The organism is Pseudomonas sp. KK18, from assembly GCF_037094675.1.
Taxonomy (GTDB): Bacteria; Pseudomonadota; Gammaproteobacteria; order Pseudomonadales; family Pseudomonadaceae; genus Aquipseudomonas.
On the sequence record NZ_CP146605.1, the window covers coordinates 6,790,814 to 6,903,027 of the forward strand.

Annotated in this window: 110 protein-coding genes (2 of these 110 running past the window's edge); 44 read left to right on the plus strand and 66 right to left on the minus strand. The window is 61.4% G+C overall.

Features of this window, described 5'->3' with window-relative positions; all coding sequences use genetic code 11:
• The 3 genes in view from rdgB to V6607_RS30950 are tightly spaced (at most 19 nt apart) and all read left to right on the plus strand, a layout consistent with a single transcriptional unit that may run on beyond the window.
• A protein-coding gene (gene rdgB / locus V6607_RS30940) for an RdgB/HAM1 family non-canonical purine NTP pyrophosphatase (RefSeq protein ID WP_008434161.1) crosses the window boundary here: on the plus strand, positions 1-253 show its 3' portion. 344 nt of this gene lie to the left of the window's left edge; only the last 253 of its 597 coding nucleotides appear in the window; its start codon lies beyond the left edge, outside the window; its stop codon occupies positions 251-253.
• Positions 250-1,452, plus strand: coding sequence for a radical SAM family heme chaperone HemW (hemW, locus tag V6607_RS30945; protein ID WP_134327468.1), 1,203 nt, complete (start codon positions 250-252; stop codon positions 1,450-1,452). Before rdgB ends, hemW begins: the two co-directional genes overlap by 4 nt.
• Before the next feature lie 19 nt (positions 1,453-1,471).
• The gene (locus V6607_RS30950; protein WP_003213776.1) at positions 1,472-1,795 is read left to right on the plus strand and encodes a DUF3392 domain-containing protein; all 324 of its coding nucleotides are present in this window, start codon (positions 1,472-1,474) and stop codon (positions 1,793-1,795) included.
• Between the two features lie 143 nt (positions 1,796-1,938).
• Here V6607_RS30950 and trmB read toward each other — a convergent pair whose 3' ends face one another.
• The 4 genes from trmB to V6607_RS30970 all read right to left on the minus strand — a co-directional run bounded on the left by trmB (position 1,939) and on the right by V6607_RS30970 (position 4,183).
• Positions 1,939-2,664, minus strand: coding sequence for a tRNA (guanosine(46)-N7)-methyltransferase TrmB (trmB, locus tag V6607_RS30955; RefSeq protein ID WP_003213778.1), 726 nt, complete (start codon positions 2,662-2,664; stop codon positions 1,939-1,941).
• A 9-nt stretch (positions 2,665-2,673) separates the two neighbouring features.
• Positions 2,674-3,468 carry a thiazole synthase gene (locus tag V6607_RS30960; RefSeq protein WP_093204048.1) on the minus strand — a complete coding sequence of 265 codons (795 nt, stop codon included), beginning with the start codon at positions 3,466-3,468 and terminating at the stop codon, positions 2,674-2,676.
• A gap of 65 nt (positions 3,469-3,533) precedes the next feature.
• Entirely contained in the window at positions 3,534-3,734 is a 201-nt protein-coding gene (thiS, locus tag V6607_RS30965) for a sulfur carrier protein ThiS (RefSeq protein WP_008434168.1), read from the minus strand.
• Positions 3,735-3,805: 71 nt separating this feature from the next.
• Complete coding sequence (locus tag V6607_RS30970; protein WP_003213781.1) at positions 3,806-4,183, minus strand: DUF423 domain-containing protein; 378 nt, start codon at positions 4,181-4,183, stop codon at positions 3,806-3,808.
• A gap of 74 nt (positions 4,184-4,257) precedes the next feature.
• Between V6607_RS30970 and mtgA the strand changes: the two genes are divergently transcribed.
• Positions 4,258-4,980: a monofunctional biosynthetic peptidoglycan transglycosylase gene (gene mtgA, locus V6607_RS30975; RefSeq protein WP_134327470.1), complete on the plus strand. Its 723-nt coding sequence runs from the start codon at positions 4,258-4,260 to the stop codon at positions 4,978-4,980.
• A 135-nt stretch (positions 4,981-5,115) separates the two neighbouring features.
• On the opposite strand, the gene rpoH is transcribed toward mtgA, so the two are convergent.
• The 4 genes from rpoH to ftsY all read right to left on the minus strand — a co-directional run bounded on the left by rpoH (position 5,116) and on the right by ftsY (position 9,196).
• On the minus strand, positions 5,116-5,970 hold the full coding sequence (gene rpoH / locus V6607_RS30980; RefSeq protein ID WP_003176698.1) for an RNA polymerase sigma factor RpoH: 855 nt from the start codon (positions 5,968-5,970) through the stop codon (positions 5,116-5,118).
• A gap of 129 nt (positions 5,971-6,099) precedes the next feature.
• Positions 6,100-7,122, minus strand: a complete 1,023-nt coding sequence (gene ftsX / locus V6607_RS30985) for a permease-like cell division protein FtsX (RefSeq protein ID WP_003213783.1) — start codon at positions 7,120-7,122, stop codon at positions 6,100-6,102.
• Complete coding sequence (gene ftsE, locus V6607_RS30990; RefSeq protein WP_003213784.1) at positions 7,119-7,790, minus strand: cell division ATP-binding protein FtsE; 672 nt, start codon at positions 7,788-7,790, stop codon at positions 7,119-7,121. The genes ftsX and ftsE overlap by 4 nt, the downstream gene beginning before the upstream one ends.
• Positions 7,787-9,196, minus strand: coding sequence for a signal recognition particle-docking protein FtsY (gene ftsY, locus V6607_RS30995; RefSeq protein WP_134327471.1), 1,410 nt, complete (start codon positions 9,194-9,196; stop codon positions 7,787-7,789). The genes ftsE and ftsY overlap by 4 nt, the downstream gene beginning before the upstream one ends.
• 232 nt (positions 9,197-9,428) lie before the next feature.
• Here ftsY and V6607_RS31000 point away from each other — a divergent pair, with 232 nt between their 5' ends.
• From V6607_RS31000 to V6607_RS31015, 4 genes are all read left to right on the plus strand, one after another.
• Positions 9,429-10,784: a pitrilysin family protein gene (locus tag V6607_RS31000; RefSeq protein WP_003213786.1), complete on the plus strand. Its 1,356-nt coding sequence runs from the start codon at positions 9,429-9,431 to the stop codon at positions 10,782-10,784.
• Positions 10,777-12,267, plus strand: a complete 1,491-nt coding sequence (locus V6607_RS31005) for a pitrilysin family protein (RefSeq protein WP_003213787.1) — start codon at positions 10,777-10,779, stop codon at positions 12,265-12,267. Before V6607_RS31000 ends, V6607_RS31005 begins: the two co-directional genes overlap by 8 nt.
• Positions 12,267-12,872, plus strand: coding sequence for a 16S rRNA (guanine(966)-N(2))-methyltransferase RsmD (gene rsmD / locus V6607_RS31010; protein WP_003213788.1), 606 nt, complete (start codon positions 12,267-12,269; stop codon positions 12,870-12,872). The genes V6607_RS31005 and rsmD overlap by 1 nt, the downstream gene beginning before the upstream one ends.
• A gap of 130 nt (positions 12,873-13,002) precedes the next feature.
• On the plus strand, positions 13,003-13,998 hold the full coding sequence (locus V6607_RS31015) for a hydrolase (protein ID WP_134327472.1): 996 nt from the start codon (positions 13,003-13,005) through the stop codon (positions 13,996-13,998).
• Positions 13,999-14,045: 47 nt separating this feature from the next.
• Here V6607_RS31015 and V6607_RS31020 read toward each other — a convergent pair whose 3' ends face one another.
• Both V6607_RS31020 and V6607_RS31025 read right to left on the minus strand, forming a co-directional pair.
• The gene (locus V6607_RS31020) at positions 14,046-14,900 is read right to left on the minus strand and encodes a sulfurtransferase (RefSeq protein ID WP_087693253.1); all 855 of its coding nucleotides are present in this window, start codon (positions 14,898-14,900) and stop codon (positions 14,046-14,048) included.
• A gap of 39 nt (positions 14,901-14,939) precedes the next feature.
• A complete protein-coding gene (locus V6607_RS31025) occupies positions 14,940-15,611 on the minus strand; it encodes a TetR/AcrR family transcriptional regulator (protein ID WP_003213791.1) in 672 nt (223 codons plus the stop codon).
• A 146-nt stretch (positions 15,612-15,757) separates the two neighbouring features.
• Here V6607_RS31025 and V6607_RS31030 point away from each other — a divergent pair, with 146 nt between their 5' ends.
• The 5 genes from V6607_RS31030 (at position 15,758) to V6607_RS31050 (ending at position 20,417) form a co-directional block, all read left to right on the plus strand.
• A complete protein-coding gene (locus V6607_RS31030) occupies positions 15,758-17,185 on the plus strand; it encodes a coniferyl aldehyde dehydrogenase (protein ID WP_134327473.1) in 1,428 nt (475 codons plus the stop codon).
• A 28-nt stretch (positions 17,186-17,213) separates the two neighbouring features.
• On the plus strand, positions 17,214-17,759 hold the full coding sequence (locus tag V6607_RS31035; RefSeq protein ID WP_087693254.1) for a twin-arginine translocation pathway signal protein: 546 nt from the start codon (positions 17,214-17,216) through the stop codon (positions 17,757-17,759).
• Positions 17,760-17,792: 33 nt separating this feature from the next.
• Positions 17,793-19,388 carry a GMC family oxidoreductase gene (locus tag V6607_RS31040; protein WP_134327474.1) on the plus strand — a complete coding sequence of 532 codons (1,596 nt, stop codon included), beginning with the start codon at positions 17,793-17,795 and terminating at the stop codon, positions 19,386-19,388.
• A gap of 114 nt (positions 19,389-19,502) precedes the next feature.
• Positions 19,503-19,982 (plus strand): pantetheine-phosphate adenylyltransferase, encoded by a 480-nt coding sequence (coaD, locus tag V6607_RS31045; protein WP_003176711.1) that lies wholly within the window; start codon positions 19,503-19,505, stop codon positions 19,980-19,982.
• Positions 19,983-20,165: 183 nt separating this feature from the next.
• Positions 20,166-20,417: a YfhL family 4Fe-4S dicluster ferredoxin gene (locus tag V6607_RS31050; protein WP_003213796.1), complete on the plus strand. Its 252-nt coding sequence runs from the start codon at positions 20,166-20,168 to the stop codon at positions 20,415-20,417.
• 133 nt (positions 20,418-20,550) lie between these two features.
• Here the strand turns inward: V6607_RS31050 and mutM are convergent, their stop codons facing one another.
• On the minus strand, positions 20,551-21,363 hold the full coding sequence (gene mutM / locus V6607_RS31055) for a bifunctional DNA-formamidopyrimidine glycosylase/DNA-(apurinic or apyrimidinic site) lyase (RefSeq protein WP_008438968.1): 813 nt from the start codon (positions 21,361-21,363) through the stop codon (positions 20,551-20,553).
• 21 nt (positions 21,364-21,384) lie between these two features.
• Positions 21,385-22,197 (minus strand): HDOD domain-containing protein, encoded by an 813-nt coding sequence (locus V6607_RS31060; protein WP_173882995.1) that lies wholly within the window; start codon positions 22,195-22,197, stop codon positions 21,385-21,387.
• 209 nt (positions 22,198-22,406) lie between these two features.
• Here V6607_RS31060 and V6607_RS31065 point away from each other — a divergent pair, with 209 nt between their 5' ends.
• The 4 genes from V6607_RS31065 to ilvD all read left to right on the plus strand — a co-directional run bounded on the left by V6607_RS31065 (position 22,407) and on the right by ilvD (position 27,875).
• Complete coding sequence (locus tag V6607_RS31065; protein ID WP_003213799.1) at positions 22,407-23,603, plus strand: class I SAM-dependent rRNA methyltransferase; 1,197 nt, start codon at positions 22,407-22,409, stop codon at positions 23,601-23,603.
• A 232-nt stretch (positions 23,604-23,835) separates the two neighbouring features.
• Positions 23,836-25,032, plus strand: coding sequence for an MFS transporter (locus V6607_RS31070; RefSeq protein ID WP_134327475.1), 1,197 nt, complete (start codon positions 23,836-23,838; stop codon positions 25,030-25,032).
• A gap of 212 nt (positions 25,033-25,244) precedes the next feature.
• Positions 25,245-25,703 carry a transposase gene (locus tag V6607_RS31075; RefSeq protein WP_134327476.1) on the plus strand — a complete coding sequence of 153 codons (459 nt, stop codon included), beginning with the start codon at positions 25,245-25,247 and terminating at the stop codon, positions 25,701-25,703.
• Between the two features lie 330 nt (positions 25,704-26,033).
• On the plus strand, positions 26,034-27,875 hold the full coding sequence (ilvD, locus tag V6607_RS31080; protein WP_134327477.1) for a dihydroxy-acid dehydratase: 1,842 nt from the start codon (positions 26,034-26,036) through the stop codon (positions 27,873-27,875).
• 193 nt (positions 27,876-28,068) lie between these two features.
• On the opposite strand, the gene V6607_RS31085 is transcribed toward ilvD, so the two are convergent.
• On the minus strand, positions 28,069-29,127 hold the full coding sequence (locus V6607_RS31085; RefSeq protein WP_134327478.1) for a haloacid dehalogenase-like hydrolase: 1,059 nt from the start codon (positions 29,125-29,127) through the stop codon (positions 28,069-28,071).
• Positions 29,128-29,368: 241 nt separating this feature from the next.
• On the opposite strand from V6607_RS31085, the gene V6607_RS31090 reads away from it, so the two are divergent.
• On the plus strand, positions 29,369-30,760 hold the full coding sequence (locus tag V6607_RS31090; protein WP_003213804.1) for an L-cystine transporter: 1,392 nt from the start codon (positions 29,369-29,371) through the stop codon (positions 30,758-30,760).
• A gap of 94 nt (positions 30,761-30,854) precedes the next feature.
• On the opposite strand, the gene V6607_RS31095 is transcribed toward V6607_RS31090, so the two are convergent.
• Complete coding sequence (locus tag V6607_RS31095) at positions 30,855-31,367, minus strand: dihydrofolate reductase (RefSeq protein WP_134327479.1); 513 nt, start codon at positions 31,365-31,367, stop codon at positions 30,855-30,857.
• A 90-nt stretch (positions 31,368-31,457) separates the two neighbouring features.
• On the opposite strand from V6607_RS31095, the gene V6607_RS31100 reads away from it, so the two are divergent.
• Positions 31,458-32,837: a DUF2868 domain-containing protein gene (locus V6607_RS31100; protein ID WP_134327480.1), complete on the plus strand. Its 1,380-nt coding sequence runs from the start codon at positions 31,458-31,460 to the stop codon at positions 32,835-32,837.
• Complete coding sequence (locus V6607_RS31105; RefSeq protein WP_134327481.1) at positions 32,830-34,203, plus strand: DUF3482 domain-containing protein; 1,374 nt, start codon at positions 32,830-32,832, stop codon at positions 34,201-34,203. The genes V6607_RS31100 and V6607_RS31105 overlap by 8 nt, the downstream gene beginning before the upstream one ends.
• Here V6607_RS31105 and V6607_RS31110 read toward each other — a convergent pair.
• From V6607_RS31110 to V6607_RS31140, 7 genes are all read right to left on the minus strand, one after another.
• A complete protein-coding gene (locus V6607_RS31110) occupies positions 34,200-34,754 on the minus strand; it encodes a phosphonate degradation HD-domain oxygenase (RefSeq protein WP_102370110.1) in 555 nt (184 codons plus the stop codon). The genes V6607_RS31105 and V6607_RS31110 overlap by 4 nt on opposite strands.
• Positions 34,754-35,878: a TIGR03364 family FAD-dependent oxidoreductase gene (locus V6607_RS31115; protein ID WP_134327482.1), complete on the minus strand. Its 1,125-nt coding sequence runs from the start codon at positions 35,876-35,878 to the stop codon at positions 34,754-34,756. Before V6607_RS31115 ends, V6607_RS31110 begins: the two co-directional genes overlap by 1 nt.
• A gap of 125 nt (positions 35,879-36,003) precedes the next feature.
• Positions 36,004-37,020 carry a putative 2-aminoethylphosphonate ABC transporter substrate-binding protein gene (locus V6607_RS31120; protein ID WP_134327484.1) on the minus strand — a complete coding sequence of 339 codons (1,017 nt, stop codon included), beginning with the start codon at positions 37,018-37,020 and terminating at the stop codon, positions 36,004-36,006.
• Positions 37,021-37,043: 23 nt separating this feature from the next.
• Positions 37,044-38,768, minus strand: coding sequence for a putative 2-aminoethylphosphonate ABC transporter permease subunit (locus V6607_RS31125; RefSeq protein WP_003213812.1), 1,725 nt, complete (start codon positions 38,766-38,768; stop codon positions 37,044-37,046).
• Between the two features lies 1 nt (position 38,769).
• The gene (locus tag V6607_RS31130; protein WP_134327485.1) at positions 38,770-39,834 is read right to left on the minus strand and encodes a putative 2-aminoethylphosphonate ABC transporter ATP-binding protein; all 1,065 of its coding nucleotides are present in this window, start codon (positions 39,832-39,834) and stop codon (positions 38,770-38,772) included.
• A gap of 231 nt (positions 39,835-40,065) precedes the next feature.
• Positions 40,066-40,929: a LysR family transcriptional regulator gene (locus tag V6607_RS31135; protein WP_102604108.1), complete on the minus strand. Its 864-nt coding sequence runs from the start codon at positions 40,927-40,929 to the stop codon at positions 40,066-40,068.
• Positions 40,930-40,945: 16 nt separating this feature from the next.
• Positions 40,946-43,216, minus strand: coding sequence for a heavy metal translocating P-type ATPase (locus tag V6607_RS31140; RefSeq protein ID WP_134327486.1), 2,271 nt, complete (start codon positions 43,214-43,216; stop codon positions 40,946-40,948).
• An 85-nt stretch (positions 43,217-43,301) separates the two neighbouring features.
• Here V6607_RS31140 and cadR point away from each other — a divergent pair, with 85 nt between their 5' ends.
• Entirely contained in the window at positions 43,302-43,751 is a 450-nt protein-coding gene (cadR, locus tag V6607_RS31145) for a Cd(II)/Pb(II)-responsive transcriptional regulator (protein WP_003213819.1), read from the plus strand.
• Positions 43,752-43,875: 124 nt separating this feature from the next.
• Here the strand turns inward: cadR and V6607_RS31150 are convergent, their stop codons facing one another.
• From V6607_RS31150 to V6607_RS31160, 3 genes are all read right to left on the minus strand, one after another.
• Positions 43,876-44,709 carry a thymidylate synthase gene (locus tag V6607_RS31150; RefSeq protein WP_003213821.1) on the minus strand — a complete coding sequence of 278 codons (834 nt, stop codon included), beginning with the start codon at positions 44,707-44,709 and terminating at the stop codon, positions 43,876-43,878.
• Between the two features lie 51 nt (positions 44,710-44,760).
• Complete coding sequence (gene lgt / locus V6607_RS31155; RefSeq protein WP_003213823.1) at positions 44,761-45,573, minus strand: prolipoprotein diacylglyceryl transferase; 813 nt, start codon at positions 45,571-45,573, stop codon at positions 44,761-44,763.
• A 66-nt stretch (positions 45,574-45,639) separates the two neighbouring features.
• Positions 45,640-46,422: a sulfite exporter TauE/SafE family protein gene (locus V6607_RS31160; protein WP_134327487.1), complete on the minus strand. Its 783-nt coding sequence runs from the start codon at positions 46,420-46,422 to the stop codon at positions 45,640-45,642.
• 89 nt (positions 46,423-46,511) lie between these two features.
• On the opposite strand from V6607_RS31160, the gene V6607_RS31165 reads away from it, so the two are divergent.
• A complete protein-coding gene (locus V6607_RS31165; RefSeq protein WP_134327488.1) occupies positions 46,512-47,258 on the plus strand; it encodes an NRDE family protein in 747 nt (248 codons plus the stop codon).
• A 137-nt stretch (positions 47,259-47,395) separates the two neighbouring features.
• On the opposite strand, the gene ptsP is transcribed toward V6607_RS31165, so the two are convergent.
• Positions 47,396-49,675, minus strand: a complete 2,280-nt coding sequence (gene ptsP / locus V6607_RS31170) for a phosphoenolpyruvate--protein phosphotransferase (protein WP_003213828.1) — start codon at positions 49,673-49,675, stop codon at positions 47,396-47,398.
• Positions 49,676-49,697: 22 nt separating this feature from the next.
• On the minus strand, positions 49,698-50,177 hold the full coding sequence (locus tag V6607_RS31175) for an RNA pyrophosphohydrolase (RefSeq protein ID WP_003176750.1): 480 nt from the start codon (positions 50,175-50,177) through the stop codon (positions 49,698-49,700).
• Positions 50,178-50,320: 143 nt separating this feature from the next.
• Between V6607_RS31175 and V6607_RS31180 the strand changes: the two genes are divergently transcribed.
• Complete coding sequence (locus V6607_RS31180) at positions 50,321-50,977, plus strand: HAD family hydrolase (RefSeq protein WP_134327489.1); 657 nt, start codon at positions 50,321-50,323, stop codon at positions 50,975-50,977.
• A 112-nt stretch (positions 50,978-51,089) separates the two neighbouring features.
• Here the strand turns inward: V6607_RS31180 and V6607_RS31185 are convergent, their stop codons facing one another.
• Positions 51,090-51,503, minus strand: coding sequence for a DUF2269 family protein (locus tag V6607_RS31185; protein ID WP_008438937.1), 414 nt, complete (start codon positions 51,501-51,503; stop codon positions 51,090-51,092).
• A gap of 40 nt (positions 51,504-51,543) precedes the next feature.
• A complete protein-coding gene (gene ilvA, locus V6607_RS31190) occupies positions 51,544-53,058 on the minus strand; it encodes a threonine ammonia-lyase, biosynthetic (RefSeq protein ID WP_003213834.1) in 1,515 nt (504 codons plus the stop codon).
• A 136-nt stretch (positions 53,059-53,194) separates the two neighbouring features.
• Here ilvA and rpiA point away from each other — a divergent pair, with 136 nt between their 5' ends.
• Entirely contained in the window at positions 53,195-53,866 is a 672-nt protein-coding gene (gene rpiA, locus V6607_RS31195; protein WP_008438935.1) for a ribose-5-phosphate isomerase RpiA, read from the plus strand.
• Between the two features lie 118 nt (positions 53,867-53,984).
• Here rpiA and V6607_RS31200 read toward each other — a convergent pair whose 3' ends face one another.
• The 4 genes from V6607_RS31200 to V6607_RS31215 form a co-directional block, all read right to left on the minus strand.
• Positions 53,985-54,899, minus strand: a complete 915-nt coding sequence (locus V6607_RS31200) for an SdiA-regulated domain-containing protein (RefSeq protein WP_003213837.1) — start codon at positions 54,897-54,899, stop codon at positions 53,985-53,987.
• 117 nt (positions 54,900-55,016) lie between these two features.
• A complete protein-coding gene (locus V6607_RS31205) occupies positions 55,017-55,946 on the minus strand; it encodes an SdiA-regulated domain-containing protein (RefSeq protein WP_134327490.1) in 930 nt (309 codons plus the stop codon).
• 246 nt (positions 55,947-56,192) lie between these two features.
• Positions 56,193-56,858, minus strand: a complete 666-nt coding sequence (locus tag V6607_RS31210; protein WP_003213842.1) for a fumarylacetoacetate hydrolase family protein — start codon at positions 56,856-56,858, stop codon at positions 56,193-56,195.
• A gap of 22 nt (positions 56,859-56,880) precedes the next feature.
• The gene (locus V6607_RS31215; protein WP_003213844.1) at positions 56,881-58,275 is read right to left on the minus strand and encodes an FAD-binding oxidoreductase; all 1,395 of its coding nucleotides are present in this window, start codon (positions 58,273-58,275) and stop codon (positions 56,881-56,883) included.
• 204 nt (positions 58,276-58,479) lie between these two features.
• Here V6607_RS31215 and serA point away from each other — a divergent pair, with 204 nt between their 5' ends.
• On the plus strand, positions 58,480-59,709 hold the full coding sequence (serA, locus tag V6607_RS31220) for a phosphoglycerate dehydrogenase (RefSeq protein WP_003213846.1): 1,230 nt from the start codon (positions 58,480-58,482) through the stop codon (positions 59,707-59,709).
• Positions 59,710-59,770: 61 nt separating this feature from the next.
• Here the strand turns inward: serA and V6607_RS31225 are convergent, their stop codons facing one another.
• Complete coding sequence (locus V6607_RS31225) at positions 59,771-60,211, minus strand: DUF4399 domain-containing protein (protein ID WP_003213848.1); 441 nt, start codon at positions 60,209-60,211, stop codon at positions 59,771-59,773.
• A 134-nt stretch (positions 60,212-60,345) separates the two neighbouring features.
• Between V6607_RS31225 and V6607_RS31230 the strand changes: the two genes are divergently transcribed.
• Positions 60,346-61,125, plus strand: coding sequence for a transporter substrate-binding domain-containing protein (locus V6607_RS31230; RefSeq protein ID WP_087693266.1), 780 nt, complete (start codon positions 60,346-60,348; stop codon positions 61,123-61,125).
• A gap of 110 nt (positions 61,126-61,235) precedes the next feature.
• Here the strand turns inward: V6607_RS31230 and V6607_RS31235 are convergent, their stop codons facing one another.
• A complete protein-coding gene (locus V6607_RS31235; RefSeq protein WP_063033885.1) occupies positions 61,236-61,730 on the minus strand; it encodes a DUF523 domain-containing protein in 495 nt (164 codons plus the stop codon).
• Positions 61,731-61,732: 2 nt separating this feature from the next.
• The gene (locus V6607_RS31240) at positions 61,733-62,365 is read right to left on the minus strand and encodes a 2OG-Fe(II) oxygenase (RefSeq protein ID WP_003213854.1); all 633 of its coding nucleotides are present in this window, start codon (positions 62,363-62,365) and stop codon (positions 61,733-61,735) included.
• 131 nt (positions 62,366-62,496) lie between these two features.
• Here V6607_RS31240 and V6607_RS31245 point away from each other — a divergent pair, with 131 nt between their 5' ends.
• A complete protein-coding gene (locus tag V6607_RS31245) occupies positions 62,497-63,249 on the plus strand; it encodes a DUF2059 domain-containing protein (RefSeq protein WP_008438922.1) in 753 nt (250 codons plus the stop codon).
• A gap of 104 nt (positions 63,250-63,353) precedes the next feature.
• Here the strand turns inward: V6607_RS31245 and V6607_RS31250 are convergent, their stop codons facing one another.
• Positions 63,354-64,295: an alpha/beta hydrolase gene (locus V6607_RS31250; RefSeq protein ID WP_134327491.1), complete on the minus strand. Its 942-nt coding sequence runs from the start codon at positions 64,293-64,295 to the stop codon at positions 63,354-63,356.
• Positions 64,296-64,406: 111 nt separating this feature from the next.
• On the opposite strand from V6607_RS31250, the gene V6607_RS31255 reads away from it, so the two are divergent.
• The 4 genes from V6607_RS31255 to V6607_RS31270 all read left to right on the plus strand — a co-directional run bounded on the left by V6607_RS31255 (position 64,407) and on the right by V6607_RS31270 (position 67,091).
• Positions 64,407-64,991, plus strand: coding sequence for a DUF6436 domain-containing protein (locus tag V6607_RS31255; RefSeq protein ID WP_003213861.1), 585 nt, complete (start codon positions 64,407-64,409; stop codon positions 64,989-64,991).
• Between the two features lie 107 nt (positions 64,992-65,098).
• Positions 65,099-65,455: an EamA family transporter gene (locus V6607_RS31260; protein ID WP_003213864.1), complete on the plus strand. Its 357-nt coding sequence runs from the start codon at positions 65,099-65,101 to the stop codon at positions 65,453-65,455.
• Entirely contained in the window at positions 65,455-65,868 is a 414-nt protein-coding gene (locus V6607_RS31265) for an EamA family transporter (RefSeq protein WP_003213866.1), read from the plus strand. Before V6607_RS31260 ends, V6607_RS31265 begins: the two co-directional genes overlap by 1 nt.
• Entirely contained in the window at positions 65,865-67,091 is a 1,227-nt protein-coding gene (locus tag V6607_RS31270; protein WP_134327492.1) for a DegT/DnrJ/EryC1/StrS family aminotransferase, read from the plus strand. Before V6607_RS31265 ends, V6607_RS31270 begins: the two co-directional genes overlap by 4 nt.
• Here the strand turns inward: V6607_RS31270 and V6607_RS31275 are convergent.
• Together V6607_RS31275 and V6607_RS31280 are read right to left on the minus strand one after the other, a co-directional pair.
• Entirely contained in the window at positions 67,088-67,963 is an 876-nt protein-coding gene (locus V6607_RS31275) for a hypothetical protein (protein ID WP_134327493.1), read from the minus strand. The two genes, V6607_RS31270 and V6607_RS31275, sit on opposite strands and share 4 nt — an antisense overlap.
• Entirely contained in the window at positions 67,960-69,045 is a 1,086-nt protein-coding gene (locus V6607_RS31280) for a GNAT family N-acetyltransferase (RefSeq protein WP_134327494.1), read from the minus strand. Before V6607_RS31280 ends, V6607_RS31275 begins: the two co-directional genes overlap by 4 nt.
• Positions 69,046-69,284: 239 nt before the next feature.
• Here V6607_RS31280 and V6607_RS31285 point away from each other — a divergent pair, with 239 nt between their 5' ends.
• On the plus strand, positions 69,285-71,648 hold the full coding sequence (locus tag V6607_RS31285) for a penicillin acylase family protein (protein ID WP_134327495.1): 2,364 nt from the start codon (positions 69,285-69,287) through the stop codon (positions 71,646-71,648).
• Positions 71,649-71,779: 131 nt separating this feature from the next.
• On the opposite strand, the gene V6607_RS31290 is transcribed toward V6607_RS31285, so the two are convergent.
• Complete coding sequence (locus tag V6607_RS31290; protein ID WP_134327496.1) at positions 71,780-72,682, minus strand: AraC family transcriptional regulator; 903 nt, start codon at positions 72,680-72,682, stop codon at positions 71,780-71,782.
• A gap of 99 nt (positions 72,683-72,781) precedes the next feature.
• Here V6607_RS31290 and V6607_RS31295 point away from each other — a divergent pair, with 99 nt between their 5' ends.
• The gene (locus tag V6607_RS31295) at positions 72,782-73,135 is read left to right on the plus strand and encodes a carboxymuconolactone decarboxylase family protein (RefSeq protein WP_134327497.1); all 354 of its coding nucleotides are present in this window, start codon (positions 72,782-72,784) and stop codon (positions 73,133-73,135) included.
• On the opposite strand, the gene V6607_RS31300 is transcribed toward V6607_RS31295, so the two are convergent.
• On the minus strand, positions 73,113-74,078 hold the full coding sequence (locus V6607_RS31300) for a GlxA family transcriptional regulator (protein ID WP_134327498.1): 966 nt from the start codon (positions 74,076-74,078) through the stop codon (positions 73,113-73,115). The genes V6607_RS31295 and V6607_RS31300 overlap by 23 nt on opposite strands.
• Before the next feature lie 266 nt (positions 74,079-74,344).
• Here V6607_RS31300 and V6607_RS31305 point away from each other — a divergent pair, with 266 nt between their 5' ends.
• On the plus strand, positions 74,345-74,986 hold the full coding sequence (locus V6607_RS31305) for an HD domain-containing protein (protein ID WP_003213877.1): 642 nt from the start codon (positions 74,345-74,347) through the stop codon (positions 74,984-74,986).
• A 144-nt stretch (positions 74,987-75,130) separates the two neighbouring features.
• Here V6607_RS31305 and V6607_RS31310 read toward each other — a convergent pair whose 3' ends face one another.
• The 8 genes from V6607_RS31310 to V6607_RS31345 form a co-directional block, all read right to left on the minus strand.
• On the minus strand, positions 75,131-76,018 hold the full coding sequence (locus V6607_RS31310; RefSeq protein ID WP_008438909.1) for an ABC transporter permease subunit: 888 nt from the start codon (positions 76,016-76,018) through the stop codon (positions 75,131-75,133).
• Complete coding sequence (locus V6607_RS31315; protein WP_003213882.1) at positions 76,015-76,935, minus strand: ABC transporter permease subunit; 921 nt, start codon at positions 76,933-76,935, stop codon at positions 76,015-76,017. Before V6607_RS31315 ends, V6607_RS31310 begins: the two co-directional genes overlap by 4 nt.
• Positions 76,932-78,074 carry a polyamine ABC transporter ATP-binding protein gene (gene potA, locus V6607_RS31320; protein ID WP_003195240.1) on the minus strand — a complete coding sequence of 381 codons (1,143 nt, stop codon included), beginning with the start codon at positions 78,072-78,074 and terminating at the stop codon, positions 76,932-76,934. The genes V6607_RS31315 and potA overlap by 4 nt, the downstream gene beginning before the upstream one ends.
• Positions 78,075-78,149: 75 nt before the next feature.
• Positions 78,150-79,244 (minus strand): polyamine ABC transporter substrate-binding protein, encoded by a 1,095-nt coding sequence (locus V6607_RS31325; protein ID WP_102370128.1) that lies wholly within the window; start codon positions 79,242-79,244, stop codon positions 78,150-78,152.
• 165 nt (positions 79,245-79,409) lie between these two features.
• Positions 79,410-80,504: a polyamine ABC transporter substrate-binding protein gene (locus V6607_RS31330; protein WP_003213887.1), complete on the minus strand. Its 1,095-nt coding sequence runs from the start codon at positions 80,502-80,504 to the stop codon at positions 79,410-79,412.
• A gap of 207 nt (positions 80,505-80,711) precedes the next feature.
• The gene (locus V6607_RS31335) at positions 80,712-82,076 is read right to left on the minus strand and encodes an aspartate aminotransferase family protein (protein ID WP_003213889.1); all 1,365 of its coding nucleotides are present in this window, start codon (positions 82,074-82,076) and stop codon (positions 80,712-80,714) included.
• Between the two features lie 58 nt (positions 82,077-82,134).
• Positions 82,135-83,493, minus strand: coding sequence for a glutamine synthetase family protein (locus tag V6607_RS31340; RefSeq protein ID WP_003213891.1), 1,359 nt, complete (start codon positions 83,491-83,493; stop codon positions 82,135-82,137).
• Positions 83,494-83,532: 39 nt separating this feature from the next.
• Positions 83,533-84,312 (minus strand): gamma-glutamyl-gamma-aminobutyrate hydrolase family protein, encoded by a 780-nt coding sequence (locus V6607_RS31345; RefSeq protein ID WP_003213893.1) that lies wholly within the window; start codon positions 84,310-84,312, stop codon positions 83,533-83,535.
• A 278-nt stretch (positions 84,313-84,590) separates the two neighbouring features.
• On the opposite strand from V6607_RS31345, the gene V6607_RS31350 reads away from it, so the two are divergent.
• Positions 84,591-85,967, plus strand: coding sequence for a glutamine synthetase family protein (locus V6607_RS31350; RefSeq protein ID WP_003213894.1), 1,377 nt, complete (start codon positions 84,591-84,593; stop codon positions 85,965-85,967).
• Between the two features lie 252 nt (positions 85,968-86,219).
• Positions 86,220-86,858 (plus strand): TetR/AcrR family transcriptional regulator, encoded by a 639-nt coding sequence (locus V6607_RS31355; protein WP_003213896.1) that lies wholly within the window; start codon positions 86,220-86,222, stop codon positions 86,856-86,858.
• A gap of 171 nt (positions 86,859-87,029) precedes the next feature.
• Here V6607_RS31355 and V6607_RS31360 read toward each other — a convergent pair whose 3' ends face one another.
• The 10 genes from V6607_RS31360 to argE form a co-directional block, all read right to left on the minus strand.
• Entirely contained in the window at positions 87,030-87,245 is a 216-nt protein-coding gene (locus tag V6607_RS31360) for a TOBE domain-containing protein (protein ID WP_003213899.1), read from the minus strand.
• A 29-nt stretch (positions 87,246-87,274) separates the two neighbouring features.
• The gene (ssuB, locus tag V6607_RS31365) at positions 87,275-88,081 is read right to left on the minus strand and encodes an aliphatic sulfonates ABC transporter ATP-binding protein (protein ID WP_008438906.1); all 807 of its coding nucleotides are present in this window, start codon (positions 88,079-88,081) and stop codon (positions 87,275-87,277) included.
• Positions 88,078-88,866, minus strand: coding sequence for an aliphatic sulfonate ABC transporter permease SsuC (gene ssuC / locus V6607_RS31370; RefSeq protein ID WP_008438905.1), 789 nt, complete (start codon positions 88,864-88,866; stop codon positions 88,078-88,080). The genes ssuB and ssuC overlap by 4 nt, the downstream gene beginning before the upstream one ends.
• Positions 88,867-88,875: 9 nt before the next feature.
• Complete coding sequence (gene ssuD, locus V6607_RS31375) at positions 88,876-90,024, minus strand: FMNH2-dependent alkanesulfonate monooxygenase (protein ID WP_003213905.1); 1,149 nt, start codon at positions 90,022-90,024, stop codon at positions 88,876-88,878.
• Positions 90,025-90,049: 25 nt separating this feature from the next.
• A complete protein-coding gene (locus tag V6607_RS31380; protein ID WP_003213907.1) occupies positions 90,050-91,018 on the minus strand; it encodes a sulfonate ABC transporter substrate-binding protein in 969 nt (322 codons plus the stop codon).
• A 108-nt stretch (positions 91,019-91,126) separates the two neighbouring features.
• The gene (gene ssuE / locus V6607_RS31385; RefSeq protein ID WP_003213909.1) at positions 91,127-91,720 is read right to left on the minus strand and encodes an NADPH-dependent FMN reductase; all 594 of its coding nucleotides are present in this window, start codon (positions 91,718-91,720) and stop codon (positions 91,127-91,129) included.
• Positions 91,721-92,037: 317 nt separating this feature from the next.
• A complete protein-coding gene (locus V6607_RS31390; RefSeq protein ID WP_003195267.1) occupies positions 92,038-92,676 on the minus strand; it encodes a peroxiredoxin in 639 nt (212 codons plus the stop codon).
• 273 nt (positions 92,677-92,949) lie between these two features.
• On the minus strand, positions 92,950-94,293 hold the full coding sequence (locus V6607_RS31395) for an OprD family porin (protein WP_134327499.1): 1,344 nt from the start codon (positions 94,291-94,293) through the stop codon (positions 92,950-92,952).
• A 593-nt stretch (positions 94,294-94,886) separates the two neighbouring features.
• Entirely contained in the window at positions 94,887-96,185 is a 1,299-nt protein-coding gene (gene argA, locus V6607_RS31400) for an amino-acid N-acetyltransferase (protein ID WP_003213914.1), read from the minus strand.
• Between the two features lie 135 nt (positions 96,186-96,320).
• Complete coding sequence (argE, locus tag V6607_RS31405) at positions 96,321-97,469, minus strand: acetylornithine deacetylase (protein ID WP_003213916.1); 1,149 nt, start codon at positions 97,467-97,469, stop codon at positions 96,321-96,323.
• 158 nt (positions 97,470-97,627) lie between these two features.
• Between argE and V6607_RS31410 the strand changes: the two genes are divergently transcribed.
• The gene (locus tag V6607_RS31410; RefSeq protein WP_003213918.1) at positions 97,628-98,995 is read left to right on the plus strand and encodes a CYTH domain-containing protein; all 1,368 of its coding nucleotides are present in this window, start codon (positions 97,628-97,630) and stop codon (positions 98,993-98,995) included.
• 57 nt (positions 98,996-99,052) lie between these two features.
• On the opposite strand, the gene V6607_RS31415 is transcribed toward V6607_RS31410, so the two are convergent.
• A complete protein-coding gene (locus V6607_RS31415; RefSeq protein WP_087693276.1) occupies positions 99,053-99,523 on the minus strand; it encodes an Lrp/AsnC family transcriptional regulator in 471 nt (156 codons plus the stop codon).
• 127 nt (positions 99,524-99,650) lie between these two features.
• Here V6607_RS31415 and V6607_RS31420 point away from each other — a divergent pair, with 127 nt between their 5' ends.
• From V6607_RS31420 to V6607_RS31450, 7 genes are all read left to right on the plus strand, one after another.
• On the plus strand, positions 99,651-99,989 hold the full coding sequence (locus V6607_RS31420) for a hypothetical protein (RefSeq protein ID WP_102604088.1): 339 nt from the start codon (positions 99,651-99,653) through the stop codon (positions 99,987-99,989).
• Between the two features lie 84 nt (positions 99,990-100,073).
• On the plus strand, positions 100,074-101,777 hold the full coding sequence (locus V6607_RS31425; protein ID WP_134327500.1) for a GspE/PulE family protein: 1,704 nt from the start codon (positions 100,074-100,076) through the stop codon (positions 101,775-101,777).
• Between the two features lie 56 nt (positions 101,778-101,833).
• Positions 101,834-102,754 carry an SPFH domain-containing protein gene (locus V6607_RS31430; protein WP_003213925.1) on the plus strand — a complete coding sequence of 307 codons (921 nt, stop codon included), beginning with the start codon at positions 101,834-101,836 and terminating at the stop codon, positions 102,752-102,754.
• Between the two features lie 10 nt (positions 102,755-102,764).
• Positions 102,765-103,211 carry an NfeD family protein gene (locus V6607_RS31435; protein WP_008438897.1) on the plus strand — a complete coding sequence of 149 codons (447 nt, stop codon included), beginning with the start codon at positions 102,765-102,767 and terminating at the stop codon, positions 103,209-103,211.
• Between the two features lie 69 nt (positions 103,212-103,280).
• Positions 103,281-103,598: a DUF2388 domain-containing protein gene (locus tag V6607_RS31440; RefSeq protein WP_008438896.1), complete on the plus strand. Its 318-nt coding sequence runs from the start codon at positions 103,281-103,283 to the stop codon at positions 103,596-103,598.
• 160 nt (positions 103,599-103,758) lie between these two features.
• A complete protein-coding gene (locus V6607_RS31445; protein WP_008438895.1) occupies positions 103,759-104,430 on the plus strand; it encodes an outer membrane beta-barrel protein in 672 nt (223 codons plus the stop codon).
• Positions 104,431-104,588: 158 nt separating this feature from the next.
• On the plus strand, positions 104,589-105,731 hold the full coding sequence (locus V6607_RS31450; RefSeq protein ID WP_134327501.1) for a DegT/DnrJ/EryC1/StrS aminotransferase family protein: 1,143 nt from the start codon (positions 104,589-104,591) through the stop codon (positions 105,729-105,731).
• A gap of 39 nt (positions 105,732-105,770) precedes the next feature.
• Here V6607_RS31450 and gcvH read toward each other — a convergent pair whose 3' ends face one another.
• The 7 genes from gcvH to ubiH all read right to left on the minus strand — a co-directional run.
• Positions 105,771-106,154, minus strand: a complete 384-nt coding sequence (gcvH, locus tag V6607_RS31455) for a glycine cleavage system protein GcvH (protein ID WP_008438893.1) — start codon at positions 106,152-106,154, stop codon at positions 105,771-105,773.
• A 51-nt stretch (positions 106,155-106,205) separates the two neighbouring features.
• On the minus strand, positions 106,206-107,288 hold the full coding sequence (gene gcvT / locus V6607_RS31460) for a glycine cleavage system aminomethyltransferase GcvT (RefSeq protein WP_003213938.1): 1,083 nt from the start codon (positions 107,286-107,288) through the stop codon (positions 106,206-106,208).
• Positions 107,289-107,444: 156 nt separating this feature from the next.
• Positions 107,445-109,061 carry an iron ABC transporter permease gene (locus V6607_RS31465; RefSeq protein ID WP_134327502.1) on the minus strand — a complete coding sequence of 539 codons (1,617 nt, stop codon included), beginning with the start codon at positions 109,059-109,061 and terminating at the stop codon, positions 107,445-107,447.
• A 197-nt stretch (positions 109,062-109,258) separates the two neighbouring features.
• The gene (locus V6607_RS31470) at positions 109,259-110,263 is read right to left on the minus strand and encodes an extracellular solute-binding protein (protein ID WP_008438892.1); all 1,005 of its coding nucleotides are present in this window, start codon (positions 110,261-110,263) and stop codon (positions 109,259-109,261) included.
• Positions 110,264-110,358: 95 nt separating this feature from the next.
• Entirely contained in the window at positions 110,359-111,576 is a 1,218-nt protein-coding gene (locus V6607_RS31475; RefSeq protein ID WP_162835188.1) for a 2-octaprenyl-3-methyl-6-methoxy-1,4-benzoquinol hydroxylase, read from the minus strand.
• A 9-nt stretch (positions 111,577-111,585) separates the two neighbouring features.
• Positions 111,586-112,071 (minus strand): DUF4442 domain-containing protein, encoded by a 486-nt coding sequence (locus tag V6607_RS31480; RefSeq protein ID WP_003213946.1) that lies wholly within the window; start codon positions 112,069-112,071, stop codon positions 111,586-111,588.
• Positions 112,064-112,214, minus strand: partial view of a 2-octaprenyl-6-methoxyphenyl hydroxylase gene (ubiH, locus tag V6607_RS31485; RefSeq protein ID WP_134327503.1) — the end only. Its footprint extends 1,037 nt past the window's final position; 151 of the gene's 1,188 nt are visible here — the last part of the coding sequence; its start codon lies beyond the right edge, outside the window; it ends in the stop codon at positions 112,064-112,066. Before ubiH ends, V6607_RS31480 begins: the two co-directional genes overlap by 8 nt.

The following is a 112,214-nucleotide window of genomic DNA, read 5'->3' on the forward strand; positions in this document are numbered from 1 at the left end:
CGGCGCGCAGTTCGTCTGCGTGCTGGCCCTGGTGCGTCACGCCGATGATCCATTGCCGATCCTCTGCGAAGGCTTGTGGCACGGTCGCATCCTGCATGCGGCCAGCGGCGAGCACGGTTTCGGTTATGACCCGTTGTTCTGGGTGCCGGAGCGCAATGTCTCCAGCGCCGAATTGAGCCCGGCCGACAAGAACCAGATCAGCCACCGCGCCCGCGCAATGGATTTGCTGCGCCAGCGTCTGGGCCTGAAATGACTCAGAACACCTCCGCGCAGCCACTGATTCTCGGTGGCGCGCAAACACCTCGGGCGGCCCTGCCTCACCTGCCGCCCCTGGCGCTGTATATCCACATCCCGTGGTGCGTGCGCAAATGCCCCTATTGCGACTTCAACTCCCACACCGCCAGCAAGGTGCTGCCGGAGGAAGAGTACGTCGACGCGTTGCTGGCCGACCTCGATCAGGACCTGCATGCAGTGTACGGCCGTGAGCTGAGTTCGATCTTTTTCGGCGGCGGCACCCCAAGCCTGTTCAGCGCCGCTGCCCTGGGCCGGTTGCTCAAGGGCGTGGAAGCGCGCATCCCGTTTGCCGGCGATATCGAGATCACCCTGGAAGCCAACCCCGGTACCTTCGAGCAAGAGAAGTTCGTGGCGTACCGCAAGCTGGGGATCAATCGGCTGTCGATTGGCATCCAGAGTTTCCAGCAGGAAAAACTCGAAGCCCTGGGCCGCATCCACAACGGTGACGAAGCCGTGCGTGCCGCCGGCATGGCGCGCCAGGCCGGGTTCGACAACTTCAACCTGGACTTGATGCACGGTTTGCCCGATCAGTCCCTGGAGGACGCCCTGGGCGACCTGCGCCAGGCCATTGCCCTCAAGCCCACGCATCTGTCCTGGTATCAACTGACCCTGGAACCCAACACCGTGTTCTGGAACCAGCCGCCCGTGCTGCCGGAAGACGACACCCTGTGGGACATTCAGGAAGCCGGCCAGGCGTTGCTCGCCGAACACGGTTACGCCCAGTACGAAGTCTCGGCCTACGCCCAACCGGGCCGGCCGGCGCGGCATAACCTGAATTACTGGAGCTTTGGCGACTTTATCGGCATCGGTGCCGGCGCCCACGGCAAGCTCAGCCATCCGGACGGGCGCATCGTGCGCACCTGGAAAACCCGGGCGCCGAAGGACTACCTCAACCCGGCGAAAAACTACCAGGCCGGCGCGAAAGAACTGACCAACGAAGAGTTACCGTTCGAGTTCCTGATGAACGCCCTGCGCCTCACCGACGGCGTCGAAGCCAGGCTTTACGCCGAGCGTACCGGCCTCGACCTAGCCAGCCTCGATGAAGCTCGCCGCGAGGCAGAACAAAGTGGCCTGATGCAGGTCGAACCGTCACGCCTGGCGGCCACCGACCGCGGGCAACTCTTTCTCAATGACCTGCTGCAGAAGTTTTTGAGCTGATTGCTCTTAAGGAAATCGAATGGATCTGGTACTCGACCTGCTCGCCACCGTATCCCGCTGGAGCCGTAGCAACCTGTCGGAAATCTCCCTGGCGTTGGTAGGCTGCCTGTTGGTGCTGTTTGGCGCCGACATCAAGGGCTGGGTCGAAGCACGGCTGGGCAGCATCGCGGGTGCGCTGCGCGTGCCGCTGATGGCGCTGGTGTGCATGATCGGCAGCGGTGCTGCGCTGATCTATGCCACGCCGTGGATTGTTCGCGGGCTGAGCCAGTTCAACAACTACAGCCTGGCGCCGGTGTTGTTGGTGGTGCTGGTGTTGATTGGGGTGGTGGCGGATCGCCGCTGACCTTAAGCGCGGCACAAAACAAATGTGGGAGCGGGCTTGCTCGCGAATGCGGTGTGTCAGTCAGCGTAAATGTCGACTGATCTACCGCATTCGCGAGCAAGCCCGCTCCCACATTTTTTACTGCATTTCAAGCCTGGGACTTATCAGTCCACTTTCTCGAACTTCAAATCCCAAACCCCATGCCCGAGTCGCTCGCCGCGACGTTCGAACTTGGTGATCGGCCGCTCGGCCGGGCGCGGGACGCATTTGCCGTCTTCCGCCAGGTTGCGGTAGCCAGGGGCGACGTTCATCACTTCCAGCATGTACTCGGCATACGGTTCCCAGTCGGTGGCCATGTGCAGGATGCCGCCCACTTTCAGCTTGCTGCGCACCAGTTCCGCGAAGGAAGCCTGGACGATGCGGCGCTTGTGGTGGCGGCTCTTGTGCCAGGGGTCCGGGAAGAACAGCATCAGCCGGTCGAGGCTGTTGTCGGCGATGCAGCGGTTGAGCACTTCGATCGCGTCGCAGTCGTAGACCCGCAGGTTGGTCAGGCCCTGAGTCAGCACGCCGTTCAGCAGCGCGCCAACACCCGGACGGTGTACTTCAACCCCGATAAAATCCTGCTCCGGCGAAGCCGCGGCCATTTCCAGCAGGGAATGGCCCATGCCGAAGCCAATCTCCAGGGAGCGTGGTGCCGAGCGGCCAAACACCTGGTCGTAATCCACCGGCGCGTCTGCCAGCGGCAGGACGAACAGCGGCGTGCCCTGCTCCAGGCCCTTTTGCTGGCCCTCGGTCATGCGACCGGCGCGCATCACAAAACTCTTGATGCGGCGGTGCTTGGACTCGTCGCCTTCTTCCAGGGTGTTCGGCGTTTCGTTTGATTCAGTCATCAATGGCTCTTACTTGATCAGACCATCCAGCGGCGAGGAGGCGCTGGCGTAAAGTTTTTTCGGCATGCGCCCGGCGAGGTACGCCAGGCGGCCGGCGACGATTGCGTGTTGCATGGCTTCGGCCATCATGATCGGCTGCTGGGCATGGGCGATGGCCGAGTTCATCAGCACCGCATCGCAACCCAGTTCCATGGCGATGGTGGCGTCGGAGGCAGTGCCCACGCCCGCATCCACCAGCACCGGGATCTTGGCTTCTTCAAGGATGATCTGCAGGTTGTACGGATTGCAGATACCCAGGCCGGAACCGATCAGACCGGCCAGCGGCATCACCGCGATGCAGCCGATTTCGGCCAGTTGGCGGGCGATGATCGGGTCGTCGCTGGTGTAGACCATCACGTCGAAGCCTTCCTTGACCAGGGTCTCGGCGGCCTTGAGGGTTTCGATCACGTTGGGGAACAGGGTTTTCTGGTCGGCCAGCACTTCCAGCTTCACCAGGTTGTGGCCGTCGAGCAGCTCACGGGCCAGGCGGCAGGTGCGCACGGCTTCGATGGCGTCGTAGCAACCGGCGGTGTTCGGCAGGAAGGTGTAGCGATCCGGCGACAGCACTTCGAGCAGGTTCGGCTCGCCCTCGATCTGGCCGAGGTTGGTGCGGCGCACGGCGAAAGTAACGATCTCGGCGCCCGAGGCTTCGATGGCCAGGCGGGTTTCTTCCATGTCGCGGTACTTGCCGGTGCCGACCAGCAGACGCGACTGGAAGGTACGACCGGCCAGGACGAAAGGCTTGTCGCTACGAACGATGCTCATGGGAAATCCTCGAGTTGGGGTGAGGTTCTGCAGAATGCGGGTTGGCGCCCTGGAGCGCCGGACGGCTAGCCGCCGCCGATGGCGTGGACCACTTCGACCTGGTCACCCTCGGTGAGCGCGGTCTCGACGTGCTGGCTACGCGGGACGATATCCTGGTTGAGCTCCACTGCGACGCGGCGTCCGGTCAAGTCCAGACGGGTCAGCAGGGCCGCAACGGTTTCACCGTCGGGCAGTTCAAAGGGTTCGCCGTTCAACTGAATGCGCATGCCACGGGCCGCCATCGTTTTTAGGGGCCAGCATTCTAGCGTGATTGGCGTTGCTGGCCCAAGCCCCTTGGTCAGGCAGCCTGTAGACGCCACGCCGCCAAACCGAGGAAGAACCAGCCCAGCAGGAACGCCAGGCCACCAAACGGGGTGATGATGCCGAGCTTGCTGATGCCGGTCATGGTCAGCACATACAGGCTGCCGGAGAACAGCAGGATGCCCACGGCAAAAGACACACCCGCCCACGTCACCAGCCTGCCCGGGATGTGCGCCGCCAACAGTGCCACGCCGAACAGCGCCAGGGTGTGCACCAACTGGTAGGTCACGCCGGTGTGGAAAATCGCCAGGTACTCGGCGCTCAGGCGGTTTTTCAGGCCGTGGGCGGCAAACGCACCCAGGGCGACGCCGGTGAAACCGAAAAAGGCAGCCAGCATCAGAAAGCCACGCAACATGAGGAACTCCAGTCAGACTCAGGGGGCAGGGTCTGTATAATGGCCCGCTCAACGGGTTCGGCCAAGCCATCTCTATGCTGCGTCTCCTCTTCAAGCGTTTTCTCAAAGCCCTCAAGTGGTTTGCCATCGGCAGCGTGCTGCTGGTGCTGCTGTTCCGTTTCGTGCCGCCACCGGGCACTGCGCTGATGGTTGAGCGCAAGGTCGAGTCCTGGGTCGACGGCGAGCCGATTGACGTACAGCGCACGTGGGTGCCGTGGGATCAGATCTCCGACGAACTGAAAGTGGCGGTGATGGCGGGCGAAGACCAGCGCTTCCCGCAACATTGGGGTTTTGATTTCGACGCGATCCAGGCGGCATTGCAGCATAACGAGCGTGGCGGTTCGATTCGTGGCGCCAGCACCTTGAGCCAGCAGGTATCGAAGAACCTGTTTTTATGGACCGGCCGCAGCTATTTCCGCAAGGGCCTGGAAGCCTGGTTTACCGGGCTGATCGAGATTCTCTGGCCCAAGCAGCGAATTCTTGAGGTGTACCTCAACAGCGTGGAGTGGGATGAAGGCGTGTTCGGCGCCGAAGCGGCGGCGCGGCATCACTTTGGGGTGAGCGCCAAGGCGCTGACCCGCCAGCAGGCCAGCTACCTGGCGGCGGTGTTGCCTAACCCGCGGGTGTGGAGTGCCAGCCATCCAACGTCGTATGTCGCGCGACGGGCGGCGTGGATTCGGCAGCAGATGAGTCAGTTGGGTGGCGACAGCTATTTGAATGAGCTGAACAACTCGCGCAAGGCGCTCTGGGCTGACTGACACCCCACAAAACAAAAGTGGGAGCGGGCTTGCTCGCGAAAGCGGTGTGCCAGTCAATACCTTAGGTGACTGATCCACCGCTTTCGCGAGCAAGCCCGCTCCCACATTTCGATCGCGTTGTCCTAGCTACCTGTGTCAGGCGGCGATCGACAGTTTCAGCTTGTTCATCGCACTCTTCTCGAGCTGACGAATCCGCTCGGCCGACACGTTGTACTTCTGCGCCAGGTCGTGCAGCGTGGCTTTTTCTTCTGCCAACCAGCGCTGGTAGAGAATGTCACGGCTGCGGTCGTCCAGCACTTCCAGCGCTTCGTGCAGGTTGTGATTGGAGTTGTCGCTCCAGTCGGCATCTTCCAGCTGACGCGCCGGGTCGTACCGGTGGTCTTCCAGGTAGTTGGCCGGCGATTGGAAGGCGCTGTCGTCGTCCGCTTCGGCGGCCGGGTCGAAGGCCATGTCATGGCCGGTCAGGCGACTTTCCATCTCGCGCACTTCACGTGGCTCTACGCCGAGGCTTTCGGCCACGCGATGCACTTCTTCGTTGTTCAGCCACGCCAGGCGTTTCTTCTGGCTGCGCAGGTTGAAGAACAGTTTGCGCTGGGCCTTGGTGGTCGCGACTTTCACGATGCGCCAGTTGCGCAGGATGAATTCGTGAATTTCCGCCTTGATCCAGTGCACAGCAAACGACACCAGGCGCACACCCATTTCCGGGTTGAAGCGCTTCACGGCTTTCATCAGGCCAACGTTGCCTTCCTGAATCAGGTCAGCCTGGGCCAGGCCGTAGCCGCTATAGCTACGGGCGATATGTACGACAAAACGCAGGTGGGCGAGCACCATCTGCCGAGCCGCCCCCAAATCCTGCTCATAGTAGAGACTCTCGGCCAGTTCACGCTCCTGCTCGGGCGTCAGCAATGGAATGCTGTTGACCGTGTGCACATAGGCCTCCAGGTTCGCACCCGGGACCAGAGCATAAGCAGGTTGCAAAGAAGTGGTCATACGAAAAAACCTCCGACTCACATAACTCGTGCAGTTCAGCACTGCGAAAATTGACCGGGAACCGTAGGACAAGTTCCCTAAACCACTGATACGGTCAATACAAACGAAACCACATTACCCTGACATTAACTACTTCGGTGCCAGCTCACGTAAATGCCGTGCGACCGCAATCCAAGCACCGATATACCCCAAGAGCACTGCCCCAAGCAACAATGACAGACCATCGGCTGCCGGCACGCCGGCCAGGGCAAAATCGCTGCCGTACAAACCGGCAAGCCCCACCACCGCGTCGTTCAGCCAGTTCAGGCCAAAAGCCAGTACGCCCCAGGACAAAATTCCCGCACCGAAGCCATACAGCGCGCCCATGTACAGAAAAGGCCGACGCACATAGCTGTCCGTGCCGCCGACGAGTTTAATCACTTCTATCTCGGTGCGGCGGTTTTCAATATGAAGACGAATGGTATTGCCTATCACCAAAAGTAATGCAGACACCAGCAACACCGTCAGGCCGAACACAAACCGGTCGCCCAGCTTGAGAATCGCGGCCAACCGCTCTACCCAGACTAGATCAAGTTGTGCCTGTTGGACCTTCGGCAGCTCTGCGAGTTTTTGTCGCAGGGCTTCCAGGGTGGTCTTGTCGACCTCGTTCGGGGTGACCAGCACCACGCCCGGCAGCGGGTTTTGCGGCAACTCCTTGAGCGCCTCGCCCAGGCCGGACTGTTGCTGGAACTCTTCCAGGGCTTGATCGCGGCTGATGTACTCAGCCTCGGCCACACCCGGAATGCCCTTGATCTGGTCGCGCAGGGACTCACCGTCCTGGGCGCTGGCATCCAGGTTCAGGTACAGGGAAATCTGCGCCGCCCGCTGCCACGAACCGCCAAGGCGCTCGACATTGTTCAGCAGCAATGACAAGCCCATGGGCAGGCTCAAGGCCACGGCCATGACCAGGCAGGTAAAAAAGCTGCCGATCGGCTGCTTGCCAAGGCGGCGCAGGCTGTCTACCAGGCTGGCACGGTGGCTTTCGATCCAGGCATGCACCAGGGTGCCGAAATCCGGGCCATCGTCTTCGTCGCGTTTTTTCTTCTGTGGCTGCGGGTCGGCCGCCTTTGGCGCGACGCGCTCGGAAACCTTCGGGCTGCGTGTTGCACTCATACCCCAGCCTCCCCGTCACCGATCAGGCGGCCGCGTTGCAGGGTCAGCATGCGGTGGCGCATGCGGGCGATCAGCGCCAGGTCGTGACTGGCGATCAGCACGCTGGTGCCCAGGCGGTTGATGTCTTCGAACACGCCCATGATTTCTGCGGCCAGGCGCGGGTCGAGGTTACCGGTGGGTTCGTCCGCCAGCAGCAAGGCCGGGCGATGGACGATGGCGCGGGCGATGCCGACGCGCTGTTGCTGGCCGGTGGACAGGTCGCCTGGGTACAGGTCGGTCTTGTCCGACAGCGCCACGCGCTCCAGGGCCGAATCCACGCGCTTGACGATTTCGGCCTTGGACAGACCGAGAATCTGCAACGGCAAGGCGATGTTGTTGAACACCGTGCGATCGAACAGCAACTGGTGGTTCTGGAACACCACGCCGATCTGGCGGCGCAGGAATGGAATCTGTGCGTTGCTGATGGTTGCCAGGTCCTGGCCCGCCAGCAGCAGTTTGCCGGTGGTTGGGCGTTCCATGGCCAGCAGCAGGCGCAACAAGGTACTTTTACCGGCACCCGAATGGCCGGTCACAAACAAGAATTCGCCGCGACGCACCCGGAAACTCAGCTCATGCAAGCCGACATGCCCGTTGGCGTAGCGTTTACCGACCTGTTCGAAACGAATCATGAACGCTCCCGCTCGGCAAACAGTGCCTGTACAAAGGGTTCGGCTTCAAAAGTGCGCAGGTCGTCGATGCCTTCACCGACGCCGATGTAACGAATCGGCAACCCGAACTGCTTCGCCAGGGCGAAGATCACACCGCCCTTGGCCGTGCCGTCGAGCTTAGTCAATGCCAGGCCGGTCAGCTGGACCGTCTGGTGGAATTGTTTGGCCTGGCTGATGGCGTTCTGGCCGGTACCGGCGTCCAGCACCAGCAACACCTCGTGGGGCGCGTCGGCGTCGAGCTTGCCGATCACGCGGCGAACTTTCTTCAGCTCTTCCATCAGGTTGTCTTTGGTGTGCAAGCGACCGGCGGTATCGGCGATCAGCACATCGATGTTGCGCGCCTTGGCGGCCTGCACCGCATCGAAGATCACCGAGGCCGAATCGGCGCCGGTGTGCTGGGCGATGACCGGGATCTTGTTGCGCTCGCCCCAGACCTGCAATTGCTCCACGGCGGCGGCACGGAAGGTGTCACCGGCGGCGAGCATGACTTTCTTGCCTTCCAGTTGCAGCTTCTTCGCCAACTTGCCGATGGTGGTGGTCTTGCCGGCGCCGTTGACGCCAACCACCAGGATCACAAACGGCTTTTTCTGCGTATCGATGATCAGCGGCGCTTCCACCGGCTTGAGCATGTTGGCCAGCTCGGCCTGCAGCGACTTGTAGAGCGCATCGGCGTCGGTCAGCTGCTTGCGCGCGACCTTCTGGGTCAGGCTCTGGATGATCACGGCGGTGGCTTCGACGCCCACGTCGGCGGTCAGCAGGCGGGTTTCGATGTCCTCCAGCAGCTCGTCATCGATGGTCTTTTTGCCGAGGAACAGGCTGGCCATGCCTTCGCCGATGCTGGCGCTGGTCTTGCTCAGGCCTTGCTTGAGGCGGGCGAAGAAACCGGTCTTGCCGGTTTCGGCAGGAACAGCAGGCTCTTCGATGACTGCTGGCGCGGCGACGGCGACCGGAACAGGTTTGGCGACCACCGGTGCAAGCACCTCAACCACTGGCGGCGCCTGGACCACAACGGGCGCAGGCTCCACGAGGGCCGGAATCGGCGGCGCCACATGCTCGGCCTGCTCGTCTTCAACCAGCGCTACAGGCTCTTCTGCCACCGGCAACACCAGCCATGGCTTGTGCTCTGGCTCTGGCGCAGGTTCTGGCTCAACCACCGGCTGCAACACCGGCTCGGCCATCGGTAACACCACCGGGGCCGGGGTTTCGGCAACCGGCTCGGCTTCTACTATGGATTCGGGGATCGGTTCAGCTTGAACCTGCGGCTGTTCGACGACGGTTTCCTGCGGCTTTTTGCGCAGCCATCCGAACAGGCCTTTTTTCTCGCCAGCCGCAGCTGGGGTCTTCTTGTCGTCGTTGGAACCAAACATGGAGACGGCTATCTCAAGGTAGCGACGCGCCAGGGGGCGTGCCGGTAAATAAAATTCGATGCGTAACAGACTGTTTTTTAGCCAGCTCGTTCATGCGCAACATTTTGTAAGGCCTAAATAGAGCCTTAACAAGACAGCCATAGTGGCCGTCCCTAGGTCGGACCAGTATCCTAGCACCTCCTCGCCCGCCGACGCTAAGACCAAGCGGGCAGCCCAACAGGTTTAAAAACGAATGAATGCTCTAGCCCGCCGCGCCGCAGGCCTGCTGCTCAGCACAGTTTGTCTGCCCCTTTCAGCTTTGGCTGCCGACCCACAACCCACCCACGAATTCACCCTGGACAACGGCCTCAAGGTCGTCGTGCGCGAAGACCATCGCGCCCCGGTGGTGGTTTCCCAGGTCTGGTACAAGGTGGGCTCCAGCTACGAAACCCCGGGCCAGACCGGTTTGTCCCACGCCCTGGAACACATGATGTTCAAGGGCAGCGCCAAGGTCGGCCCCGGCGAGGCTTCGTTGATCCTGCGTGACCTGGGTGCCGAAGAAAACGCCTTCACCAGCGACGACTACACCGCTTACTACCAAGTGCTCGCCCGTGACCGCCTGGGTGTCGCCTTCGAGCTGGAAGCCGACCGCATGGCCAGCCTGCGCCTGCCAGCCGACGAGTTCAGCCGCGAGATCGAGGTGATCAAGGAAGAGCGCCGGATGCGCACCGACGACAACCCGATGTCCAAGGCCTATGAGCGCTTCAAGGCCATGGCCTACCCGGCCAGCGGCTACCACACGCCGACCATCGGCTGGATGGCCGACCTGGACCGCATGAAGGTTGAAGAGCTGCGCCACTGGTACCAATCCTGGTACGTGCCGAACAACGCCACCCTGGTAGTGGTGGGCGACGTAACCCCGGATGAAGTCAAAACCCTGGCCCAGCGCTATTTCGGCCCGATCCCCAAGCGCGACGTCCCCCCGGCGAAAATCCCGCTGGAACTGGCCGAGCCCGGTGAACGCCTGCTGACTATGCATGTACAGACCAAACTGCCGAGCGTGATCCTTGGTTTCAACGTGCCGAGCCTGGCCACCGCTGAAGACAAACGTTCGGTCAACGCCCTGCGCCTGATCTCGGCCCTGCTGGACGGCGGCTATAGCGCGCGCATCTCGACACAACTGGAGCGCGGCGAAGAGCTGGTGTCCGGCGGCTCGTCGAGCTACGACGCCTACACCCGCGGTGACAGCCTGTTCACCCTGACTGCCACACCGAACCTGCAAAAGAAAAAGACCGTGGCCCAGGCTGAAGCCGGCCTTTGGCGCCTGCTGGATGAGCTGAAGGCCAAGCCACCGAGCGCTGAAGAACTGGAGCGTATCCGCGCCCAGGTCATCGCCGGCGTGGTTTACCAGCGCGACTCGATCACCAGCCAGGCCACTGCCATCGGCTCCCTGGAGACGGTGGGCCTGTCCTGGAAACTCATGGACACCGAGCTGGCCGAGCTGCAAAGCGTCACCGCCGAAGATATCCAGAAAGCTGCACGCACCTATTTCACCCGCGAACGTCTCAGCGTCGCCCATGTCTTGCCTGAGGAGACCGCTCATGAGTGAACGTAAAAACAACCGCCTGGTGCTGCCCGGCCTGATCGTGGTGACTTTGGCTGCTGCCTGCGCGGTGTACTTGCTGCGCCCCAGCGAATCCGTCGCCAGCCAGGCGCTGGAGCAGGCCAAGTCCGCCAACAAGCTGCAATCCCTGGCCGAGCTGGACGACAAGGCGCCGACCAACCGCAAGCTCGACGTGCAAACCTGGACCACCGCCGAAGGCGCCAAGGTGCTGTTCGTCGAAGCCCATGAACTGCCGATGTTCGACATGCGCATCCTGTTCGCCGCCGGCAGCAGCCAGGACGGCGCAACACCAGGCCTGGCGCTGTTGACCAACGCAATGCTCAACGAAGGCGTGCCGGGCAAGGACGTCAGCCAGATTGCCGCCGGTTTCGACGGCCTGGGTGCTGATTTCAGCAATGGCGCCTACCGCGACATGGCGCTGGTTTCCCTGCGCAGCCTGAGCGCCAGCGACAAGCGTGACGCCGCCCTGTCACTGTTTGACGACGTGATCGGCAAGCCGACCTTCCCGGCAGACTCTCTGGCGCGGATCAAGAACCAGCTGCTGGCCGGCTTTGAATACCAGAAACAGAACCCCGGCAAACTGGCGAGCATCGAGCTGTTCAAGCAGCTCTATGGCGACCACCCTTACGCCCATCCGAGCGAAGGCAACGCCGAGAGCGTGCCGAAGGTGACTCTCGCGCAATTGAAGGACTTCCACGCCAAGGCCTACGCCGCCGGCAACGCAGTGATTTCTGTAGTCGGCGATCTGACCCGCGCCGAAGCCGAAGCCATGACCGCCAAGGTTTCCGCGTCCCTGCCAAAAGGCCCGGCGCTGGCGAAAATCGCCCAACCGGTCGAGCCCAAGGCTGGCACCACCCACATCGAGTTCCCGTCCAAGCAGACAACCCTGCTGCTGGCGCAACTGGGTATCGACCGTGCCGACCCGGATTACGCCGCGCTGTCCCTGGGTAACCAGATTCTCGGCGGCGGTGGCTTCGGCACCCGTTTGATGAGCGAAGTGCGCGAGAAACGCGGCCTGACCTACGGCGTATACTCCGGCTTCTCGCCGATGCAGGTACGCGGCCCGTTCATGATCAACCTGCAAACCCGCGCCGAAATGAGCGCCGGCACGCTGCGGTTGGTGCAGGACGTACTCGCCGACTACCTCAAGACCGGCCCGACACAGAAAGAACTCGATGACGCCAAGCGCGAACTGGCCGGCAGCTTCCCGCTGTCCACCGCGAGCAACGCCGATATCGTCGGGCAGCTGGGCGCCATGGGTTTCTACAACCTGCCGCTGAGCTACCTGGAAGATTTCATGAAACAATCCCAGGCGCTGACCGTTGACCAGGTCAAAGCTGCTTTGAACAAACATTTGAGTGCCGACAAGATGGTCATCGTGACCGCCGGCCCGACGATTGCGCAAAAGCCACTACCGCCCCCCACTGATAAACCCGCCGAGCAACCGCTCGGGGTTCCGGAGCATTAATGGCCCGTCCATCCCGTCCCAAAAAACCTGTCCACAACGTTCACAACGGTGTGGGCCAACTGCGCATCATCGGCGGAGAGTGGGGCAGCCGTAAGCTGAGCTTCCCTGATGTCGTGGGCCTGCGCCCGACGCCAGACCGCGTGCGTGAAACCCTGTTCAACTGGCTCGCGCCGTATATCGCCGGGGCCAAGGTGCTGGACCCGTTCGCGGGTAGCGGCGCGCTGTTCCTGGAGTCGCTGTCCCGTGGCGCGGCGCTGGGCCAGGCGCTGGATGCCAGCAATGTGGCGGTCGCCAGCCTCAAGGAACACCTGGGCACGCTGCGTTGCACCACAGGGCAAGTGCAGACGGCTGACGCGTTGCGCTACCTGGAAACCCAGGAAGCCCGTGAGTTTGACGTGGTGTTTCTTGATCCGCCGTTCAACCAGAACCTGCTGCCGACTGTATGTGCGCTGCTGGAAGAGCGTCAGTGGTTGGCGCCGGATGCCTGGATCTACACTGAAAGCGAGACGGCACCGTCCACACTCGGCCTGCCGGGCACGTGGCGCCTGCACCGCGAGCAGAAATCCGGGCGGGTGTATTACGCGTTGTGGCAACGCACCGTGTAGGAGCGAGCTTGCTCGCGAAGATCGTTAACGATGACGCGGGAAACCAGGGGAACGCGGTGATCTTGAGTTTTTCGCGAGCAAGCTCGCTCCTACAATGATTGGAGCAAGCCCATTCGGCACCGAGAATTTCATGACTCCGCCCCTCGACCGCTTCTCCCCCGCCTTCGGCCTCGGCAACCCGCACCTGCAAACGCTGTGGGGACCGCTGTGGCGCAAAACCACCCACATCGAACGCCAGCGCGAACGGCTGTGGCTGGCAGACGGCGACTTTCTCGACCTCGACTGGCACGGGCCCCATGAGGCAACCACCCCGTTGGTGCTGGTCCTGCATGGCCTGACCGGCTCGTCTAACTCGCCCTATGTAGCCGGCCTGCAAAAAGCCCTGGCGGCTCAAGGCTGGGCCAGCGTGGCACTGAACTGGCGTGGCTGCTCCGGCGAACCCAACCTGCTCGCCCGCAGCTACCATTCCGGCGCCAGTGAAGACCTGGCCGAAACCATCGTTCACCTGCGGGCCAAGCGCCCGTTGGCGCCGCTGTATGCGGTGGGGTATTCACTGGGCGGCAATGTGCTGCTCAAGTACTTGGGCGAAACCGGCGAAGCCTGCGGGCTGCAAGGCGCGGCCGCCGTGTCGGTACCGTTTCGCCTGGATCAGTGCGCCGATCGCATTGGCCTGGGCTTTTCTCGGGTTTATCAGAAGCATTTCATGCGCGAAATGCTGGCCTATATCCGCGTCAAACAAAGCCGGTTTCTCAAGGATGGCCGCGAGGCAGGCCTGAAAACCCTCGCCGACCTGGGCTCGCTGGAGAAGATGCGCACGTTCTGGGACTTTGACGGCCGCGTCACCGCGCCGCTGCACGGGTTCCTCAGTGCCGAGGACTACTACCGCCGCGCCTCCAGCCGCTACTACCTCGGGGGCATTCTCACACCAACCCTGATCATCCAGGCCGCGGACGACCCGTTCGTGTTCGCCCACAGCCTGCCCGAGGCCAGCGAACTGTCGGATTGCACCGAGTTCGAACTGCTGGCCAAGGGCGGGCATGTCGGGTTTGTGGATGGCTCGCTGAAACAGCCAACTTACTACCTGGAACGAAGAATCCCGGAGTGGCTACTGACACAACGCCGATAAAAATGTGGGAGCTCCCACACTTTGGCTCAGACCGGGTCAGGCAGACCTCAGTCGCCTGTTGCAACTTCCCGCTTTGGATCAGTGATCCACTCGCTCCACGACCCCGCGTACAACTTGCCCAACGGGTAACCCGCCAGGCACAGCGCAAACAGGTTGTGGCAGGCAGTCACGCCCGAGCCGCAGTAGGCCACCAGGTCATCCGGCGAGCGGTCTTGCAGCTTGGCGGCGAAGCGTTGCTTGAGCTGGTCCGCCGGCAGGAAACGGCCGTCGCTGCCCAGGTTTTCATTGAATGCGGCACATTGCGCGCCGGGGATATGCCCGGCAACCGGGTCGATCGGCTCCACTTCACCACGAAAACGCGGCTGGGCGCGGGCGTCGATCAGGGTCAGGCCGGGCTGGCCAAGGCGTTTCTGCAGGTGTTCGGCGTCCAGTTGCAAGTGGTTGTCCGGCGTGCCGCTGAAGGTGCCGGGCTCGATCACCGGCGCATCCAGGCTCAACGGGAAGCCCGCCGCGTGCCAGGCTTTCAGGCCGCCATCGAGGATGAACACGCCGTCGCGCTTGCCCAGCCAGGCCAGCAGCCACCAGGCACGGGCGGCATAGGCACCCGGGCCGTCGTCATACAAAACGATATCGCTGTCGGCGTTAACGCCCCATGCCCGCAGTTGCCGGATAAACGCATCCGGCGCCGGCAACGGATGGCGACCGGTCACGCCCTTGATTATCGGCCCGCTGAGGTGGCGCTCCAGATCGGCATACTGCGCCCCTTCGATATGCCCTTCGGCGTAGCTGCACAGGCCGTAGTCCGGGTCTTCCAGGGCAAAGCGGCAATCGAGGATCACCAGCCCGCCGGACTTCTGGCGCTCGGCCAGTTGCTGGGGGCTGATCAGTTGGGCAAGCGGCATGACTGACTCCTGTGGCTAGGTTAGCGTTCGGGAAACATCCTACTTCACTTCTTCCAGCGCCTGATTCAACGGCACGTAAAACTCTTTGAACAGTGCATCCACCGCGTCCTTGGCCTTGGGGGTGATAAACCCGGCTTCCAGCACCAGCACCTGGTACACACCGCGCTTGATGGCCTCAGCGCTCAGGTGCGTGGACTTTTCATTGGTGGTGCACAGGAAGCGCACCCATGAGGTGAGGATGATCCAGGCGTTGAGGGTCAGGGCTTCGGTTTGCACCGGGTCCATGTTCAGGATGCCGGCATCGACAAACCCCTGGTAGATGGCTGCGCCCTGGATCAGGCAACGCTGGGAGAACCGCCGATAGCCGGTGGCCAGCTCCGGGTCGCTTTCCAGCAGGTGTTCGAGGTCACGGTGCAGGAAGCGGTAGCGCCACATGCCGGCCAGCACCGCCTGCAGGTAGAAGCGCTTGTCTTCCACGGTCACCGCACGGCCCTGGGGCGGGCGCAGGAAACTGTCCACCAACGCTTCGTACTCACGAAACAGCACCGCGATAATCGCCTGCTTGTTGGGGAAGTGGTAGTACAGGTTGCCCGGGGAAATTTCCATATGGGCGGCGATATGGTTGGTGCTGACACTGCGCTCGCCCTGCTGGTTAAACAGCTCCAGGCTGGTTTGCACAATGCGCTCGCTGGTCTTTACTCGTGGTGCCATGGGAAATCAACTTCTAGACCCGTGATGGCGGCATCTTACGGACTATCCTTGTCCGGATAAATCGGCACGTTGTGCAATGTTATTTGACAATTTAGAGCAATGACTCTAAAAACTGAAGCATTCCAATAACAATCGGGAACTTCGCCATGTCTGCCAACGTTGCCTACCTGCAAGATTCCCAGGCGCTGGACCAGCTCCAGGAACTGTTCGACGCCCAGCGCCAAGCCTACGCCGCCAACCCGATGCCGCCGGCCGCCCAGCGCCAGCAATGGCTCAAGGCCTTACGCGAGCTGCTGAGTGACGAGCGCCAGGCGCTGATCAACGCCATCAGCAGTGATTTCAGCCACCGCAGCGCCGACGAAACCCTGTTCGCCGAACTGATGCCCAGCCTGCATGGCATTCACTACGCCAGCAAACACCTCAAGGGTTGGATGAAACCTTCCCGCCGCGCTGTAGGCATTGCCTTCCAGCCCGCGTCCGCCAAGGTCATCTATCAACCCCTGGGTGTGGTCGGGGTGATCGTGCCCTGGAACTACCCGCTGTACCTGGCCATCGGCCCGCTGGTGGGTGCATTGGCGGCCGGCAACCGGGTGATGCTCAAGCTCAGCGAATCCACCCCCGCCACCGGCCAGTTGCTCAAGGCGCTGCTGGCGAAGATCTTCCCCGAGGACCTGGTGTGCGTGGTGCTCGGCGAGGCTGAAGTGGGCATGGCGTTTTCCAAGCTGCGCTTCGACCACCTGCTGTTCACCGGCGCCACCAGCATCGGCAAGCACGTGATGCGCGCGGCGGCCGAACACCTGACGCCGGTCACCCTGGAACTGGGCGGCAAATCACCGGCGATTGTTTCCGCCGACGTGCCGCTCAAGGACGCCGCCGAACGCATCGCCTTCGGCAAGGCGCTGAATGCCGGGCAAACCTGCGTGGCGCCGGACTATGTGCTGGTGCCGGAAGACCGTGTAGACGGCTTCGTCGAGGCCTACAGCAAGGCGGTTCGCGGGTTCTATCCGACCCTGGCCGACAACCCGGACTACACCGCCATCATCAACGAACGACAGTTGGCCCGGCTCAACGGCTACGTGAAAGACGCCACTGACAAGGGTGCCACCCTGGTCCCGCTGTACGACCAGGGCCAGGACCGCCGCATGGCCCACAGCCTGCTGCTGAATGTCAGCGACGAGATGACCGTGATGCAGGACGAAATCTTCGGCCCGGTGCTGCCGATCGTGCCGTATCGCGGCCTCGACCAGGCCTTTGCCTACATCAATCAGCGCCCTCGCCCACTGGCGCTGTATTACTTCGGCTACGACAAGGCGGAACAGAACCGCGTACTGCACGAAACCCATTCCGGCGGCGTGTGCCTGAACGACACGTTGCTGCATGTGGCCCAGGACGACATGCCCTTCGGCGGCATCGGCCCGTCGGGCATGGGCCATTACCACGGCCATGAAGGTTTCCTGACCTTCAGCAAGGCCAAGGGCGTGCTGATCAAGCAACGCCTGAACGCGGCCAAGCTGATTTACCCGCCCTATGGCAAATCCATTCAGAAGTTGATCCAGAAGCTGTTCGTCCGCTAACAAACCCATCACCGGGATAACAATAAGAATGAACCCTAGCCTGACTGAATCACCCGCGCTGTCACGGCGCGGCGTCTTGAAACTCGGCCTGTGCGCCAGCGCCTTCCTGGCCACCGCCGGGCTGGGCGCCAGCCTCAGCGGCTGCTCCAGCAGCACCCCGGCCAGCGGCTTTGCGATGTTGCGCAGCAGTGACCTGCCGTTTTTGCGGGCAGTGATTCCGGTGCTGCTGGAGGGCGTGGCCAGCGCCGAGGTAGTGGTGGCCGGCATCGACGACACCCTGAAAAAGCTCGACTTCAGCCTGCAACACCTGTCGCCCGAGATGTTCAAGCTGACCCAGCAACTGTTCGACGTATTGGGCATGGCCGTCACCCGTGGGCCGCTGACCGGGGTGTGGGGCAGCTGGGAAAACGCCAGCGGCGAACAGATCCGCAACTTCCTGCACCGTTGGGAAAACAGCTACCTGAACCTGCTGCGCATGGGCCAGGGCTCGTTGCTCAAGCTGGTGATCATGGCCTGGTATTTCCGCCCCGAGTCCTGGGCGCATTGCGGCTACCCCGGCCCACCGAAAATCTGATCTGCATCCCGATAAAAACAAGAGACGACCCTGATGCCCGTACCTGATCTGTTCCGCGATGGCATGGCCCGCGGCTGGAAGACCCACAATGGCGCCGCCCTCGACCAGGACCTGACCCTGGAAGCCGACGTCGCGATCATCGGCAGCGGCGCCGGCGGCGGCACCACCGCCGAAATCCTCAGCGCCGCCGGCTACAAGGTGCTGCTGATCGAAGAAGGCCCGCTGAAGACCAGCAACGACTTCAAGCTGCTGGAAGACGAGGCCTACGCCAGCCTCTACCAGGAAGGCATCGGCCGCATGAGCAAGGACGGCGCTATCACCATCCTGCAGGGCCGCGCGGTCGGCGGCACCACGCTGATCAACTGGACCTCCAGCTTCCGCACCCCGGACCCGACCCTCGCCCACTGGGCCAGCGAGTACGCGGTCAAGGGCCACAGCAGCGCCGAAATGGCGCCCTGGTTCGAAAAAATGGAACAACGCCTGGGCATCGCGCCTTGGGCCATGCCACCGAATGCCAACAATGACGTGATCCGCAAGGGCTGCGAAAAGCTTGGCTACAGCTGGCACGTGATCCCGCGCAATGTGCGCGGCTGTTTCAACCTGGGGTATTGCGGCATGGGTTGCCCGGTCAACGCCAAGCAATCAATGCTGGTGACCACCATTCCGTCCACCCTGGAGAAAGGCGGCGAGCTGCTGTACCTGGCCCGTGCCGAACGCCTGAAGTTCAGCGGCGACACCATCACCAGCCTCGAATGCGTGGCCATGGATCAGTTTTGCGTGGCACCCACTGGCCGCAAGATCACAGTAAAAGCCAAGCATTACGTACTGGCCGGCGGCGGCATCAACAGCCCGGCGCTGCTGCTGCGCTCGGACGCACCCGATCCCCACTCGCGCCTGGGCAAGCGAACCTTTTTACACCTGGTGAATTTTTCCGCAGGGTTGTTCGACGAGGTGATCAACCCGTTCTACGGGGCGCCGCAGTCGATTTATTCCGATCACTTCCAATGGCAGGACGGCACTACCGGCAAAATGTCCTACAAGCTCGAAGTACCGCCGCTGCATCCGGGCCTCGCCAGTACCTTGCTTGGCGGCTACGGCACGCAGAACGCGCTGGATATGGGCCAACTGCCCAAGACCCACGCAATGCTTGCCCTCTTGCGCGACGGTTTCCACCCCGACAGCCCGGGCGGCACCGTCGAATTGCGCGGCGATGGCACACCGGTGCTCGATTATCAGGTTTCGCCCTACGCCTGGGACGGCCTGCGCCGGGCATTCCACAGCATGGCGGAGATTCAGTTTGCCGGCGGCGCCAAGTCGGTGATGCCGCTGCACGGCGATGCGCGCTACGTGAACACCTTGGCTGAAGCCCGCAGCATGATCGACGGGTTGAACCTCGAATTGCACCGAACCCGGCTCGGCAGCGCTCATGTAATGGGCGGTTGCGCGATGGGGGAAGAACCGAAAAACGCCGTGGCCGACAGCCTTGGGCGCCATCATCAACTGCGCAACTTGTCGATCCACGATGGCTCGCTATTCCCCACCAGCATTGGCGCTAACCCGCAGTTATCGGTGTATGGATTGACGGCGCAACTGGCGACAGCATTGGCCGAACGTCTGAAAACGGCCTGAAAAAACCGGGTATTCGCGGTGTCTATAGTGCTTTCTTCTGAATAAGTTGACTTGGCCGACCGGGATGGCTGCGATACCATCCGGTTCCCCAACGGACTCCGCCAGGACGACGCGATGAACCGAGTGTTGTACCCAGGTACCTTCGACCCAATCACCAAGGGCCATGGCGATCTGGTCGAACGCGCCTCGCGCTTGTTCGACCATGTGATTATCGCGGTCGCTGCCAGCCCCAAGAAAAACCCGCTGTTTCCCCTGGAACAGCGCGTGGAGCTGGCCCGTGAGGTCACCAAGCATCTGCCCAACGTTGAAGTGGTCGGCTTCTCGACGCTGCTGGCGCACTTCGCCAAGGAACAGAACGCCAATGTGTTCCTGCGCGGCCTGCGGGCGGTGTCGGACTTCGAATACGAATTCCAGCTGGCCAACATGAACCGCCAACTGGCGCCGGACGTGGAAAGCCTGTTTCTTACGCCTTCGGAACGTTATTCGTTCATTTCCTCGACGTTGGTCCGGGAAATCGCGGCGTTGGGCGGGGATATCACCAAGTTCGTGCACCCGGCTGTGGCGGATGCTCTCACCCTGCGATTCAAGAAATAATCCCGGACTGCAGGAGCTGGCTTGCCAGCGATCCAGGCGCCACGGTGCAACTGACCCATCGCCATCGCCGGCAAGCCGGCTCCTACTGTCCATCGCTGTGACTCGCACTGCGGGCGCCAATGCGGCACAATTGCGCGCATTAGTTTTCAGATGCCTTGGCTGACAGCCCTGGCAGGAGTTTCCATGTCCCTGATCATCACCGACGATTGCATCAACTGCGACGTCTGCGAACCCGAGTGCCCGAACGCTGCCATTTCCCAGGGTGAAGAGATCTATGTGATCGACCCCAACCTGTGCACCCAGTGTGTCGGCCACTACGACGAACCCCAGTGCCAGCAGGTTTGCCCGGTGGATTGCATTCCGCTGGACGAGGCTCATCCGGAAACGGAAGAGCAACTGATGGAGAAGTACCGGTTGATTACCGGGAAGGCCTAAGTCCCTTGGCGCTTCATTAAGCCCCTTCGCGAGCAAGCCCGCTCCCACATTAGACCGAGTTCCACCTTTGGAATGCAGTCGAATGTGGGAGCGGGCTTGCTCGCGAATAGGCCATCAGCAGCACCACAAATTGTCAGCTCTGACACTTCGGGCAAAACACACTCGCCCGCTGCCCCAGCATCACGTTGCGCAATTCGGTCCCACAGACCTTGCACGCCTCGCCACCACGGCCATAGACGAACAATTCCTGCTGGAAATACCCCGGCTGCCCGTCGCCGCCGATAAAGTCACGCAACGTGGTGCCGCCGCGCTCGATGGCCGCCGCCAGGATGCGCTTGATCTCGATCGCCAGCTTCAGGTAACGCCCACGGGAAATGCCCTTGGCTTCCCGGCGCGGATCAATCCCGGCGGCAAACAGCGCCTCCGTCGCGTAGATATTGCCCACCCCCACCACCACCGCGTTGTCCATGATGAACGGCTTCACCGCCATCGAGCGTCCACGGGACAGCTGGAATAGCCGCTCGCCGTCGAACAGGTCGGTCAACGGCTCCGGCCCCAGGCGGATCAGCAGCTCGTGGTTCAGCGGGTCGAGGCTCCAGAGCATCGCGCCAAAGCGTCGCGGGTCGGTGTAGCGCAGGGCCAGGCCCGACTCCAGTTCTATATCCACATGCTCATGCTTGGCCGCCGGGCTGCCGGCTTCCACCAGGCGCAAATTGCCCGACATGCCCAAGTGGCTGATCAGCGTGCCGACCTCGGCATTGATCAACAAATACTTGGCCCGCCGCTCCACCAGCACGATGCGTTGCCCGGACAGCCGCACATCCAGGTCTTCCGGGATCGGCCAGCGCAGGCGCCGCTCACGCACCACCACACGGCTGACCCGCTGGCCTTCCAAGTGCGGCGCAATTCCGCGCCGGGTGGTTTCGACTTCCGGTAACTCGGGCATGTGTACCTCTTGGAAAAAGGGTTAGTGCGCGCCCAGCTCGCGGATCGACAACTTCAAGCTCTCGAAGTCGTAGTCCGACAGGCCGATATGGTCCAGCACCAGCGGGCCGATGGCGTTCCACTCATGGTCATCCACCTGGTTGCCCAGCACGCGGTACGACGCACAAATGTGCTCGGCCATTTTCAGGATCGCCAGCAGGTTTTTCAGCTGCGGCTTGTGGTTGGACTCGTCGCTGAAAATCGCCAGGGCATTGTGGTGATTGGCGATGGCATCGGTCACATGTTCCGGCAGGCGCCAGGATTTGGCGGTGTAGTAACCCACCACGGCATGGTTGGTGTTGAACGCCTGGTTCTCGGTGTCGACCACACGGCACTCCGGGCCGGCGTTGGCATAGGCCTCTTCCAGCACACTCATGTAGTTCGGGAAACGCTTGAGCATCAACGGCACGCCACAATCGTGGAACAGCCCCAATGCGTAGGCTTCATCGACCGCCTGGCTGCCGGTGCGCTTGGCCAGGGCCAGGCAGGTCATGGCCACGTCCTGGGCGGTGTCCCAGAAACGGTTGAGGGTGACGATCGTGTCGTCGCTCATCTCGCCCTTGATCGACTGCGCGTTGATCAGGTTGACGATGGAGCGGCTGCCCAGCAGGTTCACCGCGCGCTGTATCGAGACGATCTTGTTGCTCAGACCGTAATACGGCGAATTGACGATCTTCAGCAGCGAGCCGGAGAGGCCCGGGTCCTGGGCGATCAACCGGGCGATCACTTCCAGGTCCGGATCGGGCATGTACTGCTCCATCTGCAAATCCACCATGATTTGCGGTTGAGGCGGCACACTGATGCCTTGGAGGCTCTGTTGGATCTGTTCGGCGGATAGCTCTTGGGACATAGGGGGCACACTCTGGACTAGGCGGCGATTCTAACCTTTATGGCAACCAGGCTGACACCTCAAAAACCCGAACTGAACCGCTTCCACATGTCCGGCGGCGCCGCCAAGTACTGCACAACACGGTATACTCCCGCTCTTTTTTCCGGAGCGACGTCATGTCCCTGCCAAGCCTGCGTCTCAAAGCCAACGCCGATCGTCGTTTGCGCAACGGCCACCTGTGGGTCTACAGCAACGAAATCGATGTGGCCGCCACACCTCTTCACGGCTTCCAGGCAGGCGACCAGGCGATCCTGGAAGCAGCCGGCGGCAAGACCCTCGGCATCGTGGCCATGAGCCCGAACAACCTGATCTGCGCCCGCCTGCTGTCCCGCGACATCAAGTTGCCGCTGGACAAGTCGCTGCTGGTACACCGCATCAACGTCGCCCTGTCCCTGCGTGACCGCCTGTTCGACAAGCCGTTCTACCGCCTGGTGTACGGCGATTCCGACTTGTTGCCAGGCCTGGTGGTCGACCGTTTCGGCGACATCCTGGTGGTGCAGATCGCTTCGGCGACCATGGAAGCCCACAAGGAAGACGTGATTGCCGCACTGACCCAAGTGCTCAAGCCAAGCGGCATCCTGTTCAAGAACGACTCCGCCGCGCGTGATGCCGAAGGCCTCAACCGCTACGTCGAAACCGTGTTCGGCCTGGTGCCGGAGTGGGTGGCACTGGAAGAAAACGGCGTGAAGTTCGAAGCGCCGGTGATCCAGGGCCAGAAGACCGGCTGGTTCTACGACCACCGCATGAACCGCGCTCGCCTGGCTCCGTATGCCAAAGGCAAACGCGTACTCGACCTGTACAGCTACATCGGCGGCTGGGGCGTGCAAGCGGCCGCCTTCGGTGCCAGTGAAGTGTTCTGCGTCGACGCCTCCGCCTTCGCCCTCGACGGCGTGGAGCGCAACGCGGCACTGAACGGCGTTGCCGAGAAAATGACCTGCATCGAAGGCGACGTGTTCGAAGCCCTCAAAGAGCTGAAAGCCAGCGAAGAGCGTTTCGACGTGATCGTGGCCGACCCGCCTGCCTTCATCAAGCGCAAGAAAGACATGAAAAACGGCGAAGGCGCCTACCGCCGCCTGAACGAGCAAGCCATGCGCCTGCTCAGCAAGGACGGCATCCTGGTCAGCGCTTCGTGCTCGATGCACTTGCCGGAAGACGACCTGCAAAACATCCTGCTGACCAGCGCCCGTCACCTGGATCGCAATATCCAGATGCTGGAACGCGGCGGCCAGGGCCCGGACCACCCGGTGCACCCGGCGATTGCCGAGACCCGGTATATCAAGAGCATTACTTGCCGGTTGTTGCCGAATAGCTAACGCCCAATTGGAACCGGATCAACTGTAGGAGCGAGCTTGCTCGCGAAAGACGAATAGACAACACGGGCTACCTGATAGCGCTGCGTTATCGTTGACGTTCTTCGCGAGCAAGCTCGCTCCTACAGCGGCAACACACACCATCATGGGCTTGGCCTCCCACAACACTTTTGATTGAATTCCCCGTTTCGCAGACTAGTATCGGTTTCTGGTTTTACTCCGGAAAATAAAAACAATGTCTGAGTCCTCTTATTCGCCACCCCATGGCGACTTAAAACGCCAACAACGCTCGCGCTTCATCCTCATCACCTGCATCTCGCTGATCAGCTTCTTCCCGATCAATATCCTGCTGCCCTCCTTTCCAGCCCTGGCCGCGAAGTTCGATACCTCAACTGCTGAGGTCGCCTTATCCATCAGCCTGTTCACTCTGGTTTTTGCGATTTCCCAACTGATCGCCGGCCCGCTTTCAGATAAATTCGGGCGCAAGGAAGTGCTGCTGGGGTGCATCGTGGTTTCCACCCTAGGCTCGATCGGCTGCGCACTGGCGGCGAATTACCCGAGTTTCCTGCTGTTTCGCGCCGTCCAGGCCATCGGCTGTGGCTTTTTTGTGCTCGGCCATGCGCTGGTTGAAGACCTTTTCGAAGAGCAGGATCGCGCCCGCATCCGCATCTACTACATGACCCTGAGCGGATCGTTCGTTGCGCTGTCGCCGCTGCTCGGCTCCTGGCTGCAAACCACATTTGATTGGCAGGGCAGCTTTTATGGATTTGCGGTGATGGCGCTAGGCATGTTTATCCATGCCTGGCTGATATTGCCGTCCAAGGCGGCCAGCCCTGAAAGAGCCCCTGTTTCGATCATCGCCACGCTGAAATCCATCGCAAGCAACCGGGACTTCATCCGTTACTGGTGGATCGCCGCGTTGGTATTCGCGTGTTACTTCGCCTTGATCAGCGTGACACCGCTGATTTTCATGGATGAGTTGAAGCTGTCCGAATACCAGTACGCGGTAGTGCTGATGGTGTATGGCGTTGCCTACCTGCTGGGCGGCGTTGCAGCAACTGCACTGCAGAAACATATCTCCCTCACGCGACAAATCAACCTCGGGCTGGGCCTGCTGGGGATCGCAGGCGTATTGCTGACGCTGGTGATCAGCTATGAGGCCATGACCACCATCACCCTGCTGATCCCGATGCTGATCAGCGCCCTGGCCGTGACCCTGGTACGCCCCGCCGCGATTTCCGCGGCCATGTTGCTGTTCTCCAGCAGCGCCGGCACCGCCGCGTCGGCCGGCAACAGCATCATGTTCATCACCGCCGCCGTCAGCAGCGCCGCGCTCGCCCAAGCCGGAGACAACTTGCTGATGACCATCGCCATCAGCTTCATCGTGCTCAGCGTTTGGGGCGTAGTGACGAACATCAGAGTCGGACGCTAACGCTCTCCCACTCCCACTGTAGGAGCGAGCTTGCTCGCGAAAAACATATAGGCGACACGGGCCACCTGATAGCGCTGCGTTATCGTTGACGTTCTTCGCGAGCAAGCTCGCTCCTACAGAAGGCATGACATATTCAGAACCAGTGTTTAAACGCCAATAGACACTGTTGCCTCCTACCGTCTCTCTTCTACCCACACGAAGAGGACGAAGGAATGTCCACCCAGCAAAACGCCCATCGGCTGCGTAAAGGCCGCTATTCGGAATCCGGCCGCATTTACCTGCTCACCGCCGTCACCCATCAACGACAGCTGGTCTTCCAGGACTGGCGCATTGGTCGCCTGCTTGTTCGCGAATTCAGAAAGGCTCAGGACGACGGCGAGGCGACCTCACTGGCCTGGGTCGTGATGCCGGACCATTTCCATTGGCTGGTGGAATTGCACAACGGCGATTTGCCGAGACTGATGCGGATTACCAAGTCGCGAAGTGCCCAAGCCATTAACAAAGCGAGGAGTTGCCACGGGACACTTTGGCAAAAGGGCTACTTTGATCGGGCGCTACGCCGGGAAGATGACCTGAAAGCAACAGCTCGATACATCGTCGCCAATCCATTAAGAGCAGGGCTGGTTGAGCGTATCGGCGACTATCCGCTCTGGGACGCCATGTGGCTGTGAAATACGCAACCCTGTAGGAGCGAGCTTGCTCGCGAAAAACCAACAGACGACACGGACCACCTGATAGCGCTGCGTTACCGTTGACGTTTTTCGCGAGCAAGCTCGCTCCTACAGGTAGACGGCCATTCCCTCCGGCCGCCAGCGGTGTAGAATCGGACCTATTCATCGCCAGTCATCCCCCGGCGGGTTTATGAGCTCGAGGCCCAAGCAAGCGGCGATCCCGCGACGCGAGTGGCAACTTCCGGACACACGGCCATTTTTCGGGTGTTCCAGTCGTCAATTAGAAGCTCACTCCCCTTTAGTACTTGATTAGCCGCCCGGAGTGCTCCAATGCCTGATTACCGCTCGAAAACATCCACCCACGGCCGCAACATGGCCGGCGCCCGCGCACTGTGGCGCGCCACGGGGATGAAAGATGACGACTTCAAGAAGCCGATCATCGCGATTGCCAACTCGTTCACCCAGTTCGTACCCGGCCACGTCCACCTCAAGGACCTGGGCCAACTGGTCGCCCGCGAGATCGAACGCGCCGGCGGTGTAGCGAAAGAATTCAACACCATCGCCGTGGATGACGGCATCGCCATGGGCCATGACGGCATGCTGTATTCCCTGCCGAGCCGCGAGATCATCGCCGACTCCGTGGAGTACATGGTCAACGCCCACTGCGCCGACGCCATCGTGTGCATCTCCAACTGCGACAAGATCACCCCCGGCATGCTGATGGCCGCCCTGCGCCTGAACATCCCGGTGATCTTCGTCTCCGGCGGCCCGATGGAAGCCGGCAAGACCAAGCTCGCCTCCCACGGCCTCGACCTGGTGGACGCCATGGTCATCGCCGCCGATTCCAGCGCTTCTGACGAGAAGGTCGCGGAATACGAGCGCAGCGCCTGCCCTACCTGCGGTTCGTGCTCCGGCATGTTCACCGCCAACTCGATGAACTGCCTGGTGGAAGCCCTGGGCCTGGCGTTGCCGGGCAACGGCTCGACACTGGCCACCCACAGCGACCGCGAGCAGCTGTTCCTGCAGGCCGGCCGCACCATCGTCGAGCTGTGCAAGCGTTACTACACCGAGAACGATGAGTCGGTGTTGCCGCGCAACATCGCCAATTTCAAGGCGTTCGAAAACGCCATGACCCTGGACATCGCCATGGGCGGTTCCACCAACACCATCCTGCACTTGCTGGCCGCCGCCCAGGAAGCCGAGATCGACTTCGACCTGCGGGACATCGACCGCCTGTCCCGCCACGTGCCGCAACTGTGCAAAGTCGCGCCGAACATCCAGAAGTACCACATGGAAGACGTGCACCGCGCCGGCGGGATCTTCTCGATCCTCGGCTCCCTGGCCCGTGGCGGCCTGTTGCACACCGACCTGCCGACCGTGCACAGCAAATCCATCGCCGAAGGCATCGCCAAGTGGGACATCACCCAAACCACTGACGAAGCCGTGCATCACTTCTTCAAGGCCGGCCCGGCCGGCATCCCGACGCAGACCGCGTTCAGCCAGTCGACCCGTTGGGAAACCCTCGACGACGACCGTGAAAACGGCTGCATCCGCAGTGTCGAGCATGCCTATTCGAAAGAGGGCGGCCTGGCCGTGCTGTACGGCAACATCGCCCTCGATGGCTGCGTCGTGAAAACCGCCGGTGTGGACGAGTCGATCCACGTGTTCGAAGGCCGCGCCAAGATCTACGAAAGCCAGGACAGCTCGGTACGCGGCATCCTCGCTGACGAAGTGAAGGAAGGCGACATCGTCATCATCCGTTACGAAGGCCCGAAAGGCGGCCCGGGCATGCAAGAGATGCTGTACCCGACGTCGTACCTGAAATCCAAGGGCCTGGGCAAAGCCTGCGCCTTGCTGACCGACGGCCGTTTCTCCGGCGGGACCTCGGGCCTGTCCATCGGCCACGCTTCGCCGGAAGCTGCTGCGGGCGGCGCCATCGGCCTGGTGCAGGATGGCGACAAGGTGCTGATCGACATTCCGAACCGCTCGATCAACCTGTTGATCAGCGATGAAGAACTGGCGGCACGCCGCATCGAGCAGGACAAGAAAGGCTGGAAGCCGGTGGAGAAGCGTCCGCGCAAAGTCACCACCGCGTTGAAGGCTTATGCCCTGCTGGCCACCAGTGCCGACAAGGGTGCTGTGCGTAACAAGGCGATGCTTGACGGTCTGTAAACCTCGCCCATAAAAATGCCCCGCCATGTGCGGGGCATTTTTTTGCCTGGAGATTATTCCCCAAACAAAGGTGATCAACTGTGGGAGCGGGCTTGCTCGCGAATTGCGGTGTGCCAGTTACTGAATAAGCTGGCTGATCCACCGCCTTCGCGAGCAAGCCCGCTCCCACATTTTTGACCGAGTCCAGCCGTACTTACTGAATCTCGTCCGGCTTGACGATCACCCAGTTTTTATCCGCCGTCACCGGCAACCCTTCCTTGGCCTGGGCCGCAGCGTGCTTGGCCATCATGCCGTTGAGCTGGGTCATGTATTTGTCTTTACGGTTGATCCACAGGTGGATGCCGCCCTTGGCCACGTCCACGTCATGGAACAGCATGTAGCCGTCACTGGTCGGCGTGTCGCCACCGACGATCACCGGTTTTTTCCACTCGTCGATATAGGTCAGGATCGCTGCGTGCTTGCCGGCCATCCAGGTGGCCGGGGTCCACAGGTACGGGGTCAGCTCCAGGCCGAGGTTGGCCTTCTCGTCATACTTGCCGGCGGCAATCTGCTTGCGGGCGGTGGTCAGCTCGCCGGTCTTGCGGTCCTTGAGCAAGGTGCTCACGCCGATGACATTCTCGGGTTTGACGTTGTAGCCGTACTTCGGATCGGCCGCGACCATGCGCACCAGTTCCTCAGACGCGGCGGTCATCACGTAGACCTCGATGCCGTTTTCCATCAGCTTGTTAAACAGCTCAGCCTGGCCGGTGAAGACCTTCGGCGGCTGCACTTCCATGTTCTTGACCACGTCACCGTCGTAATAGGTGACCGGCACCGGCTTGCCCGACGCCATCATCTCGTCGACGTAGCCCTTGAGTTCCTTGAGGGTGAAGCCGGAGAAAATCTGCGCGACCCACGGGTAGCAGACCATGTCGTCAACTTCGCAGAGGCGGTAGTAGTAACTGAACAGGCTTTCCTTGTGGTCAGCGGTGTCCTTGAACGGGATCAGCTTCAGGGAAGGGTCCATGGTGTCGCGAGTAATCAGGCCCTTGTTTTCCAGGTACGGCAGCAACGACTCTTCAAGGTCGTAGCGGTAACTGGTGTTGTCCATGTCGAACACCGCGAAGTTGCCCTTGTTGGCATTGGCGGCAATCATCGCGTCCAGTTGCTTGGCGGCAGCCGCCGGCCAGTGTTTCAACTCGGTGGCGGCAAAGGCCTGGCTCGCGAGGCCCAGGCACAGCGCGGCGGCAAACAGTTTCGGCGCTAGCTTCATGTGCGTTTTCTCCCTGAGTGAAAGACATCGACGCTAACAAATCTGTATGACAGTTATCGCCCGAGCGCGACCGCTTTCGTCGTGATCGCGCCACCCGCGTACGCCTGGGCGCCATTTACTTATTCCAAAAACGACAGTCGCCATGCGATAACGTTATTAAATCAATATATTTCAAGCTGTTAGGCTTGCCGGTTCGCAATCGCAGGCTCCTGCGATTGGCTGCCTTCTCAACGGAGCTTCAATGAATCTGCCCCTGATTCTCAACTTACTGGTGTTCGTGGCCCTGCTGCTGGGCCTGGCACAAACCCGCCGAACCAACTGGAGCCTCGCCAAGAAGGTGTTGTTTGCGTTGGTCCTCGGCGTGATCTTCGGTGTGGTGCTGCACGCGATCTACGGTGCCGGCAACCCGGTGCTCAAGGCCTCGATCGGCTGGTTCGACCTGGTCGGCAACGGTTACGTGCAGTTGCTGCAAATGATCGTGATCCCGCTGGTGTTCGCCTCGATCCTCAGCGCCGTGGCCCGTCTGCATAACGCCTCGTCCCTGGGCAAGATCAGCTTCCTGACCATCGGCACGCTGCTGTTCACCACGGCGATTGCGGCGCTGATCGGTATCGGCCTGACCAACCTGTTCGGCCTCACCGCCGAAGGCCTGGTGGCCGGCACCCAGGAAATGGCGCGCCTGCAAGTGATCCAGAGTGATTACGCGGGCAAGGTCGCCGACCTGAATATCCCGCAACTGCTGCTGTCGTTCATCCCGCAGAACCCGTTCGCCGACCTGGCCCGGGCCAAGCCGACGTCGATCATCAGTGTGGTGATCTTCGCTGCATTCCTTGGGGTTGCCGCGCTGCAACTGCTCAAGGATGACGTGGAAAAAGGCCAGAAAGTCCTCAACGCCATCGACACCCTGCAAGCCTGGGTGATGCGCCTGGTGCGCCTGGTGATGAAGCTGACCCCGTACGGCGTATTGGCGCTGATGACCAAAGTGGTCGCTAGTTCCAATCTGCAAGACATCATCAAGCTCGGCAGTTTTGTGGTGGTGTCGTACCTGGCCCTGGGCCTGATGTTTGTGGTGCACGGCCTGCTGCTGTCGCTGGCCGGGATCAACCCGCTGCGGTTCTTCCGCAAGGTCTGGCCGGTGCTGACGTTCGCCTTCACCAGCCGCTCCAGCGCCGCGAGCATTCCGCTGAGCATTGAAGCGCAGACCCGTCGCCTGGGGATTCCGCAGTCCATCGCCGGCTTTGCCGCCTCGTTTGGCGCGACGATTGGCCAGAACGGTTGTGCCGGCCTTTATCCGGCGATGCTGGCGGTGATGGTTGCGCCGACCGTGGGTATCAACCCGCTGGACCCGCTGTGGATCGCGACCCTGGTGGCGATTGTGACCTTGAGTTCGGCCGGTGTGGCGGGCGTGGGCGGCGGTGCGACGTTTGCCGCGCTGATCGTGCTGCCGGCGATGGGCTTGCCGGTGTCACTGGTGGCGCTGCTGATTTCGGTTGAGCCGCTGATCGACATGGGCCGTACGGCATTGAACGTGAACGGTTCGATGACGGCCGGGGCGATTACCAGCCAGATCATGCAGCAGACGGATAAAGAACTGCTCAATGCCGATGAGCATGCGGAATTGGCGCAGGCCTGACAGACCGCTATCGCAGGCAAGCCAGCTCCCACATTGAACCGGTTTTTTCAGTAATACTCGGTCAACTGTGGGAGCTGGCTTGCCTGCGATGCTCTTAGGCTTTTTCCCAGACTTCGAAGTTGTACGCCGGCTTGTCACTCTCAGCCGCATTCTCGACATTCGACACCAGCTTCCACTGGTTCAAATCAAACTCGGGAAACCACGCATCGCCGTCCGGGCTCAACGCCACCCGCGTCAAATACAGGCGATCCGCGTGCTTCAGCCCCTGGGCATACAACTGCGCGCCGCCGATCAGCATCAGCTCATCCACGCCCTGCGCCTTGGCCCATTCCTCAGCCCGCTCCACGGCCGCGTCCAGTGACGGAAAAACTTCCGCACCTTCCAGCGCCAGATCGGTCTGACGGCTGACCACAATGTTCAACCGGCCCGGCAACGGTCGCCCCAGGGAATCCCAGGTCTTGCGCCCCATGATGATCGGCTTGCCCAAGGTGGTGGCCTTGAAATATTTGAAATCCCCCGGCAAATGCCAGGGCATGCTGTTGTCGACGCCGATCACACGGTTTTCACCGAGGGCTGCGATCAGGCTTAAAGGGAGAGTTTTTTTCATGGCGACGAGAATACCAGAGCCGCGCGCGGCATACCCCAACCGGCGTTCCAGCGGTTATGCTCCAGACTCACTGGCTCAACAGGACGGCGCGTGACAGCTCTGACCCCCCTGCAAACACTCTGGCTGACCGAGACCGTGCGCCTGCGCGAGGAACACGCGGGTGCCCTGGAAGACCAGGAAGCCAATCGCCTGGCCCGCAGCGCCGGCGGCGACCTGCCCACGCGCATTCAAAACCGCGCGCTGTGGCTGGCCGAACGCGATGGCCTGACCGCCGCCCTGACCCGCTGGCTGCAAGGCGCGCGCCTGGCGCTGATCCTGCTGGCGGCAGTCGCCATTATCAGCGGCGCCGGCCTGGCGTTTGCCGCGCTGGGCAACGGGTTGGCGCCGGTCAATGTGTTCTGGGCCCTGGGCAGCCTGCTGGGTTTGAACCTGATCCTGTTGTTGAGCTGGGCCCTGGGCCTGCTGTTTGCCGGTGAACACGGCGCCAGTCTTGGCCGCCTGTGGTTATGGCTCAGCGAAAAACTCGCCCGCGACGCCAAGGCCGCGCAACTGGCGCCCGCCCTGCTGCTGTTGCTGCAACGGCGCAAGCTCAATCGCTGGGCCGTCGGTGTGCTGGTCAACAGCCTGTGGCTGCTGGCCCTGCTCAGCGCCCTGGTGATCCTGCTGACGCTGTTGGCCACCCGGCGCTACGGCTTTGTGTGGGAAACCACCATCCTGCGGGCGGACACCTTTGTCGCCGTGACCCAAACCCTCGGCGCCCTGCCCGCCTTGCTCGGCTTCAATGTGCCCACTGTCGAGATGATCCGCGCCAGCGGCGATGCCGCCCTGAATATCGAAAGCGCCCGCCAGGCCTGGGCCGCCTGGCTGGTGGGCGTGCTGCTGGTGTACGGCATCCTGCCGCGGCTGATCCTTGCGTTGCTGTGCCTGTGGCGTTGGAAACGTGGGCGCGCCGCCTTGAGCCTCGACCTTAACTTGCCCGGCTACAGCCAACTGCGTGAACGGCTGATGCCCAGCAGCGAACGGCTTGGGGTCAATGATGCGGCGCCCGAACAATTGCACCACGTGACCGGCGGCGTCAGTGAACTGGAAAGCAACGGCGCCCTGCTGGTGGCCATCGAGCTGGACGACCAGCGCCCATGGCCGCCGAAGCTCCCGGCCAGTGTCAAGGACGCCGGCATCCTCGACAGCCGTGAATCCCGCAACAAGCTGCTGGAGCAACTCACCCGCTTCCCGCCCGCACGCCTGGCCATTGCCTGCGACCCGCGGCGCTCGCCGGATCGCGGCAGCCTCGCGCTGATTGCCGAACTGGCCCGCAGCGCCACCGCCACTCGGGTCTGGCTGCTGCAAGCGCCCGCCGGCCAAGCCCTGGATGCTGAGCGCCTGGGTGATTGGCACACGGCCTTGCAACAACTGGAGATACCGTTCGCCGATTGCGCGCCGCTCACCTGGCTGGAGACCGGTCATGACTAAGCCCCTGAAACTTGCCGTGGTCGGCCACACCAACGTCGGCAAGACCTCGTTGCTGCGCACGCTCACGCGAGACGTCGGCTTTGGTGAAGTCTCCCATCGTCCCAGCACCACCCGGCATGTCGAAGGTGCGCGCTTGTCGGTGGACGGCGAAGCCTTGCTGGAGCTGTACGACACGCCGGGCCTGGAAGATGCCATCGCCCTGCTCGATTACCTCGAACGCCTGGACCGCCCCGGCGAACGCCTCGACGGCCCGGCACGGCTGGCGCGTTTTCTGGAAGGCAGCGAGGCCCGGCAACGCTTCGAACAGGAAGCCAAGGTGCTGCGCCAACTGCTCGCCTCCGACGCCGGGCTGTATGTGATAGACGCCCGGGAGCCGGTGCTGGCCAAGTACCGCGATGAGCTGCAAGTGCTGGCCAGCTGTGGCAAGCCGTTGCTGCCGGTGCTCAATTTTGTCAGCAGCGCCGACCACCGCGAGCCGGACTGGCGCGAAGCCCTCGCCCGCCTCGGCCTGCATGCGCTGGTGCGTTTTGACAGCGTGGCGCCGCCGGAAGACGGCGAGCGCCGCCTCTATGAAAGCCTCGCCCTGCTGCTGGAAAACTCCCGTGGGCAACTGGAACGGCTGATCCTTGATCAGGAAGCCCAGCGCCAGGCTCGCCAGCAAAGTGCCGCGCGGCTGATCGCCGAACTGCTGATCGACTGCGCCGCCTGCCGCCGCAGCGTGGTCAGCGAAGCCGAAGTGGAACAGCAGGCCATCAGCGAACTGCGCAAAGCCGTGCGCCAGCGCGAACAGCGTTGCGTGGAAGCCTTGCTCAAGCTGTTCGGCTTCCGCCCTCAGGACGCCGCCGCCAGCGATTTACCGCTGCTGGACGGGCGCTGGGGCGATGACCTGTTCAACCCCGAGACCCTCAAGCAACTGGGCGTGCGGGTCGGTGGCGGTATCGCAGCCGGCGCGGCGGCCGGCGCAGGTGTGGATCTACTCGTAGGCGGCCTGACCCTCGGCGCCGCCGCCCTCGCCGGAGCCATCGCGGGAGGCGCGCTGCAAACTGCCCGCAGTTATGGCAGCCGCCTGCTGGGCAAGATCAAGGGCCAGCGCGAGCTGACCGTCGACGACAGCGTGCTGCGCCTGTTGGCCCTGCGCCAGCGGCAACTGCTCAAGGCCCTGAACCTGCGGGGCCATGCGGCGATCCACAGCATCAAGGTCGACACGCCCCAGGACAAGACCTGGCGCGAAGGCAAATTGCCGGAAGCCCTGAACAAGGCCCGGGCTCATCCGCAATGGTCGTCCCTCAACCCGCACCCCAAATTGAGCCAGGCCGAACGCCAGGAACAGATCGAAGCCCTGGCCCAGCGCCTGGACGAGACCTAAGCCGCCAACAACTGCCGGGCCTTGGACTTCAGCACTTCAAGGTCCAGCACCGGCACGTGCATTTCCTTGGCTTGTTCATCCCAGTGACGCATGCGCAGGCTGACGGCGCACAACGGGTCCTGCTCAAACGCCCGGGCTTCCTCGGCGGTCATCACGCCGCCCTGGTAACCCAAGGTACGACGGCTGGCTTCGCTCAAGCGTGCGTAATAATCCGGCTGGCTGAAGGTCAGATAACGCTTGGCCTGCACGTGGTATTCCACCAGTTTTGCCATCCGCTCGCTGAAGCCTGCGCGGCGCAGATAATCGGCGCCCAGCCGTTCATGGCTGACCACACCATAACCGCCCATGTTCTCGCCACCTTGCCCGCAGATATGCCCGATATCGTGGAAGAACGCCGCCAGCACCACTTCATCATCGAAGCCTTCAGCCATGGCCAACTGCGCGGCCTGGGACATGTGTTCGATCTGCGAGACCGGCTCGCCAATGTAATCGGCGGTGCCGTGTTGTTCGTACAGGCCGAAGACCTCGGCGATTGCCTGCTCTGCTTTCATCACGCACTCCCCCACAGCTCAGTGATATTGCGCTCGGCCATCGCCGGCCCGACGCTCATGCCCACGCCGGTGTGCATCAACGCCGCGCTCACCCCCGGCGCCGCCCGCGTGAACGAGAACGGCCCCGGCCCACGGGAACCATAGACGCCCTGCCAGCGCTCCACGACCTGGATCTTGCAGCCTAGGGTATGTTCGGCCAGTTCGATCATCCAGTTGTCCACCTGTTCGGCGTTGAACGGTGAAGGATCGCTGCCGTACTGGTGGGAATCCCCGATGATCAGTTCGCCATAGGGTGTCGGGCTGATCAGCAGGTGAATACCGTTTTCATGCAGGTGCGGCACGTCCCGCAGAATTTCGGCCTGTACCGGCGCGGCTTCCGGCAAATCGGCGAAGGCGCCGTAGTGCACGCAGCTGAGGCCGGTCAGCAGCGCGTGTTGCAGGTTCAACTCCACCACTGGCCGGGCGCGCAGCATTTGCAGGCGGCAGATTTGCGGGTTGAGTTCGGCAATCTGCTCGGCCAGCAGCGTCTGGTAGTCGTGACCGGAGCAGACAATGATCTGCTCGCCGCGAAAGGAGCCGGCAGTGGTGTGCACCTGGCCGGGCTCGATGTCGCGCACCAGGGTGGAGAAATGAAACTCCACGCTCAGTTCGCGGCTGAGGTAGTTGATCAGCGCCGGGATAGCCTCGCGCGAATACAGTTGTTGATCATCCAGGCCGTGAAGCGCAGCGCGGTGATGGGCGAACTGGCCACCGTACAGCTCGTGCAGGGCGGCGCCTTGCAGCAACTTGACGCGATAACCGTGTTCTTGCGCGCGACCGGCGCAGAAGGCTTCAAGCAAGTGCTCTTCGGCTTCGGTGCGGGCGAACAAATAAGAGCCGTTGCGCTTGAGCTGGATGCCGGCGAGTTGCGCCCACTGGCCCCAGATCTCGCGGCTGTCCCGCGCCAGGTCGAGCATGGGCCCCGGCGGCTGGCCGGTGACCAGTGCTTGGCCGAAGTTGCGTACGGAAGCCCCCAATGGAGTGGCGCTGCGCTCGAAGACCTTGACCTTGAGGCCGCGTTTGGCGGCCGCATAAGCGTGGGACAGGCCGAGGATGCCGGTGCCGATGATCAGCAGTTGTGTCATGAAGACCTCTCGTTCCCACGCTCCGCGTGGGAATGCATCCTGTGACGCTCCGCGTCACGACTACAAAAGCGGACGCAGAGCGTCCAGAGCCGCGTTCCCACGCAGAGCGTGGGAACGATCGGTGGTTATTGTTTTTCCGACTTGCCGTCATAGCGCTTGCGCCATTCGGTCAGGATGCTGTCGCGGTTTTTCGACGCCCAGGCAAAGTCATTCTTGATCAACCGCTGCTCGTAGTCCGCCGGCAACTCGGTCTGCGGCTTGGCGATGCCCGGCTGGGCCAGTACCGCGAAGTTTTCCTTGTACAGCTCCATCGCCGCGGGGCTGGCGGAGAAGTCGGCGAGTTTCTGTGCCGCGTCTGCGTGGGCAGTGCCCTTGATCACGGCAGTGGCTTCGATATCCCAGCCCAGGCCTTCTTTCGGCAGGATGATGTCCAGCGGTGCGCCCTGGCGCTTCAGCTGAACGGCCGGGTATTCGAAGGAAATGCCGATCGGGAATTCACCCGAGGCCGCCAGCTTGCACGGCTTGGAACCGGAGTGAACGTACTGGCCGATGTTCTGGTGCAGGTCGTCCATGTACTGCCAGCCCTGCCTCTCGCCGAAGGTCTGCAACCAGGCACTCACATCCAGGAAGCCCGTGCCGGACGAGGCCGGGTTGGGCATCACAATCTTGCCCTTGTACTCAGGCTTGGTCAGGTCCTGCCAGCTCACCGGCTTGCTCAGGCCCTGCTTTTCGGCTTCGACGGTGTTGAAGCAGATGGTCGCAGCCCACACGTCCATGCCGACCCAGGCCGGCGGGTTGGCGGCGTCGCGGTAGTTCGCACCGATCTTGCTCAAATCTGCCGGTGCGTAGTTTTGCAGCATGCCCTGCTGGTCGAGGATCGCCAGGCTGGAAGCGGCCAGGCCCCAGACCACGTCAGCCTGAGGGCGGGCTTTTTCGGCAAGCAGCTTGGCGGTGATGATGCCGGTGGAATCGCGCACCCATTTGATCTCGATGTCCGGGTTAACCTTTTCAAAGGCCTGTTTGTAGGTCTTCAATTGCTCGGCTTCGAGGGCCGTGTACACGGTCAACTCGGTCTTGGCGGCAAAGGCATTCAGGCTGAACGCAGTGAGCACAGCAGCGGCTAACGCCAGGGGCTTGAACATGGTGCAGTTCCTTTATGGATGATTTATTGACCGGGCGCGGTTTGGCGCCAGGCCTGGGAGCGGCGCAACAAGCCGCGTGAGGCCCACGCCAGCAGCAAGGACACGCCCGCCGAGGTGAACAGGATCAGGGTCGACATGGCCGCCGCACCGCCGACGTTGCCGGCGTCGTCCATGTTCAGCACGGCGACGGCGGCGAGAATGGTGTCGGGGCTGTAAAGGAAGATCGCGGCGGAAACGGTGGTCATCGCCGAGACGAACAGGTAGCGCACGATGTCCAGCAGCGCCGGCAGGCAGATCGGCACGGTGACCCGCAGGTAATGGCGGTACAGCGGCGCCTTCAGCGACAGCGCGGCGGCTTCGAATTCCGCGTCCAGTTGGCGCAGGGCCGTGGTGGCGGTCATTTGGGCGGTGGTCAAATAGTGAGCAATGGTGCACACCACCAGCAACGTCATGGTGCCGTAGAGCACATGCAGCGGGTTGCCGTTGAGGTTGAAAAAGAACACGTAGCCCAAGCCGAGCACCAACCCCGGCACCGCCATCGGCACGAAGCTGAGCATGCGCAGCGCCAGGTTCAGGCCCTTCTGGCCCCTGGTCTTTTCCATCAGGTAGGCGCCGGTGAAGATCAGCACGCTGCCGATCAACGCGGTGCACAGGGCCATGGTGATGCTGTTGCGGTAGGCCAGCCAGCCGCCGCCGGCCGTGTCTTCGAACTGGTAGTGGGCCAGGGACAGCGACAGGTTGTAGGGCCAGAATTTCACCAGGGATGAGTAGACCGCCATGCCGAACACCAGCAGCAGGATCGCGCAGATCAGCAGGACGATGGCCAGGTAGCAGCCGTCCCGCAGCTTCGACGGTGCCGGCTGGAACACCTGGGCGCGGCCGCTCATGGAGTCGCCGTGACGACGGCGTAGCCAGGCGTCGACACCGAAGCTGAACAGTGCCGGCAGCAGCAGGACCATGCCGATCAAGGCGCCCCGCCCGAATTGCTGCTGGCCGACCACGGCTTTGTAGGCTTCCAGCGCCAACACTTGGTAGTCGCCGCCCACTACAACAGGCACACCGAAGTCGGTGATGGTCAGGGTGAACACCAGGCAAAACGCGGCAAACACGGCCTGGCGCGTCGCCGGCCAGGTGATGCTGCGAAACGCCCGGGCGGGACTCGCGCCCATGCTCGATGCGGCATCGAACAAACGTGCATCCGCCAGGGAAAGCGCCGACAACAGGATCATCAAGGCATGGGGAAAGGTGTAGATCACTTCGCCGAGGACGATGCCCCAGAAGCCATAGATGTTGTCCGACAGCAGCCCGCGCAACATGCCCTGGTTGCCGAACAGGTAGACCAGCGCAATCCCGGGCAACATCGACGGCGCCATCAACGGCAGCAGCGACATGCCGCGCCAGATCGCCTTGCCCGGAATAAGCGTGCGTTGCAAAGCGTAGGCAAACAGATAAGCCAGTGGTACGACGATGGCGGCAACGCTGCCGGAAACCTTCAGGCTGTTACCGAGCAACCAGTGGAAATTGTCGCTGGTGACCAACTCCCGCGCCGCCACCAGGCCACCGCCCTGCCCGGCTTCACTGCTGAAGCCGCGCCAGAAGATCGCCAGCAGCGGCATCAGCACCGCGACGCCCAGCAGGCACAGCCAGAGCAGCTTGCCGCCGACTACAAAAATACGGTCGCCGAGTTCGGCACGGGAAACCTGACGAGCCACGTTATCGGGTATCGGCAGAGTCATATCGCGGGCCATCTCAGGCAAACACCTGCAGGCTGCGCGGGGGCAGCGCGACCCAGATGTCCTGGGCGCCAAGGCGCGGCATGGCTTCCGGGGCCAGCTCGGCCAGCAGCGGATGGCCGGGCAGTTGGTCCAGCTCGAAGCTCATGCGGCAGCGGTTGCCGAGGAAAGTGATCTCGCGGACCTTGGCCGGGAACAGGTTTTCTTCATGCACCGGCGGGTTGACGCTGATGGCTTCCGGGCGGCAGAACAGACGGCCCGATTTTGCGGCACCGGAGTTTTCCGCCAGGCGCATATTCATCCCGCCGACCTGGGCGTGGCTGGCGCTGTTGCGGCTGAACGGCAGCCAGTTGCCCTGGCCGACGAACTCGGCCACGAACGGTGTGGCCGGGCGGTCGTAGATTTCCTGGGGCGTGGCGTACTGCTCGACCTTGCCGTTGTTCATCACGGCAATGCGGTCAGCCATCAGCATGGCCTCGTCCTGGTTGTGGGTGACCATCAGGGTGGTGATGCCCAGGCGACGTTGCAGTTGGCGCAGCTCGGTGCACAGATGCTCGCGCACCCGGGCGTCGAGGGCCGACATGGGTTCGTCCAGCAGCAGCAAGGACGGCGCCGGCGCCAGGGCGCGAGCCAGTGCCACACGCTGTTGTTGGCCGCCGGAAAGTTGGCCGGGGTATTTCTTTTCGCTGCCCACCAAACCCACCAGTTCAAGCATCTGCCCGACACGCTTGCGCACTTCATCACGGCCACTGCCGGTGAGGCCGTAGCCGATGTTCGCTTCGACGGTGAGATTGGGAAACAGCGCGTAGGACTGGAACAGAATGCCGTAGTCCCGAGCCTGGGGTGCCAGTAGGGAAACATCGCGGTCGCCGAGGTACAACTCGCCGCTGTCCTGGCGCTCCAGGCCGGCGATGCAGCGTAGCAAAGTGGTCTTGCCGCAGCCCGACGGGCCCAGCAGGCACACCAGTTCGCCAGCGGCGACGTCCAGGGACACGTTATCCAGCGCGGTGAAGGCGCCGAAGCGTTTCTGTACACCGCGCACCTTCATTGGCGCGCCGGGATTAGTCATGGCTGTGTTCATGGAGGCACCTCATCAAACTGATGAAGGTCATCCTAGGCAGGCAATGCGTCCCTCTTGTGGCAGAAAGGCAAAACGTGGCGATAGTGGTATTGGTGGATTTGGGTAGGGCCAGCAGATTGTTCCTACGCTCTGCGTGGGAATACATCCTGTGACGCTCCGCGTCACGACCTTAAGAGCGGACGCGGAGCGTCCAGGCCGGCATTCCCACGCAGAGCGTGGGAACGATCAGCTTTAGATCGGCGACATTTCCTGCGCCAACCCCAGGAACGCCGCCGGCAACCGGGCGCCCTTTCGCTCTTTGAGGCAGTACAAATACTCGGGAATCTGCGGGGCATTCTCGATGGTCAGCACACGCAGTTGCGGATCGTGGGGCACTTCCTGGCGGGCAATGATGCTGATGCCGATATTGCGCAACACCGCCTCACGGATCGATTCCCGGCTGCCGATCTCCAGCAACGGCCCGTAACTCACGCCGGCGCCCTGCAACATCTCTTCGGTCAATCGACGGGTGGTCGACCCCGGCTCGCGCATCAGCAAGGTATGCCCGGCCAGCGCGGTCAGCGGTACATGTTCAAGTACCGCCAGCGGATGATTGCGATGCACCGCCAGCACCAGCGGGTCCATGCCCAGTACCCGCCGGATCAGGCGCGGGTCTTCAAGCAATTGGGACGAGGCGGCGACGTCGACGCGGTAGTCATCCAGCGCTTCCAGCACCTGCTGGGAGTTGCCGATCTCCACCGAAACCTCGACCTGCGGCAGCCGCTCGCGGAAGGTCTTGACCAGGTCGAGGATGTAATAAGGTGCCGTCGCGGCAATCCTCAAGGCTCCTTGTACCTGGCCACTGTTGCGCAGGAAAAACTCGATGTCCGCTTCCTGCTGCAACAGCGCCTTGACCATCGGCAACAGCCGCGCGCCTTCGTCGCTGACGGTCAGGCGGCGCCCGCCACGGTAGAACAACTCCACCGAGTACTGGCTTTCCAGGTGACGAATCTGGGTGGTCACCGTGGGCTGGCTGAGCCCGAGCTTTTTCGCCGCCTGGGTAATGCTGCCCAGGCGGGCGACCATGTAAAACGCCTTCAGCTCGGCACTCAGCACACCACCCTCTCATCGACTATTTGCGCAGCAGGCGCAGACCATTGAATACCACCAGCAGGCTCACGCCCATGTCGGCGAACACCGCCATCCACATGGTGGCCATCCCAAGGAAGGTCACCGCGAGGAAGATCGCCTTGATCACCAGGGCCAGGGCGATGTTCTGCTTGAGGATACTCGACGTTTGCCGCGACAGCCGAATGAATGCTGGAATCTTGCGCAGGTCGTCGTCCATCAGGGCCACGTCGGCGGTCTCGATGGCGGTATCGGTACCCGCAGCAGCCATGGCAAACCCGATCTCGGAACGGGCCAGCGCCGGGGCGTCGTTGATGCCGTCGCCGACCATGCCGACCCGGTGGCCCTTGGCGTAGAGCGCTTCGATGGCTTGCAGTTTGTCGGTGGGCAACAAGTCGCCCTGGGCCTGGTCGATACCCACCTGATCGGCGATCGCCTTGGCCGTGTGGGTGTTGTCGCCGGTCAGCATCAGGGTCTTGATGCCCAGGTCATGCAACTGCTGGATGGCTTCGCGGCTGGTGTCCTTCACGGTGTCGGCCACGGCGAACAGCGCCAGCGGGCCGGACTTGTCCAGCAGCAGGACCACGGACTTGCCTTGTTTTTCCAGGGCGAAGAGCTTCTTCTCCAGGGCCGGCGAGCACAGGTTCAGCTCTTCCACCAGACGGTGGTTGCCCAGGTAGTAGACCTCGCCATTGATTTCACCCTTCACACCGCGACCGGTCAGGGCCTCGAAGTTATCCACCGTGTGAACGGCGAGATTCTTATCCACAGCCGCGTTCGCGATGGCCAAGGACACCGGGTGATCGGAGCGCCCGGCCAGGCTTGCAGCCAAAGCCGGTGCGCTGTCTTCCATGTTCGGGAACAGCGCCAGGTAATCGGTTTGCACCGGCTTGCCGTGGGTGATGGTGCCCGTCTTGTCGAGGGCCAGGTAGTCGAGTTTGTAGCCACCCTCCAGGTACACACCGCCCTTGATCAGGATGCCTTTGCGCGCCGCGGCGGCCAGGCCGCTGACGATGGTCACCGGGGTGGAAATCACCAGTGCACATGGGCACGCGACCACCAGCAATACCAGTGCGCGGTAGACCCATTCAAACCACACACCGCCCATGAACAGCGGCGGAATCAACGCCACACCCAGGGCAAAGATGAACACCGCCGGGGTGTAGACCTTGGCGAAGGTGTCGACAAAACGCTGGGTTGGCGCGCGGGCGCCCTGGGCCTGTTCCACGGCGTGGATGATCCGCGCCAGGGTGGAGTTGTTGGCGGCTGCAGTGACTTTGTATTCCAGGGAGCCGGCCTGGTTGATGGTGCCGGCGAAGACTTTGTCGCCCACGGTCTTTTCGATCGGCAGGCTTTCACCGGTAATCGGCGCCTGGTCGATGGTGGACTGGCCGGAGGTGACTTCACCGTCCAGGCCAATGCGCTCGCCGGGACGAACCCGCACGATGGCGCCCAGTTCAATGACTTTAACCTCCTTTTCAACCCAACTGCCATCTGCCTGAAGGACCGTGGCCTGTTCCGGCGTCATCTGCATCAAGCCGCTGATGGCGTTACGTGCGCGGTCCAGGGACTTGGCCTCGATCAACTCGGCCACGGTGAACAGGAACATCACCATCGCCGCTTCCGGCCACTGGCCGATCAGGATCGCGCCGGTGACGGCGATGCTCATCAGGGCGTTGATGTTCAGGTTGAGGTTTTTCAGGGCGATCCAGCCCTTTTTGTAGGTGGTGAGGCCGCCGCTGAAGATAGAGATCAGCGCGACCAGGGCAATCACCCACGTCGGGGCTGCGTTGGTGAAGTGCAGCACTTCAGCACCCAGAGCGCCCACGCCGGACACGGCCAGCGGCCACCAGTGCTTCTTCGCCGGCGGCTCAGCCGGGGCGACGCCTTCTTCGATGGGGTCCGCCTGCATGCCCAGGGACTTGATGGCGTCGATGATCGGCGCGGTCGTCGGCAGGTCGTGAGTGACGCCGAGAATGCGGTTGATCAGGTTGAATTCCAGCTGCTGCACACCCGCAAGCTTACCCAGTTTGTTCTGGATCAGCGTCTGCTCGGTGGGGCAGTCCATGGCTTCGATGCGGAAGGTGCTCAGCCGCGAGCCCGCTGTCGGGGCTTCGGTCAGCTTCACCAGCGCCGGCGCGGCCTTGCTGGAACAGCAGGAATCGCCATGGCTGCCATGGTCGTGCTTCTGCACAGGTTTGAGCTTGGGGCCGTGATCGTGCGCGTGGTCATGATCATGGTCGTGCTTGTGCGGGGTGTGGATGGAATCGCTCATTCTGTCGCGTCCGTAAAGGTGCCTGTTGCCAAGTAAAGACCCTGTAGCCACTATAGGGTCAAGCATCCTTTTGGAGATTGCTGCGATGAAGATCGGCGAATTGGCAAAATTGACGGATTGCCAGGTGGAAACCATCCGTTATTACGAGAAAGAAGGCCTGCTGCCGCCGCCTGCGCGCAGTGACGGTAATTACCGGCTGTACACCCAGGCGCACACCGAACGGCTGGTGTTTATCCGCAACTGCCGCAGCCTGGACATGACCCTTGAGGAAATTCGCAGCCTGCTAGGCCTGCGTGACAGTCCTCAGGACCAGTGCGAAAGCGTGAATGCATTGATTGACGAGCATATCCACCACGTCAAGGCGCGGATCGACGGGCTTATGGCGTTGCAGGAACAGTTGCTCGACCTGCGCCAGCGCTGTGGCGGCGGGCCGGATCTGGATCAGTGCGGGATTTTACAGCGGCTGGAAGTCAGCGGGAGTGTCGCGGCCAGCGAGGCTGAGCCCTCACATGTGGGCAGAAGCCACGGGCATTGAATGTGTACACAAAAAAATGTGGGAGCGGGCTTGCTCGCGAAAGCGGAGTGTCAGCCACTGAATGTGTTTCTGATACACCGTATTCGCGAGCAAGCCCGCTCCCACATTTGGACCGAGATCGCTTTTAGATCGCGACATCGGCCTTGATGCTTGGATCAGCGTCATAGCCCACGATTTCAAAATCTTCGAATTTGTAATCGTAGATCGACGCGGGTTTGCGCTTGATCACCAGTTCCGGCAGCTTCTTCGGCGTGCGCGCCAGCTGGGTCTGGATCTGTTCCATGTGGTTGCTGTAGGCGTGGGTGTCGCCCGTGGTGACGATGATCTCGTGAGGGATCAGGTCGCACTGCTGGGCCAGCATATGGGTGAGCAACGCCAGGGCCGCGGTGTTGTACGGCAGGCCGAGGAATACATCTGAGCTGCGGATGTACAACTGCATCGACAGATGACCGTCATGCACAAACGCCTGGTACAGCAGGTGGCAAGGTGGCAGCGCTTGCTTGCCGTCCCGGGCGTTCTGCTGCGGGCTTTTGGTCTCGTCCGGCAGGTACTCGACGTTCCAGCCGTGAAACAGGATGCGGCGGCTGTTGGGGTTGGTCTTCAGCGTCTCGACCATGTAGTCGATCTGGTTGATCTTGCCGCCGTCCTTGGTGGGCCAGGCGGTCCACTGCTCGCCGTACACCGGGCCCAGGTCGCCGTCTTCGGTGGCCCATTCGTCCCAGATACGCACGCCATTTTCGTTCAGCCACTTGATGTTGGTGTTGCCACTCAACATCCAGATCAATTCGTTGGCGATGCTTTTGAAGTGAAGCTTCTTGGTGGTCAGCAGCGGGAAGCCGTCGGCCAAGCTATGCCGAAACTGACGGGCAAACACGGCCTTGGTGCCGGTGCCGGTGCGGTCGCCCTTGGTCAGGCCATTGGTCACGACATCGTTCAGTAGTTCGAGATATTGCTTCATGTGTATACCTGTATCGTTGAAGCCGGGACCCTCGGGCCCCGGCGTTCGAATTTAAAGCGCGGTGTTCTTGATGCCTTGCGGGCGATTGTAAGCCCACCACAGCAGGCCCAGGCCGGCGATGATCATCGGCAGGCTGAGAATCTGACCCATGGTCACCCAGCCCCACGCCAGGTAGCCCAGCTGCGCATCCGGCACCCGCACGAACTCGACGATAAAGCGGAAGATCCCGTAGAACAACGCGAACATCCCCGAAACGGCCATGGTTGGGCGTGGCTTGCGCGAGAAGATGTAGAGGATCAGGAACAGCGCCACGCCTTCCAGGGCGAACTGGTACAGCTGCGAGGGGTGGCGCGGCAATTGCGCCGGGTCGCTGAACGGCGGGAACACCATGGCCCACGGCACGTCAGTCGGCTTGCCCCACAGCTCGGCGTTGATGAAGTTACCGATGCGCCCGGCACCCAGGCCAATCGGCACGAACGGCGCGACGAAGTCCATCAGCTGGAAGAACGACTTACCGTTACGCCGGCCAAACCACCAGGCGGCGATCATCACCCCCACAAACCCGCCGTGGAACGCCATGCCGCCCTTCCACACCTCGAAGATCAGCGTCGGGTTGGCGATGTAGGCTGGCAGGTCGTAGAACAGCACATACCCCAGGCGTCCGCCGACGATGACCCCCATCGACATCCAGAACACCATGTCGGAGAGCTTCTCCTTGGTCCAGGTCGGGTCGAAACGGTTCAGGCGCCGGGAAGCCAGCAGCCAGGCACCGCCGATGCCGATCAGGTACATCAACCCGTACCAATGGATTTGCAGCGGACCGATGGCCACGGCCACCGGGTTGATCTGCGGGTAAGGCAGCATTGCGACTCCTCGTTAAATCAATAGTCATGGCGCATCGGACCATGCCGGTGCGCGATTAAGCCTGCGTTACAGCAAAAAATTCAGCCCTACGCAAAACAGCAGCCCGGCGAACAGCCGCTTGAGCAAGCGCGGCGACAACCGATGCGCCAGGCGCGCACCGAAACGGGCCGCCACCATACTGGTCAGGGCGATGCCCAGCAGCGCCGGCAAGTACACAAAGCCGAGACTATGCTCGGGCAGCAGCGGATCATGCCAGCCCAGAATCATGAAACTTAACGCACTGGCCAGGGCGATCGGCAAGCCGCAGGCCGACGAAGTGGCCACTGCCTGCTGCATCGGCACGCTGCGCCAGGTCAGGAACGGCACGGTCAACGAACCGCCGCCGGTGCCGAAAATCGCCGACGACCAGCCGATCACGCCGCCCGCCAGGGTCAGGCCGAGCTTGCCCGGCACCTGGCGGCTGGCCTTGGGCTTGAGCTCCAGGGTCATCTGCACGGCGATCACCAGGGCGAACACACCGATGATCTTCTGTAGATGCGGCCCGGAGATCGCCTCGGCGGTCAGCGCGCCAACGCCCGCACCCAGCAGGATACCCACGGCCATCCATACGAAGATCGGCCAGCGCACGGCGCCGCGCCGATGATGCTCACGCACCGCATTCACCGACGTGAAGATAATAGACGCCAGGGACGTGCCGACAGCGAGGTGGGTCAGCACCGCGGGATCGAAGCCCTGCAAGGTGAAGCTGAACACCAGCACCGGCACAATAATGATGCCGCCGCCCACGCCGAACAGCCCGGCGAGCATGCCCGCGCAGGATCCCAGCAGCAAATACAGCAGAAATTCCATGGGAGCCCCCGAAAACAGACCGGCATGTTAACGGATGCAAAGCACAGGGTTCTATGGGTAGAGTGGGCAAAACACAAAGGGATCGCCTTATGTGCCTGATTGTTTTCGCCTGGCGGCCGGGCCACGCCCAGCCGCTGATCGTCGCGGCCAACCGTGATGAATTTTATGCCCGGCCCAGTTTGCCGTTGGCCCAGTGGCTGGATGCGCCCCATGTTTACGCGGGCAGGGACCAGGAAGCGGGCGGGACCTGGCTGGGAGTTGGCGCAGACGGGCGCTTTGCGGCGCTGACCAATATCCGTGACCCGCACCAGCCGCCGGCGCGCAAGTCGCGGGGTGAGTTGGTGGCGCGCTTTCTCAGCGGTTCGCTGACGATTGACGACTATTTGGCCGACGTTAATGGCAGATCGATTGAATATGCCGGGTTTAACCTGCTGGTCGGGACGCGGGACGAGCTTTGGCATTACAACGCCAAGGAATCTGCGCCGACACCATTGGTGGCGGGGGTTTATGGGTTATCCAATGCAGGGCTGGATACGCCGTGGCCGAAGTTGTTGAAGGCCAAGGCGGCGCTGACAGAAGTGCTGGACGATCCGCAGCCTGAAGCCTTGCTGGGGATTTTGAGCGACCCGCAGACCGCGCCGTTTGCTGACTTGCCGGACACCGGCGTGGGCTTGGCGACGGAGAGTTTGCTGTCGAGTGTGTTTATTGCCAGCCCCAGTTATGGGACGCGGGCGAGCACGGCGCTGATTGTGAATGCCGACGGGACGCGGCATATCGTGGAGCGCAGTTTTGGGCCCTATGGCGGACAGTTGGGTGAAGTTGAACTCAAAATCTGAACCTCACGCAAACCAAATGTGGGAGCGGGCTTGCTCGCGAAGGCGGCGTGTCAGCCAATACATAAGCTGACTGATGCACCGCTTTCGCGAGCAAGCCCGCTCCCACATTTCGATTGGGGACAGGCTCTGAAATCCGGTTAGAGGCTCTTTGCAGACGCCGGGTTGATCATCCGCGCCAACCCAAGGTTCTTCAGCGCCAATTGCAGCGAGCTGTGGATAACTTGCGGGTTGTCGATAGTCATCAACTCCGCCAGCAGCTCCTTGGCCCGGCTCAGGTTGATCTGGCGCAGCATCCATTTCACCTTCGGCAAGTTGGTGGCGTTCATCGACAGGCTGTCAAAGCCCATCGCCATCAACAGCACAGCCGCCGCCGGGTCACCGGCCATCTCGCCGCAGATACTCACCTGCTTGCCTTCGGCATGGGCATCGCGCACCACGTTCTGCAAGGCTTGCAGCACCGCCGGGTGCAGGTAGTCGTAGAGGTCGGCCACCCGCGGGTTGTTGCGGTCCACGGCCAGCAGGTACTGGGTCAGGTCGTTGGAGCCCACCGACAGGAAGTCCACCTGCCGCGCCAGCTCCTTGGCCTGGTACACCGCCGCCGGAATCTCGATCATCACGCCAATCGGCGGCATCGGCACGTCGGCGCCTTCGTCGCGCACTTCGCCCCAGGCCCGGTGGATCAGGTGCAGGGCTTCTTCCAGCTCGTGGGTGCCGGAGATCATCGGGAGCAGGATGCGCAGGTTGTTCAGGCCTTCGCTGGCCTTGAGCATCGCGCGGGTCTGGACGAGGAAGATTTCAGGATGGTCGAGGGTAACGCGAATACCGCGCCAGCCAAGGAAGGGGTTGTCTTCCTTGATGGGGAAATACGACAGTGACTTGTCGCCGCCAATGTCCAGGCTGCGCATGGTCACCGGTAACGGATGGAAGGCGGACAATTGCTCGCGATAAATCGCCAGCTGCTCCTTCTCACTCGGAAAACGCTGGTTGATCATGAACGGCACTTCGGTGCGGTACAGGCCCACCCCTTCGGCGCCGCGCTGTTGTGCACGTGCCACGTCCGCCAGCAGGCCGGTGTTGACCAGCAGCGGTACGCGGTGGCCGTCGAGGGTCACGCAGGGCAGTTCCCGCAGGGCGTCGAGGCCCTGGGACAGCTGGCGTTCTTCTTCCACCACTTCGGCGTATTGCTTGCGCAGCACTTCGCTGGGGTTGGTGTAGACCTCGCCGTGGTAGCCGTCGACGATCATTTCGATGCCGTCGACCTTGGAATACGGCAGGTCCACCAGGCCCATCACCGTCGGAATGCCCATGGCCCGAGCCAGGATCGCGACGTGGGAGTTGCCCGAACCCAGTACCGAGACCAGGCCCACCAGTTTGCCTTCCGGCACTTCGCCGAGCATGGTGGCGGTCAGCTCTTCACTGATCAGGATGGTGTTGTCGGGGTACACCAACGTGGTCGAGCGCTCTTCCTGCAGGTAGGCCAGCAGACGGCGACCGAGGTCCTTCACGTCCGAGGCGCGCTCGCGCAGGTAGGCGTCGTCCATCAATTCAAAACGGTTGACGTGATCGGTGACCACCTGGCGCAGCGCGCCCTGGGCCCACTGGCCGGTCTTGATCACGTCCTTGACTTCGCTGCCCAGGGACGCGTCGTCGAGCATCATCAGGTACACGTCGAACAACGCCCGCTCTTCAGGCCGCAGCTGGGTGGCCAGCTTGGTCGAGAGGGTGCGCATGTCATTGCGCACGCCTTCGAGGGCGGTCTTGAACAGGATGATTTCAGCGTCGATGTCGGTGACGGTCTTGTCCGGCACCACGTCCAGGTCGGCGGGCGGCAGCATGACCACGGCGGTACCGACAGCAGCACCCGGCGAACCCGGCACGCCGACGAACTTGGCTTCCTGGATGCCCTTGCCCTGGCGCCCAAGGCCGCGAATCGAACCGGTGGCCTCGGCGTGGGCGATAACCCCGGCGAGCTGCGCGCTCATGGTCACAAGGAAGGCTTCTTCACCTTCGTCGAACTGGCGGCGTTCTTTCTGCTGGATGACCAACACGCCGACAACGCGGCGGTGGTGAATGATCGGCGCACCGAGGAACGAGGCGTAGCGCTCTTCACCGGTTTCGGCAAAGTAGCGATAACGCGGGTGATCGGCCGCGTTTTCGAGGTTCAGGGGTTCTTCACGCGTCCCCACCAGGCCCACCAGACCTTCATTGGGCGCCATGCTGACCTTGCCGATGGAGCGCTTGTTCAAGCCCTCGGTGGCCATCAGGACAAAACGGTTGGTCTCGGGGTCCAGCAGGTAAACCGAGCAGACCTGGCTGCCCATGGCTTCCTTGACGCGCAACACAATAATCCCCAACGCCGCCTTGAGATCCTTGGCGGAGTTAACTTCCTGGACGATCTTGCGCAGCGTATTGAGCATGGCTCGGGGTCGAACTCCGTCGTCAGTCGCGCGCTAAAAGGCGCGGGGCAAGCTCTTTAAGAGCGCGACGATAAACCTCGCGCTTGAATGTCACCACCTGGCCCAACGGATACCAATAACTGACCCAGCGCCAGCCATCGAACTCCGGTTTACCGGTCAAATCCATCCGCACCCGCTGCTCGTTGGAGATCAGGCGCAGGAGAAACCATTTCTGTTTCTGGCCGATGCACAGCGGTTGGCTGTGGGTACGCACCAGACGTTGCGGCAAACGATAGCGCAACCAGCCTCGGGTGCAGGCCAGAATTTGCACATCTTCACGTTCAAGGCCTACTTCTTCGTTCAACTCACGGTACAAGGCGTCTTCAGGGGTTTCGTCGGGGTTGATTCCGCCTTGAGGAAACTGCCAGGCATCTTGGTTGATACGGCGAGCCCATAGCACCTGTCCGGCATCATTCGTAAGAATAATCCCGACATTAGGACGGAAACCATCGGGGTCGATCACGGCAACAACCTCGCAAACGCATGTCACCGCATTGTTCCACAAAGATTGATACAGCGGCAACGAGGCTGCTTACCTTATGTGCACTCTTGTGAAAAGACCGTATTCTGGACGCCTTTTTACAGACTTTTCAGCGAGTAACTGCAATGCGCCTGGCTTTATTCGACTTGGACAACACGCTTTTGGGGGGTGACAGCGATCACGCCTGGGGCGATTACCTCTGTGAACGCGGGATTCTCGACGCCGTGGCCTACAAGGCCCGCAACGACGAGTTCTACCAGGACTACCTGGCCGGCAAGCTGGATAACGCCGAGTACCTGAATTTCTGCCTGGAAATCCTCGGCCGCACCGAGATGGCCCAGCTGGATGAATGGCATCGCGACTACATGCGCGACTGCATCGAGCCGATCATGTTGCCCAAGGCGGTTGAGTTGCTGGCCAAGCACCGGGCGGCGGGCGACAAGCTGGTGATCATCACCGCGACCAACCGTTTTGTGACGGCGCCGATTGCCGAGCGGCTGGGAGTTGAAACCCTGATTGCGACGGAATGCGAGATGCAGGATGGCCGCTACACCGGGCGCAGTACGGATATCCCGTGCTTTCGCGAGGGCAAGGTGACGCGCTTGAATCGCTGGCTGGAAGAGACCGGGTATAACCTAGAGGACAGCTACTTCTATAGCGACTCGATGAATGACCTGCCGCTGCTGGAGCAAGTTACGCATGCGGTGGCGGTGGATCCGGATCCGAATCTGCGGGCTGAGGCTGAGAAGCGTGGTTGGCCGGTGATTAGCCTGCGCAGCTGATAAAGCTTTCGCGAGCAAGCCCGCTCCCACATTTGCTCGAGTTCCACCTTTGGAATGCAGTCAAATGTGGGAGCGGGCTTGCTCGCGAATGGAGGCAACTCGGTCTCAAGCCTTAAACCGGCTTGGCACCCATCAACCCGGCAATCGCCACAAACCCCACCAGGCTCACCACCGCCAGCGCCACGGTAAAGTTCAAACTCCCCGCCCCGCCCAGCCGCAGCCGATTAAGCCGCACCACCAGCCAGAACCAGCTCAGCGCCGCCACGGTGTAGATCACGCTGGAACCCAGGATCCAGGTTTGCCCCAGCGGCCAGCCGATCAGGTGCGCCAGCCACCAGCCGGTGAACGGCATGCTCACCACGCAAATGCCCATCAACAACCACACAAACACCCACGGCCGCTGCACGGTATGGGCCGGCCCCGCGCTGCGTTTGCGCCAGGCCAGCACTGCCAGGGCGAGGCCGCTGAGCAGCAGCAACACCGTGGCCGCGATGTGGATAACTTTAAGGGTGGTCAGCGTTTCCATGTTCTCGATTCCTTGAAGGCCGCCCAGTCAGCGTAGTCGCTCAACCGAGGAACAGCTGGTAGGCCGGGTTATCACTTTCATCCCAGTACGGGTAGCCAATGGCCTCCAGCGCCGCCGGCACCAGGTGACGCTCGTCCGCCGGTACTTGCAGGCCCGCCACCACGCGCCCATCGGCGGCGCCGTGGTTGCGATAGTGGAACATCGAGATGTTCCAGCGCCCGCCCAATTTGTTAAGGAAGTTGAACAGTGCCCCCGGACGTTCCGGGAACTCGAAGCGGAACACCACCTCGTCGCTGACGTGCGCCGCATGGCCGCCGACCATATGGCGGATGTGCAGCTTGGCCAGTTCGTTTTCCGTCAGGTCCAGCACCGGGAAACCCTGGCTGGTGAGGCTGGCGATCAGCGCGCTGCGCGGGTCGTTTTCCGGGTGGGTCTGCACGCCGACAAAGATGTGCGCCTCGCGGCCTGAGTGGTAGCGGTAGTTGAATTCGGTAATCTGGCGCTTGCCCACGGCTTCGCAAAAGGCCTTGAAGCTGCCCGGTTTCTCGGGGATGGTCACGGCAATGATGGCTTCGCGGCCTTCCCCCAGCTCGGCGCGCTCGGCCACATGGCGCAGGCGGTCGAAGTTGACGTTGGCCCCGGAATCGATGGCCACCAGGGTTTGCCCGGTGATGCCACGGGTCTCGACGTATTTCTTGATACCCGCCACGCCCAGGGCGCCAGCCGGCTCCGTGATGGAGCGGGTGTCGTCGTAGATGTCCTTGATCGCCGCGCAGATTTCATCGGTGCTGACGGTAATCACTTCATCCACGTAATCCTTGCAGATGTCGAAGGTGTGCTGGCCGATCTGTGCCACCGCCACGCCGTCGGCGAAGATGCCCACGGTCGGCAGTACCACGCGCTCGCCCGCCGCCATGGCGGCTTGCAGGCAGTTGGAGTCGTCCGGCTCGACGCCGATGATCTTGATCTCGGGCCGCAGGTATTTCACGTAGGCCGCGATACCGGCAATCAGGCCGCCGCCGCCCACCGGGACGAAAATCGCGTCCAGCGGCCCCGGGTGCTGGCGCAGGATCTCCATTGCCACGGTGCCCTGCCCGGCAATGGTGTGCGGATCATCGTAGGGGTGAATGTAGACGTAGCCTTTTTCGTCGACCAGCTTCAGCGAATACGCCAGGGCTTCCGGGAAAGAATCCCCGTGCAGCACCACTTTGCCGCCACGGGAACGCACGCCTTCGACCTTGATCTCGGGGGTGGTCTTGGGCATCACGATGGTGGCCTTGACCCCCAGCACCTTGGCCGCCAGGGCCAGGCCCTGGGCATGGTTGCCCGCCGAAGCGGTGACTACGCCGCGCGCCCGTTCTTCGGCGCTCAGTTGGGTCAGCTTGTTATAGGCACCGCGAATCTTGAACGAGAACACCGGCTGCAAGTCTTCGCGCTTGAGCCAGACCTTGTTGCCAAGCCGCTCGGAGAGCTGGCGGGCGGTCTGCAGCGGGGTTTCTACGGCAACGTCGTAAACGCGCGAGGTGAGGATCTTTTTGACGTACTGTTCAAGCATCGGAAAGCATCACTGGGCGGGTTGGGCAGGGCCAAGGAGTCTAACCCAGCGTTTGGCCGGGCGACCACACGAAAACCGAGGTTTTGTTGGGTTATACTCGCGCCCCTCTTTACTCCCCGCCCGTTCCGGAGCCCGCATGACCCAGGATCAACTCAAACAGGCAGTGGCCCAGGCCGCCGTCGATTTAATCCTTCCTAAACTCGACGATAAAAGCATCGTCGGTGTCGGCACCGGTTCCACCGCCAATTGCTTTATCGATGCGCTGGCCCTGCACAAGGGCGCGTTCGACGGCGCGGTTGCCAGCTCCGAAGCCACCGCTGCGCGGCTCAAGGGCCACGGTATTCCGGTGTACGAGCTGAACACCGTCAGCGACCTGGAGTTCTACGTCGACGGCGCCGATGAAAGCGACGCACACCTGAACCTGATCAAGGGCGGCGGCGCAGCCCTGACCCGCGAGAAGATCGTCGCGGCCGTGGCCAAGACCTTCATCTGCATTGCCGACGCCAGCAAACTGGTGCCGGTACTCGGCGCGTTCCCGCTGCCGGTGGAAGTGATCCCGATGGCCCGCAGCCACGTGGCCCGCGAGCTGGTGAAACTGGGCGGCGACCCGGTGTACCGCGAAGGTGTGCTGACCGACAACGGCAACATCATCATCGACGTGTTCAACATGCAGATCACCAACCCGGTGGAACTGGAGCGCCAGATCAACGCGATCGTCGGCGTCGTCACCAACGGTTTGTTTGCGGCCCGTCCGGCTGACGTACTGCTGCTGGGCACCCCGGAAGGCGTAAAAACGCTTAAGGCGTAATGCAAAACCCGTGTGGGAGCGGGCTTGCTCGCGAATGCGCAGTGTCAGTCACTGAATATGGCGCCTGATACACCGCATTCGCGAGCAAGCCCGCTCCCACATTTGTTCTGCACATGACTCAAGACTTGGTTTTTTTGAATACATAGAAAAGATTGGGCTCACTGACCATGTACAACGTGCCGTCGTTGTCCATGGCGATCCCCTCGGCCTGAGGCACGCGCTGCTTCAGGCCATGGCGCCCCTTGAGCAGCGACAGGCTGCTCAGGGGGCGACCGTCGATATCCAGTTCCAGCACCAAAAATGACTCATCCGACAGCGCCAGCAGATGACCGCTGCGCTCGTCGTATTGCAGGCTCGACAGGTCGCGCACAAACAACCCGGCATCGCGCTTGGGGTTGTTGATCACGTGCACCGAGTAGGTTTTTTCCGGTTTGAAATGCGGAAAGCCGTGGACCTCGTAGATCAGCATCGGGTCGCGTTCCTTGGCCACAAACAGGCGCTTGCCCACCGAGTCATAGGCCAGGCCTTCGAAGCCCTTGTTGCCGCCCAGGTGCACGCCGAGGGTCATTTGCTCGGCGTCGGCGGCATCGAGGAATTGGGTGTCGTCATCCACGTGGACCTTGATCAGCCGCTGCTGGCGTTCGTCGCTGATCACGTAGGTGTTGTCGCTGATGTACTCCACGGCCTCGGCATCGCCAAACCCCACCAGCGCAATGCGCCGCAGGATTTTGCCGTCCAGGGACAGTTCGACCAGCTCAGCGTTCTTGTTGGTCACGGTAAACAGGCTGTTGCGCACCGGATCAAAGGTCAGTGCCGAGACATCATCGTTGAGGCCGTCGATCACCTGCGCCTCCAGGGCCACCCGGTAATCCCCAAGGCCAATGGAGTGCTCCCCGGCGGGATTGCGCCAGGATTGCCAGTTGAACCAGGCACGCTCAAACAGGCGCAATTGCTGGGCAACCACACCGCACGCCACCAGGGCGATCAGGATCAGGATAAAAAAAGCAGGTTTGGGGCGGGCAAGTCGACGCATCGGGCGGGGCTCAGAGTAAAAACTGGCGAATGAATATCACGGTCGCCTGAATTTAAACTTAAACGCCCCGGGTGTCTGGCGGATGCCGCAGATAGAGAGAAATCTGACGTAATCGAACTACTGCGCCTGCTTCTCGAAGCGATAGAACAGGTTCGGCTCGCTGACCATGTACAGCGTGCCGTTCTCATCCATCGTCACGCCTTCGGCACGCGGGATGGTCTTTTTCAAGCCATTGAAGCCACCCAGCAAGGTCATGAAGCTGACCTGCTCGCCCTTCTCGTCCAGTTCCAGCAACAGATGGGAGTCCGCCGACAGCGCCAGCAGGTGGCCGGTACGCGGGTCGACGGTCAGCGCCGACAGGTTGCGCATGTCCAGTTCAGTGCTGGCGAGCTTTTGCTTGGCGCCGGAGAGGGTCTGGCTGCCGTCGCTTTTCCAGGTGAACAGGGCCGGTGGGCGTTCTTCGCCGAGGATCAGCTGTTGGTTGCGCTTGTCCCAGGTCACCGCCTCAAAGGCTTTGTTCTGGTCCTTGGACGGGCCCAGGTCATAGGACGGGAAGTCGGCTTTGTTCAACTGCTGGGTCTGCGGGTCGACCTTGACGATGGTCAGGCTGTGCTGGCGCTCATCGACCACGGCCATCAGGCCGTTTTCCATCATGGTCACGCCTTCCGGGTTGTTCCAGCCGTTGAGCGGCATCTTGCGCAGCACGTCGCCTTGCAGGGTCAGTTCAACCAGGAACGGGTTCTTGCCCATCACCGAGAACAGGGTCTTGGTCAGCGGGTTGTAGGTGAGGTCCGAGGCTTCGTCCTTCTCCATGCCAGGCAGCAGCTTGGCGTCGATCACCGCGTGGTAGTCCGGGAGCCAGACGCTTTCCAGGCGCTCGGCCGGGGTTTCGAAGCCCTCCGCCACCCACAGCACGCCGCGGTCGTCCCAGTGCATCGCCCAGGCCACGCCGTAAATGATCGCGCCGGCGAGGAACAGCCAGGAATACCAGCGCATGGCAAGGCGTGAACGAAACGTGGGTTTTACGGATGGGAGAGGCACGGCCATTACGCTTTCCAGAAAGTCAGCTTTAGGGGATAGCACAGGATCACAAGGTCCGCGCGCAGGAGGCTGAGGATTATCCGGATGGGGTGTGAAAAAAATGCAAAAACCCGATTGGGTGGCAGTACACAGATCAAATGTGGGAGCGGGCTTGCTCGCGAATGCGGAGTATCAGTCACTGAATCTGTCACTGATACACCGCTTTCGCGAGCAAGCCCGCTCCCACATTTTTGACCGCGTTTCGCCAGGTATTCAGCGAACGCTGCTTTCGAAGCGGCTCACACCCGGCAATTCCAGCACCAGCTCGTCACCCACATTCAGCGGGCCCACGCCTGCCGGCGTACCGGTGAGGATCACATCCCCGGCCTGCAACGAGAAGCAGCCGGCCATGTACTGGATCATCGGGATGATCGGGTTGAGCATGATCGCGCTGTTGCCGTCCTGGCGCACTTCGCCGTTGATGGTCAGGCGGATGCCGATATCCGTCACATCCGGGAAAGTGCTGCCGACCACGAACGGGGCAATCACTGCCGCGCCATCAAACGACTTGGCGATTTCCCACGGCAAGCCCTTGGCTTTCAGCTCGGCCTGTTTGTCCCGCAGGGTCAGGTCCAGGGCCGGGGCGAAGCCGGAGATGGCGTCCAGCACTTCCTCGCGGCTCGGTTTGGCCGACAACGGCTTGCCGATCAACACCGCGATTTCCGCTTCGTAATGCACCGAACCGCGCTCGGTAGGGATGGCAAAACCGCCTTCCAGTGCCACTACGCAACTGCCGGGCTTGATAAACAGCAGCGGCTCGGTCGGTACCGGGTTATCCAGTTCCTTGGCGTGTTCGGCGTAGTTACGCCCGATGCACACCACCTTCCCCAGGGGAAAGTGAATATTGGTGCCGTCGACATACTTGTGCTGGTAGCTCATGGACCGACTCCTTCAGGGACTGTTAAACAGCGAAAATCTTGCCCGGGTTCATGATCCCGTTCGGGTCGAACACCGCTTTCACTGCCTTCATGTATTCAATTTCAACCGGCGAACGGCTGTAGGTCAGGTAATCGCGCTTGGTCATGCCCACGCCGTGTTCGGCGGAGATCGAGCCGTTGTACTTCTGCACGGTCTCGAACACCCACTTGTTGACGGTGGCGCACTTGGCGAAGAACTCGTCCTTGCTCAGGTTTTCCGGCTTGAGAATGTTCAGGTGCAGGTTGCCGTCGCCGATGTGGCCGAACCAGACGATTTCGAAGTCCGGGTAGTGTTCGCCGACAATCGCGTCGATTTCCTTCAGGAAGGCTGGCACTTTCGACACAGTCACCGAAATGTCGTTCTTGTACGGCGTCCAGTGGGAGATGGTCTCGGAGATGTACTCGCGCAGCTTCCACAGGTTGTGCAGTTGGGTTTCGCTCTGGCTCATCACGCCGTCCAGCACCCAGCCCTGCTCGACGCAGTGTTCGAACGTGGCCAGGGCATCGTTGGCCACTTCTTCGGTGGTCGCTTCAAATTCCAGCAGCGCGTAGAACGGGCAGTCGGATTCGAACGGCGCCGGCACGTCGCCACGACCGAGGACTTTGGCCAGGGCCTTGTCGGAAAAGAATTCGAAGGCGGTCAGGTCCAGCTTGCTCTGGAAGGCGTGCAGCACCGGCATGATCGAGTCGAAGTCGGTGGTGCCGAGCACCATCGCGGTAAGGTTTTTCGGCGCCCGGTCCAGGCGCATGGTCGCTTCGACCACAAAGCCCAGGGTGCCTTCAGCGCCGATGAACAGCTGGCGCATGTCGTAGCCGGTGGCGTTCTTGATCAGGTCTTTGTTCAGTTCCAGCAGGTCGCCCTTGCCGGTGACGACTTTCATACCGGCGACCCAGTTACGGGTCATGCCGTAGCGAATGACCTTGATCCCGCCGGCATTGGTGCCGATATTGCCGCCAATCTGGCTGGAACCCGACGAGGCGAAATCCACCGGGTAGTACAGGCCTTTTTCTTCGGCGACGTTCTGCAATTGCTTGGTGACCACACCCGGCTGGCACACGGCGGTGCGGTCGGTGAGGTTCACGTCGAGAATCTGGTTCATATAGTCGAACGACACAACCACTTCGCCATTCGCAGCGACGGCAGCGGCCGACAGGCCGGTACGACCACCGGACGGCACCAGCGCGACCTTGTGCTCATTGGCCCAACGGACGATGGCCTGCACCTGCTCGGTGGTCTTCGGGAAGACGATGGCCACCGGGGCCGGCGCAAAATGCTTGGTCCAGTCCTTGCCATAAGCCTCAAGGGAGTCAGCATCGGTCAGGACCTTGCCAGGCTCAACCAGGGTCTTCAGCTCATCAATCAGGGCAGGATGGGTCATCGACAGAACTCTCGAACAATTCATGGTCATCCTGAGAACGCTTCACGTCGCAGGAATGGGTGTTTAGCGGGGCACGTATGCTAGCATACCGCCCCCGCAGGATAGTGCCCAAGGGCGTTCTGCGGTGACGGCTTTCCTGCCGTCCGGGTCAGCTTACGTGATCCGATTCCCTGCCATTTTTCTCCGGGATACAGGTTTACGCAGATGAGCAAGACTTCTCTCGATAAGAGCAAGATCAAGTTCCTTCTTCTGGAAGGCGTCCACCCATCGGCCGTCGAAGTCCTGAAGGCCGCCGGGTACACCAGCATTGAGTACATCACCAGTTCTCTGCCGGAAGCCCAGCTCAAGGAAAAGATCGCCGACGCGCACTTTATCGGCATTCGCTCCCGCACTCAGCTGACCGAAGAGATCTTCGATCACGCCAAGAAGTTGGTAGCTGTCGGCTGTTTCTGCATCGGCACCAACCAGGTCGACCTCAACGCAGCGCGCGAGCGCGGCATCGCGGTGTTCAACGCACCGTACTCCAACACCCGCTCCGTTGCTGAGCTGGTATTGGCCGAGGCGATCCTGTTGCTGCGCGGTATTCCCGAGAAGAACGCTTCCTGCCACCGTGGCGGCTGGATCAAGAGCGCAGCCAACTCCTTCGAAATCCGCGGCAAGAAGCTGGGTATCGTCGGTTACGGTTCGATCGGTACTCAACTGTCGGTATTGGCCGAAGGCCTGGGCATGCAGGTGTTCTTCTACGACACCCTGACCAAGCTGCCATTGGGTAACGCCACCCAGGTGTCGAGCCTGACCGAGCTGCTGGGCATGTCCGACATCGTGACCCTGCACGTACCGGAAACCGCTGAGACCCAGTGGATGATCGGCGAGAAGGAAATCCGCGCCATCAAGAAGGGCGGGATCCTGATCAACGCTGCACGCGGCACCGTGGTCGAGCTGGACGCCCTGGCCGACGCGATCAAGGACAAGCACCTGATCGGCGCCGCCATCGACGTGTTCCCGGTTGAGCCGCGCTCTAACGACGACATCTTCGAAAGCCCGCTGCGTGGCCTGGACAACGTGATCCTGACCCCGCACATCGGCGGCTCCACCGCTGAAGCCCAAGCCAACATCGGCCTGGAAGTGTCGGAGAAACTGGTCAAGTACAGCGACAACGGTACGTCGGTGTCCTCGGTCAACTTCCCGGAAGTGGCTCTGCCGGCGCACCCTGGCAAGCACCGTCTGCTGCACATCCACCAGAACATCCCTGGCGTGATGATGGAGATCAACAAGGTCTTCGCGGAAAACGGCATCAACATTTCCGGTCAGTTCCTGCAGACCAACGAGAAAGTCGGCTACGTGGTTATCGACGTAGACGCCGAGTATTCGGACCTGGCGCAAGAGAAGCTGCAACACATCAACGGCACTATCCGTAGCCGCGTGTTGTTCTAATCGCTAAACGCGCATAAAAAAGGGAGACCCTCGGGTCTCCCTTTTTTTGTCTGAACAAATCTTACTTGACGTTAACCGTGATGACTTTCGAGGCTACAGTCGGGTTGAACTGCATGTGCAGTTTGTCGCCGGCTACCAGTTGCAGCGTGTGCTTGCCTGGGGTGAGGGTCAGCTCGGTTTCGGTCTGTGCCTTGCCGTAGTGGATCACGGTATCGGTGGCCGGGATCGGCACGCTGGCATCCGGCAATTCTTTCTGGTCGATCAGCAGGTGGTGGTGGCCGGTGCCCGGATCCTGACTGGTGGCCGGAGCCAGTTTCAGGCCTTCCATGCCGAATTTCACGGTGAAGGTTTTATCGACGGTGGCGCCATCTTTGGGCGACACGATGAACACTTTGGCACCTTCTGGTGGAGCGCTGCGCGGGATGCCATCAGCAGCGGTCGCCAGCATCGAAGCGCCCAGCAATAGGCTGGCCAGGGTTGCACGGGTCAAAAAGGCTTTCATTCACTTCTCCAGTTTTTCCGGGAAATCTGTAGGGTTATGACAACTTCGCAACAAATTGCTGTCCAAGGCATTCAACACCATAGCAAAGCGAGCCTGAACAACGCTTCGCTCATTCGAATTCTTTAGGAGCGACCATGCGTTTCCTGCCTGGCCTGTTACTTTTACTGCCCCTTGCAAGTCCCTTGGCCCATGCCGAACTGATCGACGATGTATTTGACCGCGGGGAACTGCGCATCGCAATGGAAGCCAACACCCCGCCCTTCAACTTCAAGGAAGGCGACAAACTCACCGGTTTTGAAGTGGAGCTGGGTGAGTTGCTGGCCAAGGAAATGGACGTACGCCCCTCCTTTATCACCGTCGATGCCGCCGAGTTGCTGCCCGGCGTGGAAAGCGCCAAGTACGACGTGGCCATCAACCATATCGCTATGACTCCTGAACTGGCGGATCGTTTCGACTTCAGCGAGCCCTACAGCTACTCCAGCGCACAGCTGATCGTGCGCAAGCAGGAACAGCGCCCGTTGGGCAGCTTTGCGGCGCTCAAGGGCAAGGCGTTGGGCGTGGCCCAGGGCAGCCAGTTTGTCGAGCAGGCGCGCACCGCCGAGGGCGTTGATTTGCGCAGCTATGCCGATGCCAGGCAGCCGATCAAGGACGTTGCCGATCAACAGATCGATGCCGCCATCAGTGATCGGCTGCTGATTCCCTACGCGATTCGCGACAGCCAGCTGCCGGTGAAGGAAGGCGCAGACGTCGGCCCGACGCTGAGCCTGGCGATTCCGTTCCAGAAGGGTAACCCGGCGTTCAAGGCCAGCCTGGACAAGGCTCTGCAACGGATTAAGGCCGATGGCCGGCTGACGGCGTTGTCGGAGAAGTGGTTCGGGATGGATGCGAGCAAGCCGGTGAAAAAGGCCGAATAAACGACTCGGTCAATGTGGGAGCGGGCTTGCTCGCGAATGCGGTGGCTCGGCTTGAGCATCGGGTGACTGACACTGCGCTTTCGCGAGCAAGCCCGCTCCCACATGTTGATCTATGTCGGGCTTGAGCATTTTGCCAGGGCCGCTGCCGCTTCGGGCAATTCCAGCTCACTGAACACCAGCACCCCATGGCGCTTGAGCAAGGCCGCCGTCACGCCTTCGCCCGTGACCTTCACGCCGGTGAAGGTACCGTCATAGGTCAGCAAATTGCCGCACGACGGGCTGTTGGCCTTGAGTACGGCGACGCGGATATTGTGACGCTGTACCAGCGCCAATGCCTGGCGGGCGCCATCGAGGAAGGCTTCGCTGAAGTCTTCCCCCTGGGCCGTCAGCACCTGGGCGCGGCCTTCCCACACGTCAATCCCCTGCCCGCCCGGGATTTCGGCAGACGGCCGTGGCGTCGGCAAGCCACCCGCCACTTCCGGGCACACGGCAACCACCCGGCCTTCGGCCTGCCACGCGGCCAATTGATCGAAAGGCCCGCTGGCCCCTCCGTCGTAGCGTACCCGGTGCCCCAGCAGGCAGCGGCTGACCAGAATCTTTTGCATCATCAAAACGGCTCGTTGCCCCGCCGGCGAAACCAGCCGGTGAGGGACAGGCGTTCGCGGGTGGCGGGCATGACTTCATGGGGGATTTCCCCCGACAGGAATACCACCAGGCAACCGCCGGTGGGCACCACATCGTATTCGACGTCGCCCTTGAGGTACATGCGCAACTGGCCGCCATGTTCCGGCAGCCAGGCGTTGTTCAAGTAGATCACTGCCGACACCATGCGCCGGTCGTCATCGCGAAAACGGTCCACATGCTTGAGGTAAAACGCCCCCGGCGGGTACATCGCGAAGTGGCTTTCGAAGTCTTCCAGGCCCAGGAACAGGCCACGGTTCATCGCCACCCGCAGGCTGTCCATCAGCTCCAGGTAGTTATCGCAGGCCACCACCTCGCCCGGCTCCAGCCACTGGATATGGTCACCCCGGATGCCCTCGCGAATCTCCTGGGAAGGCCCCCGTCCGACCGCCGCGGGCGCCAATTCACCTTCGGCGGCGCGTTTTTGGCACTCAGCCGCCAGTTCGAGGGTCAGAGCCTCGGGCAGGAAGATATTCTGCTGCGACCAGCCTTGTGCGGCCAGGTCATCGACAATGCGTAACAGCAGCGGGTGATCGGAGGGTATGGGCATGGCGCGCATAGTATCCATACGCCTGTGAATCCGACAGAGCCGCCGAGCGTCTGAATACACTTTAGTCAGGTGACCGATAGGATTTCTCGACAAATCCTACGCCCGACACGGACAATAGTGGCCGACTGACAGGAGTCCATATGCGTCGTTTGTTTTTTTCCTTGCTGATGTTCTGCGTTTTGCCCGCCTGGGCAGACAGCCATGACCAGTTGTACAAGGTCGCCGGCTGGGCAGACCAGCGCGCGCATTTTAATGACGCCCTCAGTGCCGCCCAGCAACGCTACCGCAACAGCCTGCCGCCGGCGGTGTATCAGGCGCTGGTGGACAACAGCAATAAACGCTTCGCGCCCCAGTCGGTAGACCAGCGCGCCGAAGCGCAACTGCGCAAGAATTTGGCGGACCCTAAGCCGGCACTGGCCTTCTTCCAGTCGCCGCTGGGCCGCAAGATTGTCGCCGCCGAGTTGCTGGCCACCCGCCGCGATCAACTGGCGAAGAACGCCCAGGGCTTGCCGCACATGGAAGCCGATGCCACCCGCAGCCTGATCATCGGCCACCTGGCCCAGGCCTTGCCTGCGCGGGAAGCCGGGGCTGAAGTCAGCCTGGCGATTGCCGGCGTGGCGGCCGACAGCTTGAGCCAGATGATCCCCGGGCTGTTGGGCGGAGGCCAGGCGCAGGGCATGTTGAACGGCCAGCGTGAGCGCCTGATGCAGCAGATCGGCAACGATCTGAACAACACGCTGTTGTACGTCTACCGGGATTTGTCCGACCCGGAGCTGGAAGAGTTCGCGACGTTCGCGGAGTCGCCGGAGGGCAAGGCGTACTACAAGGCGGCACTGGCGGCGATTCGCGCCGGGCTGGCGGTCGGCCAAAGCACCTCGAGCCTGGCGCAGTAACCCTGTGGGAGCGGGCTTGCTCGCGAAGACGGTGTGCCAGTCACTGGTTATGCTAACTGATCGACCGCCTTCGCGAGCAAGCCCGCTCCCACATTTGGATTGCGTTATTTCAGGTGGTCGGTGAGAAACCTGAAGTATTGCTGCCGAATCTCCGGAATCTCATTCGCCAAGTGATGCCTGCCACGCGGCAGCATCAACACCTCCGGTTGGTCGAACTTGCTGCGCAGCACCTTCAGGTTGTGCTGCCAGTCCACCGTCATGTCTTCCTCACCCTGCACGATCAACGGCCGCCGCGTGCTGCGTGGCGCCGCTTCAACACGTTTGATCCAGCGCGCCAGGGCGCCCACCCAGGCAGTCGGCAACTGCCGTGGCTGCAACGGGTCGGCCTCCAGGAACGGCTTGAACTGCGGGTCGTTGGTGTTATCGCTGAAACGCCGGGCGATGCCTTTGACGAACGGCCGGAGCAGGTAATAACTGAGCTGCGACCAGCCCCAGGCGCGGGGCCGCACCAGCGGTGACAACAGGAACGTCTTGCCCTGGGCCGGGCTGTCGACGCCATGGCTAAGCAGGTGATCCACCACAATCGCGCCGCCGGTGCTTTGCCCGAACAAGTGCCACGGCTGCGGCAATTGCAGCGCCCTGGCCTGTTCAAATAACGCCTGCACCACGTCCTGGTACACCGCAAAGTCATCAATGCTGGCCCGCTCGCCGCTGGACAGGCCGTGGCCCGGCAAGTCGCAGGCGATCACCACAAAACCCTGGTCCAGCGCCCAGTCCACGGCATGCCGGTACAGGCCCATATGGTCGTAGAAGCCATGGAACAGGAACATCGTCGCCACCGGCACCGGTGGCCACCACACCTGGCAGACCACGTCGAACCCATCCACCGCAAACCGCCCCAGGCGGCTTGTCGCGGGCACCTTGCGGGCAGCGAGGTCCAGGCCGTAGAAGCGCTGGTAGACCCGGGCCTCGGCTGAAAGCGGCTGCGCGTCCACCAGTGGGCGCAAGCTTTCGCGTAGATGATCAGGGTCAAACGTAACGGGCATAAGAACTTCCAGACTGTGGCTTCAACGCATTGAACAGATGAATATCGAGCCGCGATATTCATCTGTCAGGGCAAGCATGGCAAGCTACGCGTCCTCCGAGGATTGATCCAAATGCGACAGCCCTACCGCACCACCCTCTTCGCCAGCCTGATCGTGATCATTTGCGCCGGGGTGTTGTGGGCGGCGTATGACTGGTTCCAGGGACGCTACCTGCGGGCATTCAGTGAGCATACGGCGGTGTTTTCCGGTGACAGCCTGAGCCTGCCGGCCGAGCTTGCCGGCCCGGGCCCGATCCGCCTGGTGCACTTCTGGGACCCCGCCTGCCCGTGCAATGTCGGCAACCAGCAGCACCTTGGCGAGTTGATCGAGCAGTACGCCCCCCAGGGCGTGGAGTTCTATTCCCTGCAGAAAGCCGGCAGCCACGGGCAGTTGCCCGCCACCCTGGGCTCGATGAAGGCCCTCAAGGCCGTGCCCGGCGCCCAGCATCTGCCGGCCAGCCCTGCCGTGGGCATCTGGGACCGCAGCGGCAAGCTGGCGTATTTCGGGCCCTACAGTGAAGGGTTGACGTGTAACTCCAGCAACAGCTTTATCGAGCCGATCCTGCAAGCCCTCGAAGGCGGACGCGAGGTCAATGCGACCCACACCCTGGCGGTCGGCTGTTATTGCGAGTGGAACGGGGAAACGTCTCCACCCTGACCGGGCAAGCTGAACAGACGCTGTTCGTTCGACAAACTCGAACAACTGTATCGGCACGCTCCTGTATCGTAAGCAACTAGCCGTACAAGCAGACGACACGGGAACACATGAGCCAATTAACCATCATCCTCTGGATACTCAACGTCATCGTTGATACGTCCGGCCAGTTGGCGTTCAAAGCCGCAGCCTCAGCCAGCGCCGAGCATGACGGCATGGCCCACTGGCGCCATATGCTCAAGCGTCCGTGGATCTGGCTGGGCATCATCTGCTATGTGTTCGAATTCGTGCTGTGGCTGGCCTTCCTGACACTGGTGCCGTTGTCGGTCGGGGTGATGCTGGGCTCCATCAATATTGTCGTGATCATGATTGCCGGGCGTTTCCTGTTCAAGGAAAGCCTGAGCAAATGGCGGTTGATCGGCATCATGCTGATCGCCTGTGGCGTGACCGTCGTGGGGTTCGAGTAATGAAACGGTTTTATATCCTGGGTTTTCTGTCGCTGATCATTTTCGATACCTTGGCGCAGGTCAGTTTCAAGTTCGCCTCGATTCATGCCGAACCGCTGACGATGGACGCCGCCTGGTTGATCCGCGTGTTCGGTGCGCCATGGATCTACGGCGCATTCGTGGGCTACATCGGCGCGTTTTTCACCTGGATGACGCTGTTGAAATACGCCCCGGTGGGCCCGGCGTTTGCGGCGTCACACCTGGAGCTGATCAGCGTGACGCTGATCTCCGTGTGGCTATTCAATGACACCTTGACCCTGCCCAAGGTCGTCGGCGGCGCGCTGATCATTGCGGGCATCCTGTGCCTGGCGCGCAGCGAAGACAAAGAAAGCAAGACCGTCGAGGCCGAACCCTCGCAGACGCTGGCGTCATGACGCCCGTTGTCAGCCAGCGGGAGATTCCGCCAACGGCGGGGCTTCCCCTGCGCTGGCAGGACTTGTTCAACCGCTCGGGCGACCTGGCCCGCGACCTGGCCCGACAGCTCGACATCCCGCTGCCGGCCCTGCCCTGCTCCGGCACCGCCGCGCTGATCATGGCGCTGCGGGTGTTGCAGCAGCGCACGCCGGGGCGCACCGAGCTTATCGTGCCGGCCTATACCTGCCCGCTGGTGGCCCTGGCGGCCCATCACTGCCCGCCTTTGCGCGTGGTGGCGTGCGATCTGCAGCCCGGCAGCATCGACCTGGACGAACACCAGCTGGCGCAGCTGTGCAACCAAAACACCTTGGCGATCGTCGTCACTCACCTGGCCGGGCGTGTGGCGGATGTGGAGGCTGCCAAGCGCATTGCCGAGCCACTCGGCATTGCGGTGATCGAAGACGCCGCCCAAGCCATGGGCGCACTGGATGATGGAAAAAGCGTCGGACTGAAAGGCGACATCGGCTTTTTCAGCATGGCGCTGGGCAAAGGCCTGACGACGGCTGAAGGCGGTGTGTTGTTCAGCCGGGATCCGGCGCTGCATCAGGCGTTGCACCAGCAATGCCGGCAGGACTTGCCCTTCAGCCTGCGCTGGGAAGTGCAACGCAGCGCCGAGCTGTGGGGCTATGCTGCGGCGTATCAGCCCCGCGGGCTGAGGTACGTGTACGGCAAGCCGCTGCGGGCGGCGTTGGCGCGGGGCGATGAAGTGGCGGCGGTAGGCGACGACTTTTCCGTCAACGATATTCCGTTGCACCGCCTCGGCGGCTATCGCCAGAAGGTCGGCGCCGCAGCCCTGGCCCGCTTGCCCGAGCATTTGCAGCAAGGCCGCCTGCGGGCCTTGCGTCGCGTGGCGCAGTTGAGCAGCTTGCCCGGCGTGTCGGTGTTGACCGACAGCCCGGGCCAGCAAGGCACCTGGCCGTTCCTGATGGTGGTGATGCCCAGCGCACAAACCCGCGATACCGCGATGGCGCAGCTGTGGACGGCAGGCCTGGGCGTGACCCGCCTGTTCATCCACGTATTGCCGGGCTACCCGGCACTCACCCCGCTGTTACAGCAAGGCGCCGATATCCCCCGCGCGCAAAGCTTCGCCGCCCAGACACTGTCGATCAGCAATAGCCACTGGCTGACGGACGAGCTGTTCGAGCAAGTGCTGGATCATCTGCGGCGGATTCTTAAACGCTAGGCCCAGCTTTGATCGATACGGGTCAACAGGCGCGCATTCAGCTCATTCTGCTGCTGTTGCCAGATCACCACCTGGTTTTCCGGCAGCTCTTCCTGGCCATCCGACGCACTCAGCCAGCGCTTGAACTTGCTCTGGTAGTGGTAGGCGGACACGTCGCCGGTAATGTCCGCGCCAATAATGCTGCCGTGGCAGGCATCGATCAGCGCATTCAAATGCTTCTCCAGAAACTCGCCCTGGTCCCAGTTGGTATTCACCACCTGCGGGCTCAGCACGTCTTTGTCGATGGAGAGATACACCGGCAGCGAAGGGTCGAGCTGCGCCAGGAACGCGCTCATCAACTCGTCCGCGCTGGTGAATGCACGATTGCTGCGGCCTGCGCCGATCCAGTTCAACCAGCGGGTATCGACGTTGGTGTTCCAGTAGGTCAGCTTGCGTTTCACCAGCGGCGACCAGTGATTCTCCCAGGCGTGCTTAAGGGAAATGTCCGGCGAGCCAATGCCCAGCACGTGAACGTGCTCGACCTGCGGCAGGCGGCTGGCCCAGTAGACCCAGGACCCACAATGGATACCAAACGGATAACGCATGTTGTCCGGGTGGTTATCGCAAATGATCAGCTGGATCTTTTGCTGGGTGGGAAGACGGCTCAACAACAGCTGGCTGAGGTGGTGATAATCACCGCTGCCGGTAAACACACAGCCGTAGTCGCTGGGCATCTGCGCGCGCAGGGCGTTCTCCAGCTCCTTGAACTGCGCCCAGCGGCAGCCGAAACGGATCTTCTCCTGCCAGGCTTGCAACGGCAGGGTAAGGGCGCCGGGAATGTTATTCACGGCCCCGTCAAAATCGAGGATCAATGCGGGACGGGCCTGGCTCATGCGGTTTGCTCCTGCTGCCACTGGGTATCGCTTTCAAAATGGTGCCGGAAACGGTTCATCACTTTGCGCAGCAGCGGGTTCCTCACCCAGACCAGATGGCGGGTAAACGTGAACTTGGCGCCGAGGCTGGCCTTGACCTGTGGGTCGGTCCACCCCGCGACATAAAACTGCAGGCCCTTTTCCAGGGCGAACTCCAGGTTCACAAACCAGCTGACGAAGTACAGGTTGTGCTCCAGCGCCAGCGGGTAGTTCAGGCCGATGTACTTGTCGAGCAACTTGCCGTCTTGCTGGTAGCACAGGTTATAGCCAACCAGTTCGTCCTCGTCCCAGTAGCAGAACACATGCCCGCCGCTGTCGGCATCGGTGAGCAACTGGATGAAGAATTCGGGCGTGAGCAAGTCGAAGTGGATTTCGCTCTGTGCGTACACCGCCTTGTACAGCCGATACAGTTCCTGCTGCCATTGCTCATCGCTGAAGCGGGCATCGCCGGTGTCCAGGATCTCGATGCGCAGCTCATCACGGCTGCGTAGCTTGCGGCGGATATTGCGGCGACGGCTGTGGGACAACCGCGACAGATACTCATCCGTCGAGCTGAAGTCGATCGGTACATAGGCCAGCGCCTGGCCCTCTACATTGATGAATCCGCGCTGGGTGCAGGCCTCGATCAACGCGTGTGCGTAGCGATTGTCCTCAACGCTGAGCAGCGGAGAATCCAGCGGCACATCCTTGACGATGGTGAGCTTGCGTTGCGGTGCACACTCCTGTTGCAGCCATTGCGCCATGTCCTGTGGCGGTACGTTCAGCGGGAACGGGGAATATTCGCTGACCGTGGTGCCGATAAAACAGGTGTCGATATGCAGCCATGACTGCCACAAACGGTACCCCGGCCAACTGCGCAGGCGGCTACGCAGCTCATCGTCGGCGGTGGTCTGCAGGTCGAACCGGGTAAAAAAGTACGGCAGTCCCTGTGCTGACAGCTGGGCAGTGAAACCCACCGGCGGGTATCGCAAAAAATTGCTGATCAGCGATGGCGTTTCCATGCAGCAGGCATAAGGCACCTGTGCACGGCTGGGATCTGTCATAAATTGCATTCCGAAAGTGATAGCAAAGGCGCGCCCGGATGACGGGGTGAATCATCGCGCCGCTGGTTTCATGTAACAGAGTAAACATAATACTCCGCCCACCCGCGGCCCACTTCAGAACCCCCACTTCATGCAGCTCAGGTTCAGGGAGCACGAACCCGAGAGCATTTTCCGCAGCGCTCGCCAAACCCACTAAACTGCCCGAATCTTCACGGTGACCGACTAATAAGGGACAACCCATGAAACGCATCCTGACCGCGCTGGCCATCCTGCTCGCAGCCCTTATGGTTGGCGCCGGCTGGTACGTGTACAGCAAGCAGCCGACTCGCCAGGGCACGGTGGAGCTGGCCCACCTGCAAGGCTCGGTCACCGTGCGCTACGACGACCGAGGCGTGCCGCATATCCGCGCCGAGAATGAGACCGACCTGTACCGCGCCCTCGGCTACGTGCATGCCCAGGACCGGTTGTTCCAGATGGAGATCATGCGGCGCCTGTCCCGTGGCGAGCTGGCCGAGGTGCTGGGGCCCAAATTGCTGGAAACCGACAAACTGTTCCGCAGCCTGCGCATTCGCGAGCGCGCCTTGAGCTACGTCGAACACATGGACCATGAGTCTGCGTCCTGGAAGGCCCTGCAAGCCTACCTGGACGGGGTCAACCAGTATCAGGACAGCCACGCCAAACCCATGGAGTTCGACGTACTGGGCATCCCCAAGCGTCCGTTTACCGCCGAAGACACCATCAGCGTCGCCGGCTACCTGGCCTACAGCTTTGCCGCCGCCTTTCGTACCGAACCGTTGCTGACCTACGTCCGCGATCAACTGGGCAACGATTACCTGAAGGTCTTCGACCTCGATTGGCAACCCAAGGGCGCGCTGAACCTGGCGGCCGGTGACTGGAAAGACCTCGGCGCCATTGCCCAGTTGAGCGAACAGGCCATGGCCGACAACGGCCTGCCGCAGTTCGAAGGCAGCAACGCCTGGGCCATCAGCGGCAGCCGCACCAAGAGCGGCAAACCGTTGCTGGCGGGTGACCCGCATATCCGTTTCTCGGTGCCGTCGGTGTGGTACGAGGCGCAGCTGTCGGCGCCGGGCTTCGAGCTTTACGGCTATCACAACGCGCTGGTGCCGGTGGCGTTCCTGGGCCACAACAAGGATTTCGGCTGGAGCCTGACCATGTTCCAGAACGATGACCTCGACCTGATCGCCGAGAAGGTCAACCCGGACAACCCCAACCAGGTCTGGTACCACGACAAGTGGGTGGACATGACCAGCAGCGAGCAACAGATCGCGGTCAAGGGCCAGGACCCGGTAACCTTGACGCTGCGCACCTCGCCCCACGGTCCGATCATCAACGACGTGCTCGGCGAGAATGCCGGCAAGACGCCGATTGCCATGTGGTGGGCATTCCTGGATACCGAAAACCCGATCCTCGACGGTTTCTATCAGCTCAACCGTGCCGATACCCTCGCCAAAGCGCGTGCGGCGGCGGCCAAGGTCCAGGCGCCTGGCTTGAACATCGTATGGGCCAATGCCAAGGGCGATATCGGCTGGTGGGCGGCGGCGCAATTGCCGATCCGCCCGGCCGGGGTCAACCCGGGCTTTATCCTCGACGGCAGTACCGCCCAGGCGGACAAGCTCGGTTTCTACCCATTCAGCGCCAACCCCCAGGAAGAAAACCCGGCCCGCGGTTATGTGGTGTCCGCCAATGCCAAGCCCGCGTCACCCACCGGCATGCCGATCCCCGGGTATTACAACCTGGCAGACCGTGGCCAGCAGTTGAACGCGCAACTGAGCGACAACAGCGTGAAATGGGACGTGGACAACAGCCAGGCCTTGCAGCTCGGCACCACCACCGCCTACGGCCCACGGCTGCTGGCACCGCTGCTGCCGGTGCTGCGTGACGTGGTCAAGGACCCGGCGCAGTTGAAGCTGGTGGAGCAACTGGCAGCCTGGAAAGGCGATTACCCGCTGGGCTCCACCAGTGCCACGCTGTTCAACCAGTTCCTGTTCAACCTCACTGACGCGGCGTTCCACCCGAAACTGGGCGATGGGATGTTCAAGACCTTGCTCACCACCCGGGTAGTGGACGCAGCCTTGCCGCGCCTGGCCGCTTCAGCGGATTCGCCGTGGTGGGATGGCCACCGCGCCGAGACCGTCAAGCTTGCCTGGGACAACAGCCTGCAACACCTCAAGGCGACCTTTGGTGACGACCCATCGCAGTGGCAATGGGGCAAGGCCCACACCCTGACCCACGGCCATCCACTGGGCTCGCAGAAGCCGTTGGACAAGATCGTCAACGTAGGCCCGTTTGCCGCTCCCGGCACCCATGAAGTGCCCAACAACCAATCCGCACAGATCGGCCCGGCGCCGTGGCCGGTGACGTACGGGCCGTCGACCCGGCGCCTGATTGATTTCGCCGATGCCGCCCATGGGCTGACCATCAACCCGGTCGGGCAGAGTGGTGTGCCGTTCGACAAGCACTATTCCGATCAGGCGGAGACGTACATCGAAGGCGGGTATGAGCAGGCGCATTTCAATGATGAGGAAGTGACGGCGAATACTCGTAGTACGCTCAAGCTGTTGCCGGCCCGGACACCGCAATAACTGAAGAAACAAAAAACCAATGTGGGAGCGGGCTTGCTCGCGAATGCGGTGGATCAGTCAATACATCTGGTGACTGACACTCCGCATTCGCGAGCAAGCCCGCTCCCACATTTTGATTTGCGTTGTTGCTTCTAGCGGGTACGCAGCCGCCCCGGCGCCTCACCGTAGGTTTCCTTGAATTTCTTGCTGAACGCCGCCTGGGATTGATACCCCGCCCGAGCGGCAATATCCGTCAGGCTCAGCCGCGACTGATGCAGCAGGTTGAACGCCAGCTCCATGCGCAACTGCGTCAGCAACACCCACGGCGACACGCCTGCCACTTTGACAAACCCACGCATGAAGGTCGCCCGGGACATCGACGCGGCGCTGGCCAGGCTGTCGATGGTCCACTCATGCCCGGGATCCGCCAGCATCGCCTGCCAGGCCTTGCCCAGGCGTTTGTCGGTCAACAAGGCAAAGGTGCCCGCCACCGGCGCTTGCTGCGTCAGCCATGCCCGCAGGATCAGGGTGAACAACGCCGACGACAGCGCATCAATGAAAAACCGCGCCCCCAGCCGCTGCCCGTCCGCCTCGCTGCGCAGCAGTGCGATCAATGCCGCCAACTGCCCATCGGCCTGCCACTGCCGGCTGGACACCACCAGGTAGTCCGGCAACGCACTGAACAGCAACGACTGGCGGTTGTAGCGAAAGCTGCCGCAGAGCATGTCCACGTCCGGTTGCTCACCGCCCAGGCGATGGATCGGCAGCAAGCCGCCTTCGATCACGGTCTGCGCCACCGGCTTTACCCGCGCGCCCTGGCTGCGCACCAAGTGCGTCGCGCCACCGGGCATCAACAGGATGTCGCCCTCCTCCAACGTCACCTGCTGCCCGCCGGACAATTCGGCGCGGCACGTGCCCGTCAGCACAATGTGATACGGCGCCACGCCCAGCGGCTCGGGCTCGTGGTCCATGGCCCAGGCGCCCTGGAACTGGCAACGCAAGTCCAGGCTGCCCCGCAGGTTGGCCAACGCGATGAGGGTGTCGATGGAGTTCATTTGCGAGCATCGGTCAAAAAGATGAGTGGATCGAACAAAAGCGCCAAACCTGAACCGCGCACACTGGCTTCACACCCAACCCGTTCAGGAGTTAACACGATGTTCAATAACTGGTCCGACTTGCTGCCTACCGTGAAGAAAGCCTTTGGCACGCTGGGCAAGAGCAACCCGAAGATGGTCAAAGCCTACATGGCGCTGGGGGAAGCAGCCGAGGAAAATGACGTCCTCGATGCCAAGACCCGTGAGCTGATTTCCATCGCCGTGGCCATCACCACCCGCTGTGACGGCTGCATCGGCGTGCATGCCGACGCGGCGATCAAGGCCGGCGCCACCCGCGAAGAAGTGGCCGCGACCCTGGCCACCGCGATCTCGCTGAATGCCGGCGCGGCGTATATCTACTCGCTGCGCGCCCTGGAAGCCTATGACACGCTCAAACCGGCGCCGCAAAATTAAGCCGGAATTGTTGCGGCGTCACGCCCAGCCGGCGATTGAACACACTGCGCATGTGCTGGGCATCGCGAAAGCCGCATTGATACGCCACGGTCTTGAGCGGTGCGTGGGTGCTTTCGAGCATCACCCGCGCCGCATCCACCCGCGCCCGCTCGACGAACTCCGCCGGAGTGATCTGCGCTTCCCGGGCAAATACCCGCGAGAAGTTGCGCGCGCTCATGTTGGCGGCTTTGGCCAGGTCGGCGATGGTCAGGTCGCCCGTCAGGTTGGCCAATACATACAGCTGCACCAGCGCCACCGCCGAGGTGGCTTGCGCGTGGGGTGTCAGGAACGGGCTGAACTGCGACTGCCCGCCGGAACGCTGGGTGAACACCACCAGGCGCTTGGCCACGCTGAGGGCGACTTCCGGGCCGTGGTCCTGGGCCAGCAGGTACAGCGACAGGTCGATGCCCGCCGTCACCCCGGCGGAGGTGTAGAGGTTGCCGTCCTGCACGTAGAGGCGGTCCGCTTCGACCTGGGACGATGGGCATAAGGCGGCCAGATCAGCGGCGTCGCCCCAGTGGGTAGTGACGGTACGCCCGTCCAGCAGACCGGCGCGGGCGAGCATGAAGGCGCCGTTGCAGATGGAGCCGAAGCGCCGGGCTCGCGCACTGGCGTCACGCAGCCATTGATTGAACACCGGGCCGAAATCCTCGAAGGGCAATTGCGGCCCGCCGGCCATCAACAGCAAGTCGTAGGGCTCAAGGGCCTCGCTGAAATGCCGGTGTGCCTGCAACGACAAGCCGTTGGAACAGGCCATGTTGCCGTGCCCCAGGCCAATCACCTCCAGTTGGTAATGCGCCTCGGGCGGCAGAAAACGGTTGGCCTCGCAGAACACATCCAGGGGCCCGGTCACGTCCAGTGACTGGACGCCGGGGAAGATCAGGATGGCGACGGTTTTGCCCATGAGCAGGAACACCTTTTTCTAACTGAATAAACACAACCCTTGTAGGAGCTGGCTTGCCGGCGATGCAGACACCTCGGTGTAGCAGGTATACCGAGGTGATGCTATCGCAGGCAAGCCAGCTCCTACATTTGATCGCGCATAGCCTTGGCGCGATATCGCGGCACATTGGCCGGGATCGCATCCTCGCCGCGATGGCCCCTTCGCGGGCGCGCGACCAGACTGGACTCATCGGCGCCAACCCCGGCGCTTTCTTGAGGAGAACGACCATGAGCACCACCATCGCCGGCATCAAGATCCCGGACAGCGCCCTGGCCAAGGCCACCACCGAATACATCCGCGACATCGAATCCGACCTGCTCTACCACCACTCCCGCCGGGTGTTCCTGTTCGGCGCATTGAGCGGCGAGCGCCAGCAGTTGGCCTATAACCCGGAGTTGCTGTACGTCGGCGCGATGTTCCACGACCTGGGCCTGGTGGAAGGTCACCGCAGTGACGACGAACGCTTTGAAGTGGACGGCGCCAACGCGGCGGCGGACTTTCTCAAGCCTTACGGGTTGAGCGATGACGACATCGAACAGGTGTGGTTGTCCATCGCCCTGCACACAACACCGGGGGTGCCCAAGCACTTGCGTCCAACCGTGGCGCTGGTGACCGCGGGCGTGGAAATGGATGTGCTGGGAATGGAGTACGCGGCATTTACCAGCGTGCAGCGCGAAGCAGTGGTGCATGCGCATCCACGGGGTGAAGGGTTCAAGGAGTGCATCATCTGCGCGTTTGCCGACGGCCTGCGCCATCGCCCGCAGACCACGTTTGGCAACGTGAAGACCGATGTGCTGGTGGATCAGGAGCCGGGGTTCAAGCCGATGAATTTCGTCGAGGTGATTCGCAAGTCGCCTTGGACTGCTTAACCCGAATTGGAATGCAATCAAAATGTGGGAGCGGGCTTGCTCGCGAAGGCAGTGGATCAGTCAATACATCCGGTGACTGACACTGCGCTTTCGCGAGCAAGCCCGCTCCCACATTTTTGATCCGGTTTCTTCAGGGCTACCTGATTAGACCGGTGCTGGAGCCCGACGCGAATCCGCCGGCTTCTCCCAACCATCCGCAGCCGCTTCTTCAATCGCCTGCTGGATCGCTTTCTTGCGGTGCTCTTCCGCACGACGGCTGAAGAACCACACCAGGAAGGTCACGATCGACACCGCCAACAGAATCAGGCTGGCCACGGCGTTGATCTCGGGTTTAACCCCCAGGCGAACCGCCGAGAATACTTCCATCGGCAACGTGGTCGAACCCGGCCCCGACACGAAGCTGGCCAACACCAGGTCATCCAGCGACAGCGCGAACGACATCATGCCGCCCGCCGCCAGCGACGGCGCGATCATCGGGATGGTGATCAGGAAGAACACCTTCCACGGCCGCGCACCCAGGTCCATGGCTGCCTCTTCAATCGACAGGTCCAGCTCACGCAAGCGCGCCGACACCACCACCGCCACATACGCCGAACAGAACGTGGTGTGGGCGATCCAGATGGTCACCAGGCCACGTTCCTGCGGCCAGCCGATCATCTGCGCCATGGCCACGAACAGCAGCAACAGCGACAGGCCGGTGATCACTTCCGGCATCACCAGCGGCGCCGTCACCAGGCCGCCGAACAGCGTGCGGCCCTTGAACTGGCTGATGCGCGTCAGCACGAACGCCGCCAACGTACCGAGTGCCACCGCCGCAATCGCGGTGTAGCAGGCGATTTCCAGGGAGCGGCCGACCGAGCCCATCAACTGGGTGTTGTCCAACAGGCCAACGTACCACTTGATCGACCAACCGCCCCACACCGTCACCAGTTTGGATTCGTTGAACGAGTAGATCACCAGGATCAGCATCGGCAGGTAGATGAACAGCAACCCCGCCACCAGCATGAAGCTTGAGAAACTGACGCGCTTCATATCTTGCCCTCCATCTCTTTGGCTTGGCTGCGGTTGAACAGGATGATTGGCACGATCAGGATCGCCAGCATCACCACCGCCAGGGCAGACGCCACCGGCCAGTCACGGTTGTTGAAGAATTCTTGCCACAACACTTTACCGATCATCAGGGTTTCCGGACCGCCCAGCAGTTCCGGGATCACGAACTCGCCCACCACCGGGATAAACACCAGCATGCAGCCGGCGATGATGCCGTTCTTGGACAGCGGCACGGTGATTTTCCAGAAGCTGTTGAAGGTGCTCGAACCCAGGTCCGACGCGGCTTCCAGCAGGCTCTGGTCGTGCTTCACCAGGTTGGCGTACAGCGGCAGGATCATGAACGGCAGGTACGAATAGACCACGCCGATATACACCGCGATGTTGGTGTTGAGAATCTGCAGCGGTTCGTTGATCAACCCGATGGACATCAGGAAGCCGTTGAGCAACCCGTTGTTGCTGAGGATGCCCATCCACGCATAGACCCGGATCAGGATCGCAGTCCAGGTCGGCATCATGATCAGCAGCACCAGCACGGTCTGGATTTCCTTGCGTGCGCTGGCAATGGCGTAGGCCATCGGGTAGCCGATCAGCAGGCAGAGGATGGTGCTGAAAAACGCCATCTTCAGCGAGCCCAGGTACGCCGCGATGTACAACTCGTCATCGCCCAGCATCCCGTAGTTGGCCAGGTTCAGCACCAACTGCAGTTTCTGTTCAACGAAGGTGTAGATCTCGGTGTAAGGCGGGATCGCTACGTCGGCTTCGGCAAAGCTGATCTTCAAGACGATGAAGAACGGCAGCATGAAGAACAGGAACAACCAGAGGAAAGGGATCCCGATGACCACATGCCGGCCACCGGGGGTTATTCGTTGCAGCTGGCGTTTGAACTTCTTCATGTTCATGAGCGAAGTACCACGCCGCTGTCGTCTTCCCACCACACGTACACCTGGTCGCCCCAGGTAGGGCGCTGGCCACGGCGTTCGGCGTTGGCCACGAAGGATTGCACCAGCTTGCCGCTCGGCAATTCGACGTAGAACACCGAATGGCCGCCGAGGTAGGCGATGTCGTGCACCTTGCCGCTGGACCAGTTGTGCTCGCAGGTCGGCATTTCGGTGGTCACCAGCAGCTTTTCAGGGCGGATGGCGTAGGTCACCGACTTGTCTTCCACCGAAGTGGCGATGCCGTAGCCGACGTAGATATCGCGGTCCAGGTCCGGGCACTTGAGTACCGCGTGGCCTTCGGCGTCGTCCACCACCTGGGTGTCGAAGATGTTGACGTTGCCGATGAACTCGCACACCAGGCGGCTGGTCGGCGTTTCATAGATGTCGATCGGGCTGCCGATCTGGGCGATCCAGCCCAGGTGCATGATCGCGATGCGCTCGGCCATGGTCATGGCCTCTTCCTGGTCGTGGGTCACCATCACGCAGGTCACACCCACGCGCTCGATGATCTCCACCAGCTCCAGTTGCATCTGCGAACGCAGCTTCTTGTCGAGTGCGCCCATCGGCTCATCGAGCAGCAGCAGTTTCGGACGCTTGGCCAGGGAACGCGCCAGCGCCACCCGCTGACGCTGGCCGCCGGACAGCTGGTGCGGCTTGCGCTTGGCGTACTGGCTCATCTGCACCAGCTTGAGCATCTCGGCCACACGGGCGTCGACCTCGGCCTTGGGGATCTTGTCCTGCTGCAGGCCAAACGCGATGTTCTGGGCCACGGTCATGTGGGGGAACAAGGCGTAGGACTGGAACATCATGTTGATCGGCCGCTCGTACGGCGGCATGTCGGTGATGTCCACACCGTCGAGGTAAATGCGTCCTTCCGTTGGGCGCTCGAAGCCTGCGAGCATGCGCAGCAAGGTGGATTTGCCCGAACCCGATCCGCCGAGCAAGGCAAAGATTTCGCCTTTCTTGATTTCCAGGGACACATCGTCCACCGCAATCGTCTCGTCGAACTTCTTCGTGACCCGGTCGATTTTGACCAGCACCTTTTTCGGTGTCTGGTCGCCCTCGAGGGCTTTCTTATAGGCGCCGGAGGCAACTGCCATTTACGAAACTCCCAGAATAAAAAGAGTGCAGCTCGCCCAATACGGGCCAGCCTTGGATAGTTTGAGCGTTAAGCCTTACTTGCCCGTCTTGACCTTGGTCCAGCTACGGGTCATCAAACGTTGCACTTTCGGGGGTAGCTCGAAGTTGACAAAAGTCCGGTCGAGAACCGCCTGCGGTGGGTAAACCGCTTCGTCGGTGCGTATCGATTGCTCCATCAGTTTGTCCGCCCCTGGGTTAGGGTTGGCGTAACCGACGTAATCACTGACCTGAGCGATCACTTCAGGTTTCAGCAAATAGTTGATGAAGGCGAGGGCCTCTTTGACGTTGGTGGCATCCTTGGGGATGGCCAGCACGTCGAACCACAGGTTGCCGCCTTCTTTCGGAATCACGTAGGCGATGTTCACGCCCTTGCCCGCCTCGGCTGCACGAGCCTTGGCCTGGAACACATCACCGGAGAAGCCGGCCGCCACGCAGATGTTGCCGTTGGCCAGGTCCGAGATGTATTTGGAAGAATGGAAGTAGGTCACGTAGGGACGCACTTTCAGGAGTTTCTCTTCAGCCTTCTTGTAGTCTTCAGGGTTGGTGCTGTTGGGGTTGAGGCCCATGTAGTTGAGCACCGCCGGCAGCATTTCATCCGCCGAGTCCATGAACGACACACCGCACGTGGCCAGCTTCTTCATGTTTTCCGGCTCGAACAGCACGGCCCAGGAGTCGATCTTGTCGACGCCCAGCACTTCCTTGACCTTGTCGACGTTGTAGCCAATGCCGTTGGTGCCCCACAGATACGGCACGGCGTACTGGTTGCCCGGGTCGTTCTTTTCCAGGCGCTTGAGCAGCGCCGGGTCGAGGTTGGCGTAGTGGGTCAGTTGCGACTTGTCGAGCTTCTGGAACGCGCCGGCCTTGATCTGCTTGCCGAGGAAGTGGTTCGACGGCACGACCACGTCATACCCGGTACGCCCGGCGAGCAACTTGCCTTCCAGGGTTTCGTTGGAATCAAACACGTCGTAGACCGGCTTGATGCCGGTGGCCTTTTCAAAGTTGGCCAGGGTGTCCGGGCCGATGTAGTCCGACCAGTTATAAATATGCACAGTCGGCGCGGCCTGCACGCTGACAGCCAGCGTGATACCTGCACCCACCAGCAAGGCTTTGCGAAATAAAGAAATTGGCAAGTGGAGGTCCTCTTAAATAGTTGGGCCCGAAGTTGTTGCCCGGCAACAAAACCGGCGCGCAACTTACCCTCGATAAACCGATCCGGCAAAACTTTCTGTCATTTAATTGTTTCGCTAACCACCGCGCGCATCGCGGCAGTTAGCAAAACAGGTATCAAAGCGGCTTTACTTGCCCGATTTGATTTTGGTCCAGCTGCGGGTCATTTCCCGCTGAGTAGCAGCCGGCAAGTCAGCAATGGCATACAGCTTGGCTTGCACGTCCGCTGGCGGATAAATGCCTGGGTCGCTGGTGATGTCTTTGTCGACCAACGCGGTAGCTTTCTCGTTACCGTTCGGGAAACGTACGCTGTTGGTAATGCCCGCCATGACTTCCGGCTTCAGCAGGTAGTTCATGAACTTGTAGGCAGCGTCGACATTCTCGGCATCTTTAGGGATGGCGACCATGTCATAGAAGCTGCCGGCACCTTCTTTCGGAATGTCATAGGCAACCTTGACCTTGCCACCGGCTTCAGCCGCGCGGGACTTGGCCTGTTGCACGTCACCCGAATAACCCACGGCTACGCAGATGTTGCCGTTGGCCAGGTCGGAGATGTACTTGGACGAGTGGAAGTAGCCGATCGAAGGACGCAGCTTGAGGAACAGGGCCTCGGCTTGCTTGAGGTCTTCCTTCTTCTGGGTGTCGGTCGGCAGGCCCAGATAATGCAGTGCCACTGGCAGCATTTCGGTTGGCGAATCGAGGAAGCTCACACCGCAGCCTTTGAGCTTGGCGAGGTTTTCCGGCTTGAGGATGGTGTCCCACGAGTCGATCTTGTCGATGCCCAGTGCGGCCTTGACCTTCTCCGGGTTGTAGCCGATGCCGATCGAGCCCCACATGTACGGGAAGGCGTGCTTGTTGTCCGGGTCGCTGATGGACACGGCTTTAAGCAGGGACTTGTTCAAGTTGTCGTAGTTCGACAGCTTGGACTTGTCCAGTTCCTGGTAAACACCGGCCTTGATCTGCTTGGCGAGGAAGTTGTTCGACGGCACGACAATGTCGTAGCCGGACTTGCCTGCCAGCAACTTGGCTTCCAGGGTTTCGTTGGAGTCGAACACGTCATAGACCACCTTGATCCCGGACTCTTTTTCAAAGTTCGCGATGGTGTCCGGTGCGATGTAGTCGGACCAGTTATAAACGTGCAGCACTTTATCGTCGGCGTGTGCCGCGCCTGCCATGGCCCCCATCAGGGACAAGGCCAGGAGGGTCTTGCCAGCGTTCTTCAAACCTAATGCCTTCATTCGGTCATGCTCCAATTTTTTCTTTTTTGGGCCACGTTCGTTCTTTAATTACAACGTGTTTCGCAGCCCGTCTAAGGGCGACAAAACAGGGCGACAGTCTGGCAAGTTCAGGGGCTGGCTTTCAACCAATGCCCCGCTTTTCTAACATCCCAGAGGCAGCGCCCGACAGGCGCTGCGTTCTGAGCCTAGCATTTAGCCCTGCAATGCCGCCAAAGTCAGGTCCAGGCAGTGCCGCGCCTTGGTCACCAACTCGTCTATCTCGGCCTTGCTGATCACCAACGGTGGCGAAATGATCATGGTGTCGCCCACGGCGCGCATGATCAGGCCATTCTCGAAGCAGAACGTGCGGCAGATCATGCCAACACCACGGCCTTCATAACGCTTGCGCGTTGCCTTGTCCTGAACCAGTTCGATGGCACCGAGCATGCCCACACCGCGAACTTCACCCACCAGCGGGTGATCAGCCAGTTCCCTCAAACGCTTTTGCAAATAGGGTGCCGTTTCGTCGTGCACGTGCTTAACAATTTGTTCATCGCGCATGATGCGGATGTTTTCCAGGGCTACCGCTGCCGCCACCGGGTGACCGGAATAGGTGAAGCCGTGGTTGAAATCACCGCCTTCGTTCAGCACGGCGACCACTTCGTCGCGCACGATCAGGCCGCCCATCGGGATGTAGCCGGAGGTCAGGCCCTTGGCGATGGTCATCATGTCGGGCTTGAGGCCGTAGAAATCGCTACCGAACCACTCACCGGTGCGGCCAAACCCACAGATCACTTCGTCAGCCACGAACAGGATGTCGTACTTGGCGAGGATTTCCTTGATGCGCGGCCAGTAGCTGTCTGGGGGCACGATCACCCCACCGGCACCCTGGATCGGCTCGGCAATAAAGGCACCGACGTTGTCCACGCCCAGTTCCAGGATCTTCTCTTCCAGCTGGTTGGCCGCCCACACGCCGAATTCTTCCGGGCTCATGTCGCCGCCTTCGCCGAACCAGTAAGGCTGGGCGATGTGGACGATGCCCGGGATCGGCAAGTCGCCTTGTTCATGCATATAAGTCATGCCGCCGAGGCTGGCGCCGGCCACGGTTGAACCGTGGTAGCCATTCTTGCGGCTGATGATGGTTTTCTTGTTCGGCTGGCCTTTGATCGCCCAGTAGTGGCGGACCATACGCAGCATGGTGTCGTTGCCTTCGGAGCCGGAGCCGGTGAAGAACACGTGGTTCATGCCTTGCGGGGCGATATCGGAGATGGCTTTGGCCAGTTCCAGCACCGGCGGGTGGGCGGTCTGGAAGAACAGGTTGTAGTAAGGCAGTTCTTTCATCTGCTTGGCGGCCGCATCAGCCAGTTCATCGCGACCGTAACCGATCGCCACGCACCACAGGCCGGCCATGCCGTCGAGAATCTTGTTGCCTTCGCTGTCCCACAGGTAAACGCCGTGGGCTTTGGTGATGATCCGTGGGCCTTTCTCTTTCAATTGCTTGAAGTCGCTGAACGGCGCCAGGTGGTGATCGCTGCTCAAGGCTTGCCATTCACGGGTTTGCGGGTTGTTGCTGGACATACCAATCTCCTAGATGTTTCAGGTGAGGACGCGCCGTTTGAAGGGCGCGCCCGGCGCATCAGACGGCGAAGAGCAGGAATTCCCGCTCCCACGAACTGATCACGCGCTTGAAGTTTTCATGCTCGGCCCGCTTGACCGCGACGTAGCCTGTGATGAATTTGTGACCCAGGTATTTCTCGATGGTCTTGCTGTTTTCCATGCGTTCCAGGGCGTCTTCGATGGTCAGCGGCAGGCGCAGGTTGCGGCGCTCGTAACCACGGCCCACCACCGGCGCGCTTGGGCTGATGCCTTCGACCATGCCGATGTAGCCACACAGCAGGCTGGCGGCAATCGCCAGGTACGGGTTGGCGTCGGCACCGGGCAGGCGGTTTTCCACCCGACGGTTTTGTGGGCCGGCGTCCGGAACCCGCAGGCCAACGGTGCGGTTCTCTTCGCCCCACTCCACGTTGACCGGCGCCGAGGTGTCGGGCAGGAAGCGGCGGAACGAGTTGACGTTAGGGGCGAACAGCGGCAACAGCTCGGGGATGAACTTCTGCAGGCCGCCGATGTGGTGCAAAAACAGCTCGCTCTTGGTCCCGTCTTCATTGGAGAACACGTTCTTGCCGGTGGCGATATCGATGATGCTCTGGTGCAGGTGCATCGCGCTGCCGGGCTCGCCGGTCATGGGCTTGGCCATGAAGGTGGCTGCCACGTCGTGCTTGAGCGCCGCTTCGCGCATGGTGCGCTTGAACACCAGGATCTGGTCGGCCAGGGACAGTGCGTCGCCGTGACGGAAGTTGATTTCCATCTGCGCCGTGCCGTCTTCGTGGATCAACGTGTCGAGGTCCAGTTCCTGCAATTCGCACCAGTCGTAGACGTCTTCGAACAACGGGTCGAATTCGTTGGCCGCTTCTATAGAGAAGGACTGGCGGCCGGTCTCCGGGCGACCGGAACGGCCAATCGGCGGTTGCAGCGGGAAGTCCGGGTCTTCGCAGCGCTTGGTCAGGTAGAACTCCATCTCCGGCGCCACGATGGGCTGCCAGCCCTTGTCGGCATAGAGCTTGAGGACTTTCTTGAGCACGTTGCGCGGCGACAGCTCGATCGGGTTGCCTTGCTTGTCGTAGGTGTCGTGGATCACCTGGGCCGTAGGCTCTATGGCCCAGGGCACGAGGTACACCGCGTTCTCGTCCGGGCGGCAGATCATGTCGATGTCGGCCGGGTCGAGCAATTCGTAATAGATGTCGTCTTCGACATAGTCGCCGGTCACGGTCTGCAACAGAACGCTTTCGGGCAGGCGCATGCCTTTTTCGGCGATGAACTTGTTGGTCGGCGAGATCTTGCCCCGGGTGATGCCGGTGAGGTCGCCAATCATGCATTCGACTTCTGTGATCTTGTGGTCTTTCAACCAATCGGTGAGCTGGTCGAGGTTGTTACTCATAAATGCCTCTGGGCTGTGTTTCCTGACATCCATTAAAGGTCAGGCGTAAGTTGACGCAGCATCCGCGTCGCGTTGCATCACCCGCTTTCGACAGGCATTGCCAAATGCCTGGAAGATTGCGAGGTAGTGCGGGTTAGAGCTTACCTGCCATTCGGGGTGCCATTGCACTCCTAAAGCAAAAGCCTTGCCCGCGGGCACTGAAAAGCCTTCGATCAGGCCATCCGGCGCTGTGGCCTCGACCTGGAAACCGGCCGCCAGGCGATCAATGCCCTGTGAATGAATCGAGTTGACCTGGATCGTCGACGGCAAGCCCAGGCTTGCCAATACCCCATTCGGGGAGATGGTTACCGGATGTGCCGGGCCGTACTGGATGTCCAGCGGCTGGGTGTCGTCTTCGCGGTGATCCATCATGCCCGGCACTTCATGAACCTTCTGGTGCAGGCTGCCGCCAAACGCCACGTTCATTTCCTGGAAGCCACGGCAAATCCCCAGTACCGGAACGCCGGCCGCTATGGCTGCACGCAGCAGCGGCAGAGTGGTTTGGTCCCGTGCAGAATCATGAGCAGTCCCGGGCGCGCTGGCCGGACCGTCGTAGTGAAAGGGTTCGATATTGGAAGGTGAGCCGGTAAATAGAATGCCGTCCAGGCCGTCAAGAATATTGGCCGGGTCGAGCAGATCCGCCAGGGACGGAATAATCAACGGCAAGCCCTTGGCAGCGGTGGCCACTGCACGGACGTATTTGTCGCCACTGATGTGATAAGCATGCAGACCGACCTGTTTGGAGCAGGCGGTGACGCCGATTAACGGCAGGCGAGACATGAAGCACCCCGGTATTATTGCTGTTATGGGTTTGAATCGAGCTTAGCCTTGTTCATTTTTTTACACAACACCCCCGTAAAAAATACAACACGGCCCGCTCAAACGTGCTGGTTCCAAGAGCCCCAATCCCAAAAAATTGCCCCAAAAAGCCCCAAAAAAGCCCTCACGGCGCTTTTTTAGGGCAAAAAAGGCCTCGCTTGACTTCGGCATGCCGTTCGGGTTGACTGAAACCCGAAGAGATCAATGATTGATATTTTTAACAACAAAGGTGTTGCATCATGTCGGTACCCCCGCGTGCCGTTCAGCTTAACGAAGCGAACGCGTTCCTTAAGGATCATCCTGAGGTTCTGTACGTAGACCTTCTAATTGCGGATATGAATGGTGTGGTGCGCGGCAAGCGCATCGAACGCACCAGCCTCCACAAGGTTTACGAGAAGGGCATTAACCTGCCTGCCTCTCTATTTGCCCTGGATATCAACGGCTCAACGGTGGAAAGCACCGGCCTGGGTCTGGACATCGGTGATGCTGACCGAATCTGTTATCCAATCCCCGACACCCTGTGCAATGAACCCTGGCAAAAGCGCCCAACCGCGCAACTGCTGATGACCATGCACGAACTCGAAGGTGAACCTTTCTTCGCCGATCCTCGCGAAGTACTCCGCCAAGTTGTAAGCAAATTTGACGACCTCGGTCTGACCATCTGCGCCGCATTCGAGCTGGAGTTCTACCTGATTGACCAGGAGAACGTGAATGGCCGGCCACAACCGCCCCGCTCGCCGATCTCCGGCAAACGCCCGCACTCGACACAGGTCTACCTGATCGACGACCTCGACGAATACGTCGACTGCCTCCAGGACATTCTGGAAGGTGCAAAAGAGCAAGGCATCCCTGCCGACGCCATCGTCAAGGAAAGTGCCCCGGCGCAGTTCGAAGTGAACCTGCACCACGTTGCCGACCCTATAAAGGCCTGCGACTACGCGGTACTGCTCAAGCGCTTGATCAAGAACATCGCCTACGACCATGAGATGGACACCACCTTCATGGCCAAGCCTTACCCGGGCCAGGCAGGCAACGGCCTACACGTGCACATTTCGATCCTGGACAAGGACGGCAAGAACATCTTTGCCAGCGAGGATCCCGAGCAGAACGCCGCATTGCGTCACGCGATCGGCGGTGTGCTGGAGACCCTACCCGCCCAAATGGCGTTCCTGTGCCCTAACGTCAACTCCTACCGTCGTTTCGGCGCACAGTTCTACGTGCCGAACTCGCCGTGCTGGGGCCTGGATAACCGCACCGTGGCGATTCGCGTACCGACCGGCTCGTCCGACGCCGTACGTATCGAACACCGTGTGGCCGGGGCTGATGCCAACCCTTACCTGCTGATGGCTTCGGTATTGGCGGGCGTGCATCACGGCCTGACCAACAAGATCGAGCCTGGCGCACCGGTGGAAGGCAACAGCTACGAGCAGAACGAACAGAGCCTGCCGAACAACCTGCGTGATGCCCTGCGCGAGTTGGACGACAGCGAGGTGATGGCCAAGTACATCGATCCTAAATACATCGATATCTTCGTCGCCTGTAAGGAAAGTGAGCTGGAGGAGTTCGAACACTCCATCTCCGACCTTGAGTACAACTGGTACCTGCATACCGTGTAAGCGGTTGCCGGGCTAAAAAGAACGCCGCAGGCCTTTGGCCTACGGCGTTTTTTTATGGCTGTTGTGGCGAGGGAGCCTGCTCCCGCCGGGTTGCGAAGCGGCCCCAATAAAAACACCGGGTTCTTTCAGGCGGAACCGAGGTGCAGGTCTTGGGCCTGCTGCGCAGTCCAGCGGGAGCAAGCTCCCTCGCCACAGGGTATGGATCATCCAGTGGCTCTGCGTACAATGCCCGCTGCCCTGTAGGAGACTTCAATGAATCGCCCTGCCACTCCTCGCAAACCCCGCGCCCGCAGCCAGGCCCGGATCGACGCGATCCTCGATGCCGCCCGCACCTTGCTGGCCGCCGAAGGCGTGGCCAGCCTGTCGATCTACAGCGTGGCCGAGCGGGCGCAGATTCCACCGTCATCGGTGTATCACTTCTTCGCCAGCGTGCCGGCGTTGCTGGAGGCGCTGACCGCTGACGTTCATGCGGCCTTTCGCGCGGCCATTCAGGCGCCCATCGATCATGATTCACTCAAGCACTGGCGCGACCTGTCCTGCGTGGTGGAGCAGCGCATGCTCAGCATCTACAGCAACGACGCCGCCGCCCGCCAATTGATCCTGGCCCAGCACGGGTTGACCGAAGTGACACAGGCCGACCGCCAGCACGACCTGGAGCTGGGAAACCTGATGTTTGAGGTGTTCAACCGGCACTTCGAGGTGCCGAGCCTGCCCGCCGATGTCGACGTGTTTGCCCTGGCCCTGGAACTGAGCGACCGCGTCTACGCGCGCTCGGTGCATCAGCACGGGCAAATCACCCCGCGCATGGCCGAGGAAGGCATGCGGGTGTTTGATGCGTATGTGGGGCTCTACTTGCCGGCGTTCTTGCCCAAGCGGGTGGCTGCGCTCTGATTTTTTGTTGCCTGTCCGGGCCTCTTCGCGAGCAAGCCCGCTCCCACATTCGACCGTATTCCAAAGGTAGAACTCGGTCAAATGTGGGAGCGGGCTTGCTCGCGAAAGCAATCTTGAGAACGACAAAAACCCCGACAGGCTTTCACCTTCGGGGTTTGTGCGAACCATTGATCACAACTTGGCGATCGACACCTCGGTGGATTTCACGAAGGCAATCACTTCACTGCCGATCACCAGTTCCAGCTCTTTCACCGAGCGGGTGGTGATCACGGAAGTGACGATACCGGACGCGGTCTGTACGTCGATTTCCGACAGCACGTCGCCTTCGACGATTTCCTTGATGGTGCCTTTGAACTGGTTACGCACGTTGATGGCTTTGATAGTCATGGTCGTTCTTCCTGTGTAAGACAAGTGAGTTATTGAGCCCAACGCAATTGCGTAGGCAGCGGTGAAACAGGTTCGGGTTCCGGCGGGGTGCCGGGCAGCGACAACACACGGTTAAGCACTTCGGTTTCCAGCGCCGCCAGGCGGTGGGAGCCACGCACCCGCGGACGTGGGAGTTCCACGTGCAGATCGAGGCCGATTTCGCCGTCTTCGATCAAAATCACCCGATCGGCAATGGCCACGGCTTCGCTGACGTCGTGGGTCACCAGCAACACGGTGAAGCCGTGCTTCTGCCAGAGGTTCTCGATCAGTTGCTGCATCTCGATCCGGGTCAGGGCATCCAGCGCCCCCAGCGGTTCGTCCAGCAGCAACAGGCGCGGTTGGTGGATCAGGGCGCGGGCCAGGGCCACGCGCTGCTTCTGGCCACCGGACAACGCCGCCGGCCACTCATTGGCGCGCTCGGCCAGGCCGACCGCTTCCAGCGCTTCCAGTGCCTGCGGGCGCCAGTTGCCCTTGAGGCCAAGGCCCACGTTGTCGATGATCTTTTTCCACGGCAGCAGGCGCGCTTCCTGGAACATCAACCGCGTGTCTTCAATCGCTTCGCTCAGCGGCGCGGAGCCGGCGAGCAGTTCGCCGCCGCTGGCTTTGTCCAGCCCGGCCAGCAGGCGCAGCAAGGTACTTTTGCCGCAGCCACTGCGGCCCACGACCGCCACGAATTGACCGGCGGGAATATGCAGGTCGATTTCCTTCAGCACTTCCCGCGCGCCGAAAGCCTTGCGCAACTTGCGCACTGCCAGGGGAATGCCCCGCAGCAGGCGTGGAGGTTGTTGAGCGGTCATGCCGCACCTCCTTTATTCACTTGATAAGCCGGGTGCCAGCGCAGCCAGACTCGCTCCAGGCCCCGCGCCGCCAGGTCTGCCAGCTTGCCGAGGACCGCGTAAAGCACGATCGCCAGAACCACCACGTCGGTCTGCAGGAATTCCCGGGCGTTCATCGCCAGGTAGCCGATACCGGAACTGGCGGAGATGGTTTCCGCGACGATCAACGTCAGCCACATAAAGCCCAGCGCGAAGCGCACGCCCACCAGAATCGAAGGCAAGGCGCCCGGCAAAATCACTTGGCGAAACAGGCTGAAACCGGACAGGCCATAACTGCGGGCCATTTCCACCAGCGCCGGGTCGACGTTGCGGATGCCGTGGTAAGTATTGAGATAGATCGGGAACAGTGTGCCGAGGGCGACCAGGAATATCTTCGCCGTCTCGTCGATGCCGAACCACAGGATCACCAGCGGGATCAGCGCCAGGTGCGGCACGTTGCGGATCATCTGCACCGAGCTGTCCAGCAGGCGTTCACCCCAGGTCGACAGGCCGGTGATAAACCCCAGGGTCAGGCCGATGCTGCCGCCGATCACAAAGCCCAGGCCCGCACGCCAGCCGCTGATGGCCAGGTGGGTCCAGATTTCGCCGCTGCGCACCAGGCTGACACCCGCTTCGATCACCGCGCTGGGTGCCGGCAGAATGCGCGTCGACAACCAGCCGGCCGAGACGGACAGCTGCCATACCGCCAGTAACAGGATCGGCAGCGCCCAGGGCGCCAATCGATGACTTAACTTTTCAAGGTTCATGGCGGCGCCTCAGCTCTGGGACGCAGCTTTGGGAAGAATGTCGTTGGCGACCATTTCGCCGAACGGGCTGACGTAGCCGGCGCCTTTCGGCAACTCGGGACGCTCGATGTCGAGATGCGGGAACAGCAACTCCGCTACGCGATACGACTCTTCCAGGTGTGGGTAGCCGGAGAAGATAAAGGTGTCGATACCGAGGTCCGCGTATTCCTTCACCCGCGCGGCCACGGTCGGGCCATCGCCCACCAGTGCCGTGCCGGCGCCACCGCGTACCAGGCCTACGCCCGCCCACAGGTTGGGGCTGACTTCCAGGTTGTCGCGACTGCCGCCGTGCAAGGCGGCCATGCGTTGCTGGCCTACGGAATCAAAGCGCGACAACGACGCCTGGGCGCGGGCGATGGTTTCATCGTCCACGTGGGAGATCAGTTTGTCGGCGGCCTGCCAGGCTTCGGCGTTGGTTTCACGCACGATCACATGCAGGCGAATGCCGAAGCGCAGGGTACGTCCGAGCTTGGCGGCCTTGGCGCGAACCTGTGCAATCTTTTCCGCCACCGCGGCCGGTGGCTCGCCCCAGGTCAGGACCATTTCCACTTGTTCGGCTGCCAGGTCCTGGGCCGCTTCGGAAGAGCCACCGAAATACAGCGGCGGACGCGGTTGCTGGATCGGCGGATAGAGCAACTTGGCGCCTTTGACGCTGATGTGCTGGCCGTCGTAATCGACGGTCTCGCCTTCCAGTACGCGGCGCCAGATGCGGGTGAACTCCACCGACGCCTGGTAACGCTCTTCATGGCTCAGGAACAAACCGTCGCCGGCCAATTCATCCGGGTCTCCACCGGTCACCAGGTTGAACAACGCGCGGCCGCCGGACAGACGATCCAGGGTCGCGGCCTGACGCGCAGCCACCGTCGGGGAAATGATCCCGGGGCGCAGCGCGACAAGGAATTTCAAGCGTTGGGTCACCGGGATCAGCGACGCCGCCACCAGCCACGAATCCTCGCAGGAGCGGCCGGTGGGGATCAGTACCCCGCCGAAGCCAAGGCGGTCGGCCGCCTGGGCCACTTGCTGCAGATAACCGTGGTCTACGGCGCGAGCGCCTTCGGCGGTGCCAAGGTAATGGCCGTCGCCGTGGGTAGGCAGAAACCAGAAAATATTGAGGCTCATGGAGTTGTCTCCTGAAGAAGTCGGATTACGGCGCTTTGGCAACGGCGGCAGGTGGTGTCCAGATCACGTCCTTGATGCTCAAGGGTTTGGGGATCAATTTGAGTTGGTAGAAGCTGTCGGCGATTTTCTGCTGCGCCGCGATCACTTCAGGCGTCAGGAACTGCGCACCGTAGCCCTGGCGTTTTACCGAGGTCAGGGTGATGTCAGCCGGCAGGCCCAGCAGCGGAGCAACTTGTTCGGTGACTTGTTCCGGGTTGGCCTTGGACCATTCGCCCACGGCGCGGACTTCTTCCACCAGCGTCTTGATCACTTCAGGGTGTTTTTCGGCGTACGGCTTGGTGGCCAGGTAGAACTGATGGTTGTCGGCAATGCCGGTGCCGTCACGCAGGGTGCGGGCTTGCAGTTGCTTCTCGGCGGCTGCCTGGTACGGGTCCCAGATCACCCAGGCATCGACGCTGCCACGCTCGAACGCGGCGCGGGCATCGGCGGGCGGCAGGAACACGGTCTGCACGTCGGTGTATTTCAGGCCGGCATCTTCCAGGGCACGTACCAGCAGGTAATGCACGTTGGAGCCTTTATTGAGGACGACTTTCTTGCCCTTGAGGTCTTGCACCGATTTGATTGGCGAGTCTTTCGGTACCAGGATCGCTTCGCTGGTAGGCGCCGGCGGTTCATAGGCGACGTAGAGCAGATCGGCACCGGCAGCCTGGGCGAACACTGGCGGGGTTTCACCCGTCACGCCGAAGTCGATGGAGCCTACGTTCAATCCTTCCAGCAGCTGCGGGCCGCCGGGAAACTCGGTCCACTGCACTTGCACGCCCTGCTCGGCCAGGCGCTTTTCCAGCGAGCCCTTGGCCTTGAGCAGCACCAGGGTGCCGTATTTCTGATAGCCGATCCGCAAGGTTTCGGCGGCCTGGGCTTGAACAATGGCGCCGAAGGACACAGCCGCAGCAAACAGTGCGACCAGACCACGACGCAAGATGACAGTGCGCATGGCGCTCTCTCCAAATATACGATTAGGGGGTTGGCTGCACCTGCTTGGCCGTTGGCGGCTGAGTAAGGTGAGTAGTACTTGTCGAATTCAGGTAAAGCTGGGTAAGGCTTAAATGCTCCAGCGAGCACTCAACAAACGTTCATTCAACACATTGGGGTCAAGGGGTTTCGGGCGGCGGGCCATGGCGCTGTAGAACGTCTCCAGGGCCTCGCTCAAGCGTTGTTCCAGCACCGGCACCAGTTGCGCCTGGGCGCTGCCTTCGCCGTAGGCGATCTGGCTGTCTTCGGCGAAAATCCCGTGGAGCAATTCCTGGGCTTTCAATGCTGACAGCACCGGCTTCAGCGCGTAGTCCACCGCGAGCATGTGGGCGATGCTGCCGCCGGTGGCCATCGGCAACACTATTTTGTGGGCCAGGGCGCGTTCAGGCAGCAGGTCGAGAATGGTTTTCAGCGCGCCGGAAAACGAAGCCTTGTACACCGGCGTGGCGATCACCAGGCCATCGGCGTTCGCCACTTGCTGCAACAGGTCGATGATTTTCGGGCTATCGAACCGCGCGTGCAGCAAGTCTTCGGCCGGGAAGTCCCGTATCTGATAACTCACCACTTCCACGCCTTGTTGCTGCAACCAGTTGCGGGTGTGATCCAGCAAGACCCCGGACCGGGAACGTTGGCTGGGGCTACCACCAAGTGTTACGACCAGCATGTAGGAAATTCCTTTGGAAAGTGTCGGCGGTTCGCTATGTGGCGATGGCGCCAAGATGGGACAGACCATATCAGCCAATTTATATATCTATAAATCTTATTTTTTCATTTGTTTATTCTTTAAATGCATATGCTGCCAACTAAATCGCAGGCATAAAAAAAGGCCGTCGAAACGGCCTTAAAACCCCTGCTATGTGAGACTTGAAATGCGCGCAAGTGTGGGAGCGGGCTTGCTCGCGAAAGCGGTGTGTCATTCAAAGATGCATCAACTGACAGTGCGCATTCGCGAGCAAGCCCGCTCCCACATGTGGTTGTGTGTCAGCGATTCGGTTGAGGGGTGAGCCGCAGGTACGGCTTCACCGCCCGGTAACCCTTCGGAAAGCGTTTCTTGATCTCTTCCTCGTCCTTGAGCGACGGCACGATCACCACTTCGTCACCGTCCTGCCAGTTGGCCGGGGTCGCGACTTTGTGGTTGTCGGTCAGTTGCAGCGAGTCGATCACCCGCAGGATTTCGTGGAAGTTGCGACCGGTACTGGCCGGGTAGGTGATGGTCAGGCGAATCTTTTTGTTCGGATCAATCACGAACAGCGAACGCACGGTAAGGGTGTCACTGGCATTCGGGTGGATCAGGTCGTACAGGTCGGAGACCTTGCGGTCAGCGTCGGCCAGGATCGGGAAGTTGACGACGGTGTTCTGGGTTTCGTTGATGTCTTCGATCCACTTGTGGTGGGAGTCCACCGGGTCCACCGACAGCGCAATGGCCTTGACGCCCCGCTTGGCGAATTCATCCTTGAGCTTGGCGGTGAAACCCAGCTCGGTGGTGCACACCGGGGTAAAGTCCGCCGGGTGGGAAAACAGCACGCCCCAGCTATCGCCCAGCCACTCGTGGAAGCGAATCTTGCCGGCGCTGGAATCCTGTTCAAAGTCGGGGGCGATGTCGCCCAGTCTGAGGCTCATGGTGTGGCTCCTGATGAGTGCTTATGGAGCCCACTGTGCCTGTGTCGCGGATTATTTAAAAAGAATAAATATCGATTTATCTAGACGATAAAGGAATATTAAAAATCTGTTCATTGGACTTGGCAACGGGCGTGGATCAACATCCGCTTCAAGGTTCGAGAAGGCCTTGAGACGCTGTACAAAGAGGGGTTCAGGACGGGCTTGCGGGGGTTGAGCCCGGCTTGAAAAGTAAAGCACCCTGCCCGGCATTGCGCCGGGCAAGGTTTTACGCTCTTACAACAGCGGGATCGAGTAGCTGACGATCAGGCGGTTTTCGTCCTGGTCACGAGTCGCAACATCGGTGCGCCACATTGCGTTTTTCCACGCAACGCCGAGGTTTTTCAGCGGGCCTTCTGGAACAACGTAAGCCAGAGTCAAGTCGCGCTCCCACTCGGTTTTGTCACCGGTGGTAGTCTGGATGTTGCTGCCCTTGAGGTAGACAACACCAGCGGTCAGGCCTGGCAGGCCGACTTTGGCGAAGTCATACGCGTAACGAGCTTGCCAGGTGCGTTCGCCAGCACGGGCAAATTTCTGGATTTGCATGTCGGTGGTGGTGCTGTTCGACGAACCGTCACCTTGGTTCAGCCAAGGGAAATCACTGTCGCCCTTGGTGTACTGGTAACCGCCACCAAAAGTGTGGCCGTTAACCGAATACAGTGCCAGGTAGCTGTACAGGTCGTTGTCAACCTTGCCGCTGGTCGCAGGGCGGGCACCGTCGGTGTAGTAACCCGAGGTGTAGTAGCCGGCGGTATTGGCATTCGCGCCATTATCGCGGCTGCGGTAGTAACGCAGGTCGCTTTTCAGCACGCCAGGGCCGATTGCCCAGTTGTGTACCAGACCCAGGAAGTTCTGGGAGTAGAAGTCTTTCAGCTCGCCAAAGTAGTACGAAGCGGTCAGATCCTTGGTGATCTTGTAGTCAGCACCGGCGTAGTAGAACTTGTTGCTGAATTTGCCGGTGTCATAGTTGGAGCTTTTGTTCGCGCCAGCAATCGACAGGTTTTCGTTGTTGCTGGAGTTACGGCCCTTGGCGGACTCGATTTGGCCAGCAGTCAGAGTCAGGTCTTTGATTTCGTTAGAAACGATCTCGCCGCCCTGGAAGGTCTGAGGCAATAGGCGACCGTCGTTGGTCTTGATCACCGGGTTGTTTGGCTGCAGGGTGCCCAATTTTGCCACGGTCTGGGAGATTTTGACCTTGCCGGTCACACCCAGGCTGGCGAAATCATTGACTGCCTTATTGCCGTCGCTCGGGAACACAGTGCCGCCCGAAGCGGTGCCGCTGTAGTTACCGTGATTTGCGCGGCTGGAGTCCAGACGCAGGCCATACAGGCCAATAGCGTCAACACCGAACTGAACAGTGCCTTGGGTGAAACCCGAGATGAAACGCAGATCGAAGCCTTGGCCCCATTCGGCGTTTTTGCTGCGGCTGCTGGATGTTGGAGCACCATCACGGTTATCCGTGTTGATGTAGAAGTTACGCAGACCCAGTGTTGCTTTGCTGTCTTCGATAAAACCTGCGGCGCCTGCTTGCTGGGCGATTGCACCCAGGGTCACAGCCAACGCCAATGTCGACTTCTTCATGTACCGCTCCTCTCATTTCTAATTTTTGTATTTCTTAGGTCTCGGGTCTGACGCCCTCGATCCACAGATGCGCGATTAGCACCGGATAGTGACTGACAAGTCAATCGTAACCTTGTGTGTCTACTACTTTCGTCTAACCGCAGTTAATTTGGTCCTTGCAGGGTAATGAGTTTTTCATACACCCAAAAAGAATTGTTTCGTCCTTTTTCATACCATTCAGGAATAACGCTTTCCATGGGACGGTCAAGCCGACAGGCGATGCCGCTCCATAAGCGTTTTCCGAAAGAGTATGTCTTTGCGCTTTTTTAGATCGTTTTGTGTTGACCAAACGGGGTCATACGTCACTCACGATCAAAAACGCGACGCCATCATGGCCAAACGCACATCATTCCGTCAATTTGTTACAGTTTTTGTATCGATGAAACTTTTCTGCCGTCCCAGCAATCCACCTCACCGTACCCGGTGATAATGTCACTTTGATGTCAGTTATGTGTATAAATCGGCAAACCCTGGGTTCAGGGCCGATGCATCCGCCGAGGAGCATGACTCGCCGAAGTGACAGGCGAGAGGATTGCCCCCTCGCCCGTTCAGGCTTACAACGCCTTTTCGAAAATCTTCGAATTACGCTGATAGTTGTATAACGACGCCCGCGCCGACGGCAGGCGATCCACCGTGCTCGGCACAAAACCACGTTCGCGGAACCAGTGGGCGGTACGGGTCGTCAGCACGAAGAGCGTCTTCAAACCCTGGGCCCGGGCACGGGTCTCGATGCGCTCCAGCAGTTCGTCACCGCGACCGCCATGACGGTACTCCGGGTTCACGGCCAGGCACGCCAGCTCCCCTGCGTCGGAGTCGGCGATCTGATACAGCGCCGCACAGGCGATGATCATGCCTTCACGTTCCACCACGCTGAACTGCTCGATTTCCCGCTCCAGCACTTCCCGGGAACGACGCACCAGAATCCCCTGCTCTTCCAGCGGGCTGATCAGGTCCAGCAACCCGCCGACGTCTTCAATCGCCGCTTCGCGCACCAGTTCGAACTGTTCCTGGGCCACCAGCGTACCGCCGCCATCCCGGGTGAACAGCTCGGTCAGCAAGGCGCCGTCTTCGGCATAACTGACAATGTGGCTGCGCCCTACGCCGCCCCGGCAAGCCTCGGCGGCCGCGTCCAGCAATTCGGCCTGGTAGTTGTTGCCCAGGCGTTGCAGGTGCGCGGGCACCTGTTGCGGCCGCAATTCACGCACCAGGCGGCCGTGCTCGTCGATCAGGCCGAGATCGGCACCGAACAGCAGCAACTTGTCCGCGCCCAGGTCGATGGCCGCGCGGGTGGCGACGTCTTCACAGGCGAGGTTGAAGATTTCGCCGGTAGGCGAGTAGCCCAGCGGCGACAGCAGCACGATGGAGCGCTCGTCCAGCAGGCGGTTGATGCCCTTGCGGTCGACCCGGCGCACTTCGCCGGTGTGGTGATAGTCGACGCCTTCAAGCACACCGATCGGGCGCGCCGTCACCAGGTTGCCGCTGGCCACCCGCAGGCGCGAGCCCTGCATCGGCGAGGACGCCATGTCCATCGACAACCGCGCTTCGATGGCGATACGCAGATGGCCGACCGCATCGATCACGCACTCCAGGGTTGCGGCATCGGTGATGCGCAAGCCTTCGTGGTAAGCCGGGGTCAGGCCGCGGGCGGCGAGGCGGGTTTCAATTTGCGGGCGCGAACCGTGGACCAGCACCAGTCGCACGCCCAGGCTGTGGAGCAGCACCAGGTCGTGGACGATATTGCCGAAGTTCGGGTGCTCTACACCATCGCCCGGCAGCATGACGACAAAGGTGCAATCCCGGTGGGCATTGATGTAAGGCGAAGCGTGACGAAGCCAATTGACGTATTCGGGCATAAAAACCTGGGCCTGTAATAAAAAGCAGCCAAAAAAGGATGAATCGCAAAACGCACAGCGGGCTGTTGGTTATCGTCGGAACAGGCTTGGCGACACGCTCGCTCTCCTTCTATGTACGGATGGGCAGGGGTTAATTTATGCAGGTGTCAGGCAGTAATGTTGAATCAGTTCACGCAATAGACGCACTGTAGGCGTCAAGCGTGACATTTCAAGGTACTCGCCTGGCTGGTGGGCGCAGGCGATATCGCCAGGGCCAAGCACCAGGGTCTCGCAACCAAGGCGCTGAAGATAAGGCGCTTCGGTGCCGAACGCCACTGCTTCGGCGCGATGACCGGTAAGTCGTTCAGCTACCCGCACCAACTCTGCATCCTCGGCCTGCTCGAACGGCGGCACTTCGGGGAACAGCGGCGCATAGTCGATCTTCACCTGATGGCGCTCGGCCAAGGGTTCAAGCTTCTGCCGGATGGCAGCGCGCAGCACCTGGGGATCCATGCCCGGCAGGGGCCGCAGGTCGAATTCCAGGGAGCATTGGCCGCAGATGCGGTTGGGGTTGTCGCCACCGTGGATGCAGCCGAAGTTCATGGTCGGCTGCGGCACGCTGAACTGCGGATTGCGGTATTCGCGCTGCCAGGCCAGGCGCAGGCCACGCAGTTCGCCAATGGCGTCGTGCATGGCTTCGAGGGCGCTGTGGCCCAGGCTTGGGTCCGACGAATGGCCGCTGCGCCCGAGGATATCGATGCGCTCCATCATTACGCCCTTGTGCAAGCGGATGGGCTTGAGGCCGGTGGGTTCACCGATCACCGCCGCACGGCCCAAGGGACGACCCGCCTCGGCCAGTGCACGAGCACCGGCCATGGAGCTTTCTTCATCGCAGGTAGCAAGAATCAGCAGCGGCTGCTTGAAAGGCTGATCGAGCAACGGCTGGACGGCTTCGATCACCAGGGCGAAAAAGCCCTTCATGTCACAGCTGCCCAGTCCTACCCAGCGGCCGTCGACTTCCGTCAGCTTGAGCGGATCGGTCTGCCATAGGGCGCCGTCGTACGGCACGGTGTCACTGTGGCCCGCCAACACCAGGCCGCCAGGGCCGGTGCCGAAACTGGCCAACAGGTTGAATTTGCCTGGGCTGACCTGCTGGATGTCGCAGGCAAAGCCCAGGTCTGCCAGCCAGGTGGCGAGCAAATCGATGACCGGGCGGTTGGATTGGTCGAGAGAGGCCTGGGTACAACTGACCGAAGGCGCGGCAATCAGCGCGGCGAACTGTTCTTTCATGGACGGTAAAGGCATGCGCTGTCTCTCAACTTCCCGGACGAACCCCATCATAGAGCTATCTGAGTGACACAATAAACCGTTGCGGCACGTTGCCGGGCTCAGTCCTGTACACTGCACGACCTTGGCAGCCACTCTTTTCCCCGGCTGCGCTCCCGATCCTGGATTTTCCGGCCATGCAGAAAGAAACCGAAATCAAGCTCCGTGTCAGCCGCGAAACCCTCGCCGCGCTGCGTGAGCACCCGTTACTGAAAAAACGCAACAAAAGTGGCTGGGAACGCCGTGAGTTGATGAACCAGTACTTCGACACCCCGGAACGCGACCTGGCCCAGGCCAAAGTGGCCCTGCGCCTGCGCAAAGACGGCGACGAAGTGATCCAGACCCTCAAGACCCGTGGCCAGAGCGTCGCCGGCTTGTCGGAACGCAATGAGTACAACTGGGACCTGGCCAAAGCCAAGCTCGACGTGAAGAAACTCGACGGCGAATGCTGGCCCGAGCAACTGGCCGAGCTGGACAAAAAGACCCTCAAGCCGATCTTCACCACCGATTTCGTCCGCGAACGCGCTGAAATCGCCTGGGGCCGCGGCAAGGCCAAGGTGGTGATCGAAGCCGCCCTGGACCTGGGCCACGTGGTTGCCGGCAAGCAGAAAGAAGAAATCTGCGAGCTGGAACTGGAACTGCGCGAAGGCGACCCGGCCGCCCTGCTGGAACTGGCCGCTGAACTGGCCGCGACCCTGGCGCTGATGCCGTGCGATATCAGCAAGGCCGAGCGTGGCTATCGCCTGTTCGACGCCAACAGCTACTCCCTGAGCCTGCCGGCACCGGTGCTGCACGCCGAAATGCCGCTGGACGACGCATTTGCTGCCGTCATGTGGCATCTGTTGGGCAGCAGCCAGCGCCTGGCCGAGCAATACCGTTTCAACGGCCACTGGCGTCTGCTGCAGGACTGGGTGGAAAACCTCGGCGAACTGCGGGCCCTGCTCGGCAGCCTCGGCCAGGCCGCACCGCGTCAGTCCACCAGCGAATTGCGCGCCGCACTGGACGCCTTGCTGGAAGACTGGCGTCCGCTGGTCCAGGCCGGTGACGACGATGAAGACATCCGCAAGGCCGCGCCGGAGCAGTTCGCCGAAGAACTGGAAGACGTGCGCTGGGGTTTGTTCTCCCTGACCACTTCCCGCTGGCTGCTGGCCCGCACCTGGGCCGCGGATCGCAACGTGCGTGGCAATCGCCAAGGCGCTGCACAGCTGGCCAACTGGCTGCCGCGCCTGCTGGCCGATGACGCTGTTGCCCTGCAACTGCCGCGCTACCAGCAACAGCCGGAAGACCTGGCCGAGCAACTGCCGCGTATCGAACGCATCCTGGCATGGCTGCACCATGCACGCCAGGTGCTGGATATCGCCGAGCTGGACCGTTTGTATGGCGAGCTGAACAAGCTGGCGCACCTGGCCAACCAGCCGATCACCGATGAGTCGCTGGATGCGCGGATGCATCAGGCGATTGCGGTGTATCAGAATCGCGCCTGGAAAACCCTGCTGCGCCTGTAAAACCCTTGTGGTGAGGGAGCTTGCTCCCTCGCCACTCAAGTCAGGCCATGGCAACTATCAGCGCAACACCGGCAAACTCGTGGTGGACTTGATCTCCGACAAGGCCACTATCGAGTTGACCTCCTGAATCCCCGGCACCATCGACAGCTTCTCAAAGAAAAACCGCTCATACGCCTCGATGTCCGACGTGACGATCCGCAGTAAAAAGTCCACCGCCCCCATCAGCACATAACATTCCAGCACTTCCGGAAAACCGCGAATCGCCTCGGTGAATTCAGTGAAGTTGGAACGGCCGTGGGCGTTGAGTTTCACCTCGGCAAAAATCTGCGTATTAAGGCCGATTTTCTTGCGATCCAGCAGGGTGACCTGGCCGCGAATCACACCCTCCTCTTTCAGCCGCTGAATCCGGCGCCAGCACGGCGACTGCGACAGGCCGACCTGTTCGGCGATCTGCGCGCTGGAGAGCGAAGCGTCTTCCTGCAGCAGCGCGAGAATGCGCCGGTCGTACACGTCCAATTCAGCGTGCATAGAAATACCCATTAATCATGATTTAAAGAATTACATGATTCTCTTATAAGCCAATACAGGCTGTTTTAGATAAGAAATCTCCCGCGACGAATGCAAAAATTTCTCCAGTCGAATCCGGAGAATCATCATGCACGTCGTCGAAGCCTCCCACCCCGCCCAACGCGTTGACGCCTGGGCCGTCAGCAATGCCCACTGCCAGGCGCACTATCAAATCCTCGCCGAGGCTGAACCCGACGTGTTGTGCCGGGTGCTCAACTATTTTGCCCTGCAGTTCCTGGTGCCACGTCAGGTGAGCGTGCAGCGTGAAGACGACCTGCTGGCGATCGATATCGTGATGGATGGCCTGAGCTGGCACCGGGCCCAGGTGATCGGCGAAAAACTTCGTAACCTGATCAGTGTGTGCTCGCTGGAGCTGCGCCCGGCAGATGCTGCGCGGCCTCTGGCGGTCCAGGCGGCAGCTCAGTAAATGCCTGCAATAAACTCCGGAGGCCGAAGCGCAAAGGGTGACTAGCCTGAGGACTACGCCTAATCGTTGCCCAGGAACGTCACCATGTCCGTTGCGCCAAATCCCCAGGATCGCTGGCTGGAAATCCATCAGTTGTTGCCTGCCCTGATCGACCAGGGCCTGGTGCCCGCCGACCTGGCCCTACCGGCGAACAGTGGGCTGCATCCCCTGGAATGCATTGCCAGCCAGGGGCCGTCTCTGGAAATGCTGACCGAATGGCTCGCCCGCCACTGCGGCCAGCCCTACCTGCGTATCGACCCGTTGAAAATCGACGTCGCGGCGGTGGTGCCGCTGATGTCCTATGCCTTTGCCCAGCGCCACAAGATCCTGGCCGTTGCGGTCGACGCCCACAGCGTTACCGTCGCCAGTGCTCAGCCTTACGTGTGCAGTTGGGAAGCCGGCCTGGCTCAGGTGTTGAAGCGCTCCATCAAGCGGGTGCTGGCCAATCCCCAGGAGATTCAGCGCTGCACCGTGGAGTTTTACCGACTGGCGAAATCGGTCAGCGGCGCCATTGATCAAAAAACCTCCGGCGCGCCGAATATCGAACAACTGCTCAATCTCGGCGCCAGCGACCAGGAGCCCGACGCCAACGACGCGCACATCGTCAATATCGTCGACTGGCTGTTGCAGTACGCCTTTGGCCAGCGGGCCAGTGATATCCATATCGAACCCGGACGCGATCAGGGGCGCGTGCGTTTTCGCATCGACGGGCTGCTGCATGACGTCTATCAATTCCCATCCCAGGTGACGATGGCGGTGGTCAGCCGCCTGAAAAGCCTGGGCCGGATGAACGTGGCGGAAAAACGCAAACCCCAGGACGGCCGGGTGAAGACCAAAAGCCCCACGGGCGGGGAAGTGGAGCTGCGCCTGTCGACCTTGCCCATAGCCTTCGGCGAAAAGCTGGTGATGCGAATTTTTGACCCGCAGGTGCTGCACAAGGATTTCCAGCAACTGGGACTTTCCAGCGACGATCTGCAACGCTGGCAATCCATGACCGGCCAGGCCAACGGCATCATCCTGGTCACCGGCCCTACCGGTTCCGGCAAGACCAGCACGCTGTACACCACGCTCAAGCAATTGGCCACTCGCGAGGTCAACCTGTGCACCGTCGAAGACCCGATCGAGATGGTGGAGCCGGCCTTCAACCAGATGCAGGTGCAGCACAACATCGACCTGACCTTCGCCAGCGGCATCCGCGCCCTGATGCGCCAGGACCCGGACATCATCATGATCGGCGAGATTCGCGACCTGGAAACCGCAGAAAATGCGATCCAGGCCGCCCTGACCGGGCATCTGGTGCTGTCGACGTTGCACACCAACGATGCGCCCGGCGCCATCAGCCGCTTGCTGGAACTGGGCATTCCCCATTACCTGATCAATGCCACGCTGCTGGGGGTGATGGCCCAGCGCCTGGTCAGGCTGTTGTGCCCGCACTGCAAGCGGCAAGCCGGGCAGGTCCATCAGGCAGTGGGTTGCGGCGAGTGCCGGGAAAGTGGCTATCGGGGTCGAGCCGGGGTCTACGAGATCATGCTGATGAACGATCGCCTCAAGGCCCTGGTCAGCCCGGGCACCGACCTCCAGGCCCTGCGTCTGGCGGCCCTTGACCAGGGAATGTGCAGCTTGCGGTCCGCCGGTATGCGCAAGGTAATGGCAGGACTGACAACACTTGAAGAGGTACTGCGAGTGACGCCTGGGGATTCAGAAACAAATCCTTTGATCGATGGCGCGGTAATCCGTCCTTATCCGTGACAACACCGTTACAATCGGAAAAACCTCGCTTCACCGTCACCAGACAAGGAATCGTTATGCAGATCGGAACCGTACTGCTTCTTTTTGTAGGCTTGGCCGTCGCCATCCTCTTCATGGGTTTCAAGGTGGTCCCGCAGGGTTACCAGTGGACAGTCGAGCGCTTCGGCCGCTACACCAACACCCTCAAGCCCGGCCTGAACATCATCATTCCGGTCATGGACCGCATCGGTCGCAAGATCAACGTGATGGAAAGCGTGCTGGATATCCCACCCCAGGAAGTCATCACCGCTGACAACGCCACGGTGCAGATCGACGCCGTGTGCTTCTTCCAGGTGGTCAATACCGCCCAGGCTGCCTACGAGGTGAACAACCTCGAACACGCCATCCGCAACCTGTTGCAAACCAACATCCGTACCGTGCTCGGCTCCATGGAGCTGGATGCGATGCTCAGCCAGCGTGACGGCATCAACGAAAAACTGCTGCGCACCGTCGACGAAGCCACCGCACCGTGGGGCATCAAGATCACCCGGATCGAGATCAAGGACATCAGCCCGCCTGCCGACCTGATGGCCGCCATGTCCGGCCAGATGAAGGCCGAGCGGATCAAGCGTGCGCAGATCCTCGAGGCCGAAGGCCTGCGAGCCTCCGCGATCCTGACCGCCGAAGGCAAGAAGCAGGCGCAGATCCTGGAGGCCGAAGGTGGTCGTCAGGCCGCCTTCCTGGAATCCGAAGCCCGCGAACGTCAGGCCGAGGCCGAAGCCCGCGCCACTCAAGTGGTATCGGAAGCCATCGCCACCGGTAACGTGCAGGCCATCAACTACTTCGTCGCCCAGAAATACATCGACGCACTGGGCAAGCTGGCCTCGGCCAACAACAGCAAGGTGATCCTGATGCCGCTGGAAGCCAGCCAGGTGATTGGCGCAGTCGGCGGCATCGGCGAAATCGTCAAGGCAACCTTCGACAACAAGAAAGCCTGAGGCACGCACCATGTGGGAATTCCTGCAGCACCTGTCGTTTTGGGACTGGCTGGCACTGGGCACGGTGCTGTTGATCCTTGAAGTGTTCGGTGCCGGTGGTTATCTGCTGTGGATGGGCATCGCCGCGGCAGCCGTGGGCGTGATCAAGTTCCTGGTGCCGAGCCTGGGGCTGGAGTGGCAACTGCTGCTGTTCGCCGTGCTGTCGATCCTCACGGCGGTGTACTGGTGGCGACGCCAGCGCAGCAGCGCCAAGGTCAGCGACCAGCCGGGGCTGAACATGCGCGGCTCCGAGCTGATCGGTCGCACCTTTGTGGTGCATCAGGCCATCGTCGAGGGCCGTGGCAAGATCAAGGTGGGTGACGGTGTGTGGATGGCATCCGGGCCGGACGCGCCGGCTGGGGCACACGTACGTGTCATTGGTCAGGAAGGCGTGATTTTGCAGGTTGAAACTGTTTAGTCATCCATGGAACTCGGCTGGGCTATCTACAATCAAACTGTTCAGATAACCCAGTCGGAGTCACCCATCATGCGTCTAAAATATGCTGTCGCAACCCTCGCTGTGCTTTCCCTTCCTGTCGGTTCAGCCATGGCCGACAGCTTCTGGCGTAATGTCATCTCATCGGGTGCCACGACCGGCTCGACGTACCTGACCTTCAAGGACCACAAAATGGTAGTCGCCGCCCAAGACGACGCCGGTAGCTTCGTCGCCAGTGACGGCAACATCCGTGGCCCATACCTGGAAGCTGCGATGCAGAAAGTCCGCGCCGATAACCCTGGCCTCAAGGCCACGGATATGGACCTGGCGAACGCTATCCTGGCAAAAAACGCCATTGCTTCCGAGTAATACCGCCGCATAAAAAATGCCGTTCCTCGAGAGCGGCATTTTTTTGCCCTGATTTCCTACGCCAGACGCTGGCGATTCCGCATCTGAACAGGAAAAGTCCTGTCGAGTTGCAGGCGCGCCCGGCAACAAGCTATCGATTCCCTTCAGACTGAGTGAATCGATGACCATGCAAAAACTCTCCTACGCCCTGCTGCTCGCCGCGGTTGCCACGCCTTATGCCCAGGCAGAAAGCTGGTACGGGTCGGCAAAGCTCAACAGCGCCCGGCAGAATCTCTCAAGCTCACTGCTGACCAGCCCACGCGTAACCCACCGGGTAGAAGCCCCCGACAGCAGCAAGACTTTCACCGGCTCATTCGCCGTGGGCTATGCCTTTGCCGATGGCTGGCGCCTGGAGGGGGAATACACGATGCCCAGCCACTCGACCTTCAAATCCCATTGGGCACCGTTCAATGCCAACGTCAACAGCCTGCGCACCGACAGCCAGCGCCTGATGCTCAACGGTTATAAAAACATCCCGATCAATGAATGGCTGTCGTTCTACGGTATGGCGGGAGTCGGCGTGGCCCAGGTTGACGCCGAGGGTTACCAGACCAACGACACCCGCCGTTTCGCCAGCAATCGCCAATACAACTTCGCCTACAGCGTTGGCCTGGGGCTGGATGCCAAGGTCAGCGAAACCCTGACCCTGGGTACCGGCTGGCGTTACGTGGACATGGGCGGGATCGAGACCGGCTACAACACGTTCGCCAATCGGATAAACGCCCGGGACGAACAGCTCAAAGGCAAGCTCAAAGAGCAGAACGTGTTTCTTGAGGCACGCGTTGCCTTCTGACACCGATGCTGAAATGCCGCTCCCGAGGCGGCATTTTTTGTTTCAGGCGGGACGATTCATTCACAGACGACAGGCTATATTCAGTCGAGCCGTGCAACCATGCCCGGCATTGATATGCTTTTTTCTCATCGCCTTCTGAAACGGATGCCTTCAACGTCATGAGCCAACTGCCCTTTCTGCCGTTCTCCAAGCCCACCATTGATGAAGCCACCATCTCGGCGGTAGGCGACGTACTGCGCTCCGGCTGGATCACCAGCGGGCCGAAAGTGCAGGCGTTCGAGGCGCAGTTGTCGGAATATTTTGGGGGGCGCCCGGTGCGTACCTTCAACTCGGGCACCTGCACCATGGAGATTGCCTTGCGCATCGCCGGTATCGGGCCTGGTGACGAAGTCATCACCACCCCGATTTCGTGGGTAGCCACGGCCAACGTGATTCTGGAAGTCGGTGCCACACCGGTGTTCGCCGACATCGACCCGGTGACCCGCAATATCGACCTGGCCAAGGTGGAAGCCGCGATCACACCGCGCACCAAGGCAATCATCCCGGTATACCTGGCGGGCCTGCCACTGGACATGCCATTGCTCTACGCGCTGGCCAACAAGTACAACCTGCGCATCGTCGAAGATGCAGCCCAGGCCCTGGGTTCCAGCTGGGATGGCCAACGCATTGGCGCTACCGGCGATTTCGTATCGTTCAGCTTCCAGGCGAACAAGAACATCACCTCGTCCGAAGGCGGCTGCCTGGTATTGAACAACGCTGAAGAAGCGCGCCTGGCGGAAAAATATCGCCTGCAGGGCGTGACCCGCACCGGCTTCGACGGCCTGGACGTGGATGTACTCGGCGGCAAGTTCAATATGACCGACATCGCAGCGGCCATCGGCCTGGGCCAATTTGCCCACATCGAGAAGATCACTGCCCATCGCCAGGAACTGGCACGGCACTATTTCGAATGCTTCGGCAGTGATTTCGAAGAAAAGTACGGCGCGCAATTGCCACCGGCAGACTTCGAAAACAGCAACTGGCACCTGTTCCAGCTGGTACTGCCGGAGCGCCAGGACGGGTTGCCGGCGCGCGCAACGTTCATGGAGCAGATGCAGGCCCACGGCGTCGGCATTGGCTATCACTACCCGCCGATCCACCTGCTGAGCTTGTACAAGGCGCAGGGATTCAAGGAAGGCATGTTCCCGGTAGCGGAAAAAGTCGGGCGTTTGATTGTGTCGTTGCCGATGTTCACGGCGATGACGAAGGCGGATGTAGAGCGTTCGGTAGCGGCGGTCAAAGCGGTATTGAAGCGCGGATAAAACCTTTGCGGGAGCCGGTTGCCGGCTCCCGCAGCGGGATCACTCGCCGATGGCAGCCTTGTAACCGGCAGCGTCCAGCAGCTTGTCCAGCTCAGCCGAGTTGCTTGGCTTGAGCTTGAAGATCCAGGCGCCGTAAGGGTCGGAGTTCAACAGCTCTGGCTCGCCGCTCAAGGCGTCGTTCACCGCGATCACTTCGCCAGCAATTGGCGAGTAGATATCTGAAGCGGCCTTAACCGATTCAACTACGCCCGCCTGCTGAGTCGCCTCAAATACGTTGCCGACTTCGGTCAACTCAACGAACACTACATCCCCCAATGCTTCCTGGGCATGGTCCGAGATCCCGACGGTCACGGTGCCGTCAGCTTCCAGACGGGCCCATTCGTGACTTTCGGCAAAACGCAGGTCGGCAGGGATATCGCTCATAGTCTGTGTCCTCAAGGAAAAATGTCAGCGGCCATTGGCCCGCCGGAAAAGTTAGATCAATGTTTTGCCATGGCGCACGAACGTCGGTTTGACCACCCGAACCGGGTACCACTTGCCGCGGATTTCCACCTCGGCCCGGTCAGCAGTCGCCGACGGCACACGCGCCAGGGCAATGGATTTGCTTAGCGTAGGAGAGAAACTACCACTGGTGATCTCTCCTTCGCCAACATTGGCGATACGAACCACCTGGTGAGCGCGTAAAACCCCGCGCTCTTCCAGCACCAGGCCGACCAGCTTGGACTTCACACCCGCAGCCTTTTCGGCTTCCAGGGCGGCGCGGCCGATGAAATCCCGCTCGGCCGGCTCCCAGGCGATGCTCCAGGCCATGTTGGCTGCCAGGGGCGAAACGTCCTGATGAATATCCTGACCGTAGAGGTTCATGCCGGCCTCGAGGCGCAGCGTGTCGCGGGCGCCGAGGCCGATGGGCGAAATGCCTGCGCCTACCAGGTCGTTGAAGAACGCCGGGGCCTGATCGGCCGGCAGGACAATTTCAAGACCGTCTTCGCCGGTGTAACCGGTGCGCGCGATAAACCAGTCGCCGTCAGCCAGGCCTTCAAAGGGCTTGAGCTGATGGATCAGGGTGGCGCGGGACTGGGTAACCAGTTCAGCGATCTTTTGCCGGGCATGGGGGCCTTGAATGGCGAGCATGGCCAATTCGGGCCGCTCGCGGAGCTGGGCCTGATAGCTGCCGAGCCGAGCCTGCATCCAGGCCATGTCCTGGTCACGGGTGGCGGCGTTGACCACCAGCCGGTAACCGCCCTCGGTACGGTAGACGATCATGTCGTCCACCACGCCGCCCTGCTCGTTGAGCATGGCGCTGTATAACGCGCGGCCGCAGCCGTGCAATCGGTCAACATCATTGGCCAGCAAATGCTGGAGCCATTCCTTGGCCTGGGGGCCTGTGATATCGATCACGGTCATATGGGATACATCAAACACCCCGCAGTCGCGTCGCACCTGATGGTGCTCCTCAACCTGCGAGCCATAGTGCAAAGGCATATCCCAACCGCCAAAATCGACCATTTTCGCGCCAAGGGCGAGATGCAGGTCATACAGAGGCGTGCGCTGTCCCATGGGTTTCTCCTTCCGGGCGTGGCGAAGGTGCGGACGGTCGCCGTTCGGGCCGCACGCCTTGAAATACAAGGCCTGTAGCCGCGTTCAGCAACCCGATCTGAAAGATCGACCGCACCGAATGCCGCGCATTGTAGCCTCAAGCCGTAGGACTGGCACCTAACCGATTCGTCGCGCCGAACGTCGGATCAACCCGATGACCGGTAACAGCCCCACCAATACCAGGGTCAGGGCCGGCAGCGAAGCCCGCGCCCACTCCCCTTCGCTGGTCATCTCGAAAATCCGCACCGCCAGCGTGTCCCAGCCGAACGGGCGCATCAGCAGGGTCGCCGGCATTTCCTTGAGCACATCGACAAACACCAGCAGCGCCGCGCTCAGGGTGCCCGGCAGCAAAAGTGGCAGATACACTTTGCAAAACAGTCGCGGCCCGCTGACCCCAAGACTGCGGGCGGCTTCCGGCAAGGACGGACGGATTCGCGCCAGGCTGTTTTCCAGCGGCCCGTAGGCCACCGCAATGAAGCGCACCAGATACGCCAGCAGCAAGGCCGACAAACTGCCCAGTAACAGCGGTTTGCCGGCGCCCCCCAGCCAGCCGGAGACCGGGATCACCAGTTCACGATCCAGGTAGCTGAACGCCAGCATGATCGACACCGCCAGTACCGAGCCGGGCAGCGCGTAGCCTACGTTGGCCAGGCTGATGCCGGAGCGGATGGCCCGGGTGGGCGCCAGGCGATGGGCGAACGCGAGCACCAGGGCCACGCTGACGGTGATCAGGGCAGCCATACCGCCCAGGTACAGGGTATGGACGATCAAACCGGCGTAGCGCTCGTCCAGGTCGAAACGGCCACGCTGCCAGAACCAGGCCACCAGTTGCAGCATCGGGATCACGAACGCGCAGGCGAACACCAATCCGCACCAACCACTGGCCGCCGCAGCCTTGAAGCCGCGCAGGTGGTAAAGCGCCTTGCCGCGAGGTCGCTCATTGGTCGGCCGGCTGGCGCCCCGGGCACGGCGTTCGCCGTACAGCACCAGCATCACCACCAACAGCAACAGGCTGGCCAGTTGCGCGGCACTGGAGAGGCTGAAAAAGCCGTACCAGGTCTTGTAGATGGCGGTGGTAAAGGTGTCGAAGTTGAACACCGAGACGGCGCCGAAATCCGCCAGGGTTTCCATCAGCGCAAGGGCCACGCCCGCACCGATGGCGGGACGCGCCATGGGCAGGGCCACCCGCCAGAACGCTTGCCACGGCGACTGCCCCAAGACTCGCGCCGCTTCCATCAGGCCTTTGCCCTGGGCGAGGAACGCGGTGCGTGCCAGCAGATAAACGTAGGGGTAGAATACCAGCACCAGCACGATGATCACACCGCTCGTCGAGCGCACACGCGGCAGGCGCAAGCCTGTACCAAACCATTCGCGCAGCAGGGTTTGCACCGGGCCGGAGAAGTCCAGCAGGCCGACGAAGACGAAGGCGAGCACATAGGCGGGAATCGCGAAGGGCAGCATCAACGCCCAGTCCAGCCAGCGCCGGCCGGGGAATTCGCAGAGGCTGGTCAGCCAGGCCAGGCTGACGCCCAGCAGCGTGACGCCCACACCGACGCCCAGCACCAGGGTCAAGGTGTTGCCCAGCAGACGTGGCATCTGGGTTTCCCACAGGTGGGACCAGATCTGGTGGTCGATGGTCTGCCACGACAGCAACAGCACGCTCAACGGCAGCAGCACCAGGGCGGCGACGGTGAAGACCGGCAGGTACCAGCGGCGTTGGGCGGGATGGGCCAAAGGTTAATTCTCAGAGAATGAATAGCTTGAAGCCAGCGCTAACCAATGTGGGAGCGGGCTTGTGTGGGAGCGGGCTTGCTCGCGAAAGCGGCGTGTCAGTCAACGCATATGTGACTGATACACCCTCTTCGCGAGCAAGCGCGCTCCCACACAAGCCCGCCCCCACATTTAGATCGGCGGCGCCTTGCAAATTGTATCTAGTTCCAGCCCGCGCGATCCATCAAGCGAATCGCCTCAGCCTGACGCTTGCCCGCCACTTCCACCGGCAATGTGTCAGCTACAAACTTGCCCCAGGTCGCCACTTCCGCCGACGGCGGCACCGCCGGGTTGGCCGGGAATTCCTGGTTCACATCCGCAAAGATCTTCTGCGCTTCCGGCGTGGTCATCCACTCCACCAGCGCCTTGGCTGCTTCCGGGTGCGGTGCATGCTTGGTCAGGCCGATGCCCGACAGGTTGACGTGCACCCCGCGGTCGCCCTGGTTCGGCCAGAACAACTTCACCGCCAGGTCCGGCTTCTGCTTGTGCAGGCGGCCGTAGTAGTAGGTGTTCACGATGCCCACGTCACACTGCCCGGCGTTGATCGCTTCCAGCACGGCAATGTCATCGGAGAACACGTCGGTGGACAGGTTGTTGACCCAGCCCTTGACGATTTCTTCGGTCTTGGCCGCGCCGTGGGTTTCGATCAGGGTGGCGGTCAGCGACTGGTTGTAGACCTTCTTCGCGGTGCGCAGGCACAGGCGGCCTTCCCACTGCTTGTCGGCCAGGGCTTCGTAGGTGGTCAGGTCGCCCGGTTTCACGCGATCGGTGGAGTAGGCGATGGTCCGCGCTCGCAGGCTCAGGCCGGTCCAGGCATGGGCCGAAGAACGGTATTGAAGGGGAATATTCTTGTCGATCACCGCAGAGGTGAACGGCTGCAGGATGCCCATCTGCTCGGCCTGCCAGAGGTTGCCGGCGTCGACGGTGAGCAGCAGGTCGGCGGTGGCGTTTTCACCTTCGGCCTTGATGCGCTGCATCAGCGGCGCTTCCTTGTCGGTGATGAACTTCACCTGCACGCCGGTCTTCTTGGTGTAGGCGTCGAACACCGGCTTGATCAGTTCGTCGATGCGCGAGGAGTAGACCACGACCTCATCGGCCGCCTGCACGGTGGTGCTGCCGATAAGAGTGAGTGCCAGGGCAGTCAGGAGGCGCTTGGGTGCCAGCATGGGTGCGGTCTCTCATTTGCAAAAAGAGCGCAAATGATAAGGACTCACATTTGGTAACGCTCAACGGAGCCGTTACCAGATGTTGCACAGCGTACTCAGGCCTTGGCCAGCTCCGGCAAATCCCCGGTCAAACCCAATGCCTGACGCACAAACAACGCCTTGGCCTCCGGCATCTGCTCAACCACCTTCAGCCCTGCATTACGCAGCCAGCGCAACGGCAGTTGATCGGCCTGGAACAACCGCTCAAAGCCTTCCATCGCCGCCATCAGCGCCAGGTTGTGCGGCATGCGCCGACGCTCGTAACGGCTGAGCACCTTCACATCCGCCAGGCGCTCGCCGCGCTCGTTGGCCGCCAGCAGCACCTCGGCCAGCACCGCCGCATCGAGGAAGCCCAGGTTCACGCCCTGCCCCGCCAGCGGATGAATGACGTGGGCCGCGTCGCCAATCAATGCCAGGCCTTCGGCCACGTAACGTTTGGCGTGGCGCTGACGCAACGGCACGCACAGCCGTGGATCGGCGCTTATCACGCTGCCCAGGCGGCCTTCGAAGGCATTTTCCAGTTCACGGCAGAAGCTTTCATCGTCCAGCGCCATCAAGCGCTCGGACTCACTCGGGGTGGTCGACCAGACAATCGAACACCAGTCTTCCTGCCCGTCCCGCACCAGCGGCAGGAATGCCAGCGGGCCATTGTCGGTAAAACGCTGCCAGGCCGTCTTTTGATGCACCTGGCTGCTGCGCACACTGGTGACGATGGCGTTGTGCAAATAATCCCACTCACGGGTAGCGGTGCCGGTCAGGCGACGTACTGCCGAGTTGGCACCGTCCGCCGCGACCACCAGTGGCGCGCGCAAGGTGCGGCCATCGGCGAGGGTCAGCAGCCAGTCATCGCCGGAGCGGCGCATCTGTTCCAGGCGAGCATTGGCCAGCAGGCCGAGGTCGCAGTCGTGCAGGCGGTCGAGCAAGGCGTCCTGGACCACACGGTTTTCGACGATATGCCCCAGCACCTCGGCATGCACGCTGGCCGCCGAGAAGTGGATCTGCCCGGTGCCGCTGCCGTCCCACACCTGCATCTCGCCGTACGGGCTGGCACGTCGCTCGACAATCCCGTCCCACACGCCAAGGCGCTCGAGGATGCGCTGGCTGGCGGCCGACAAGGCGCTCACCCGCGGTTCGAACGCAGCATGAGGGTCGAACGGCTTGACGCTCAGCGGGCTGCCGTCGAGCAGCAGCACCTGCAGGCCACTGCCCTGCAACGCCAGCGCCAGGGCGCTTCCGACCATTCCGGCCCCGACAATCAGCACATCTGCGCGCATGTCCATGCTTTAAGCCTGTCTCGATTGCAGCTTGCGCCGCACGTAAAGGGTTTTGTCGACCCGCGCCACCAGGGTGCCGGAGCCGTCATGAATCTGTACCTTGAGCTGCGGTAAATACTTGTCGCCGCTGGCGGTGTGCTGGCGAATCTCGTCCAGCAACGCTTGGTCGATGGAAAATTCGGCGAACACCGGGCCTTTGCCCGGCGAGATAAAGTCGATAGCGGCAGCCTTGTCCCAGACAATGTAGTCGCGGCCCAGGTTCTCCATCAGCATCAGCATGTAGAACGGGTCGACCATCGAATACAGGCTGCCGCCAAACTGCGTGCCGACGTAGTTGCGGTTGTACCAGCCCAGGCCCATGCGCACCTTGACCTCGCGGAAATCGCTGCCGATGTGCAACACCCGAACTCCGGCCCCGAGGTACGGCGGGTACAGGGTCATGATCCAGCGCAACAGCCGCGCCTTGCCCAGGCGTCGGGTCAGCCACTCACGCATCGGGACGGGTGCCCAGGCCCATGGCCTGGCGCGCGAACCAGCGCTTGGCCGGCGGCAGCAAGTCGAGGCCCAGCAAGCCCATGTTGCGGCCCAGCGCGACCAACGGTTGCGCACTGCCAAACAGGCGGGTGACCTGATCGGAG

Bases quoted from the DNA above. Each gene is read 5' to 3' on its own strand.
- V6607_RS31020 (WP_087693253.1), bottom strand. From the start codon at position 14,900: ATGCCGCTTGCCCAACTGATCAGCCCCCAGCAACTGGCCGAGCGCCAG.
- V6607_RS31085 (WP_134327478.1), bottom strand. From the start codon at position 29,127: ATGAAGCTAGCGCCGAAACTGTTTGCCGCCGCGCTGTGCCTGGGCCTC.
- V6607_RS31180 (WP_134327489.1), top strand. From the start codon at position 50,321: ATGCGCCTGGCTTTATTCGACTTGGACAACACGCTTTTGGGGGGTGAC.
- V6607_RS31015 (WP_134327472.1), top strand. From the start codon at position 13,003: ATGACTCCGCCCCTCGACCGCTTCTCCCCCGCCTTCGGCCTCGGCAAC.
- V6607_RS31445 (WP_008438895.1), top strand. From the start codon at position 103,759: ATGACCATGCAAAAACTCTCCTACGCCCTGCTGCTCGCCGCGGTTGCC.
- V6607_RS31265 (WP_003213866.1), top strand. From the start codon at position 65,455: ATGAAACGGTTTTATATCCTGGGTTTTCTGTCGCTGATCATTTTCGAT.
- V6607_RS31115 (WP_134327482.1), bottom strand. From the start codon at position 35,878: ATGACACAACTGCTGATCATCGGCACCGGCATCCTCGGCCTGTCCCAC.
- coaD (WP_003176711.1), top strand. From the start codon at position 19,503: ATGAACCGAGTGTTGTACCCAGGTACCTTCGACCCAATCACCAAGGGC.
- V6607_RS31035 (WP_087693254.1), top strand. From the start codon at position 17,214: ATGAACCCTAGCCTGACTGAATCACCCGCGCTGTCACGGCGCGGCGTC.
- V6607_RS30960 (WP_093204048.1), bottom strand. From the start codon at position 3,468: ATGAGCATCGTTCGTAGCGACAAGCCTTTCGTCCTGGCCGGTCGTACC.
- V6607_RS31075 (WP_134327476.1), top strand. From the start codon at position 25,245: ATGTCCACCCAGCAAAACGCCCATCGGCTGCGTAAAGGCCGCTATTCG.
- V6607_RS31235 (WP_063033885.1), bottom strand. From the start codon at position 61,730: ATGCAAAAGATTCTGGTCAGCCGCTGCCTGCTGGGGCACCGGGTACGC.
- mutM (WP_008438968.1), bottom strand. From the start codon at position 21,363: ATGCCCGAGTTACCGGAAGTCGAAACCACCCGGCGCGGAATTGCGCCG.
- V6607_RS31070 (WP_134327475.1), top strand. From the start codon at position 23,836: ATGTCTGAGTCCTCTTATTCGCCACCCCATGGCGACTTAAAACGCCAA.
- V6607_RS30970 (WP_003213781.1), bottom strand. From the start codon at position 4,183: ATGTTGCGTGGCTTTCTGATGCTGGCTGCCTTTTTCGGTTTCACCGGC.
- V6607_RS31420 (WP_102604088.1), top strand. From the start codon at position 99,651: ATGCACGTCGTCGAAGCCTCCCACCCCGCCCAACGCGTTGACGCCTGG.
- V6607_RS31150 (WP_003213821.1), bottom strand. From the start codon at position 44,709: ATGAAGCAATATCTCGAACTACTGAACGATGTCGTGACCAATGGCCTG.
- mtgA (WP_134327470.1), top strand. From the start codon at position 4,258: ATGCTGCGTCTCCTCTTCAAGCGTTTTCTCAAAGCCCTCAAGTGGTTT.
- V6607_RS31410 (WP_003213918.1), top strand. From the start codon at position 97,628: ATGCAGAAAGAAACCGAAATCAAGCTCCGTGTCAGCCGCGAAACCCTC.
- V6607_RS31225 (WP_003213848.1), bottom strand. From the start codon at position 60,211: ATGAAAGCCTTTTTGACCCGTGCAACCCTGGCCAGCCTATTGCTGGGC.
- V6607_RS31200 (WP_003213837.1), bottom strand. From the start codon at position 54,899: ATGCGTCGACTTGCCCGCCCCAAACCTGCTTTTTTTATCCTGATCCTG.
- V6607_RS31275 (WP_134327493.1), bottom strand. From the start codon at position 67,963: ATGAGCCAGGCCCGTCCCGCATTGATCCTCGATTTTGACGGGGCCGTG.
- ftsX (WP_003213783.1), bottom strand. From the start codon at position 7,122: ATGAGTGCAACACGCAGCCCGAAGGTTTCCGAGCGCGTCGCGCCAAAG.
- rsmD (WP_003213788.1), top strand. From the start codon at position 12,267: ATGGCCCGTCCATCCCGTCCCAAAAAACCTGTCCACAACGTTCACAAC.
- V6607_RS31415 (WP_087693276.1), bottom strand. From the start codon at position 99,523: ATGCACGCTGAATTGGACGTGTACGACCGGCGCATTCTCGCGCTGCTG.
- rpiA (WP_008438935.1), top strand. From the start codon at position 53,195: ATGACCCAGGATCAACTCAAACAGGCAGTGGCCCAGGCCGCCGTCGAT.
- rpoH (WP_003176698.1), bottom strand. From the start codon at position 5,970: ATGACCACTTCTTTGCAACCTGCTTATGCTCTGGTCCCGGGTGCGAAC.
- V6607_RS31285 (WP_134327495.1), top strand. From the start codon at position 69,285: ATGAAACGCATCCTGACCGCGCTGGCCATCCTGCTCGCAGCCCTTATG.
- V6607_RS31110 (WP_102370110.1), bottom strand. From the start codon at position 34,754: ATGAAAGCAGAGCAGGCAATCGCCGAGGTCTTCGGCCTGTACGAACAA.
- V6607_RS31250 (WP_134327491.1), bottom strand. From the start codon at position 64,295: ATGCCCGTTACGTTTGACCCTGATCATCTACGCGAAAGCTTGCGCCCA.
- cadR (WP_003213819.1), top strand. From the start codon at position 43,302: ATGAAGATCGGCGAATTGGCAAAATTGACGGATTGCCAGGTGGAAACC.
- V6607_RS31120 (WP_134327484.1), bottom strand. From the start codon at position 37,020: ATGTTCAAGCCCCTGGCGTTAGCCGCTGCTGTGCTCACTGCGTTCAGC.
- gcvT (WP_003213938.1), bottom strand. From the start codon at position 107,288: ATGGGACAGCGCACGCCTCTGTATGACCTGCATCTCGCCCTTGGCGCG.
- V6607_RS31270 (WP_134327492.1), top strand. From the start codon at position 65,865: ATGACGCCCGTTGTCAGCCAGCGGGAGATTCCGCCAACGGCGGGGCTT.
- lgt (WP_003213823.1), bottom strand. From the start codon at position 45,573: ATGCTGCCTTACCCGCAGATCAACCCGGTGGCCGTGGCCATCGGTCCG.
- V6607_RS31260 (WP_003213864.1), top strand. From the start codon at position 65,099: ATGAGCCAATTAACCATCATCCTCTGGATACTCAACGTCATCGTTGAT.
- V6607_RS30950 (WP_003213776.1), top strand. From the start codon at position 1,472: ATGGATCTGGTACTCGACCTGCTCGCCACCGTATCCCGCTGGAGCCGT.
- V6607_RS31205 (WP_134327490.1), bottom strand. From the start codon at position 55,946: ATGGCCGTGCCTCTCCCATCCGTAAAACCCACGTTTCGTTCACGCCTT.
- V6607_RS31340 (WP_003213891.1), bottom strand. From the start codon at position 83,493: ATGAGTAACAACCTCGACCAGCTCACCGATTGGTTGAAAGACCACAAG.
- V6607_RS31450 (WP_134327501.1), top strand. From the start codon at position 104,589: ATGAGCCAACTGCCCTTTCTGCCGTTCTCCAAGCCCACCATTGATGAA.
- V6607_RS31160 (WP_134327487.1), bottom strand. From the start codon at position 46,422: ATGGAATTTCTGCTGTATTTGCTGCTGGGATCCTGCGCGGGCATGCTC.
- trmB (WP_003213778.1), bottom strand. From the start codon at position 2,664: ATGACTGAATCAAACGAAACGCCGAACACCCTGGAAGAAGGCGACGAG.
- V6607_RS31310 (WP_008438909.1), bottom strand. From the start codon at position 76,018: ATGAAGCGCGTCAGTTTCTCAAGCTTCATGCTGGTGGCGGGGTTGCTG.
- V6607_RS31050 (WP_003213796.1), top strand. From the start codon at position 20,166: ATGTCCCTGATCATCACCGACGATTGCATCAACTGCGACGTCTGCGAA.
- V6607_RS31105 (WP_134327481.1), top strand. From the start codon at position 32,830: ATGACTAAGCCCCTGAAACTTGCCGTGGTCGGCCACACCAACGTCGGC.
- V6607_RS31390 (WP_003195267.1), bottom strand. From the start codon at position 92,676: ATGAGCCTCAGACTGGGCGACATCGCCCCCGACTTTGAACAGGATTCC.
- V6607_RS31185 (WP_008438937.1), bottom strand. From the start codon at position 51,503: ATGGAAACGCTGACCACCCTTAAAGTTATCCACATCGCGGCCACGGTG.
- V6607_RS31475 (WP_162835188.1), bottom strand. From the start codon at position 111,576: ATGCGCGCAGATGTGCTGATTGTCGGGGCCGGAATGGTCGGAAGCGCC.
- V6607_RS31425 (WP_134327500.1), top strand. From the start codon at position 100,074: ATGTCCGTTGCGCCAAATCCCCAGGATCGCTGGCTGGAAATCCATCAG.
- V6607_RS31090 (WP_003213804.1), top strand. From the start codon at position 29,369: ATGAATCTGCCCCTGATTCTCAACTTACTGGTGTTCGTGGCCCTGCTG.
- V6607_RS31065 (WP_003213799.1), top strand. From the start codon at position 22,407: ATGTCCCTGCCAAGCCTGCGTCTCAAAGCCAACGCCGATCGTCGTTTG.
- V6607_RS31245 (WP_008438922.1), top strand. From the start codon at position 62,497: ATGCGTCGTTTGTTTTTTTCCTTGCTGATGTTCTGCGTTTTGCCCGCC.
- V6607_RS31430 (WP_003213925.1), top strand. From the start codon at position 101,834: ATGCAGATCGGAACCGTACTGCTTCTTTTTGTAGGCTTGGCCGTCGCC.
- V6607_RS31280 (WP_134327494.1), bottom strand. From the start codon at position 69,045: ATGACAGATCCCAGCCGTGCACAGGTGCCTTATGCCTGCTGCATGGAA.
- V6607_RS31300 (WP_134327498.1), bottom strand. From the start codon at position 74,078: ATGGGCAAAACCGTCGCCATCCTGATCTTCCCCGGCGTCCAGTCACTG.
- V6607_RS31290 (WP_134327496.1), bottom strand. From the start codon at position 72,682: ATGAACTCCATCGACACCCTCATCGCGTTGGCCAACCTGCGGGGCAGC.
- ssuE (WP_003213909.1), bottom strand. From the start codon at position 91,720: ATGCTGGTCGTAACACTTGGTGGTAGCCCCAGCCAACGTTCCCGGTCC.
- ilvD (WP_134327477.1), top strand. From the start codon at position 26,034: ATGCCTGATTACCGCTCGAAAACATCCACCCACGGCCGCAACATGGCC.
- V6607_RS31230 (WP_087693266.1), top strand. From the start codon at position 60,346: ATGCGTTTCCTGCCTGGCCTGTTACTTTTACTGCCCCTTGCAAGTCCC.
- ssuC (WP_008438905.1), bottom strand. From the start codon at position 88,866: ATGAACCTTGAAAAGTTAAGTCATCGATTGGCGCCCTGGGCGCTGCCG.
- V6607_RS31395 (WP_134327499.1), bottom strand. From the start codon at position 94,293: ATGAAGAAGTCGACATTGGCGTTGGCTGTGACCCTGGGTGCAATCGCC.
- ilvA (WP_003213834.1), bottom strand. From the start codon at position 53,058: ATGCTTGAACAGTACGTCAAAAAGATCCTCACCTCGCGCGTTTACGAC.
- ptsP (WP_003213828.1), bottom strand. From the start codon at position 49,675: ATGCTCAATACGCTGCGCAAGATCGTCCAGGAAGTTAACTCCGCCAAG.
- serA (WP_003213846.1), top strand. From the start codon at position 58,480: ATGAGCAAGACTTCTCTCGATAAGAGCAAGATCAAGTTCCTTCTTCTG.
- ftsE (WP_003213784.1), bottom strand. From the start codon at position 7,790: ATGATTCGTTTCGAACAGGTCGGTAAACGCTACGCCAACGGGCATGTC.
- V6607_RS31335 (WP_003213889.1), bottom strand. From the start codon at position 82,076: ATGTCCAGCAACAACCCGCAAACCCGTGAATGGCAAGCCTTGAGCAGC.
- V6607_RS31440 (WP_008438896.1), top strand. From the start codon at position 103,281: ATGCGTCTAAAATATGCTGTCGCAACCCTCGCTGTGCTTTCCCTTCCT.
- ssuB (WP_008438906.1), bottom strand. From the start codon at position 88,081: ATGACCGCTCAACAACCTCCACGCCTGCTGCGGGGCATTCCCCTGGCA.
- V6607_RS31040 (WP_134327474.1), top strand. From the start codon at position 17,793: ATGCCCGTACCTGATCTGTTCCGCGATGGCATGGCCCGCGGCTGGAAG.
- V6607_RS31350 (WP_003213894.1), top strand. From the start codon at position 84,591: ATGTCGGTACCCCCGCGTGCCGTTCAGCTTAACGAAGCGAACGCGTTC.
- V6607_RS31380 (WP_003213907.1), bottom strand. From the start codon at position 91,018: ATGCGCACTGTCATCTTGCGTCGTGGTCTGGTCGCACTGTTTGCTGCG.
- potA (WP_003195240.1), bottom strand. From the start codon at position 78,074: ATGGCAGTTGCCTCCGGCGCCTATAAGAAAGCCCTCGAGGGCGACCAG.
- V6607_RS31140 (WP_134327486.1), bottom strand. From the start codon at position 43,216: ATGAGCGATTCCATCCACACCCCGCACAAGCACGACCATGATCATGAC.
- V6607_RS31470 (WP_008438892.1), bottom strand. From the start codon at position 110,263: ATGCTGGCACCCAAGCGCCTCCTGACTGCCCTGGCACTCACTCTTATC.
- ftsY (WP_134327471.1), bottom strand. From the start codon at position 9,196: ATGTTTGGTTCCAACGACGACAAGAAGACCCCAGCTGCGGCTGGCGAG.
- V6607_RS31215 (WP_003213844.1), bottom strand. From the start codon at position 58,275: ATGACCCATCCTGCCCTGATTGATGAGCTGAAGACCCTGGTTGAGCCT.
- ssuD (WP_003213905.1), bottom strand. From the start codon at position 90,024: ATGAGCCTCAATATTTTCTGGTTTCTGCCTACCCACGGCGACGGCCAT.
- V6607_RS31305 (WP_003213877.1), top strand. From the start codon at position 74,345: ATGAGCACCACCATCGCCGGCATCAAGATCCCGGACAGCGCCCTGGCC.
- V6607_RS31165 (WP_134327488.1), top strand. From the start codon at position 46,512: ATGTGCCTGATTGTTTTCGCCTGGCGGCCGGGCCACGCCCAGCCGCTG.
- V6607_RS31345 (WP_003213893.1), bottom strand. From the start codon at position 84,312: ATGTCTCGCCTGCCGTTAATCGGCGTCACCGCCTGCTCCAAACAGGTC.
- V6607_RS31130 (WP_134327485.1), bottom strand. From the start codon at position 39,834: ATGAACACAGCCATGACTAATCCCGGCGCGCCAATGAAGGTGCGCGGT.
- V6607_RS31210 (WP_003213842.1), bottom strand. From the start codon at position 56,858: ATGAGCTACCAGCACAAGTATGTCGACGGCACCAATATTCACTTTCCC.
- V6607_RS31005 (WP_003213787.1), top strand. From the start codon at position 10,777: ATGAGTGAACGTAAAAACAACCGCCTGGTGCTGCCCGGCCTGATCGTG.
- V6607_RS31000 (WP_003213786.1), top strand. From the start codon at position 9,429: ATGAATGCTCTAGCCCGCCGCGCCGCAGGCCTGCTGCTCAGCACAGTT.
- thiS (WP_008434168.1), bottom strand. From the start codon at position 3,734: ATGCGCATTCAGTTGAACGGCGAACCCTTTGAACTGCCCGACGGTGAA.
- gcvH (WP_008438893.1), bottom strand. From the start codon at position 106,154: ATGAGCGATATCCCTGCCGACCTGCGTTTTGCCGAAAGTCACGAATGG.
- V6607_RS31360 (WP_003213899.1), bottom strand. From the start codon at position 87,245: ATGACTATCAAAGCCATCAACGTGCGTAACCAGTTCAAAGGCACCATC.
- V6607_RS31480 (WP_003213946.1), bottom strand. From the start codon at position 112,071: ATGCGTGAGTGGCTGACCCGACGCCTGGGCAAGGCGCGGCTGTTGCGC.
- hemW (WP_134327468.1), top strand. From the start codon at position 250: ATGACTCAGAACACCTCCGCGCAGCCACTGATTCTCGGTGGCGCGCAA.
- V6607_RS31025 (WP_003213791.1), bottom strand. From the start codon at position 15,611: ATGGCACCACGAGTAAAGACCAGCGAGCGCATTGTGCAAACCAGCCTG.
- V6607_RS31255 (WP_003213861.1), top strand. From the start codon at position 64,407: ATGCGACAGCCCTACCGCACCACCCTCTTCGCCAGCCTGATCGTGATC.
- argA (WP_003213914.1), bottom strand. From the start codon at position 96,185: ATGCCCGAATACGTCAATTGGCTTCGTCACGCTTCGCCTTACATCAAT.
- V6607_RS31315 (WP_003213882.1), bottom strand. From the start codon at position 76,935: ATGAACATGAAGAAGTTCAAACGCCAGCTGCAACGAATAACCCCCGGT.
- V6607_RS31240 (WP_003213854.1), bottom strand. From the start codon at position 62,365: ATGCGCGCCATGCCCATACCCTCCGATCACCCGCTGCTGTTACGCATT.
- V6607_RS31295 (WP_134327497.1), top strand. From the start codon at position 72,782: ATGTTCAATAACTGGTCCGACTTGCTGCCTACCGTGAAGAAAGCCTTT.
- V6607_RS31030 (WP_134327473.1), top strand. From the start codon at position 15,758: ATGTCTGCCAACGTTGCCTACCTGCAAGATTCCCAGGCGCTGGACCAG.
- V6607_RS31355 (WP_003213896.1), top strand. From the start codon at position 86,220: ATGAATCGCCCTGCCACTCCTCGCAAACCCCGCGCCCGCAGCCAGGCC.
- V6607_RS31125 (WP_003213812.1), bottom strand. From the start codon at position 38,768: ATGGCCCGCGATATGACTCTGCCGATACCCGATAACGTGGCTCGTCAG.
- V6607_RS31095 (WP_134327479.1), bottom strand. From the start codon at position 31,367: ATGAAAAAAACTCTCCCTTTAAGCCTGATCGCAGCCCTCGGTGAAAAC.
- V6607_RS31435 (WP_008438897.1), top strand. From the start codon at position 102,765: ATGTGGGAATTCCTGCAGCACCTGTCGTTTTGGGACTGGCTGGCACTG.
- argE (WP_003213916.1), bottom strand. From the start codon at position 97,469: ATGCCTTTACCGTCCATGAAAGAACAGTTCGCCGCGCTGATTGCCGCG.